This window comes from Streptacidiphilus sp. MAP12-33, assembly GCF_041261265.1.
Classification (GTDB): Bacteria; Actinomycetota; Actinomycetes; order Streptomycetales; family Streptomycetaceae; genus Streptacidiphilus.
Map to the genome: position 1 here is coordinate 57,339 of NZ_JBGCCA010000016.1, position 112,861 is coordinate 170,199.

A 112,861-nucleotide genomic window follows, 5' to 3' on the forward strand; every position below is an offset into this window, starting at 1 on the left:
CGCAGGTGATGGCCGCCGCCGACCTGGTCCTGCTGACCGTTCCGGACGACGCGCTGGAGGACCTCGTCGCCGGCCTCGCCGCGACCGGCGCCGTGCGGCCGGGCCAGATCCTCGTGCACACCTCCGGCGCCAAGGGCATCTCCGTGCTGGAGCCCGCCACCCGCGCCGGCGCCCTGCCGCTCGCCCTGCACCCCGCGATGACCTTCACCGGCACCGCCGTCGACGTCGCGCGCCTGGCCGGCTGCCCCTTCGGGGTGACCGCCCCCGAGGAGCTGCGACCGGTCGCGGAGGCGCTGGTCGTGGAGATGGGCGGCGAGCCCGAGTGGATCCCCGAGGAGCGGCGCCCGCTCTACCACACGGCTCTCGCGCACGGCTCGAACCACCTGGTCACCCTCGTCGCGCAGGCGATGGAACTGCTGTCGCGCGCGGGGGTCGCCGAGCCGGGGCAGATGCTGGGCCCGCTGCTCGGCGCCGCGCTCGACAACACCCTGCGCGCCGGTGACCTCGCCCTGACCGGGCCCGTCGCGCGCGGCGACGCGGGCACCGTGCGCACCCACGTCGAGCAGCTGCGCGGCACCACGCCGCAGCTGCTGGAGGCCTACCGGGCCATGGCGCGGGCCACCGCCGACCGCGCGCTGGCCAACGGAACGCTCAAGCCCGAGGCCGCCGAGGCCCTGCTGGACGCCCTCGCCGAGGAGAACAACCGATGACCGTCCTGGTGCACACCAAGCGCGAGCTGGAGGCCCAGCCGAAGACGGGCCTGCGCGCCGTCGTGATGACGATGGGCGCTCTGCACGAGGGCCACGCCACCCTGGTCCGCACCGCCCGTGAGCGCGCCGGGGCCGAGGGCACGGTCGTCGTCACCGTCTTCGTCAACCCGCTCCAGTTCGGCGCCGGCGAGGACCTGGACCGCTACCCCCGCACCCTGGACGCCGACCTGATGCTGGCCGCCGAGGCCGGCGCCGACGTGGTCTTCGCGCCGGGCGTGGACGAGGTCTACCCGGGCGGTGAGCCGCAGGTGCGGCTGTCCGCCGGGCCGATGGGCACCGGCTACGAGGGCGCCTCGCGCCCCGGCCACTTCGACGGGATGCTGACCGTCGTCGCCAAGCTGCTCCACCTCACCGCGCCCGACGTGGCCTTCTTCGGTGAGAAGGACGGCCAGCAGCTGGCCCTGATCCGGCGCATGGTCGCCGACCTGAACTTCCCGGTGGAGATCGCGGGTGTGCCGACCGTCCGCGAGGCGGACGGGCTGGCGCTGTCCAGCCGCAACCGCTTCCTGACCACCGGGGACCGGGCGGGCGCGCTGGCGCTCTCCCGGGCGCTCTTCGCCGGGCGTGACGCCCGTGCGGCGGGCGCGGCCCCGTCGGCGGTGAAGAAGGCGGCGCAGACCGTGCTCGAGGCGGCGGGGAGCGGTATCGCCCTCGACTACCTCGGCCTGATCGACCCGTCCGACTTCACCGGGATCGACCGGGAGGACTTCACCGGCGAGGCGGTCCTGGCCGTCGCCGCCAAGGTGGGGGCCACCCGGCTCATCGACAACGTCCGCATCCGGTTCTGACGCCCGTCAGCACCCACGGCATGTACTTCACCCACAGGAGACGTGACCACGCATGATCCGCACGATGATGAAGTCCAAGATCCACCGCGCCACCGTCACCCAGGCCGACCTGCACTACGTCGGCTCGGTCACCGTGGACGAGGACCTGCTCGACGCCGCCGACATCCTGCCCGGCGAGCTGGTCCACATCGTCGACATCGACAACGGCGCGCGTCTGGAGACCTACACCATCGCCGGTGTGCGCGGCAGTGGCGTGATCGGCATCAACGGCGCGGCGGCCCGGCTGGTCCACCCCGGTGACCTGGTGATCCTCATCGCCTACGGTCAGCTGGAGGACGCCGAGGCGCGTGCCTTCACGCCGCGTATCGTCTTCGTCGACCGCGACAACCGGATCACCCAGACCGGCGCGGACGCCGCCGCTGCTCCAGAGGGCAGCGGCCTGACGCGGGGCGACGCGATCGTGCCGAACCCCCTCGCAGTACGGAGTCACTCATGACATCGGCGTCGGTACGCAGACTCGCCGCCCCGGCCCCGGGCTGGACCACGACCACGGACGTGGTCGTCGTCGGCTCGGGCATCGCGGGCCTGACCACGGCGCTGCGCGTGCGCGCGGCGGGTCTGCGGGTGCTCGTCGTCACCAAGGCGATGCTCGACGACGGCTCGACCCGCTGGGCGCAGGGCGGCATCGCCGCCGCGCTGGGGGAGGGGGACACCCCCGAGCAGCACCTGGAGGACACCCTGGTCGCGGGCGCGGGCCTGTGCGACGAGGACGCCGTCCGGATGCTGGTGACCGAGGGTCCGGGCGCGGTGCGCCGCCTGATCGAGACGGGCGCGGCGTTCGACCGCGACGCCGAGGGCGAGATCCTGCTGACCCGCGAGGGCGGCCACCACCGCCGCCGGATCGCCCACGCCGGCGGCGACGCCACGGGCGCGGAGATATCGCGTGCGCTGGTCTCGGCCGTCCGCGACGTGCGCGACGACGAGGGTGTCGAGCTGATCGAGCACGCCCTGGTGCTGGACCTGCTGACCGACGCGGAGGGCCGCACGGCGGGCCTGACCCTGCACGTCATGGGCGAGGGCCAGCGCGACGGCGTCGGCGCCGTCCACGCGCGGGCCGTCGTGCTCGCCACCGGCGGCCTGGGCCAGGTCTTCTCCGCCACCACCAACCCGCCCGTCTCCACGGGCGACGGCGTCGCGCTGGCGCTGCGGGCGGGCGCGGAGGTCGCGGACCTGGAGTTCGTGCAGTTCCACCCGACGGTGCTGTGGCTCGGCCCGGACGTGGAGGGTCAGCAGCCGCTGATCTCCGAGGCGGTCCGCGGCGAGGGCGCGTACCTGGTCGACGCCGACGGCGTCCGCTTCATGGTCGGCCAGCACGAGCTCGCCGAGCTCGCCCCGCGCGACATCGTCGCCAAGGGCATCACGCGGCGCATGCACGAGACCGGCGCGGAGCACATGTTCCTCGACGGCCGTCACTTCGGCGCGGCGATGTGGGAGGAGCGGTTCCCGACCATCCTCGCCTCCTGCCGCTCGCACGGGATCGACCCGGTCACCGAGCTGATCCCGGTCGCCCCGGCCGCGCACTACGCCTCGGGCGGCGTGCGCACGGACCTGCGCGGCCACACCTCCGTCTCCGGTCTCTACGCCTGCGGCGAGGCCGCCTGCACGGGCGTCCACGGCGCGAACCGCCTGGCGTCGAACTCGCTGCTGGAGGGCCTGGTCTTCGCGGAGCGGATCGCCGCGGACATCATCGAGCGCGACCGGCTCGGCAAGCTCGCTCCGCGCCACGAGGACACCACCCGCCCGGTCGAGGTGGTCCCGCTGCTGGCGGCGGAGTCCCGCGCCGAGATCCAACGGGTCATGACGCGGGGTGTCGGCGTGTTGCGGTCGGCGGAGAGCATGTCCACCGCCGTGGAGGGCTTGGCCGCCCTCGCGGAGCCGACGGACCCGGAGAAGACGGAGTTCTCCCAGGTGGAAACCTGGGAGGCGACCAACCTCCACCTGGTCGCCTCGGCGCTGGCGGCTGCGGCGCTGCTCCGCGAGGAGACGCGCGGCTGCCACTGGCGCGAGGACGCGCCGGACCGGGACGACGTGAACTGGCGCAGGCACCTGACCACGACGCTCGCCGAAGGGCGTTTGCAGGTCGAGTAGCTGCACTACCCAGGGGCGCGAGGAACTGCGCGACCAGCCACCCTGGGACCGGATTCGCCGAACGAGCAGGGCCATCCGCACCGGTGGTTGCTCGCGCAGTTCCTCGTGCCCCTAGGTAGTGCAACGAAAGGATTGTGGAAGTGTCCACTCACGAAGACCTCCCCCTCATCGAAGACGGCTGCGGCGACGACTGCGCCTGCGGCGAGTACGAGTCCGGGCTCGACCCGGAGCTCGCGGCGCTGCTGGAGAGCGCCGGGCTGGACCCGGTCGAGGTGGAGGACGTCGCCACCCTGGCCCTGGCCGAGGACCTCGCCGGCGGGGAGGACGTGACGTCCGTCGCGACCGTCCCGGAGGATGCGGTCGCCACCGCGGACTTCGTCGCGCGGCAGGGCGGCGTCGTCGCCGGCCTGCGGGTCGCCGAGGCCGTGATCTCGCTCGTCGCCGAGGAGGAGTTCTCCGTCGAGCGGCACGTCGAGGACGGCGCCCGCGTCGAGCCGGGCACGGTCCTGCTCAGCGTGACCACCCGGACCCGCGACCTGCTCACGGCCGAGCGCTCCGCGCTCAACCTGCTGTGCCACCTGTCCGGCATCGCCACCGCGACCGCCGCCTGGGCCGAGGCCCTGGCCGGTACCGGGGCGGTCGTGCGGGACACCCGCAAGACCACCCCGGGCCTGCGTGCGCTGCAGAAGTACGCGGTGCGCTGCGGCGGCGGTGTCAACCACCGCATGGCGCTGTCCGACGCGGCCCTGGTCAAGGACAACCACGTCGTCGCCGCCGGTGGTGTCGCCGAGGCGTTCAAGGCCGTCCGCGCCGCCTACCCCGACCTGGACGTCGAGGTCGAGGTGGACACCCTGGCGCAGATCCCGCCGGTGCTGGAGGCCGGCGCGGACCTGATCCTGCTGGACAACTTCACCGTCGAGGAGCTGCGCGAGGCCGTCGCGCTGGTGGCCGGTCGGGCGAAGCTCGAGTCCTCGGGTGGGCTGACCCTGGAGAACGCCCGCACGGTGGGCGAGACCGGCGTCGACTACCTGGCCGTCGGTGCCCTGACGCACTCCTCGCCGATTCTTGACATCGGCCTCGACCTGCGCGGATAGTCACCCCCTTCCCCAACGAGTCCACGCTGCGACACCCAAAGAAGGCGCGCGCCCATGCTGCTCACGATCGACGTCGGCAACACCCAGACGGTCCTCGGCATCTTCGATGGCGAGGAGATCGTCGAGCACTGGCGCGTCTCCACCGACCCGCGCCGGACCGCCGACGAGCTGGCGGTGCTGATGCAGGGGCTGATGGGCGCGCACCCGGTGCTGAAGAACGAGGGCGTGGACGGTCTGGCGATCTGCTGCACCGTCCCGACCGTTCTGCACGAGCTGCGTGAGGTGACGCGGCGTTACTACGGTGACGTCCCGGCCGTCCTGGTCGAGCCGGGCGTCAAGACCGGTGTGCACGTGCTGACCGACAACCCCAAGGAGGTCGGCACCGACCGGATCGTCAACACGCTCGCGGCCAAGCACCTCTACGGCGGCCCGTGCATCGTCGTCGACTTCGGCACGGCGACGAGCTTCGACGCGATCAACGAGCGTGGCGACTTCGTGGGCGGTGCGATCGCGCCGGGCATCGAGATCTCGGTGGAGGCGCTCGGGGTGCGCGGCGCGATGCTGCGCAAGATCGAGGTGGCCAGACCGCGCAGCGTCATCGGCAAGAACACCGTCGAGGCGATGCAGTCCGGCGTGCTGTTCGGCTTCGCCGGGCAGGTGGACGGAATCGTCAACCGGATGGCGGCGGAGCTCGCCGAGAACCCGGACGACGTGCAGGTCATCGCGACGGGCGGGCTGGCCCCGCTGGTGCTCGGCGAGGCGACCAGCATCGACGTCCACGAGCCGTGGCTGACCCTGATCGGGCTGCGGCTCGTCTACGAGCGCAACACGGCCGGCACGGCCTCCTGACGGAGACTGAGCCGAACGACTGTCAGTTTTCCGGAAGACCCGCCGACATACGGCGGGTTCATCCGATTTTCCCTTTTCGTTACGTACAGTCGTCCTATGCCTACGCCTCACGGTTCGCGCGGCGGGATGGCCTTCAGCGCGGACGAGCTCCGGGTCCTCCGACGGGCCCTCGCCCACGTGCTCAATCCTCCGATCGGGACCCAGTCCAGACCGAACGCGGCCTCCAGGGCCGCGTGGGTCGAGGACGTCCAGGACGTGCTGCGGCTGTCCGAGGCGATCGAGGAGGCGGTGCTGGAGGGGGGCAGGATGCGGGCGTTCGCGCTCGCTGAGCTGGTCCGGTACCGGGCCGCCCTGCCGGGCAGTGCCTCCGGCTACCTCGCGCGGCTGGAGGAGGCCGTCGCGGACGGTTACCTGCCGGACTCCGAGGACCTCTCCGCGCTGCGGGCGCTGAACGCGCTGCCGAGCGCCGAGTCCGAGCACCGCCGCCGGGCGCTGTTGCGCAAGCGCTGCGCCGAGCTGGCCGAGGCGGGTGTGCGCCGACGGCTGGACGCTCCCGGGGTGCCCGGCGCCACGGGCCTGCCCAGCGTGCCCCCGCCCGCCGCACCGCCCGCCGTGCCGCCGGTGGTGGCACCGGTGGTGGCGCTGGCCGCGCCCCGCACGCCGCCGGCGGCGTCCTCGCAGCCGGACGTGCCGCGGCCGCCTCGGATCGCGAGCGTGTCGATCGGGGGGAAGGTGGCGGACTTCGCGCGTGCGAACCGCCCGACCAGGCTGCGCGAGCCGGGCTCGGTCGAGCACGGCCGTGCGGAGTCGTATCCCCTGCCCATCCGACGTGGAGGAACGAGCGACATGACCAGCAGCACCGAGCGCCCCACCCCGGCCCAGCCCGGCTCCCCGCAGGGCCGGCCGAAGCCGGAGGAGGCGGACGAGCGTCCGGTCCGGCCGATCCCGACGCCGGGTGACCTCTTCCCGCGCGGAGTCCGCCCGGGCGGCCAGGAGGAGGAGCTGGCCACCGGCACCGGCTGACGGTCCGCCGGACTGACACATTGTCCGGTTGTGCCCCTGATCTGCGCGTTCCCAGTGAACGCGCAGATCACGTTTCGGCCACCGGCCTGGCCTGAAGGCGTCCCGAGGTGTTTGGATCTTGCTTGACTCTCACCTCACTCTCACCGGGAACCCCGAATGGCCTTCGCCAGCGCACGAGGGGCGGTCCGCTTCGGCGCCGTCGCTGCCGCCGTCCTCATATCCGGCCTGACCGGCACCCTGACCGCGCTGCCCGCGCAGGCGGCCGCACCGGTCCCGTTCGAGGCGCTGGCCACCTCGCCCGAGGCGACGCTGCTGCCGCAGAGCTCCGGCACCCCGGCACAGCGCTACCACGAGGTCGGCCTTGTGGTGATGGCGACCGACAAGGCGCTCGCGGGCGTCACCGTCACCGTCGACGCGAGCGGCGCCGCCGGGGTCGTGGAGCTGTCGCTGCCCAAGGGCTGCGCCTACACCGACGCCGCCAAGCTGCACGAGCGTTGCGCCGTGGGCGAGGTCGACGGGATGGACCAGTTCTCGGTCGGCCTGCGCTCGGTGTCCGGCGCGGCGCTGGGCGCCAAGGGGACGGTGCGTTTCGGGGTCACGGCCACCAACGCCCCCCTCGACCCGAAGAACCCGCCGCTGACCACCGCCGTCACCGTCGGATCCGGGCCGGACCTGGCGATCGCCCCGCTGCCGGCCGTGCTGGACGTGAAGACGGGTCAGGCCTCCACGGTGAACCCGACCGTGCAGAACCTGGGCGACCAGGACGCCAAGGGCGTCGTGCTCGTCCTCGACGTCGCCGACCCCACCGGCTACCCGATCGCCGGCGACTACTCCAACTGCCTCTACGGTGGCGCGGCCGCCGTGGTCTGCCACTTCGACACGGTGGTGAAGCCGGGGGAGGCCTACCAGCCGTCGACCCCCGTGACGGTGACCCCCGGCTCCCAGGCCCAGCCGGGTGACGCGCTGCTGAGCGGCTGGGACGTCAAGGGTGGCCTGCTGGACGGTCAGCTCGGCGGCGGCCGCCCCGGCAAGGGCGCGCCGCTCACCCTGGTGCCCGCCAAGCCGGCGCCGCTCGCGCGCACCCAGGTCGACATCAACTACGACAACAACCTCGGCGTGACCCAGCTGCACCTGGTGACCCAGGACGACCTGGCCGTCGTCGCGCCGCACCGGATCACCGGCACCGTCGGCCACACCGTCGCCGCCACCTTCGGCGTCCGCAACGCGGGCTCGGTGCCGACCAGGCCCCTGGTGGGTGCGCCGAACATCACGGCCGGCCTCCTGGTGATCATGCCCAAGGGCGTCTCCGTCGTGTCGCTGCCCAAGAACTGCGAGCTGGTCACCGACACCCCCGGCAGCTCCGCCGACCTGCGCGGGCTGGTCGCCCACGGCGGCCTCGGCGCACACGCCCCGGTCCCCTCCGAAGCGGGTGACCTGCCGCCGGCGGACGCCGGCACCCCGTACGCGTGCATGGTGCGGCAGACCCTGCAGCCGGGCGGGCAGGCGGACTTCACCTTCTCGCTGAAGCCCGTCAAGGCCCTGCGGCAGGCGCCCGGCCTCGCCGTCGCCGTCGGGCAGGACGACGACAACACCCCGGACAACAACATCGCGGCGTTCACCGTCACGGCCACCAAGGCCACCGCCTCGGCGACGCCCACCGCGACGCACACCCCGGCCCCGTCCGCCTCCGCGTCCTCCCCGACCGGTGGGCTCGCCCACACCGGCGGCGGCTCCTCCGCCCTGCCGCTGGCCGCGGCCGGCGCCGGCGCGATCGTCCTGGGCGCGGGCGCCGTCCTGCTGACCCGCCGTCGCCGCAAGGGCGGCCACGCCTGACCGGGTCCCCCGACGGGTGACGGAACAGAGGTAACAGAAGGGCCGCTTCGCAGAGGCGGCCCTTCTGTCTGCGTCCTTCCCGTAGGCCGTCCCCCGTCCCGGTGCCCAAGCTCCGGGAGTCGCGACCGAGGGCCCGGGCGACCGGTTCACCATCCCGGTGACCTTCCACGTGACGACCGTGGTGCCGCACGCGCACGGCCTGGTGCGGTTGGTGTGGGGTGATCCGGTGCCGAGCACGAAGATCTCCTGGTACCCGAACCCGAGGAACAACTCCGCCTCCCTGATCCTGAACTGACCCTGGTCGCCCCGGCTGTCGCGATCGCCGCAGCCGGGGCGCCCGCACCGTGAGTAGTCAGGTAAGAATCCGCCGACTGTTTGGGGTCCCCTGTCCGGTGGTGGCCCTTTGGCGCGATTCATGCGGCCCTAGCCTCCCGGTGCGGCTCCTGTGTCGACAGCCAGGAGCCCCGTCGACCCAGGGGGCCCGTTTGAGATCCACCGTCTTCCGTCGCACGACCGCCCTCGCGGCGGTCGCAGCGGCTCTCACCATCGGCATCGGCGCCACCGCCGACGCCGCGACGACGACCACCAAGCCCGTCGTCACGCTCCAGACGCCCTACGAGCTCGCGCTGCCGGCCAAGGGCAGCGTCGAGGAGAACTGGACCTGGTACGCCAACGCCAAGCACGTCGACGCGTCCGACGTCACCCTGACGATCGACGCCCGTGGCCTGGCCAAGGTCGCCAAGGTTGCCTTCTCGGGCAACTGCACCGCCCACGGCCTGGTCGCCACCTGCCCGGAGTGGTTCCAGGGCGACTCGACCAGCGTGCCGCAGGGCATCGGCGCGGCGAGCCAGATCGTGGTCTCCGCGCTTCCCGGCGCCAAGCCGGGTGCGACGGGCAGCTACCGGATCACCGGTCACTCGTCCGCCGCGACGATCGTGGGCGGCACCGGTTGGGTGACCGTCGGGGGTCCGGATTTCAAGCTCGCGCCCATCGCTCCGAACCTCGGCACGCGCCCGCTCGGCTCGGTGGTCTCGGTGCCGGTCGGTTTCACCAACCTGGGCGACCGTCCGGCCAACGGCTCCCGGGCGCTCTTCTTCGCGTCCCCCGGGCTGAGCTTCGCGACGCACTACGCCAACTGCCGTTACGGCCACTACAGCCGCGCAGGGGTCGCGAACGTGGCGCTGTGCAGCTTCCCCGGCGCCGTGCGGGTCGGCGAGCAGGTGGCGCTGGCCCAGCCGCTGCGTCTGCGGTTCACCTCGCGTGCGCTGTTCGAGCAGACGCAGGGCGATGTCGGGCCCTGGGGTGACACCCAGGCGTGGAGCTGGATCACCGCGCCCGGCAGCGGCTACGTGTGGACCCAGGGGAAGGGCGCCGTGCTGGGCCTCAAGGTGCTCAAGCCCGGACGCGCCACGTCCGCGCCCTACGGCACCGCTCAGCTCGCCGACACCTACGACCACGACTTCATCGCGGGCGTGACGGCGAAGAACACCGCCGACTTCGGGACCACCGGCTTCTCGGCGAAGGCCACCGCCGGGCAGCAGGTCACCGCCAAGCTCACGCTGGCCAACCACGGCCCGGCCGACCTCTGGAGCGGTGGGAACGGGGGACCGGGGTTGATGATCACCCCGCCGCCCGGCACGACCGTGGTCGCCACCTCCGCGACATGCTCGCTGTTCGACCCGGCGAAGCCCCAGGAGGGGTACTTCTGCGCCGGCAGCGCGTTCGGACAAGGCAGCGGCACCACGTCGACCTTCACGCTGACCCTGCGCGTGGACCAGGTGATCGCGGGTGCCACCGGTAGCGTCCGGGTGCGTTACCAGCAGTACGCGCGGCCCGGCCAGAACCCGTACAGCGCCTGGTACGACACGGACACCAGGAACGACAGTGCGTCGATCCGGCTGAACTGATCACCACCGCGCGTCATCCCGTGCCCCGCCACCCGTGCAGGTTTATCGAGTGGCGGGGCACTGCCGTGCGATCGATACCCTGGTGGCGTGAGCGATCAGCAGACCCCCGCAGCCCCGGCCGCAGCAGGCGCCGACGACCTTCCCGAGCAGATGCGCGTGCGGCGCGAGAAGCTGGAGCGGCTCAGGGCCGCCGGCGTCGACCCGTACCCGGTCGGGTTCCCGCGCACCAGCACCCTGGCCGACCTGCGGGCGGCCTACCCGGGCCTGGAGCCGGACACCGCCACCGGCGAGCGCGCCGGGGTGACCGGCCGCGTGATGCTGAACCGCACCGGCGGCAAGCTCTGCTTCGCCACGCTGCGCGACGGCACCGGCGACCTCCAGGTGATGCTCTCGCTCGACAAGCTCGGCGAGGAGCGCCTGGCGCAGTGGAAGGCCGACATCGACCTCGGCGACCACGTGGGCGTCGAGGGCGAGGTGATCACCTCCCGCCGCGGCGAGCTGTCGATCATGGTCGACCGCTGGGAGCTCACCGCCAAGTGCCTGCGCCCGCTGCCGGAGAAGCACAAGGGTCTGGCCGACCCCGAGGCCCGGGTGCGCCAGCGCTACGTGGACCTGATCATGAACCCCGAGGCCCGCGAGATGATGCAGCTGCGCGTCCGCGTGCTGCGCTCGCTGCGCGACACCTTCGAGCGCCGTGGCTTCCTCGAGGTCGAGACGCCGATGCTGCAGCCGATCCACGGCGGCGCCAACGCGCGTCCGTTCACCACGCACATCAACGCGTACGACATGACGCTGTACCTGCGCATCGCCACCGAGCTCTACCTCAAGCGGCTCATGGTCGGCGGCGTGGAGAAGGTCTTCGAGATCAACCGGAACTTCCGCAACGAGGGCGCCGACGCGACCCACAACCCGGAGTTCACCGCGATCGAGTCCTACGAGGCCTACGGCGACTACGACACCCAGGCCGAGCTGACCCGCGACCTGATCCTCAACGCGGCCAAGGACGCGCTGGGCACCACCGTGATCAAGGGCCTGGACCAGCACGGCGAGGAGGTCGAGATCGACCTGGCCGAGCCGTGGGAGCAGGTCAGCGTCTACCCGGGCATCAGCGCCCACCTCGGCGTCGAGGTCACCCCGGAGACCTCCGTGGACGAGCTGCGCAAGCTCGCCGACGAGCACGGCGTGCCCTACGAGAAGAAGTGGGGCCACGGCCAGCTGATCCTGGAGTTCGTCGAGCGCCTGCTGGAGCACAACGCGGTGCGGCCGACCTTCATCCGGGACTACCCGACCGAGGTCTCCCCGCTGACCCGCAAGCACCGCTCGATCGACGGCGTGGCCGAGAAGTGGGACCTGGTGATCTTCGGCAAGGAGGTCGCCACCGCCTACTCCGAGCTGATCGACCCGGTCGACCAGCGCGAGCGGCTGACCCAGCAGTCCCTGCTGGCGGCCGGCGGCGACGTCGAGGCCATGCAGGTGGACGAGGACTTCCTGCGGGCCCTGGAGTACGGCATGCCGCCCACCGGCGGCATGGGCCTGGGCGTGGACCGACTGGTCATGCTGCTGACCAACAAGTCGATCCGGGACACCCTCCTCTTCCCCCTCGTGAAGCCCGAGTAGAGTCGACCCCATGCAGTACATCGAGGCTCTGACTCCGCCCGTGGTGATGGCGATCGCCTTCGGCTTCATGATCCGCACCCTGTTCCGCAACCAGGGTGGTGCGAACGCGGCCAAGGAGGACGTGGCCGCCGAGGCGATCACGGCCTCGCAGGAGTAGCGCGAACAGAAGCGGGGTGTGGGGTTTGCCCCCACACCCCCTTCTGTTGTGGATTAATTCGGGCAAAAGTGATATTTGCCTTGTCATGGTGCGCCCACTCGGTGAACTCGAGAACGAGCTCATGACCCGGCTCTGGCAGTGGAACCGGCTCGTGACCGTTCGCGAGGTGCTGGAGGATCTCCAGCAGGAACGTGAGATCGCATACACCACGGTGATGACCGTGATGGACAAGCTGTTCCAGAAGGGCTGGCTCCGCAGGGAACAGGAAGGCCGCGCCTATCGATATGCGCCGGTCTCCACCCGCGAGGCGTATACCGCGGCGTTGATGAACGACGCGTGGGAGACCAGTGACAACCCGGCGGCGGCGCTGGTCCACTTCTTCGGCATGATGTCGCCGGAGCAGCAGGAGGCACTCGGCGACGCCCTTCGTATCTTCGCGCCTTCCATCTTCCCCGCCGATATCGATGCGCAGGGCGAAGGGGAGGCACGGTAGCGTCTGCGCATGCAGGTCACCATCCGCCGTGCGCGGACCGCCGATGTGCCTTCGATCCGACGCCTGGTGGACGGGTACGCCCGCGAACGGATCCTGCTGAACAAGCCGACGGTCACCCTGTTCGAGTCGCTCCAGGAGTTCTGGGTCGCGGAACGCGACGACAACGCCGAGGTCGTGGCGTGCGGCGCGCTCCACGTGATGTGGGAGGACCTGGCCGAGGTGCGCACCCTGGCGGTGGACCGTTCCTGCCGCGGCACCGGCATCGGCCACCTGCTGCTGCGCAAGCTGGTGGACACCGCGCGCTGGATCGGTGTGCGTCGTATTTTCTGCCTGACGTTCGAAGTCGACTTCTTCGGCAAACACGGCTTCCAGGAGATCGCCTCCACTCCGGTGGACGCGGGCGTGTACGACGAGCTGTTGCGCAGCTACGACGAAGGCGTCGCCGAGTTCCTGGATCTGGAACGCGTCAAGCCGAACACCCTCGGCAACACCCGGATGCTCCTGCATCTGTGAGACCGACCGCGGGAGATGAGTTCTCCAAGGCCGGTTGAATTTTTCGCGGAAAGACGGTTTGCTTTCCTACGAGTAATCCGGGCTTTTGAGGAAAGGGACACCCGTGGCGCAGAAGGTCCAGGTCCTTCTTGTCGACGATCTCGAAGGCGGCGAGGCGGACGAGACGGTGACGTTCGCTCTCGACGGGGTTGCCTACGAGATCGACCTCACCACCGCGAACGCGGGCAAGCTGCGCGAGCTGCTGGCCCCCTACGCCGACAAGGGCCGCAAGCAGAGCGGCCGCTCCGCCGGCGGCCGTGGCCGCGGCCGTGCCGTCGCCGCGCCCCGGCCGGTCGGGGGCAACCCGGACACCGCCAAGATGCGGGCCTGGGCCAAGGAGCAGGGCTACGAGGTCAACGAGCGCGGCCGCGTGCCCAGCAACATCAAGGAAGCCTACGAGAAGGCCCACGGCTGAGTTGCAGCTGAAGCCGGGCGCAGGCGTCCGCGCAGGTGTCGAGCAGGCGCCCCACCGGTTCGGGTGAGGGCGTCCCGCCCGGCCGCAGCCGCAGCGCCCCGGTGGCGGCCTCGGCGGAGGTGGCCCGCAGGACGCCGTGCAGGTGCCCCCAGCCGAGCCAGTGGAGCAGCCCCGGCAGCTCCTCGGCCGTTCCGTGCGGGAGTGGCAGCAGCAGGCGCTCGCGCAGCGTCCAGACGGCGCCGGTCGGCCGGCCACGCAGGTCCATCCGGGCCAGTGCGAGCAAGCCGCCGGCCAACGGCACGTCGAGCAGGTCGCAGCTCCCCGGTGGGGGAGTGGCGGCCTGCTGTGCTGAGAGGGGCACGAATTCACCAACCGGAAGTCACTGCTTCCGGTTACGCTCGACTGAGGGATTCGCCCCAAAGGCCGACGGACCGGAACGTCCGCGGGATTCCTCGGTGAGCGAACACCGGACGGAGTCACCCCGTGCGTCACGCCGGTATGGACGGGGTACGCCAGAGGGTATGAATGCCCAAGTGGGACGCCCGGTGTCGCGGCGTCGCGGCGTGTCGACGTCGCCCTTCGGGGTGCGTTCGCCGTCGGCGTAGCGATTCCAGGTGGATCTGCCTGGCCTGCGGGAACACCATCCCGCAGCATTCGGTTGGAGTCATTGTCGGCCGTCGCACGGTCCCCCACCAGCGGGTGTCGACGGTTGGAGTGAGGAGCTGTTCCGGCCTCCGGGACTAGCATGCGGTAGGACAGGGAGGGGATTTTCCCTCACTGCCCCGACCGCTCTGAGGAGCGATTAACGATGTTCGAGAGGTTCACCGACCGCGCGCGGCGGGTTGTCGTCCTGGCTCAGGAAGAAGCCCGGATGCTCAACCACAACTACATCGGCACCGAGCACATCCTCCTGGGCCTGATCCACGAGGGTGAGGGTGTCGCCGCTAAGGCCCTGGAGAGCCTCGGGATCTCGCTCGAGGCGGTTCGCCAGCAGGTCGAGGAGATCATCGGCCAGGGCCAGCAGGCCCCGTCCGGTCACATCCCCTTCACCCCCCGTGCGAAGAAGGTCCTGGAGCTGTCGCTCCGCGAGGCACTTCAGCTGGGCCACAACTACATCGGCACCGAGCACATCCTGCTCGGCCTGATTCGCGAGGGCGAGGGCGTCGCCGCCCAGGTCCTGGTGAAGCTGGGCGCCGACCTCAACCGGGTGCGCCAGCAGGTCATCCAGCTGCTCTCCGGCTACCAGACGGGCGGCGGCGGCAAGGAGTCCGCCACGGCCGGCGGTCCGGCCGAGGGCACCCCCTCGACCTCCCTGGTCCTCGACCAGTTCGGCCGCAACCTGACGCAGGCCGCTCGCGAGGCCAAGCTCGACCCGGTCATCGGGCGCGAGAAGGAGATCGAGCGGGTCATGCAGGTGCTGTCCCGCCGCACCAAGAACAACCCGGTCCTCATCGGCGAGCCCGGCGTCGGCAAGACGGCGGTCGTCGAGGGCCTGGCCCAGGCCATCGTCAAGGGCGAGGTGCCCGAGACGATCAAGGACAAGCAGCTCTACACGCTGGACCTCGGCGCCCTGGTCGCCGGCTCCCGCTACCGCGGTGACTTCGAGGAGCGCCTGAAGAAGGTCCTCAAGGAGATCCGCACCCGCGGCGACATCATCCTGTTCATCGACGAGATCCACACCCTGGTCGGTGCGGGTGCCGCCGAGGGCGCGATCGACGCCGCCTCGATCCTCAAGCCGATGCTGGCCCGTGGTGAGCTGCAGACCATCGGCGCCACCACGCTGGACGAGTACCGCAAGCACCTGGAGAAGGACGCGGCCCTGGAGCGCCGCTTCCAGCCGATCCAGGTCGCCGAGCCGTCGCTCGCCCACACCATCGAGATCCTCAAGGGTCTGCGCGACCGCTACGAGGCGCACCACCGCGTCTCCATCACGGACGCCGCCCTGGTCGCCGCCGCCACCCTGGCCGACCGCTACATCTCGGACCGCTTCCTGCCGGACAAGGCGATCGACCTGATCGACGAGGCCGGCTCCCGGATGCGCATCCGCCGGATGACGGCTCCGCCGGACCTCCGCGAGTTCGACGAGAAGATCGCGGACGTGCGGCGCGAGAAGGAGTCCGCGATCGACGCGCAGGACTTCGAGAAGGCCGCGTCCCTGCGCGACAACGAGAAGCAGCTCCTTCAGGCCAAGGCCAAGCGCGAGAAGGAGTGGAAGGCCGGCGACATGGACGTCGTGGCCGAGGTCGACGAGGATCTGATCGCCGAGGTCCTGGCGACGGCCACCGGCATCCCGGTCTTCAAGCTGACCGAGGAGGAGTCCTCGCGTCTGCTGCGCATGGAGGACGAGCTGCACAAGCGCGTCATCGGCCAGAAGGACGCGATCAAGGCGCTCTCCCAGGCGATCCGCCGTACCCGTGCGGGCCTGAAGGACCCGAAGCGTCCCGGTGGCTCCTTCATCTTCGCCGGCCCCTCGGGCGTCGGTAAGACGGAGCTGTCCAAGACGCTCGCCGAGTTCCTCTTCGGCGACGAGGACGCGCTGATCCAGCTCGACATGTCCGAGTTCAGCGAGAAGCACACCGTCTCGCGCCTGTTCGGCTCCCCGCCCGGCTACGTCGGGTACGAGGAGGGCGGCCAGCTGACGGAGAAGGTGCGCCGCAAGCCGTTCTCGGTCGTGCTCTTCGACGAGGTCGAGAAGGCCCACCCGGACATCTTCAACTCGCTGCTGCAGATCCTGGAGGACGGTCGCCTGACCGACTCCCAGGGCCGGGTCGTGGACTTCAAGAACACGGTCATCATCATGACCACCAACCTCGGCACCCGGGACATCTCCAAGGGCTTCAACCTGGGCTTCGCCGCCACCGGCGACCTCCAGACCGGCTACGACCGGATGAAGGCCAAGGTCGGCGAGGAGCTCAAGCAGCACTTCCGCCCCGAGTTCCTCAACCGCGTCGACGACATCGTGGTCTTCCACCAGCTCGGCGAGGACGAGATCATCCAGATCGTCGACCTCATGGCCGCCAAGGTGGACGAGCGCCTCAAGGACCGCGACATGGGTCTGGAGCTGCGTCCGGCCGCGAAGCAGCTGCTCGCCAAGCGTGGTTACGACCCGCTGCTGGGCGCGCGTCCGCTGCGTCGCACGATCCAGCGCGAGATCGAGGACACGCTGTCGGAGAAGATCCTCTTCGGCGAGCTGCGCTCCGGCCACATCGTCGTCGTGGACGTCGAGGGCGAGGGCAAGGAAGCGAAGTTCACCTTCCACGGCGCGGACAAGGCCCCCGTGGCCGACGCCCCGCCGGTCGCCGCCGCGGGTGGTCCGTCGGACCTGACCGCGTAACGACCGCGCACCGCCGAAAGGACCCGGCCCCCTGAGGGGCCGGGTCCTTCGTCGTGTCCGGTGGTGGTCCGGCCGGCACCGGGTCGGCGGCCACCGGGCCGGCGCTACCGCACGCGGTACCAGTCGAGGTTGCCGGAGAACTGGTAGGGCGGCGGGGAGATCGGCTCGGCGGCACCCAGCGGGGCCGGTCCCTCCAGCCCGACCAACAGGCCCGGGGGCAGCCCCGTGAGGTCCGTCGGCGCGTTGCCGTGGAACCACAGCGAGGTGAGGCCGGGGAAGGCGTCGATGATCCGTCCGGGCGCGTCCAGCCCCCGGGTGAGGCGCAGCCGCAGATCACGGACCTGGGGGAACGGTGCGAGCCCGGCCGGCACGGCCAGGTCGAGCGCCTCCAGGTCGAGCGTCTCCAGCGGTGCGTGCGCGCGCAGCAGGTCCCAGTCGCCGAGATCGAGATCCGTCGCCATCAGCCGCAGGGAGGTCAGCTTCGGCGCGGCCAGGACGTGGGCCAGGTCGAGGTCCACGCTGTAGGGCAGGGACGCGTTGGCGAAGCTGACGTGTTCCAGCTCCCGCATCCGGCCGAGAGCGGCGAGCGACTCCACACCCGAGCAACCGAGCACGATCACCCGCTTGACGTTGGTGTCGGCGAGCGGGGAGAGGTCGACGGCGCCGCTGTCGTTGAACATCATGAACGTGGTCAGCGCCGGCGCCCGGCGGACCCTGGAGAGGTCGACCGGCAGCGGGTTCTCGTGGAAGCGCAGCTCGCGCAGGTCCCCGAGCGGGACCAGGTCGACCACGTCCCCGGTGAGCGGGCCGACGAACTCCACCCGGTGCACGGCGGGCAGCGTCGCGACGAACTCCGCCTCGGCCCGGCTGCTGACGAACAGTCGCAGGTCCTCCCGCTCGGCGAGCCGGGTGATCACGGTCCGCCCGTACTCCTCGGTGTCGAACCGCGGCCAGGCGCGGGCCAGATCCATCCGCAGCTCGATGGACGGGTGGTCCGCGTAGGCGGCCAGCAGCGGGACGGCCCGCTCGGTGGCGATCGTCGTGGCGCAGACGACGACGGCGCGCGCCGTCTCCTCCCCGAGCTCCTCCGGGCCCGGCAGGAGTTCCAGCACGACCGGCCCGGCGGCCGCCAGCGCCTTGGCCGCCTCGTTGCCGCGCGGCGGCACCAGCGCCGTGACCGCCTCCGTCACGGCGTCCCGGACGCCCGGGTCCAGCTCGACGGCCATGTCCAGGCAGGCGGCCGCGAGCAGCCGCAGCCGGTCGGCGTGGGCCGGTTCCGCCTCCGCGCGGCGCAGCACCCGGGTCAGCAGGTCCGCGCGCTCGCGACGGCGGGCGTGGCCGACCGCGAGGCGGATCACGTCCTCCCACTGGTCCTCGTGGGCGCGTTCGACCAGCAACGGGATGTCGCCCTCCTCGATCGCGGCCTGCGCGCCGAGGTAGTCCTGGAAGGTGCGGTGCACGAAGTCGACCGCACCGGGCGCGGGTTCGCGCAGCAGACCGCTGCGGACCAGCAGGTGCCGCAGCACCCGCTCGGGTGTGCCCTGGATCTGCGGCATCTGCGGCAGGGCGTGCCCGATCCGGGACAGCGCCTGGTCCTCGGTGAGCTCCGACTGTCCGTTGCGGATCAGCCAGTACGCGAGTCGCTGCAGCAGCGCCTGCTGCTGGGCCTCGGTCAGCGCCAAGCCCTCGGAGGCGGGGTCCACGCCGCGCTCCTCGTCCCGGCGGACCAGCAGCATCTCCAGCGCCGCGTCGTAGAGCGCCATCCGGCCGGACGGCAGGTGCCCCTGCCGGTCGGCGTTGAGGGCGCAGATCAGCGAGCACATCAGCGGGTTGGTGGCCAGCCGGCCGAGGTCCTGCTTGCGGCCCACCGCCTCCGTCAGCATGTCCCGCCAGCCGGCCAGCCGGGTCCGCTGCTCCTCGTCCTGCCCCGCGCCCTCGGCGGCGGCCGCGTGCCAGCGCGCGATGAAGGCGCTGACGTCACCCCGGCTCATCGGCAGCAGGTCCAGCTCGGCGAAGCCGAGATCCGCCAGCCAGCCCTCGCGGACGGCGGAGGGACGGGTCGTCACCAGGCAGCGGATGCCGGGGTAGGCGCCGAGCAGCCCGCCCAGCCACTCCCGCACCCGCCGCCGCTCCGACTCGGGAGCCTCGTCGATGCCGTCGACGAGCAGCAGCACTCGTCCCTCCGCCATCCGGCGACTGACCCAACCCTCCGAGCCGGAGAACCCCGCCAGCGGGTTGCCCGACGCCCGCAGGAAGTCCTCGGGCGAGGGCAGCACCTGCCCGGCCCTGGCGAGCGCGCGCAGCCGCAGCAGGATCGGTGTGCAGTCCTTGAACTGGGCCAGCTGTTCCGGCAGTTCGTCGCGGGCGGTGAGCGTGGTCAGCCACTGCAGCAGCGTCGTCTTGCCGGACCCGGCGTTCCCGCGCAGCAGTATCCGCGGCTGCTGCGCCAGCGCGTCCGGCGCCCGCTGGGCCACGGGCGCGGCTTCCTCGTCCTCGGCCGCGCGCACCGGCCGCTCGCTGTCGGCGAGCTCCAGGCTCAGGTAGGCGATGTCCAGCCGCCACGAGCCGTCCCCGCGCCCGGAGCGGGTGACGCCGTAGATCCGGACCTTGTCCCACTCGCCGGCGAGGTAGGCGCGCAGGCGTTCCTCGAAGGAGTCCGCGGGCGGCTGGAGGTGGGTCTTCAGGAAGCCGACGTTGCCCTGGTCGAAGAGGTGGCAGACCTCGTCGTCCGTGACGAACTCCTCGCCGAGGGTCAGCTCCAGCCGTCCCTCGCCCCACCGGGTCGGCGCCGAACGAACGAGCCCCACCAGGCAGTTGTCGACGAAGACCGGGGCGCCCGACATGCCGGCCCAGGGCGAGGCGCCCTCGACCGGGTTCGGTGCCCGGTGGTCGCTGTCCAGCACCGGCCGCCCGCTGAGCAGCCCGCTGGCGGGCTTGAGGGTGCCGACGAGCTGCTCGCTGTCCAGCCGCTCGCCGGCGAACCGCTGGACGCGCGGAAAGCCGACCGCGGTGGCCCCGCGCCGGGGAGCGAGGCTGTCGAGGAAGCCCCAGGACAGCCGCTCGAAGCGCCGGAAGACCTCGGTCGGGACGAGATCCTCCCCCGCCACCAGCAGGGCGGCGTCGCACCGTTCGTCGTGGCGTCGCCAGACGACCCGGCACTCGTGCGCCCCGAAGCCCGGCACGGCCACCCGGGCCGTTGCGTCCTCCCCGACCACGTGGGCGGCCGTCAGCACCATCCAGGCGCTGAGCAGGTAGCCGCTGCCCTGTCGCGGTCCGAGGACGACGGCGATGCGCTCGCGCTGGGGGTGGGTCATGGCGGTCAGAGCCCCGTGGTGTCGGGGGCGGTGGAGTCGCCGACCTCGGGTCGGCCGCCGTCGCCGCGCCGCTTCGGCGTGAGGGTGACCGAGATCCGCTGGGTCCGGTGCGTGTCGTGCCGCGCCTCGAAGCCGCCGGTGAGCACCCAGGCGCGCACGCCGCCCTTCACGGTCCGGTCGGTGCTCAGCTCGACGCTGAACTCCAGCTGGATGTCGCCGACTTCGAAGGCGAGGTCGGAGCCGGCGCCGCGCGCGGCGGCGTCGATCAGCTGGCCGCGAATGGCCTCGATGGCGTCGGCGAGCTCGACGCGGTGGTCGTCCATGGGGTCAATGATCCCCGATGTTCCCTTCTGCGAAAGGACTTTCGGCTGTTGCCAAGTTGCGACGGTCCGACGATCGCACGCGAACGGTCTGTTGGCAGGATTCCTTTCGTCGCCGCTCCTGGTGACCGTCAACTGCGTATCCGTGGGGGTTCGTTCATGTCTGTTCGCCGCGCTCGCCGCAAGGTTCTCGCCGGGGCCGTCGCCGTGGCCGCCGTCTCCGCCGCCGTCGCGCTGCCCGGGGTGGCGCAGGCCGCCACGCCCAGGAGCCCGTTGGTGGTGAAGCTGGGCCAGGTCCAGTCCGGCCCGCTGATGCCGGGCGGACGGGCGAAGGTGTTCGACCTCTCGGTCACCAACACCTCGGGCAAGGCCGTCGCCTTCACCGACGAGATCGGCGGCAGTGCCCACGGGGCGCTCAGCCTCGACGGGACCGACGTCAGGCTGAACGTGACCCCCGTCCACGCCCCGGCGTCGACGCTGGAGTTCGGCGGTCAGGACGGCGGCCTGCTCGGCTTCCTCTACCCGAAGCACGGCCCGGTCAACGGCGCCTTCACGCTGCCGGCGCACGCCACCTACACCTGGAAGGTCAGCCTGGCCGCGACCAAGGCCTGGCCGGTCAACGACGACCGTCTCTTCTTCGGGTTCAACCTGGACACCAAGGACGGCCGCGAGGTGAGCCGCGGGCTCGACCTCAAGGTCGGCACCGCCCGCACCGGCGGCCCGATCACGCAGACGCTGACGGGCGGCAACGTGCTGTCCCCCGGCAAGCCCCTGGTCCTGCACTACACGCTGACCAACCGCACCGGCGCCGCGGTGACGCAGACGCTGGAGCCGTGGATCATCGAGCAGTTGCCGGGCGGTGGCTCCTCGGCCGCCACGATCGCCTACGACCTTCTGGAGCACGGCCGCTGGGTGCAGCTCGACACCGACGGCGCCGGGCTGCCGAAGCTCCCGGCCCACTGGGCGAACGGCCAGAGCGTGAGCTACACCTTCCGCATGCGCCTGGTCCGCTGGGACGCGGGCGCACCGGCGTCCCAGAAGGTGCTGATCCAGGCGGCCTACGACCCGTTCCTGGCCTCCGCGGACCGCCTGGTCACCGTCACGCACTGACCGGGCGGCGGTCCGCGTTCGGAGCCCCGAAATCCGGCGCGCCGAACGGGCCTTCACGCTGTTGCAGAGTGGTGACGGGACAGCGATCGCGTGCCGACGATCTTTGCGCGAAGATTCTCGTGTCGCCGGGAGAGCGACCACGAACCCACTGAAGGAAGCCTGGGGGCCGCGATGCCTATCCGTACCCGCCTCGTCGGAGCCGTTGCCGTCGTCGTCGCCGCGTCCGCCTCGCTGGCGCTGCTGCCGGGTACGGCGAACGCCGCGACGCCGGCCAGGGCAGCCGACCCGCTCACGGTGAGCGCGACGCCGGCCCAGCCGGGCCCGCTGCTGCCGGGTGGCAAGGCGAAGTCGTTCGACTTCACCGTCACCAACCACTCCGGCAAGGCGGTGGCCTTCGCCGGTGAGCTGGTCGGCGGGGCGCACGGCGCGCTGCCGATGCACGAGGGCCTGGTGAAGCTGGTCGTCCAGGCGGTCCACGCCCCCGCCACCGCGTACACCTTCGGCAGCCAGGACGGCGGGTTCATAGGCGCCGTCTACCCCAAGGGTGGCCACTGGGGCTCGAAGTTCACCATCCCGGCGCACGCCACCTACACCTGGAAGGTCACCGTCGAGGCGACGAAGGCCTTCCCGCTCAACGACGACCGCCTGGTGGTCGGCCTTGACGCCCTCAACGGGACCTACTCCGCCCTGCGGGTGCAGAACTTCCACATCGGCCCGTTCAGCCTCGACAACGGCGGGCCGATCGTGACCACCGTCACCGGCGGGAAGTACGTGAACGTCACCGCGCCGCTCGTCCTCGACGTGCGCTACACCAACCGCACCGGTGCGGCTCTCGCCGAGGCGCTGCACCCGTGGGTCGTCGAGGCGCGGCCCGCGAACGGCCAGAAGCTCGCCTTCGACGTGTGGAACGGCAAGGGCTGGGTCCCCGCGGGCACCCTGGACGCGCCGCTCCCGGCCGTGCGTGCGGGGCTCGCGAACGGGGCGAGCGTCACCGAGCGGATCCGCGTCCGCATCGTCGGCCGGGCGGACCTGGCCTACTACGGCCAGGTCGCCCTGAAGTTCGGCTACGCCCCGTTCGGGCCGCTGACCACCAAGGTCGTGACCACCAGCAACCAGTGACCCCGAGTCACCCGCCGGCTTCGCAGGCGATCGCTCAGGCCTCCGCGCCCTGGGCGATCGCCTGTTCCACTTCGTCCACCCGCGCGGCCTCCTCGGCCGCGAAGCGTTCCGCGTCCAGGGCCTCGGCGATCTCCTCGTCCTGCTGCATCAGCGCGTCGAGGTTGGAGTCGCCCATCTCGAAGACGCCCATGTCGAGGTAGGCCTGCTGGAGCTTCGGCCCCCACAGGCCGATGTCCTTGACGCACGGCACGATCCGCGAGAACAGCAGCCTGCGGAAGAACTGCAGGTACTCGCTGTTCTCGCTGAGCTCCTCCGCGTCCTTCTTCGGGATGCCGAAGTTCTCCAGCACCTCCACGCCGCGCAGCCGGTCCCGCATCAGGTAGCAGCCCTCGATGACGAACTCCTCGCGCTCGGCGAGCTCGGCCGACGACAGCTGACCGTAGTAGTCCCGCAGCGCCATCCGGCCGAAGGCCACGTGCCGGGCCTCGTCCTGCATCACGTAGGCGAGCAGCTGCTTGGGCAGCGGCTTGCTGGTGGTGTCGCGCAGCATCCCGAACGCGGCCAGGGCCAGGCCCTCGATCAGCACCTGCATGCCGAGGTAGGGCATGTCCCAGCGGGAGTCGCGCAGGGTGTCGCCGAGCAGCGACTGGAGGTTGTCGTTGATCGGGTAGAGCAGACCGATCTTCTCGTGCAGGAAGCGCGAGTACAGCTCGACGTGGCGGGCCTCGTCCATGGTCTGGGTGGCCGAGTAGAACTTGGCGTCCATGTCCGGCACCGACTCCACGATCCGGGCGGCGCACACCATGGCGCCCTGCTCACCGTGGAGGAACTGGCTGAACTGCCAGGAGGCGTAGTGCCGGCGCAGGTCGGCCCGGTTGGCCTCGCTCATCCTGTCCCAGTACGGCGAGCCGTAGAGCGTCATCGCCTCGTCGGGCACGCCCAGCGGGTCGTACGGGTCGACCTCCAGGGACCAGTCGATGCGGGTGACCTGGTCCCACTGCTTGTCCTTGCCCTTCTGGTACAGGTTCAGCAGGCGCTCGCGGCCCTCGTCGTACTCCCAGTTGAAGCGCGCGGCGCCGGATGCGGGGACGGTCCACTGGCCGTCCTGGTCGGCGGGCTTGGTGGTGTACAGGTCGAACGTCGACATTGACTCGCTCCTAGGACGCCGGAAGGGCTCAGAGCGAGCGTCACATGGCATTACCAACCGGACAAGGGCGTCCTGCGACAGTGCGCGAGCATGCGCACGGGATGGTTCCTTGTGGCACCCGGGTATTGACTCCGTGTCAACACGGGCGTACGAGCGCCTCGGTCACGCCCGGTCATGCCCCGGTCATGCTTCGGCGGTGGCCGAACCGATCCGGTCCGCGACGTCGAGGGCGATGCGCAGCGCGGTCTCGCGGCGGGTCTCGTCGTCGGGCAGCTCCGGCAGCTCGCGCACGCATCCCTCGTGCTCGTGCGCGTCCGCGACGAAGGAGGCGATGTTGATCGTCATCAGCGCGACGGTGGCGCGGACCCGGTCCTCGAAGGAGGGGTTCGGCCCCTGCATCAGCCGGGTCAGCACGATGATCCGCTCCTTGAAGGCGTTGCCCACCTCCAGCTCGCGGATGGCCGGCTGGTTCTCGTGGAAGAACCGCAGGATCGGCTGCCGGTCGGCCATCCCCTCGGCGAAGCGCCGCAGGATCTCGTCACGGACCTCGGGGCTGTACTGCTGCTCCTGACCCCAGGCGATGGTCTGCTCGATCGGCTCGGAGATCCGCGCGACGATCCCCGCGAGGATGTCCTCCTTGGTACGGAAGTGGTAGTAGAGCGCGGCCTTGGTGACGCCCAGCCCGTCGGCGATCTCGCGCAGCGACGTCTTCTCGTACCCGTGCTCCACGAAGAGCTCCAGAGCCACGTCGAGGATGCGCTCCCGGGTGTCGCCGCGGGGGGTCTGGGTGGTCATGGCTGTCTACTCGCTCCGCCAGGTGGGCTGCGTCTCCGTACGCAGGACTAGCACGAGCTTAGCGTGCTCTCTTCGCCGCAACTAGCCGGTCGGCAAGTAGGTTGCCGAACGGCCGTTCGCCGCCGGCTCAGCGCGGCAGCCGGTACACGCCCGGCGCCACCGGCTCCACGAGACCGTCCGTGACCAGACCGTCCAGTGCCCGCGCCCGCTGCACGCCGTCCGCCCACACCGCGTCCAGCTGCGCCTGCGTCACCGCCTCCGGTGCCTCGCGCAGCACGGCCAGCAGCTTGCCGCGCACCTGGCGGTCCGTGCCCTCGTAGCTCTGCCCCCGCCGGGCCGGCCCCTCCCACGGCGGCGAGCCCGCCTGCCGCCACGCGCAGGCCCGCGCGATCGGGCAGCGCCCGCACTCCGGGCTGCGCGCGGTGCAGACCAGCGCGCCCAGCTCCATCACCGCGACCGCCCAGGTCGCTGCGGTCTCCGCGTCGTCCGGCAGCAGGGCCGTCGCCGTGCGGCGCTCGGCGGCGGTCGTCGCGTTCGCCGGGTACTCCTGGCCGGTGACGGCCCGCGCGAAGACCCGCCGCACGTTCGTGTCCAGCACGGCGTGCCGCTGACGGAAGGCGAACGACGCCACGGCGGCGGCGGTGTACTCGCCCACGCCCGGCAGGGCGAGGAGCCGCGCGTGGTCGCTCGGCACCGCGCCGCCGTACTGCTCCGTGATCGCGGTCGCGGCAGCGTGCAGCCGCAGGGCCCTCCGCGGGTACCCCAGCCGCCCCCACGCCCGCACGGCCTCCCCGGCGGGCTCACCCGCGAGCGCCTGCGGCGTCGGCCAACGGCGCAGCCACTCCTCGTAGACGGGCAGCACGCGCTTGACGGGGGTCTGCTGCAGCATGAACTCGCTGACCATCACCCCCCACGGGGTGGCGCCGTCGCTCCGCCAGGGCAGCTCCCGCGCCGCGGTGTCGTACCAGGCCAGGACGGGAGTATGCAGAGCGCTCACGCACCGAGCTTAGTTGCACCTGGAGGGGCGCGGGGCTGCGTTGATATGCGGCTCCTCCTCCAGCCTTCGGCCGGGAGGTGCCCGCTGCCCGGGCGCGAGCAACCACCGGCGTGCGGATGGCCCTGCCCGTTCGGGGCTCTACCCGCGTGGGAGGGGGCACCTCGGGGCACCTCCCGGCCGAAAGCTGGGGGATTGTCGCGCATGCAGTTGATCGAGCAGAGCCTCGCGCCCCCGGGTCTAGAGGTGGCGCAGCTGGAGGGTCTGGGTCAGCCAGTTGCGTTGCGTCGGTTCCGCGAACGGGGTCCCGCTCAGCGGGAGCCGCACGGTGAAGCGGGTGCCGGTGCCGCCCGGGGCGTCCGAGATGGTGACCGTGCCGCCGTGCAGGGCGGCCTGCTGGGCGACGAGCGTCAGGCCGAGGCCGGAGCCCGGGCTCTCCGCGCCGCGGACGAAGCGTTCGAACACCTCCGCCCGGCGGGCCGGGGGAATGCCGGGGCCCCAGTCGTCCACCGTGAGGACCGCCTCCTGGCCCAGGACCGCCATCGCCACCTCGACGTGCGCGCCACGTCCCGGCAGGTGGCCGTGGACCGTCGCGTTCGTCAGCAGGTTGGTGACCAGGATCTTCAGGCCGGGCTCCCACGCCCGGACCCGCACGCCGTAGCCCCCGCTGAACCGCAGGGACGCCTCCGGGCGGGCGCGGCCGACGGCCGCCACGCAGGAGTCGACGATCTCACCGAGGTCGACCTCGGTGAACGCGTCGGCCTCGACGAGATCGCCGCGGGCCAGGGTCCGCAGCGCGGTCAGCAGCTCCAGCAGGCGTGCGTGCTCCACGCGCAGATCGGTGACCACCTCGCCGCGCTCCCCGGCCGGCAGGTCCGGATGCGCGGCGAGGACGTCGAGGTTGGTCTGCATCGACATCAGCGGCGTGCGCAGCTCGTGGGAGGCCGCGGAGGCGAACGCGCGGGCGGTCTCCAGCGCCTCGCCCGTCCGCGCGGCCTGCTCGTCGTAGCGGGCGAGGACCGTGCCGAGCGCGCCCGCGAGCTCGTCGACCTCGAAGACGCCCGAACGCGGGTGCCGGAAGGCGTCCGCGCCCGCCCGCGGGTCGAGGGCGGCGGCCCGCGCCGAGAGCGTGCGCAGCGAGCGGGTGGCGCGACGGGCCAGCGCCAGCGTCAGCAGACCCGCCAGCGGGGCGGCGAGCAGCGCGGCGAGCAGCACGTTGGTGCGGACGGTGGCGAGCTGTGTGCTGACGGAGCTGTCGGGGGAGAAGACCCACAGCGTGCCGCCCGCCCGGCCGCCGACGTCGACGCCCACCGCGCGGAAGCCGGGCACGCTGACCGGCTTGCCGGAGGGCTGGGGCAGCGTGACCGAGGCGTCGGGCCTCGGGCCGCCGTCGAGGACGACCTGCCCCTGGCCGTCACGGACCACCACGCCCGCGTCCAGCGCGGCCGACAGGACCTGCCTGTCCCGTGCCCGGGCGACCAGCGGGCGGCCGTTCAGATCGGCGTTGAGCACGTTCTGGACGTCCGGCTTCAGCGCCGCCGAGACCGAGCGCAGCCGGGTGTTCTGCTGCGCGCGCAGGTCGTGGCCGACCAGGCCGACCAGCAGCGCGCCGAGTGCCAGCACCACCAGCGGCACGGTCAGCCCGACCCACAGAGCCAGCCGCGTGGAGAGTCTCATCTGCCCGTCTCCTCTCGCAGCACGAAGCCCACGCCGCGCACGGTGTGCAGCAGGCGGGAGCGCCCGCCCTCCTCCAGCTTGCGCCGCAGATAGCTGACGAAGGTGTCCACCGCGTCGGTGCGCACCTCGAAGTCGTAGCCCCAGACGCGGTCCAGCAGCTGGTCGCGGGTGAGCACGATGCCGGGGTTGCGGACGAACTGCTCCAGCAGCGCGAACTCGCGGCGGGTCAGCCGCAGCTCGACGCCGTCACGGTAGGCGCGGCGGGTGGTCGGGTTCACCAGCACCGGCCCGGCCTGTAGCACCTCCGTCGGTGGGGGAGCGGGGCGGCGCCGCAGCAGGGCGTGCAGGCGCAGCACCAGCTCCTCCAGGGCGAAGGGCTTGATCAGGTAGTCGTCGGCTCCGGCCTGAAGTCCGGCGACCCGGTCGGCCAGCTCGTCCAGGGCGGAGAGCATCAGCACCGGCGTCTCGTCGCCGCCGGACCGGATCCGGCGGCAGACCTCGATGCCGGACAGGCCCGGCATCGACACGTCCAGCACCACCACGTCCGGTGCCGCGGTCGCGACCAGGTCCAGCGCGGCCGCGCCGTCCGCCGCGACGAGCACGGTGAATCCGCTCAGCCTCAGCCCGCGCTCCAGCGAGCGGCGGATCGCCGCGTCGTCGTCGACGACCAGTACGCGACCCGACATAACGCCTCCACGACGAACGCCAGCCCGGTGGCCCAGTACTGACCACCAGTCGGCCCAACAGGACGATGATGTGAAAGAAGAAGCAGCAGGTACGGCGGTGTTGCACAGAGCAGGGGTGGAACTCTCGTAAGGTTTGCTCGTGCCTTCCTTGCGCAATCCTGTCGGACCGCTGCCGGCGTCAATCTACTGGCGGCGCCGTCTCGTCGTGCTCGCGGCCCTGGCGGCCGTGGTCGTGCTGGGCTCCGTGCTGTTCTTCGGCGGTGGCGGAGCGGACCCGAAGGCGAACGCGGGGAGCGCCACCCCGGCCACCTCGCTCACCCCCGGTCCGACCGGCCGCGGCGGGTCGAACGACGGCAGCGCGGGCGGCAGCGGCGGCTCGGCCGCGCCGAGCACGGGTGCGTCCGGCTCCTCCGTGCCGACGACAGCCCCCACCGGCGCCCCCGTCGTGACCGGTGCGGGCGGCAGCGGCGGCGGGTCCGGCGGAGCGGGCACGTCGGGCGGCAGCGGTTCGGGCTCCGGCGGTGCGCTCGCGCCCAACCAGCCGGGCACCATGAACCTCCCCGCCTGCGCGGCCACCGACCTCGACCTGTCGCTGACGAGCACCGCGCAGACCTACCGCCCCTCCCAGTTCCCGGCCTTCCAGCTGGGGATCACCAACACCAGCGGCTCGGCCTGCAAGGTGGACCTGGGGGCCAGGTCCGCGGTCCTCACCGTCACCTCCGACACCGGCGCGACGGTGTGGTCCTCGGGCGACTGCCCGAAGGCGACCGCCGCCCAGTGGTACGCCGTTCCGGCGGCCGGGGACGGTCCGCTGACCGCCCTCTTCGGCTGGGGCCGGACGACCTCGAGGCCGGGCTGCACCCCGGGCGCCGGCGGCGGCAACGCCCCGGCCGGGACGTACGTCGCCCACATCGGCATCGGCGGCGTCTCGGCGCAGCCGCAGCACTGGTTCAAGCTGGCGCCGTTCGGCAGCTGACGGCCGCCGGGGCGTGGACGACTCGCCCGAACGGGTGAGTCGTCAGATTGTCCGGTATGTCTGGCTGATGGCATGGCGTCCACGGCCCGAAGCTGGGCCCATGGCGTCGAACCAGGCAACCACCGAACCGTCCGCCGAGGGCCAGGGCCAGGAGGCGCCGGGGGCGTCCCAGCTCAAGGCGGTCCTGCTCAGCCCCGGCTATCTCAAGCTGCTGCTGCTCGCCGCCCTGATCGGCATCCCGGTCTCACTGGTGGCCTTCGGTTTCGTCAGCCTGGAGCACGAGCTGCAGCACTGGATCTGGGAGTCGCTGCCGGACGCCTTGGGCTACAGCAGTCAGCCGCCCTGGTGGTGGCCGCTGCCCACGCTCGCGCTGGCCGGGCTGCTCGTGGCACCCGTACTGGTGCGGATGCCCGGCCACGGCGGCCACCTGCCCGTGAAGGGCCTCGGCGGGCCGCCGCAGCCGCCCAAGGCGCTGCCCTCCATCGTGCTGGCCGCCCTGATCGTCCTGCCGCTCGGCGCGTCCCTCGGCCCCGAGGCGCCGCTGATGGCGCTCGGCGGAGCCCTGGCGCTGCTCGGCGTCGCTCGCGCCAAGCGCGAGGCGCAGCCCAAGGCGGCCACGATCATCGGGATGGCCGGCTCCACCGCGGCCATCGCCACGATCTTCGGCAATCCGCTCGTCGGCTGCGTGATGGTGCTGGAGGCCGCCGGGCTCGGCGGTCCGCAGCTGTTGCTGCTGGTGGTTCCCTGCCTGCTGGCGAGTGGGATCGGCGCCGTGGTGTTCACCGGATTCGGGCACTGGACCGGCCTCGGCATCGGCGCGCTGTCCCTGCCGAGCCTCCCCACCAGCGGCACACCCGACGCGGGGGACTTCCTGTGGGGGATCCCGGTGGCGGCTCTGATCGCCGTCGTGATCGTCGGGGCGCAGTCGCTCGGCTGGAGCACCGCCGTCTTCACCCGACTGCGGACCGGCCCGAGGACCGTCGTCTGCGCGGTCGCGGTCGGTGTCTGCACCGCCGCCTACGCGCTGTTCAGCGGACGCTCACCGGAGGAGGCCGCGCTGTCGGGGCAGGCCATGCTGGGACAGCTGGCGGCGAGCCCGCACGCCCTGGGTGTCGGCGCCCTGGTGCTGCTGGTCCTGTTCAAGAGCCTGGCCTGGGGCATCAGCCTCGGCTCGCTGCGCGGCGGACCGATCTTCCCGGCTGTGCTGATCGGCGCCGCGATCGGACTGGCCTGCTCCGGCCTGCCCGGCTTCGGCACGGCCTCGGGCCTCTCCGTCGGGCTGGCCGCGTCCGGCGCGGCGATCACCGGTCTGCCGGTCACCGCGACGCTGCTGGCGATCCTGCTGGTCGGCAACAACGCGGCCGATGCCGCCCCACTGATGGTCGTCGCCGCCACGGTGAGCTTCGTCGTCGCCACCATGCTGCGGCGCAAGGCGCCGGCCGAGCTCGCGTGAGCGTGCGGGGAGCTCGGCCCGGGAGGTCGGTTTGGAGGCCGGTCGGGAGGGCAGCCGCCAGGTCAGACGTAGCGCTCGAGGATCGAGGACTCCGCGAGGCGGGAGAGCCCCTCGCGGACCGAGCGGGCCCGGGACTCGCCGACGCCCTCGACCGTCTGCAGGTCGTCGATGCTGGCGGCCAGCAGCTTCTGCAGGCCGCCGAAGTGCTCGACCAGCCGCTCGATGACGGTGTTCGGCAGGCGCGGCACCTTGGCCAGCAGGCGGTAGCCGCGCGGGCTGACCGCGGAGTCCAGCGCCTCGGGCGTGCCCGGGTAGCCGAGCGCCTTGGCGACCGTCTGGATCTCCAGCAGCTCGGAGTGGGTCAGCGCCTCCAGGTCCGTCAGCACGTCCTGGACGGTGCGGCCGCGCTTGGCGGCGCGCTCGGGGAAGTAGTCCCGGGCCACCAGCTCGCGGTCCGGCTCCACGCCCGCGATCAGCTCGTCGAGCTGGAGCGAGAGCAGGCGGCCGTCGGTGCCCAGCTCGACCACGTAGCCAGCGATCTCACTGGCGATCAGGCGGACCATCTCCTGGCGCTGCGCGACGGCGGCGACGTCACGAACCGTCACCAGGTCCTCGATCTCCAGGGCGGACAGCGTGCCGGAGACCTCGTCCAGGCGCAGCTTGTAGCGCTCCAGCGTGGCCAGCGCCTGGTTGGCGCGGGAGAGGATCGCGGCGGAGTCCTCGATGACGCGGCGGGCGCCGTTGACGTAGAGGGCGATCAGGCGCATGGACTGGCTGACCGAGACCACCGGGTAGCCGGTCTGCTTGTTGACCCGCTCGGCGGTGCGGTGCCGGGTGCCGGTCTCCTCGGTGGGGATGTCCGCGTCCGGGACCAGCTGCACGCCCGCGCGCACGATCTTGGTGATGTCCTTGTCGAGGACCACCGCGCCGTCGAGCTTGCACAGCTCGCGCAGGCGCGTCGCGGAGAACTCGACGTCGAGGACGAAACCGCCCGTGCACAGCGCCTCGACCTGCTTGTCGAAGCCCACGACGATCAGGCCACCCGTTCGGCCGCGCAGCACGCGTTCGAGGCCGTCGCGCAGGGCGGTGCCGGGGGCGATGGCGCTGAGCGAGGCCCGGAGCAGGGCCTCCTCGCGGGAGGAACGATCCGCCCGGTCGTTGGCTGCCACGGCGGCGACTCCTCCGGTGGGGTGCGGTGTGCGCGTACGAGTTTACCGGTGACCGCCTGTGAGTGTGCCCCGATATTGCGGAGGTCGGGGAATCGCTGCTATTTCGTCACATCACTCACGCTGGTCACAGGCGTCGTTTCGCACACCGACTCACGCGCCGGATCACTCTGGTTCGATCTCCTCCCAGCCGGCCATCAGCTCGTCGGCGCTGTCGGGAATGTCGAGGTACCCCGGCACGGCGCGCTGCCGCTCGTCGGTCAGGTCGACCCGGCCCCGGCTGTTCTCCGCGCTGCTGGCCCCCCGCGCCTCGCGCGTCTGACGCGGAGTGCGGCGGGCGCCGTCGCGGCTGCCGCGCCCGGGGCGGCCCGGGATCGCGGCCAGGGCGTCACCGATGGTGGCCACCTCCACCACCCGCATCCCCTTGGGCACCTTGCCCGGCTCCGGCGGCACCAGCGCGTGGGTGAACCCGAGCCGCGCCGCCTCGGCGAGCCGCCGCTCCACGCCCGTCACCCGCCGCACCTCGCCCGCGAGCCCGACCTCGCCGATCGCGACCATGCCCTGAGGCAGCGGCGTGTCGGCGGCGGAGGAGGCCAGCGCCAGCGCGATCGCCAGATCGGCGGAGGGCTCCGAGAGCTTCACCCCGCCGACGGTGGCCGCGTAGATGTCCATCTTGCCGAGCCGGACGCCGCCGTGGCGCTCCAGCATGGCCAGGATCATCGCGATGCGCGGGGAGTCCAGACCGGAGGTGGCCCGGCGCGGCGAGGGGATCACCGAATCCACCAGCAACGCCTGCACCTCGGCGACCAGCGGCCGCCGCCCCTCCAGGGTGACGGTCAGACAGGTGCCCGGCACCGGCTCGGCGCGCTTGGTGAGGAACAGGCCCGAGGGATCCGGCAGCCCGACGATGCCCGAGTCGTGCAGCTCGAAGCAGCCCACCTCGTCGGTGGCGCCGTAGCGGTTCTTGACGCCCCGGATCAGGCGCAGCCGCGCGTGCCGGTCGCCCTCGAAGTGCAGCACCACGTCGACCAGGTGCTCCAGCAGGCGCGGCCCCGCGATCGCGCCCTCCTTGGTGACGTGGCCGACCAGCAGCGTCGACATGGCCCGGGTCTTGGACTCCCGGATCAGCGCGGCCGCGACCTCCCGGATCTGCGCCGGACCGCCGGGCGCGCCGTCCAGCTCGGCGGAGGCGACGGTCTGCACGGAGTCCAGGATCAGCAGCGAGGGCTGAACCTGCTGGATGTGCCCGAGCACCGCGGCGAGGTCCGTCTCGGCGGCGAGGTAGAGGTGGGGGGAGAGCGCGTTGATCCGGTCCGCGCGCAGCCGCACCTGCGAGGCGGATTCCTCCCCGGTGATGTACAGCGTGCGCTGGTTCGGCCCCGCCGCCTTGGCGGCGACGTCGAGCAGCAGCGTCGACTTGCCGACCCCGGGCTCCCCGGCCAGCAGCACCACGGCCCCCGGGACCAGCCCGCCGCCGAGCACCCGGTCCAGCTCGTCGATGTTCGTCGGCCGCGAGGCCGCGGTCGTCGCGTCCACCTGCCCGATCGGCCGCGCGGGCGTGGACACCGGCCCCGCCGCCGTCGTCCGCACGGTCGGCGACCCGCCGACCTCCTCCACCGTGCCCCAGGCGTTGCACTCGGTGCACCGGCCCGTCCACTTGGGCGGCACGGAGCCGCACTCGGTGCACCGGTAGGTGCTCCGCTGAGCTTTGGAGGAACTGGATCGCGCGGCCATGCGGAAGACGCTACAGCGAGGGTCCGACAATCACGGTGCCCGCGATGGGGTCGGTGCGACGTCCGTTCGGTTCGGGCGCTTTCGTTCGGGCGCGCCGGAATGCCAGGGGGCGGTCGGACGGCGGCACGTGGATATCCCGAACCTCGTTCGGCGTGCGCCCCCGTGACTCGACCTCACCCGAAAGGGTGGATGGGGGGTGGCTTCTCGGGAGGGGGTGGCGCGGCGTCTCTACCGTCGTAAGACGTGGAGACCCTGCAGGACCAACTCGCCGACGCCCTGTTCAGTTACAGCCTGTCGGTGCTGTGCGACCAGGACGAGGCCGTGGCCGCGGTACGGCAGACGCGGCGGCTCGCCGCTCGCCATCGTCGGCGGCTGCGGCGGCCGGAGTTGGAGCGGGCGTGGCTGTACGCGCTCGCCCGCTACGTCTGCCTGGTGCGGCTGGAGGAGCGGGCCGGGGCCGGCCGGGTGCGGCCGGCCCCGGCGCCGGTGAACGTCACCTCGGTGGCCGCGCGGTCGCGGCTGGCCCGGCTCGCCTGGCCGGAGGCGGCCGGGACGACCCCGACCCAGCGCGAGGCGCTGGAGCTCTCCGGGCGGCACTCGCTGGAGGCCGAGGAGATCGGAGCGGTGCTCGGCCTGCGGCCCGAGTCCGCGGCCGCCCTGCTGACGCAGGGCGTGTGCGAGGTCGAGCGGACGGCCGCCGCGCTCGCCGTGCTCGCGGCCGACGCCTGCCCCGAGCTGAACCGTCTCGGCCGCGGTCGTGGCCCCGTGCTCGGCCGGGCGCTGCGCAACGAGCTGGTCCGTCACCTCGACGACTGCCCGACCTGCCGCGGCACGGCGGAGCGCGGCGCCGCGGAGGGCCCCTGGCCCGGCACCTTCCGCGCGGTCGGCTCGCTGCCGCTGGTGCACCTGCCCCGGGCCGCGCTGCGCGCCGTCTGCGCGCAGGAGGACGCCCCCGAGCCGCGCTTCGACCGGCGCGGTTTCCCGCTGCACGCGGCGCCGGAGCGGGATCAGGCCGCGGTGGTGCGCCAGCGGGCCGTCCTCGGCTCGGTCGCGGCCGCGGTCGTGGGGGGTCCCGTGGTCGCGCTGTGGGCCGTGCACGCGGGCGGCGGCCCGAGCGCTCCCGCGGCGCAGGTGACCTCGGTCCGGGTCACCGAACCGCAGCCCACCCAGTCCGCGCCGGCCTCGTCGGGCGCGGTCACCGCGCAGCCGTCCGCCGCGCCGACGTCGGTGGGCGGCGGGCACCTGGGCGAGAACGTCGCCTTCACGGTGAGCTCCCCGAGCCCCTCGGCGACTTCGCCCTCCGTCGGTCCGTCGACCGGTGGCGGCGGTGATGGTGGGGGCGGCGGCACTGCCGGGCCCGGCCTGCTCCAGGTCGGCGCGGCGCAGTCCGGCGACCGGACGGTGATCACGCTGACGAACATCGGCGGCAGCCCTCTGCTGTGGACGGCCGGCACCGACGCGTCCTGGCTCCGGCTCAGCCGCGACGGCGGCACGCTCGCGCCGGGGGCGCGGCTCACGGTTCTGGTCACCGTGGACGAGTCGGCGGCCCCGGCGAACGCCTGGTCCTCCCGCATCGTCTTCCAGCCCTCGGGCGCGGTGGTCACCCTCTCGGGCCCGGGCAGCCGCCGCGGCGTCCCCTCCCCGACCCCCACCCCGGCCCCCACCACGGCGTCCCCGGCGCCGACCCCGACCCCGACGCCCACCCCCACACCTTCGGCGAGCGCCGGCGAGTCCGCCTCGGCGACCCCCAGCTCCACGCCGGTACCGAGCGCCTCGCAGTAGTCGCACTATCCAGGGGCGTGGGGCCCTGCTCGATGTACTGCGTGCGCGACAACTCCCAAGCCTTCGGCCGGGAGGTGCCCCAGAGGTGCCCCCTACGACGAGCGGATGCTCCTCATCGAGCAGGGCCATCCGCACGCCGGTGGTTGCTCGCGCCCACGCAGGGGGGCGCCTCGGGGCACCTCCCGGCCCAAGGCTGGGGGAGGATCCGGTGATCGGCAGAGCCCCGCGGCCCTGGCAGAGCGCAACGTCCCCTTGCGTCAGTCCGCCGGATGCGGGGCGACCGGCCCCGCCGGGTTGTCGAGATGGCGGACGCAGAGGTCGACGAGGGCCGCGTAGCCGGCGGAGCCCATGAGCTCGGTCAGCTCCGCCCGGTAGCTCACGTACACCGGCTCCGCCCCCACGTGCGCGTCCGGCGCGCCCGTGCACCACCACTGGAGGTCGTGCCCGCCCGGGCCCCACCCGCGGCGGTCGTACTCGCCGATGGTGACCTGGAGGTAGCGGGTCTCGTCGGGGCGGTCGATCCAGTCGTAGCCGCGGCGGATCGGGAGCTGCCAGCAGACGTCCGGCTTGGTCTCAAGCGGTTCGAGGCCCTCCGCCAGCGCCAGCGTGTGCAGCGCGCAGCCCTCGCCGCCCGCGAAGCCGGGGCGGTTGAGGAAGATGCAGGCGCCGTCGACGCGACGGGTGCGGTGCTCGCCGTCCTCGTCGGGCTCGCTGGTGCCCTTGGGGCCGGTGCCCTGTGCGTGGAACTGCCAGGTCTCGGGGGTGAGCCGGGCGGCGTGGCCGAGGACGCGCTGCTGGTCGTCGTCGTCGGACCAGTGCGCGCCGAGCGTGCAGCAGCCGTCGCTGGCGCGGCCCGGCCGGATGCCGTGGCAGCCGCGGCCGAAGACGCAGGTCCAGCGGGAGGTGAGCCAGGTCAGGTCGCACCGGAAGACCTGCTCGGCGTCGTCCGGGTCGGCGAACTCCACCCAGGCCCGGGGGAAGTCGAGGGGGACCTCGCGCTTGCGCGCGGCCTTGGCCGCCTTCTTGGCGGCCTTCTCGGCCGCCTTGATCTCGGCGGTGCTGCTGATCTTCACGTCCACTGCTGCCACCCGTACAGCGTATGCCGAGGTGGCACGGGGGAGCGCAGGGACACCCGGGTGGCGCAGGGGCGCTCGACCGGCAGGATGAATCGCCCCTGTGCGCCCGCCGCGCCGTCTGTGCCTCGCGAGGCGCCTGGCGCATCCTGCCGTTCATGGCGAAAGCGTGTAGATCAGCTTATCTGGCTTCATTTCTGACGGCCTGTCTGCTATTCGGAAGCGGACTCGCCGGTCCCGTCGCCACCGTGGCCCACGCCGACGAGTACACCGTCTCCCAGGACGCCCTCCGCACCGGCTGGGACCCGAACGAGCCCGGCCTCACCCCGGCGCAGGTGAGCAGCTCGCAGTTCGGCCTGCAGTTCTCCACGGCCGTCAACGGGCAGGTCTACGCGCAACCGCTGGTGGTCGGCCCGACCGTGATCACCGCGACCGAGAACGCCGAAATCTACGGCATCAACGCCAGCACCGGCGCGATCAACTGGAGCAAGTCGCTCGGCACGCCCTGGCCCGCCAGCGCCATCGGCTGCGGCGACCTGGTGCCGAACTTCGGCGTCACCAGCACGCCGGTCTACGACCCGGCCACCAAGGCGGTCTACGTCACCGACAAGGTCGACAGCCCGGACAGCGCCCACCCGGCCTGGTTCCTGCACGCGCTGAACCCGGCCACCGGCGCCGAGCGCTCCGGCTGGCCGGTCAGGATCCAGGGCGCGCCCACCAACGACCCGGCCCACCCCTTCGACGCCTTCCACGAGCTCCAGCGCCCCGGCCTGCTGCTGATGGGCGGCAAGATCTACGCCGGATTCGGCTCGCACTGCGACATCAACCCCTACCGCGGCTTCGTGGTGAGCGTCGACACGAGCTCACGCACCGAGAAGCTGTGGACGGACGAGAACGCCGCCTCCAACGGCATGTCCGGCATCTGGGGAGCCGGTGGCGGCCTGGTCTCCGACGGAGCGGGCCGCATCTTCTTCTCCACGGGCAACGGGGTCACCCCGCCCGCGCACACCGGCACCAACCCGCCGGGCCAGCTCTCGGAGTCGGTGGTCCGGCTCGGCCTCAACAGTGACGGCTCCATGCACGCCCAGGACTTCTTCAGCCCGGCCGACGCGCCCACCTTGGACCAGAACGACACCGACCTCGGTTCCGGCGGCCCGCTCGCCCTGCCCGCCACGCCGTTCGGCGCCAGCACGGCCCACCCGCACCTGCTGGTCGAGGTCGGCAAGGACGGCCGCGTCTTCCTGCTCGACCGCGACAATCTGGGCGGCCGCAAGCAGGGCCCTGGCGGCGGCGACGCCGTCCTCGGCATCACCGGCCCGTTCCAGGGTGTCTGGGGCCACCCCGCCGCCTACGGCGGCAACGGCGGCTACGTCTACGAGATCGGCTCGAACGGTCCGCTGCGCGCCCTCGCCTTCGGGCTGAACGCCCAGGGCAACCCGGAGCTGCGCGCCGCGGGCGCGAGCGCGGAGACCTTCGGCTACACCTCCGGCTCCCCGGTGATCACCTCCAACGGCACCACCAACGGCTCCGCCACCCTGTGGGCCGAGTACGCCAGCGGCTCGACCGGTTCCAATGCCCAGCTGCGCGCCTACAACGCGATTCCCAGCGGCGGGAAGATGCAACTCCTCTTCTCCGCGCCCATCGGCCACGCCTCGAAGTTCGCCGTGCCCGCCACCAGCGGCGGACGCGTCTACGTCGGTACCCGCGACGGCCGGCTGATGGCCTTCGGCTTCCCGGCGGGCGCCGCGCTCCAGGGGCCGTCCACCGACTTCGGCCAGGTGCCGGTCGGCTCGACCAGGACCCTCAGCCTGACCGTCAAGGCCAGCCGCCCGGTGACCGTCAGCGCGGTGGCCACGACGGCCGGCGGCCCGTTCACGGTCACCCCGGGCACGCTGCCCAAGTCCGTGGCGGGCGGCGGGACGTTCACCGTCCCGATCGCCTTCGCGCCCACCACCGCCGGACCGGCCAGCGGCCAGGTGACCTTCACGACCGACTTCGGCACCTTCTCCTTCGGCCTCACCGGCTACGGCACCCATCCCGGCTTCACAGCCTTCCCGGACACCCTCGACTTCGGCCAGGTGCCCACGGGGAGCAACCAGACCCTCGGCGTCAGCTTCACCAACACCGGGACCTCGCCCGAGCAGATCACCGCGGTCACTCCGCCCGGCAGCCCCTTCTCCGCGCCGGATCTCGCCGCCGCCAACGGCACCACCGTGCAGCCGCAGCAGTCCGTGAGCATCAACGTCACCTACGCCCCGACGGTCGCCTCCAGCGCCGACAGCGGCTCGCTCTCGGTGACCGGACCCGACGGCACCGCGGCCGTCTCGCTCACCGGCAGTGCCGTCACCGGGGCGCCGCACCTGTCCATCACCCCGACCACCACCGCCTTCGGCTCGCTGGCGGTCGGCACCTCCAAGACGCTGACCTTCGACATCGCCAACACCGGCAACATCCCGCTGACCATCACCAAGGCCGCGCCGCCGGCCGCGCCGTTCCAGGTCAGCAACCCGATCAGCGAGGGCCAGGTGCTCGCTCCCGGCGAGGTCGTCCACCAGGGCGTCACCTTCTCGCCGACCGCGACGGGCGCCTTCACCGGCGTCTACCAGATCACCGGCAACGACGGTCAGGGCCCGCAGAACGAGACGGTCACCGGCACCGGCACCGCGCCCAGCGGGACGATCACCGTGCCCGACCCGACCGCAGGCGGCTGGCAGCTGAACGGAACCGCCCAGATCAGCGGCACCGACCTGGACCTGACGCAGGCCCAGAACAACCAGGCCGGTGACGCGGTCTTCCCGGTGCCGGTGCTCACCGACGGGCTGAAGGCGAGCTTCACCGCCGTCATCGGCGGCGGCACCGGCGCGGACGGGCTCACCTTCGCCCTGCTCGACCCGGCCAAGGCCACCCCGAAGTCCCTCGGCGGACCCGGCTTCAAGCTCGGCCTCGCCCCGCTGGCGGGCGTGGGCGTCGCGCTCGACACCTACAAGTACGGCACCAACCCCAACAACAACTTCGTCGGCATCACCACCGGCTCGACCACCACCAGCCAGACGTGGGCCGCCACCAGCACCGCCGTACCGGCGCTGCGCAGCGGCCCGCACGCGATCACCGTGGCCGTCACGGGCAGGACCCTCGTCGTCACCGTCGACGGCAAGCAGGTGCTGTCCACCTCGGTGGCCTCGCTGCCGCCCACGGCCTACCTGGCCTTCACCGGCGGCACCGGCGGGCTCAACGACATCCACACCGTCCGCGGCACCACCCTCACCGCCCGCGCCTACGCCGTCCCGCCGCCCGGCCCCAACGGCTGGGTCCGCAACGGCAGCGCGACGATGAACGGCACCACGCTCCAGCTCACCACCGCCAAGACCGGCCAGGCGGGCTCCGCCTTCCAGTCGACGGCCGTCCCCTCCGGCGCCCTGTCGGCGAGCTTCAACGCCACCATCGGCGGCGGCACCGGCGGCGACGGGATGACCTTCGCGATGCTGGACGCGAGCAAGAGCGGACCGGCGGCGCTGGGCACCAGCGGCGCGGGCCTCGGCTGGCTCGGTCTGCCCGGTGTCGCGGTGGCGCTGGACACCCACCAGAACGCCAACAACCCGTCCGGCAACTTCGTCGCGGTGACCGTCACCGCCAACAGCGGCCACCTGGTCTGGTCCTCGACCTCCAGCGCGATCCCGAACCTGCGCAGCGGCACCGTGGCGGTCACGGTGACCGTCTCGGGCGGCAACGTGCTCGTCTACGTGGCCGGCAAGCAGGTGCTCAGCGTCTCCGTCCCGGTGCCGCCGAACGTCCTGGTCGGCTTCACCGGGGCCACCGGCTCCTTGACCGACAACCACGCCGTCAGCGGCGTTACGATCAGATACTGAGGGGCCCGGAGGCACCATGCGCAGACTCGTCACCATCGCCGCACCGCTGATGGTCGCCGCGATCACCCCGCTCCTGGTGGGAGCCGCGCCCTGCGGCTCCTCCGGCGGCGCCCGCACCGCCGCCCCGCCGAGCGGTCCCTACACCGTCGGCGTGATCGACACCGACACCCAGGGCCGCGTCTTCACCGACACGAACTTCCTCGTCCTCTACCACGACGACGCCGACAACGCGGCCACCGGCAGCTTCGACTGCGTCACCGGCTGCCTCAAGCTCTACCACCCGCTGCTGACACAGCCCGGGGCCACCCTGACGATGCCGCCCGGCGTCGTCGGCACCCTCGGCGCGGTCGTCCGCCCGGACGGCGTGGGCGACCAGGTGACCATCAACGGGTTCCCCGTCTACACCTTCTCCGGTGACCAGCCGGGCGACACCGGTGGGCTCACCCCCAGCTGGCACGCCGTCACGGCCCCGGTGCGGCTGCCGGGCCTGGCCGGGGGCTGACGGAACGGGAGCCGACGACCACCGTGCTGCCGCGCGTCTGACCTGGGCGCGCGGCATCGCGTAGCGTGGACCCTTATGCGACTAGGCGTTCTCGACGTGGGTTCCAACACCGTCCACTTCCTCGTGGTGGACGCGCACCCGGGTGCGGCGCCGGTGCCCGCGTACTCGCACAAGATAGAGCTGCGTCTGGCCGAACTCCTGGACGAGGACGGCGCCATCCGCGAGGACGGGGTGCGGCAGCTGGTCGAGATGGTCGCCTCCTCGATGCGGGTCGCCGAGGACAAGGGCGTCGAGGAGGTCCTCCCCTTCGCCACCAGCGCGGTGCGCGAGGCCGCCAACGGCGAGTCCGTGCTCAAGCGCGTCCAGGACGAGACCGGCGTCGAGCTGGGTGTCCTGTCCGGCGGCGACGAGGCCCGGCTCACCTTCCTCGCCGCCCGCCGCTGGTACGGCTGGTCCAGCGGCCGGCTGCTGCTGCTGGACATCGGCGGCGGCTCGCTGGAGGTCGCCTGCGGCCTCGACGAGGAGCCCGACACCGCCGTCTCGCTCCCGCTCGGCGCGGGGCGCCTCACGGCGGCCTGGCTGCCGGGCGATCCGCCCGGGCCGGAGCGGGTCAGGGAGCTGCGGCGCCACGTCCGCGCGCAGATCGCGCGGACCGTGGCCGAGGTCTCCCGGCTCGGTCCGCCGGACCACGTGGTCGGCACCTCCAAGACCTTCAAGCAGCTCGCCCGCATCACCGGCGCGGCCCGCGAGTCCGACGGACCGCTCGTCCCGCGCAAGCTGCCGCGCGGCGCGCTGGAGGACTGGGTGCCGCGGCTGGCCGCGATGTCCGCGGACCAGCGGGTGCTGCTGCCCGGCGTCTCGGCGGGCCGCGCGCGTCAGCTGCTGGCCGGCGCGCTCGTCGCCGAGGCGGCGATGGACCTGTACCGCGTGGACGAACTGGACATCTGTCCGTGGGCCTTGCGGGAGGGCGTCATCCTGCGCCGGCTGGACCGCATGTCCGGGTGAGGTGAGCGGGACCACAGGCGGACGCGAACGGGGTCCCTAAGCTGTATTGCGTGGCGAAAGAGTGCATTGTCGTGCCGAAGGCGAAGGTCGCGCTGTCCACGGCCTCCGTCTACCCGGAGAACACCGCGGCCGCGTTCGAGATCGCGGGGCGGCTCGGGTACGACGGCGTCGAGGTCATGGTCTGGACGGACCCCGTCAGCCAGGACGTCGACGCGCTGCGGCGGCTCTCGGACTACCACCAGGTGCCGATCCTGGCCGTGCACGCGCCCTGCCTGCTGATCACCCAGCGCGTGTGGGGCACCGACCCCTGGCAGAAGCTGGAGCGGGCCCGCGTCGCCGCCGAGAAGCTCGGGGCGTCCACGGTCGTCGTGCACCCGCCGTTCCGCTGGCAGCGCCAGTACGCACGGGATTTCGTGCGCGGGATCTGGCAGATGGCGAACGAGACCGACGTGCGGTTCGCCGTGGAGAACATGTACCCCTGGCGCTACCGCGACCGCGAGGTCGCCGCCTACTCCCCGGACTGGGATCCGACCGAAGAGGACTACCGCCACTTCACCATCGACCTCTCCCACGTCGCGACCTCCCGCGCCGACGCGCTCGCCATGCTGGACCGCATGGGCGACCGCCTCGGCCACGTGCACCTGGCGGACGGCTCCGGCTCCGCCAAGGACGAGCACCTGATCCCCGGACGCGGCACCCAGCCCTGCGCGGAGCTGCTGGAGCGGCTGGCCGGGAACGGCTTCGACGGGCACGTGGTGCTGGAGGTCAACACCCGGCGTTCGCCGGGGCCCGTCGAACGCGAGGCCGACCTCGCCGAGGCGCTCGCGTTCACCCGTCTGAACCTGGCGACCGCCGCCCGCATGCCGGACAGCGTGTCCGAAGGGCGGTCATGAGGGCGTACCCTCGACCGCACGAGAGAAGGAGTTGGTCCACGTGCCGCAGCTGAGGTCCCGGACGGTCACCCACGGTCGCAACATGGCGGGCGCGCGCGCTCTCATGCGCGCCTCCGGTGTAGCCAGCGAGGACATCGGCAAGCCGATCATCGCGGTGGCGAACTCCTTCACCGAGTTCGTGCCCGGCCACACCCACCTGGCTCCGGTCGGCCGGATCGTCTCCGAGGCGATCAAGGCCGCGGGCGCCGTCCCGCGCGAGTTCAACACCATCGCGGTCGACGACGGCATCGCCATGGGCCACGGCGGCATGCTCTACTCGCTGCCCTCGCGCGACCTGATCGCGGACAGCGTCGAGTACATGGTCGAGGCGCACTGCGCCGACGCGCTGATCTGCATCTCCAACTGCGACAAGATCACCCCCGGGATGCTGATGGCCGCCCTGCGGCTCAACATCCCCACGGTGTTCGTCTCCGGCGGCCCCATGGAGGCCGGCCGGGCCGTGCTCGTGGACGGCACCGTCCGCAAGCTGGACCTGATCAACGCGATCGCGGACGCCGTCAACGAGAACGTCTCCGACGAGGACATCCGCCGCATCGAGGAGAACGCCTGCCCGACCTGCGGCTCGTGTTCCGGCATGTTCACCGCCAACTCGATGAACTGCCTGACCGAGGCCATCGGCCTCTCGCTGCCGGGCAACGGCTCCGTGCTGGCCACCCACACCGCCCGCCGCGGCCTCTACGAGGACGCCGGCCGCACGGTCGTGGAGCTGACGAAGCGCTACTACGAGCAGGACGACGCCTCCGTGCTGCCGCGCTCGATCGCGACCAAGGCCGCCTTCGAGAACGCGATGGCGCTGGACATCGCCATGGGCGGCTCGACCAACACGATCCTGCACCTGCTGGCCGCCGCGCAGGAGGCCGAGGTCGACTTCACCGTCCACGACATCGACCGGCTCTCGCGCCGCGTGCCCTGCCTGGCCAAGGTCGCCCCGAACGTCGCGCCCACCACGACCTACTACATGGAGGACGTGCACCGCGCCGGCGGCATCCCCGCCATCCTGGGCGAGCTGTACCGTGGCGGCCTGCTCAACGAGGACGTCCACACCGTGCACTCCGCCTCGATCGAGGAGTGGCTGAAGACCTGGGACGTCCGCGCGGGCTCCCCCTCCGACGCGGCCGTCGAGCTGTGGCACGCCGCCCCCGGCGGGCAGCGCTCCGCCACGGCCTTCTCCCAGTCCGAGCGCTGGGAGACCCTGGACACCGACGCGGCCGGCGGCTGCATCCGCTCCGCCGAGCACGCCTACAGCAAGGACGGCGGCCTCGCGGTCCTGCACGGCAACCTGGCCGCCGACGGCTGCGTGGTCAAGACCGCCGGTGTCGACGAGTCGATCTGGACCTTCGAGGGCCCGGCCGTGGTCTGCGAGTCGCAGGACGAGGCCGTCGAGAAGATCCTGAACAAGCAGGTCAAGGAGGGCGACGTCGTCGTCATCCGCTACGAGGGCCCCAAGGGCGGCCCCGGCATGCAGGAGATGCTCTACCCGACCTCGTTCCTCAAGGGCCGGGGCCTGGGCAAGGCCTGCGCGCTGATCACCGACGGGCGCTTCTCCGGCGGCACCAGCGGCCTCTCCATCGGCCACGTCTCGCCCGAGGCGGCCTCCGGCGGCGTGATCGCCCTGGTCCGCGACGGTGACCGGATCCGCATCGACATCCCGAACCGCGGCGTCGAGCTGCTGGTCTCCGAGGAGGAGCTGGCCGCCCGCCGCGCCGAGCACGGCGGCGTCTACGCGCCGAAGAACCGCGAGCGCAAGGTCTCGGCCGCGCTGCGCGCCTACGCGGCGATGGCCACCAGCGCCGACAAGGGCGCCGTGCGCGACGTCACCAGGCTGGGCTGACGGGTTCGGAGCCCGCGGCCCCGCATAATCGAAGAATGTCCGAAGGAAACCCCTCTGCCTCCCCGTCTGTGCAGGCGCCGTCCATCCGCTGGTTCGGCACCACCTGGGTGGACCGGGGCCCCGACTACTGGCTGCGCCGCGTCGCCGTGAGCGTGGGCGCGCTGGTCGCGGCCGTGGCGGGGGGTTTCCTCATGCGCCTGGCCGTCGAGGGCGTCGCCGTCGCCAAGACCGGCGCCTTCGTGGAGATCCTGCTGGTCCTGGCCATCGCGGTGTGCAGCTGCGTGGGCGCGCTGCGCACCTGGAACGTGCTCACCCAGGGCAGGGAATCGCTGACCGGCTGGATGGCCGACGAGAAGTCGATCAGCGTGATGCTCATCGTCGGTTTCGTCGGCTCCCTGGTGGCCTACTTCCTGCGCAGCCTGGTCGAGGCGCCCGGCGAGGGCGTGGAGCGCACCCGCTACGAGCTGGCCGTGGCCGCCGCGGCGCGCCGCAAGGCGACCCCGAAGGCGGCGCCGAAGGCCAGGCGCAAGCGCTGAGTGCGGCGGGCCGCGGGCCGCCTCATGCGGGCCGCATGTTCATGCACGTCTGCGTGGTCCCTCCCGGTGACGGCAGGGGCTGCGTGGCGTAGGGGTCGACAGCAGGTCCCGAACCGGTTCCTCGGGGAGTGCCGGGGAAGTACGGGTTGAGGTAGCCGTCGATCAGGTCGCACCGGTCGTCGGCGGTGTACCCGCTCGCCCCGGCCACGTACAGGCGGTCCGCCTCGACCTGGTAGCGCGCCGGGTCGTAGAAGCGGAAGTGCAGGACGCGGCGCGCGACCACCCGCTCCACCACGGTTCCGTGCGGAGCCTGGCGGGCGGCGTAGACGAAGACGAAGTCGGCGTTCACCACGAGGCCGCCGTCGCCGTCCGGGGCGTCGGTGACCGTGCCGTGGACCTTCACCACGGAGCCCACCTGGAGCGTGGTCCTCGGATTGAAGCGGCTCAGCCACATCAAGGGGTCGTCGGAGAACGTCGGATGGGCCAGCGCCTGGGTCAGCAGCCCGCGCGGGACCGTCGCCAGCATGTCGAGGAGCGGTTGCGGCGAGCCGCCGCCGAGTATCTGCGGATTGAGGAAGGCGACGACGAGGTAGAACCGCGCCTGTGCCAGGTCCTGGCCGACCGCCCCTGCGGACAGCGCACCGACCGCTCGGGCGGGCGGCAGCGCGATGCCGTCGGCGTTGTCGGCCCAGGACGCCGCCGGGGTGCCGGCGAAGGGGTCCTTGAGCGCGGCCGTCGGTCCGCCGGGCGTGGCGGGCCCCGGCACCGGGCCGGGATGGCGGCCGAGCAGGCCGGAGAAGGCCAGCCCGCCGACGGTCAGGGCGGCCGCGAGCACGACCGCGACCAGCTTCGGCACGCGCCGGCTCCGGCGCCGCCGCGTGGCCTCCCGCCCGGCCTCGGGCGCGGTCCAGCGGCGGCCGCCCGGATCGACCGGCGGTGTGCTGCGCCACCGCGCGCCGAGCATGCGCGCCCGCGCGGACGCCTCCTTGTGCGCGGCGCCGCGCACGAAGTCGTCGTTCAGTTCCAGCCCGTCGAGCGGGTCTCGCTCCGGGTCGGCCTCTCCAGCCCCCGTGATGTCCCCCATGGCGCCGCAGTATGGGCGCGGCGGCCCGAGAGATGAAGCGTCGTGCGGGGGTTACTCAGGACCGGGTGTCCTGGCTGCACTTGGACTTGGCGTCGGGCATTTTCGACATGTCGTACGGGTCGACGGGGCTGCCGCTCGGGGCCGGGCCGGCCGCCGCGGAGCTCGAGGGGGCGGCGGTCTCGAAGTACGGGATCAGGTATCCCCGGGTGAACCCGCACAGCTGGTCGCCGGTGAACCCGTCGATGCCCTCGATCCAGACCGTGCCGGAGGGCACGGCCTGGTAGCGGTAGGGGTCGTAGAAGCGGAAGGTCAGGATCCTGCGGGCGATCGTCCGCTCCACCTCGGTCCCGCCGACCGGGTGCGAGGCGTAGACGAAGGCGAAGTCGGTCCGGACGCGCAGGCCGTTGTCGCCGTCACCGGAGAGCGAGACGGTGCCTTGGACGCGCACGTCGGCGACCGGGACAGCGGCCTTCGGGTCGAAGCGGCTCACGATCATGATCGCGTCCGCTCCGGGAGCGGGATGGTCGATGAGCTTGTGCGCCCAGGCGGGGTTCGCGATCAGGTCCAGGGCGGGCTGCGGGTAGCCGCCGGACAGCGTTTTCGGATCCAGGAACGCGGCCACCAGGTAGTCCTTGACCACCTGCTCGTCCTTGGCCACCGTGCTCGCCGAGAAGATGCCGACCGCCTTCGCCGTCGGCAGGGCGATGCCGGCCGCGCCGGAGGGCCACGTGTCGGCCGGGGAGCCCGCGAACGGGTGCCGCAGGTCCGGGGTCTGGTCCGCGTACGGGGTCGGCGGGGCGGCCGTCGGGCTGGCGGTGAGCGCGGGAGCGACGCTCTGCCGCGTCACATCCCCTGCGGCACCTGCCGGCCCTGGTGCCTTGCCGTAGGCCCAGTCGTGGACCTTGCCGGCGTTCACGCTGACGACGACCAGACCGGCGGCGAGCAGGACGAACAGCGGCACCTGCCAGCGCACCTTGCGGCGGCGCTTCAGCGGGACGACCGGGGCCCGCCAGGCGGTGTCCTGCGGCGGCTTCTTCTTCCACCGCGAGGAGAGCATCCGGGCCCGGGCCGACGCCTCCTTGTGTTCCGCGGCACGGACGAAGTCCTCGTCGAGCACAAGGTTCTCGAAGGGGTCTTCAGGCTGGTCGTCGATCTTCGGCACCGCGCCAGTATGGCCAGCGCGAAACCCCCGCCCCGGAGGGATCGGTTAAGAATCCGGCAAGAGCGCGCGTGCCGCGCGCCCTTCTGTGCCGGTCATCCCCTATGTCCCCGTTCAGCTCCCCGCGCGCCTCCGGGCGCCGGCCACGCTGCTGACCACGCCGACCACGGCGTAGAGCAGGGCGGCGTGCCACAGACCCGTCCATATGCTCGCGAACACGCCGCTGGAGCTCAGGAAGAACTGCGTGACCGTGTTCGTCACCGCGAGCGCGGCCGCGGGCGCGGCCGCCGCCTGCCACGGGTGCTCCTGCGCCCAGCGGCGCAGCCGGTGGTCCCCGCCCTTGCGCTGGAGCGCCGCACCGGCGCCGCCGACGAGGAAGAAGAGGAACAGGCCGATGCTGGCCGGGCCCGCCAGGATGCCCAGCGACCAGTGCAGGGTGATCAGGTCGATGCCGACGGCCGCCCCGGCACCCACCAGACCGACGACACCCGCCGTGCGCCACGGACCATGTGAGGCCGAGGCGACGGCCATGGTGCCGGATTCGCGCGGGCTGATCTCACTACGACTCATGCTTCCACGGTGCTCCTGACCGGCGGCAGAAGCCATAGGGGACGTCCCTGAGTTTGCCCCTAGTCCAGCCCTCATCCCCAGGAACGATCACGGCGTCGGAGCCGGGCCGGGCCGCAGCGTGCGCCCTAAGCTGACGCCATGCTGACCCGTCGCCTCCTCCTCGCCGCAGCCGAGAGTCCGCAGGCCCGCCGGGCCGTTCTGGCAGCGCCGGGAGGGCGGGCCGTGGTGGCCAGGTTCGTCGCCGGGGAGACCAGGGCCGACGCGGTCGTGACCACGGACAGCCTCGTCGCCCGGGGCCTCGCGGTCACCCTGGACCACCTCGGCGAGGACACCCGCGACGCCGCACGGGCCGCCGCCGTCGCCGACGAGTACACCGGCCTGCTCGCCGCACTGGACCGGGCCGGCCTCGCCGGGCGCGCGGAGGTCTCGGTCAAGCTCTCCGCGCTCGGCGCGGGCCTGGGCGCCGACGGACCCGCGCTCGCCCGCGACCACCTGCGCGCGATCTGCGCCGCCGCCGACGCGGCCGGCACCACCGTCACCGTCGACATGGAGGACCACGCGGCCACCGAGGCCACCCTGGCCACCGTCGTCGAGCTGCGCGCCGACCACCCCACCCTCGGCGTCGTGCTCCAGTCCTACCTGCGCCGCACCGAGTCCGACTGCCGCGAGCTGCTCGGGACCGGCTCCCGGGTCCGGCTGGTCAAGGGCGCCTACGCGGAGCCGGACGTGGTGGCCTACCGCGACCGCGCCGAGGTCGACCGCTGCTACGTGCGCTGCCTGCGCCTGCTGATGGACGGCCAGGGCTACCCGATGATCGCCACCCACGACCCGCGCCTGATCGAGATCGCCGGTGTCCTCGCCGTCCGCGCCGGGCGTCCGCAGGACAGCTACGAGTTCCAGATGCTCTACGGCGTGCGCGCCGACGAACAGCGCCGGCTGGCCGACGCGGGCGAGACGGTCCGCGTCTACGTCCCCTACGGCACCGACTGGTACGCCTACTTCACCCGCCGCCTCGCCGAACGCCCGGCCAACCTCGGCTTCTTCGCGCGGGCCCTGGTGGGACGCTGACCTGCCCGCGTTTCGGACGCTCCGGCGCCCGCCGCGCCGCCGGTGCGACACTGACCGCATGACGCAACGAGTCGCCGTCCTCGGTACCGGAAAGATCGGCGAGGCCCTGGTCTCCGGCCTGCTGCGCGCGGGCAAGTCCCCGGCCGACGTGCTGGTCACCGCCCGTCGTCCCGAGCGCGCGCAGGAGCTGCGCGAGCGCTACGGCGTCGAGGCCGTCACCAACGAGGACGCCGCCAAGGCGGCCGACACGCTGATCCTCACCGTGAAGCCGCAGGACATGGGCACCCTCCTGGACGAGCTCGCGCCCGCGATCCCGGCCGACCGCCTGGTGATCTCCGGTGCCGCCGGAGTGCCCACCGCCTGGTTCGAGGAGCGCCTCGCCCCGGGCACCCCCGTGGTCCGCGTCATGACCAACACGCCCGTCCTCGTCGACGAGGCGATGAGCGTCATCTCCGCCGGCTCCCACGCCACCGAGGAGCACCTGGCGCGCACCGAGGAGATCTTCCGCCAGGTCGGCAAGACGCTGCGGGTCCCGGAGTCCCAGCAGGACGCGGCCACCGCGCTCTCCGGCTCCGGCCCGGCCTACTTCTTCTACCTCGTCGAGGCGATGACCGACGCCGGCATCCTCCTCGGCCTGCCGCGCGCCGTCGCGCACGACCTCATCGTCCAGGCCGCGGTCGGCGCGTCCGTGATGCTGCGGGACTCCGGCGAGCACCCGGTCAAGCTGCGCGAGGCGGTCACCTCCCCGGCCGGGACGACGATCTCCGCCATCCGCGAGCTGGAGAACCACGGCGTCCGCGCCGCCCTGCTGAGCGCGCTGGAGGCGGCCCGCAACCGGTCCCAGGAGCTGGCCTCCGGCGGCAAGTAGGGTTGACCGGGTGCTGCGATACGACTTGGTGATCTTCGACAACGACGGTGTGCTGGTCGACAGCGAGCCGCTCTCCAACCGGCTGCTGGCCGACTACCTGACGGAGCTCGGCTACCCGACCACCATCGAGGACTCCTACCGCGACTTCATGGGCGCGGCGGCCCACACCGTCCACGACGTGATCGCCGAGCGCCACGGCGGCGCGCTGCTGCCGTCCGGCTTCGACGAGGACTTCCACGCGCGGGTCTTCGCCGCGTTCCGCGAGCAGCTGACGCCCGTCGCCGGGGCGGCGGAGCTGCTGTCCCACGTGCAGGCGCGGGTCCCCTACTGCGTCGCCTCCTCGGCGCACCACGAGTGGATCCGCACCGCCCACGAGGTCACCGGGCTGCGCCCCTACTTCACGGACGGGCAGCTGTTCAGCGCGCAGGACGTGGGCCGCGGCAAGCCGGCCCCCGACCTTTTCCTGCACGCGGCGGCGAAGATGGGCGTGGCGCCCGAGCGCTGCGTCGTCATCGAGGACAGCCCCCTCGGCGTCGCCGCGGCGCGCGCGGCGGGCATGGACGTCTACGGCTACGCGGCGCTCACGCCGCGCGAGCGGCTGGCGGACGCGACCGGGATCATCGACGACCTGGGTCAGGTTCCGGCGTTGCTGTAGTCGCACCGTCAGGGGCGCGGGGCTCTGGGTGGTTTGCGGCTCCGCCCCGCCGAAGGCTGGGGGCGGAGCCCCCTATCGGCGGAGCCCCGCGCCCCTGAGGCGGCTGCGACTGGCCCTAGTCCCCGATGCTGATCCGCTTGCCCCGGTGCAGGTCGCCGCGGGTCTCCGTGAGGCGGAAGGGGAGCCCCAACCCCACGCTGCTCTCCGCGCGGAGGCGGAGCGCGGGTTCCGGGCCGGCCGCGCTGTTGCCGACCGAGCCCAGCGGGGTCCCCACCGCGACGTGCTGGCCGCGGCGGACCTGGACGGAGTCCTCGCGCAGACCGCTGAGGACCACCACGCCACGATCCGTGCCGATGCGCACGTGGTTGCCGTCCGGGTGGTTCGCGGACGCGGCCAGCGGCGGGTGGTCGGGCAGGCCGTCGACCGCGGCCAGGATCACGCCGTCGACGGGGCTGACGACGGGGTGGCCGAAGACGGCGTAGCGCTCGTTCGTCGCGGGCGCGAGCCCGAGCGCGCGGCGGCCGCGCCACTGCGGGCCCTCGCCGAGCTGGACCAGGTCGACCGCGTAGCGGGCGGTGCGGTCGCCGCCGGGGGAGAGGGAGGCGTCGGCGTAGCGGTTGACCGCCGGGCCGCCGGCCTCCGTGCAGACGAAGGTGCCGCCACGCAACGGCGAGCGCAGTTGCAGCGGGTGCGCGGTGGGGGCGCCCGGGACCGGGCGGGACCGTTGCCAGGTCCACACCGCCAGGCCGGTCACGCCCACGCACAGCCCGGTCTCGGGCAGGCCCGGCAGGCCCCACCCGAGGCCCGCGCCGAGCACGTGGCCGAAGGCGAGCGCCGCGACGACCGCCGGGGCGACCGGCAGTGAGCGGAACCAGGGCGGCAGCGCCCAGGTCGGCGCTGTCCGCAGCACGTACCAGGCGAAGGCGGGCGTCTGGGCCAGGATCAGCAGCCAGCCGGTGGCGCTGTCGGTCAGCCAAGGGAACGTCAGTTCCGCGGCCGTCGCCGCCGCGTAGGCGAGCACGACGCGCTGGAGCCGCGCCACCGCCGCCGGCTTCGGCCCGGACGGCACGACGGGTGCGGCGGCCGCGGCGGTCGACGTCGCGACGGGCGGGCCCACCGGCGCGGCCGCGGGCGTCGGCGCGGGCACGAGCCTCGCGGACACCGGCGCGGGTGCCGGCACCGCCTTCGGCGCGGGCCGTGGTTTGGGCGCGAGGTCCAGCGTCGGGGCCTCGCTGCGCGGCACCGGGACGGTCGTCCGTGCCGCCGAGCGGGCCGTCAGTGCGCCGGGGCCGGTGACGAAGGAGGCGAGGCGCCCGTCCCCGTCCAGGCGGGCCCAGACCAGCTCCGCACCGGCCGCGAAGACCAGCAGGTGCAGGTCCTTCTGCCGCCGTACCTGCCGCAGCTCGCCGTGGCGCTCGCGCAGCGCGTCGACGGACTCCTGGAGCCGGTGCACCGGCACGCGTTCCAGCAGCCGCTCGCTGATCAGGGTCGGGGCGACCTCCGCCGCGCCGAAGAGGGCCTGCAGGGCCTGGGCGACCGGGTCCGTCGCCCCCGGGGCGCGGCCGGGCGAACGGAGACGGAGACGCGTAGCCATACCCATGCGCTCAACCGTAGGGTTTCCGGACCGTTCTGCCCCGGAACGACGTGGTTCGGCACGGGTTGCCTTTCGAGTCGCTTGCCGATCGGTTCCAAAAGATGAGCAATCCTCGGACGGGGGTTCCGTTGCCGCCCGTGAGTCCGTACGCTCGCGCCAACCTGTTCGGATACCGGCCGGTAGGAATCCCATGACCACAGCAGACGTCGAGACCACGCCCAGATTGCGGCAGGCCCGCAGGGCTCTGCTCTTCAGCTATGTCGCCCAGGGGGCGGTCTTCGCGCTGCTGGTGACCCGGATTCCGGGCATCCAGACCCAGTACAAGATCAGTGACGGGCTGCTGCCGGTCTTCCTGGCGGCCGTGCCGATCCTGGCGGGCGCCGGCTCCATCTCCATGGAGTACGTGGTCAAGCGGACCTCGCCGCGCGCCGTGCTGCGGATCGTCCAGCCGCTGGTCTGCCTCACCCTGCTCGGTGTCGGCCTCGGCGACCAGATGTGGGAGGCCGCCGTCGCGCTGGCCGCCTTCGGCCTGGCCGTCGGCGGGCTGGACTCCAGCCAGGCCATGTCCGCGGTCGCCCTGCAGCACCGCTACGGCCGCAGCATCATGCAGACCTTCTACGCCGCGTTCAGTCTCGGTGGCATCATCGGCGCCTCGCTGGCCTGGACGCAGGTGCACTTCAAGCTGAGCCTGCTCACCATGTTCGGCACCGTCGGCGTCGTCGTGGCCGCCTCCGTGCTGGTGGCGGGCCGCTGGTACGCGGGCCCGGACGAGCTCGGCCACGCGGTCGAGGAGGCCACCGAGGCCGCCAACCGGTCCATCCCGTGGAAGCCGCTGCTGCCGCTCTGCCTGGCCATGTGCGTCGCCTACATCGGCGACGCGACGGTCTCCAACTGGGCCGCCAAGTACCTCCAGGAGGGCCTGCACAGCTCCGACCAGATGACGACCGTCCCGTACAACGCGTACATGGTCGTGATGCTCGTCGGTCGCCTGCTGGGCGACTCCCGCGTGCAGAACTGGGGCAGTGTCCGCACCGTCCGCCTCGGCGCGGCCGTCTGCGCCGTCGGCTTCCTGCTGGTCGCCCTCTCGCCCGGCGCGTGGATCGCGGTCGCCGCGTTCGCCGTCGTCGGCCTCGGCATCTCCGTGATCGTCCCGCAGGTCTTCGCGGCCGGAGGCCGGCTCTTCCCCAAGGACTCCGACGCGGCGGTGGCCCGCCTCAACATCTTCAACTACGTCGGCTTCCTCGTCGGCGCCCCGCTGGTCGGCGGCCTCGCCGGAGCCATGGGCTACCGCGTCGCCATGCTGGTGCCGATGGTGCTGATCCTGTCGGTCTTCGCCGTCAGCAAGGCCTTCGGGCCGAGCGCGGTCCAGGAGCCGGCGGCCGATACCGTGGCGGTATGACCGTCACGCGGCTGTTCTGGGACGACGCCCTCACGACGTACGACTTCGGGCCGGGCCATCCGATGGACCCGGTCCGGCTCCGGCTCACCATGGATCTGGTGCGGGCCTTCGGCCTCGACGCCCTTCCGGACGTGCGGGTGCTGGCGGCTCCGGCCGCCGGGGAGTCGACGCTGCGCCTGGTCCACGAGCCCGGCTACATCACCGCGGTCGAGGCCGTCGGCGCGACGGGCATCCCCAACCCGGCCCGGGGCCTGGGCACCGAGGACAACCCCGCGTTCGCGGCCATCCACGCCGCGTCCGCGCTGATCGCGGGCCAGTCCGTGGCCGGCGCGGAGGCGGTCTGGGCCGAGGGCGGGCACGCCGTCAACTTCGCCGGCGGCCTGCACCACGCGATGCCGGGGCAGGCCTCCGGCTTCTGCGTCTACAACGACGCCGCCCTCGCGATCGCCCGGCTGCTGGAACTCGGCGCCGAGCGCGTCGTCTACGTCGACGTCGACGTCCACCACGGCGACGGGGTCGAGAAGGTCTTCTGGAACGACCCCCGGGTCCTGACGATCTCGCTGCACGAACACCCGCGCACCCTCTTCCCGCAGACCGGCTGGCCCGAGGAGACCGGCGGCGCGCCCGGCTACGCCGTCAACGTGGCCCTGCCCGCCGGGACTGGCGACGCGGGCTGGCTGCGCGCCTTCCACGCGGTCGTCCCGCCGCTGGTGGCGGAGTTCCGCCCGCAGGTGATCGTCTCCCAGCACGGCGCGGACACCCACATCGAGGACCCGCTCGCGCACCTGGCCATCAGCCTGGACGCGCAGCGGTCCGTGATGACGGCGATCCGAGAGCTCGCCGCGGAGCACGCGGAGGACCGCTGGCTGGCCCTGGGCGGAGGCGGCTACGCCGTCGTGGACGTGGTGCCGCGCTCGTGGACCCACCTGGTCGCCCTGTCGGCCGGGCACCCGATCGCCCCGGAGAGCGAGACCCCCGAGCGCTGGCGCGCGGAGGTGCGCGCCCTCACCAACACGGCGGCCCCGCAGCGGATGACGGACGGCTTCGCCGCGACCTGGAAGGACTTCGACGCCGGCTACGACCCGGCCGACCGCGTCGACCAGGCGATCCTCGCCACCCGCAAGGCCGTCTTCCCGCACCACGGGCTGTTGCTCTAGCCGCACCACAGGTGCACCGCCCCAGGGGTGCGGGGCTCTGCCCGTGCGGCTCCTCCCCCGGCCTTCGGCCGGGGGCGCCCCCTGTATGGGTGCGACAGGCCACCCACATGCGGATGGTCCGGCGCGCGCAGGGCCCGTCCGCACGCCGTTGGTCGCTCGCGCACGCAGTTGACTGAGCAGTTCCTCGCGCCCCTGGAGGTCGCATGGCTCCCGTGTCCCGAGACCGACTCGTCTCCCATCTCCTCTCCACCCGCCTCGCGGGCGAGGTCGCCACCTCCCGCGAGTGGAACCTCCGCAACTACGGCCGGTTCGCGAAGCGTGATCCCGACGTCCTGTTCGGGCTCGACCCGCTCGGCGCGTGGAGGGAGAGCGAACTCCTGGCGCTCATGGCCCGCCGTTGCGGTGTCAGCCCCGACCGGTTCCACCGGCAGGGGCAGGACACGATCGACCCGGAGCTGACCGCCGACGCGCTGGAGCGCCTCGCCCGCGTCCTCGGGGAGACCGCGGCCGCCAAGGGCGACGTGCTGCTCGGCACGGGACACCCGTCCCGGCTGCTGCGGATGTACGACGCCTTCGGGCGCGCGCTCCGCGCAGCGGGTTGCGCCACGCGTACGCCCGCGCGCGGGGCGCGCTTCACGATGCACACGCCGGAGGGTCCGCGCCGTCGCGGGCTTGACTACCGCAGGCACGTCGGCGTGCTCGTGGTGTATGAAGGGCCCGCGTCAACCAAGCAGAACGAAGGCCCCCGCTCCGCGGGCGAACCCGCCCACACGCACTCCCCGCAGCCCGTCCGGATCGCCCTCGCCGCGCTTGCGGAGAGCGGCGAGACCCCGCCTGACCTGGTCCTCGGCGACCACGGGTGGATCTGCGGGGCCGGCCGCCTCGGCGTGCGGGCCGCCGGTTTCGCGGACAGCAACGACCCGGCGGTGTTCGTGGGGGAGGAGGAGGGGCAGGTCGAGGTGTCGGTGCCGATCGACGACGGACTGCGTCCGGACTGCTACAGACTGCCGACTGCCTACGTACTGCAACTGGCTGGTCTGTCTCAGTAATCCCGGGGCCCTTCTCCCCCTTCCCACCCGTACCACCCGCAACTACTCTGGGGATACGCGTGTGCTGGCTTAAGTCACCGGAGGGGAAGCCGGTGCCCGTCACACGGAGAAGGTGCGGTGTTGTCATGGCGTCTGGAGAGCGGCCTCTGAACGAGGTCAACTTCCTCACCGTGGCGGAAGTCGCCTCGGTGATGCGAGTGTCGAAGATGACCGTGTACCGCCTGGTGCACAGCAGCGAGCTGCCTGCCATACGGGTCGGGCGGTCGTTCCGGGTACCCGAGCAGGCGGTGCACGACTACCTCCGCGACTCCTACGTGGGACGGGAGACCGCGTAGGAGAACGACAGCACGATCCTGTGAGTGGTTCGGCCCGGCGTCCTCCCGCGTGGCGGTCGTCGGGCCGAATTACGTTTCGCGAGCAGACTTCGGTAGTCTGTTGGCCTCCATCAATCGTTTGGACCCGGTTACCCGCACTCGCGGGTTTAGTCCAGTGAGTGAGGTTCCCATGGGTTCCGTCATCAAGAAGCGCCGCAAGCGTATGGCCAAGAAGAAGCACCGCAAGCTTCTCAAGCGCACGCGCGTCCAGCGTCGTAACAAGAAGTAACACCACTCGGCCACGCCGAAGGTGTCCTGCCGCCCGCACCGACAGTACTGTCTGGTGCGGGCGGCTTTGGTTTGCCCGTTCGCGCTGCAGGAGAGGGGCTGAGGCGTCGTGGGAAACGTCGTTCTCGTCACCGGGGTGGGTCGGCATCTGGGCAGCCGTTTCGCGCAGGTCCTCAGAGACCAGCCCGGTGTCGACCACGTCGTCGGCGTCGACGTGCAGCCGCCCTCCCACCCGATCGGCGGCGCCGCGCCCTACACCTTCGTCGGCGCGGACATCCGCCGCCCCGTCGTCGCCCGGGTGATAGCCGACCACCAGGTCACCACCGTGGTGCACCTCAACGTCAGCACCACCACCCTGGGCTCCACCAGCCGTGGCGCGGTCAAGGAGACCAACGTCATCGGCACCATGCAGCTGCTGGCCGCGGTGCAGAAGGCGCCGAGCGTCCAGCGACTCGTGGTGAAGTCCACGACCAGCGTCTACGGCTCCGCGCCGCGCGACCCGGCCGTCTTCCAGGAGCGGATGCAGCCCAAGGTGCTGCCGACCGGCGGGTTCGCCAAGGACGCGGTCGAGGTCGAGGGCTACGTGCGCGGCTTCTCCCGGCGCCGGCCCGACGTCGCCGTGGGCGTGCTGCGCTTCGCGAACATCCTCGGGCCCGACGCGGACACGCCCCTGAACGAGTACTTCGCGCTGCCGGTGCTGCCGACCGTCCTCGGCTTCGACCCGCGGCTGCAGTTCGTCCACGAGGACGACGCCGTGGAGGTGCTCCGCCTGGCCGCCCTCGACCCGCGCCGCGGCACCACCAACAGCGGCACGTTCAACGTGGCCGGCGACGGCGTGATGCTGCTCTCGCAGGCCGCGCGCCGCCTCGGCAAGCCGACGGTGCCGGTGCTGCTCCAGGCCGTCAGCTTCATGGCGGGCCTGGCCCGGCAGGCCCGGCTGCTGGACTTCTCCCCGGAGCAGCTGCGGCTGCTGACGCACGGCCGGGTGGTCGACACCACGCTGCTGCGGGAGACCTTCGGCTACACGCCCGCCTTCACCACCGAGCAGGCGCTCGCCTGCCTCGGCGCGGCGCAGGGCCCCGGCCTGCTGCCGCCCGCGCGGGTCGCGGCGTGGACCGACCGCGTCGCCCGCACGCTGCCCGTCACGATCGAGAGGACACAGGGATGAGCTCGGCCCGGGAGCAGGCCTGGCGCGACGAGCGCGAGGCCAAGGTCATCCCCATCACCAAGCGCCGGGGCGTGCCCGCGGCCCGTCCGGTGGAGGAGCCGCCCTCGGACGCCCCGCAGGCGCACGCCGCCACCCGGGCCACCGCCCCCGAGGGCGGCGTCGCCGAGTCCGTCGCGCAGGCGGTCGGCAACGCGCTGTCCGGGCCGCTGGGCGGCGTCGCGGGCCGGCTGCTCGGCAACGGCTGGGAGCAGCGCGCCGCCAACGGCCTGGCCTTCCTGCGGCGGCGCCTCACCGGCGACTACGAGATCGACGAGTTCGGCTTCGACCAGGAGCTGACCGAGCAGGTCTTCCTCTCGCTGATGCGCCCGCTCGCGGACAAGTACTTCCGGGTCGAGGTGCACGGCGCGGAGCACCTGCCCGCCAAGAGCGGCGCGCTGGTCGTCGCCAACCACTCCGGTGTGCTGCCGCTGGACGCGCTGATGACGCAGGTGGCGATCCACGACCACGCCGGCCGGCATCTGCGGATGCTCGCCGCCGACCTGGTCTTCGTGCTCCCGGGCGCGGGTGAGCTGGCCCGCAAGGCCGGGCACACGCTCGCGTGCAACGAGGACGCGCAGCGGCTGCTGGAGAACGGCGAGATCGTCGGCGTCTGGCCGGAGGGCTTCAAGGGCATCGGCAAGCCGTTCGCGGACCGCTACAAGCTGCAGCGGTTCGGCCGGGGCGGCTTCGTCTCCTCCGCGCTGCGGGCCGGGGTCCCGATCGTGCCGTGCTCGATCGTGGGCGCGGAGGAGATCTACCCGATGATCGGCAACGCCAAGACGCTGGCCCGGCTGCTGGGCCTGCCGTACGTGCCGATCACGCCGACCTTCCCGTGGCTCGGCCCGTTGGGCGCGCTGCCGCTGCCGACCAAGTGGGTCATTTCGTTCGGCGAGCCGATCCCGACGGACGCGTACCCGCCGGAGGCGGCGGACGACCCGATGCTGATGTTCAACCTCACGGACCAGGTCCGCGAGACCATCCAGCACACCCTCTACCGGATGCTGGTGCAGCGCCGCTCCGTGTTCTTCTGAGGCGCGGAGCGCTCAGGGGCGCGGGGAACTGCGCGAGCAACCACTGACGAGCGGATGGCCCCGTCCGTTCGGGGTCCTACCACTCAGGGTGGCTTGTCGCGCAGTTCCCCGCGCCCCTGGATAGTGCAACTAACTCAGCTGCCCGAGACCCCGATCCCGATCCCCGGCAGCAAGCCCCCGACCAAAGGGGGGATCGTCAGGCCGCTGCCTCCCGAGTCCGACGGCGACGCGCTCGGCGACGCGGACGGGGCCGTGGACGGCGTGGAACCGCCGAGCAGGCCGCCGACGCTGCCGAGGCCGGTGCCGCCGACCAGCGAACCCGTGCCGGACGTGGTCTGGCCGGAGGGCGTGGGCGAGGCGCCGCTCTTCGTCGTGCCCGTGCCGGACGTCGTCGGCCCGGAGGGCGCGTTGACGTTGCCGGAGCCCGCCGACGGGGACGCGGAGCCGCCGCCGTCCGGAGAGGTGGCCGACGCACCGCCCGCCTGGGCGGGCAGCAGCGGGGTGACCTCCTGCCTTATCCCGGAGAGCAGGCCGCGCACCTGGGTGGCCACCGGGTCCAGCTGGTCCGGCAGTTGGGGCTCGATCTCGTCCAGCGCCCGGCTCTGTACCGCCGCGAACCCCGCCAACTGCTGGAGCGGGGCCAGCGAATGGCTGCGCCGGTAGATCTCGTTGAGCAGATCCCGGCCGCGCTTGCCCTCGGCGTTCATGTCGGACAGGGCGCGGTCGAGGTCCCGGATCGTCTGCGGGCTGAGCCGGCGCGCGCCCGCGGCGTCGCCCCGGTTCATCAGCTGCTGGGCCTCGTCCATGCGGGTGGAGGCCTCGTCGAGCAGCAGCTTGCCGCGCTCCTCGTCCGAGCCGGCGAGGTTGAACCGCCAGTCCTCCAGGCCGCGCTTCATGCCGTAGAGGGAGTCCCCGGGCAGGGAGTTCGTGGCGGCGGCGGCCACGCCGCCGAGCGTGCCGAGGGCCATCATCGAGGCCAGGCCACCGACGGCGAGGCGGCGGCCCCAACGGGTGGACGGCCACAGCGCCGCGGGGCGCACCGCGCGGTGGGAGCCGCGGCGCGAGCGCTGGGCGGGCACCGTGGCCGCGCCACCGCCGCCCGCGAAGGCACGCTCGAACTCGGCGACCAGCAGGGCGCGTTGTGTGAGCCGGACCTGTGGGTCCAGGCTAGGCCCCGCTGTCCCGCCGCACGACATGGTGGCCAACGAGGTCACCATGGCGAGCATATGGTCGTACTGTCCCTCGCCCTCGCCGGGCTCTTCGTCGAACCGGGCCTCCCGGGCATCCACGGCGTCGGCGAAGGCTCTCGCCCGACGGAACTCCAGCACGTTCGCTGTCATGGGCAGCACCTCCTCTCGACGTTATCGACTGTTCGGCCGATCGGCAGGTTGCACCGTCGCGCCACGATCCACCCGAAAGGGTGAAGCAGTTCCCGGAATTGGGCCTTGCATCCTGCGCAACGATTGTGGGAGGGGAGGGTTACGCACGCGTCAGCACGGCCGCCGGTTCCACCCCCGGCTCTACCACCGCTCATCGGGCGCTACCGGGCGTCGCTCGGCAGCAGGCGGGCGAGGGTGCGCACCGCGCGGTACTGGAGGGTCTTGATCGCGCCCTCGTTCTTGCCCATGATCCGTGCCGTCTCCGCGACCGAGAGCCCCTGAAGGAAACGCAGGGTGACGCACTCCTGCTGCTGCGGGTTGAGCCGGCGCACGGCCTCCAGCAGGGCCGCGTTGGAGAGCGACTCCAGGACCGAGTCCTCGGGGCTGGGCTCGACCTGGTTGGAGTCGAGCATCTCCCCGGTGGTGACCTCCAGCCGGAAGCGGCTGGACTTGAAGTGGTCGGCCACCAGGTTCCGCGCGATGGTGACCAGCCAGGCGCCGAAGTCCCGGCCCTGCCAGGTGAAGGTGCCGATGCGGCGCAGGGCCCGCAGGAAGGTCTCGCTGGTCAGGTCCTCGGCCGTGGCCCGGCCGCCGACCCGGTAGTAGATGTACCGGTAGACCGTGTCGGCATAGTGGTCGTACAGCTGGCCGAAGGCCTCGCCGTCGCCGTCCTGGGCGCGTTCGACCAGGGCCATGATCGGGTTGCCCGCCGGGCTCTCCCAGCCGGAGCCCGTCCCCGCGGCACCACCCGTCCCCGTGGTACCGCCCGCACCTGCCGCGCCGCCCGGGCGTGCGCCGGCCGTGGTCCTGGTGCGCAGCACGACGGGCGTCGGGAGCGGCGCGAGAGGTGCGACGACCGGGCCGCCCGCGACCGCGAGCACGGGCACAGGGAGCAACTGCTCCCGGCGCACCAGGCTGCGCAGCAGGGCCAGGCCGGCGTCGTTCCGGACGTGTGAGTACACGGGACTCCCAGAGGCAGGACTGTGACGTGCAGGGTGGGGACCGCTGCACGAGGATAACGCTTCGTGCAACAACAGCTACACCCTGTTGCCAAATTCACCGCTTCAGTCACATCTGTTACCCCTCAGTGGCAGAATGTGACCGACTATGCCTCGGTCAGTTGGCGCACCGGTGGTCGGAGTTGACCCAGGGCATGCCGGGGCTGACCGGATTCCGGGAGCTTCCCGGAGCCGTGGCGGGGGAATCCCGCGCAAACGCGCGAGCAGCGAGCGGTCAGAACCGGTCAGTTGGCACGCAGGGCGCTCATCGCGTCGAAAGCGCGGTTCAGCGGTGCCGGTTGCGGTAGATGGCGACGGCGGCCGCCGTGCCGCCCGCGGCCGCGCCGAGGCCGGCCGCGGCCGGGATGCCGACCCTGGCCGCCTTGCGGCCGGTGCGGAAGTCGCGCACCCGCCAGCCGTTGCGCCGGGCGTGGCGCCGCAGTTCGGAGTCCGGGTTGATCACGTACGGGTAGCCGACCAGGGAGAGCATCGGGATGTCGTTCGCCGAGTCGCTGTAGGCCGCGCAGCGGGCCAGGTCCAGCTCCTCGCGGGCGGCCAGCGCCTTGACCGCCTCGGCCTTCGCGGGACCGTGCAGCGGCTCACCGACCAGGCGGCCGGTGTAGACGCCGTCGATGGTCTCCGCGACGGTGCCCAGCGCCCCGGTCATCCCGAGCCGGGCCGCGATCACCCGGGCCGCCTCCTGCGGTGCGGCGGTGACCAGCCAGACCCGCTGGCCCGCCTCCAGGTGCATCTGCACCAGGGCGCGGGTGCCCGGCCAGATCTTCTCGGCCATGAACTCGTCGAAGACGTCCTCGCAGATCGCCTCCAGGTCCGCCGCGCGGTGGCCCTGCACGATGGACAGGGCGCTCTCCTTGGCGTCCGCCATGTGCCCGGCGTTCTCCGCGCCGTGCAGCCGGAAGTAGGCCTGCTGCCAGGCGAAGCGGGCCAGCTCGCGGCTGGAGAAGAACTTGCGCTTGTACAGGCCCCGGCCCAGGTAGAAGATGGCCGCGCCCTGCATGATCGTGTTGTCGCAGTCGAAGAACGCGCCCGCCTGCGCGTCGACCGGGAGCTCCTGCTCCGACCGGTCCCGCTCCGCGGCTGCATCCGCGGACGCTTCGCCCGCGAGTCGCGTGGTGTTCCGCTGCCTGGCCATGCCGCGAGCATAGCCAGATACCGGCCGGAAACTCGTATCCGCTGCGTGGAGCGGCCGTTAACTCTGTGCGCCCGGAGCGGTCCAGAATGGCTCCATGGCTCCTCTCCTTCCGCGTCGCAGCACCAAGCAGCCCGCCGACCACGTGGTGACGTTGATCGGCAAGCCCGACTGTCACCTGTGCGAGGACGCCCGTGCCGTCGTTCTCGCGCTCTCCGAGGAGCTGGGCTTCTCCGTCGAGGAGCTGGACATCAACGAGGACAAGGAGCTCTTCCGCCGGTACTGGGAGCAGATCCCGGTCACGCTGATCGACGGAAAGCAGCACGACTTCTGGAGAGTCGACCCGGCCCGCCTGCGCAAGGCGCTGGGAGCCTGAGCGTGCATAACGATTGGGCGCACAGCCGGAAGAAATGTCTGGTTCGCCCCGTTGTAACGAGTTAGCCATGTGCCGTTAGTGCGCTTACCATCAAGGGGTTTTGTGCCGCGGGGGGACGATCCGGAAGGAGCCCCCCGTGCAGCCCCCGTCCATGCCGCCACCCGCTCGCGGGTTCGCCGTCGTGGACGTCGAGGCGAGCGGGCGCAGCCCCTGGCGCCACCGGGTGGTGGAGGTCGGCGTGGTCCTGCTCGACTACCCGCTGCTGCGCGTCGAGGCCGAGTTCAGCACCCTGGTCGACCCCGGCGGCCCGGTCGGGCCGACCTCCGTGCACCGCATCACGCAGGAGCACGTGGCCGGCGCCCCCAACTTCCGTGAGATCGCCCCGCACCTGTCGGACCTGCTGCGCGGCCGGATCCTGGTCGGCCACCACGTCACCTGCGACCTGGGCTTCCTGGTCCGGGAGTTCGCCCGGATCGGGGTGGCCGTGCCGGACGCCCCCACGCTGTGCACCATGGCGCTCGCCGGACGGGTCCTCGGCGACCAGCTGCCCGGCCGGTCGCTCGGCGCCTGCACGGCCGCGTTCGGGCTGCCGGACTTCCCGGCGCACACCGCCCTCGGTGACGCCCGCGCGACCGCGCGGCTGCTCAGGTGCTGCCTCGGCACGCCGGCCGGAGGCGTCGAGCCGGTGCGGGCGATGATCGAGGGGGCGCAGCGGGCGGTGTGGCCGAAGCTGCGCCGTCGGTCGGCCGCGGTGCACACGCAGAATCGTTCCGTCTTGCCGGCCGCCCTCCCTGCGGCGCCGCCGACGGCTCCAGTGACGCCCGGTGCGTACGCCGTACCGTGCGCTGTACCGTACGGCGTTCCCGCCCCCGGTCCCGCGGCTCGGAGGGAATGGGCGTGATGCGTGTCACTCCTGCCGGACAAAACGGACACCATCTTTGTGCACGCGTTCACAAAGACATAGCCTGGCGTTCGCAGCCCAGCTTCACCCACAGGAGCACCGTGGCAACTGGCCGATCCACTCAGAACAACCCGAACCCCGCTGCGGGCAACCGTCGCAGCCGGGGCCGGGGCATCCCCGATGCGACGGTCGCCCGGCTGCCGCTGTACCTGCGCGCGCTCACCGCCCTGTCCGAGCGCTCGGTGCCCACCGTCTCCTCCGAGGAGCTGGCCACCGCGGCCGGGGTCAACTCCGCGAAGCTGCGCAAGGACTTCTCCTACCTCGGCTCCTACGGCACCCGCGGTGTCGGCTACGACGTCGAGTACCTCGTCTACCAGATCTCCCGCGAGCTGGGCCTGACCCAGGACTGGCCCGTGGTCATCGTCGGCATCGGAAACCTCGGCCACGCGCTGGCCAACTACGGCGGGTTCGCCTCCCGCGGCTTCCGCGTCGCCGCCCTGCTCGACGCCGACGCCGCCCTCACCGGTCAGCTCGTCGCGGGTCTCCCGGTGCGCCACACCGACGAGATGGAGGAGATCGTCCGCTCCGAGCGGGTCTCCATCGGCGTGATCACCACCCCGCCCGTGGCCGCCCAGCAGGTCTGCGACCGCCTGGTCGCGGCCGGCGTCACCAGCATCCTCAACTTCGCCCCGACCGTGCTGAACGTGCCGGACGGCGTGGACGTGCGCAAGGTCGACCTCTCCATCGAGCTGCAGATCCTCGCCTTCCACGAGCAGCGCAAGGCCGGCGACGACCTCGACGACGCCGACGCGGAGGTCCCGGCCGCACAGCCTGCCGCAGTAGTCTCCGAGGGCACCGAACTCGAGGAGGCCGCAGGATGAGCCTGCTGGTCGTGGGACTGAGCCACCGCAGCGCCCCGGTCGGCCTGCTGGAGCGCGCCGCGCTGACGGGCCACCAGCCGTCCCGGCTGCTGCACGCCGCCGCCGCCGCGACGCCGGTGGCCGAGGCCGCGCTGCTGAACACCTGCAACCGCATCGAGCTCTACGCCGACGTGGACAAGTTCCACGCCGGCGTCGCCGAGCTGTCCACGCTGCTCGCCGAGCACTCCGGGGTCGCCCTGGACGAGCTCACCGCGCACCTCTACGTGCACTACGAGGACCGCGCCGTCCACCACCTCTTCTCGGTGGCCTGCGGCCTGGACTCGATGGTCGTCGGCGAGGGCCAGATCCTCGGCCAGCTGCGCGACGCGCTGCACCTGGCCCAGGACCAGCACACCGCCGCGCGCGGCCTCAACGAGCTGTTCCAGCAGGCCCTGCGGGTCGGCAAGCGCGCCCACAGCGAGACCTCGATCGACAAGGCCGGCCAGACCCTGGTCACCTTCGGCCTGGAGCAGATCGCCGCCGTCGCCGGGCCCGTCGCCGAACGCAGAGCCCTGGTCGTCGGCGCCGGCTCGATGAGCTCGCTCGCCGCCGCCACCCTCGCCCGCGAGGGGGTCGCCGAACTGGTCATCGCCAACCGCACGCAGAAGAAGGCGGAACGCCTCGCCGAACAGCTCGGCGGCCGGGCCGTCCCCTTCAGCGAGGTCGGCGCGGCGCTCGCCGAGACCGACGTCGTCATCTCCTGTACCGGGGCGGCCGGGATCGTGCTGACCGCCGAGGACCTCGCCCTGGCCGCCGACAAGCGCAGCGCCTTCGCGGGCCCGTTGTCCGTGCTCGACCTGGCCATGCCCCGCGACGTCGACCCGGCCGCGCACGCCCTCCCCGGCGTCCACCTGGTCGACCTGGAGACCCTCGCCACCGCGGCCCAGCACGCCGACTCCGGCGCCCTCGACGTCGACGCGGTCCGCCGCATCGTCGGTGAGGAGGTCGACGCCTTCGGTGCCGCCCAGCGCGCGGCCGCGATCACGCCGACCGTCGTCGCCCTGCGCGCCATGGCCACCGAACTGGTCAACGCCGAGCTGGAGCGCCTCGACGGACGCCTCCCCGGCCTGGACACGCGCACCCGCGCGGAGATCCAGCAGACCGTCCGGCGCGTCGTGGACAAGCTCCTCCACCAGCCCACCGTCCGCGTCAAGCAGCTGGCCGGGGAACCGGGCGGCGCCTCCTACGCCGAGGCGCTGCGCGAACTGTTCGACCTCGATCCCATGGCCGTTGAGGCCGTCAGCACTACCAGGATGATCTCATGACGGGTCAGACGGGCACGAACGTGCCCCCATCCTCCGGAAGCCTCCCCACCGAAGAGCTCCCCCCGTTGCGACTGGGCACCCGGCGCAGCGCGCTGGCGATGGCCCAGTCCGGCATGGTCGCCGAGGCGGTCGCCGCCGCCACCGGCCGCCGCGTCGAGCTGGTCGAGATCACCACCTACGGCGACACCTCCCGCGAGGCCCTCGCCCAGATCGGCGGCACCGGCGTCTTCGTCTCCGCGCTGCGCGACGCGCTGCTCGCCGGCACGATCGACCTCGCCGTGCACTCCCTCAAGGACCTGCCCACCGCCGCGCCCGAGGGCCTGACGCTGGCCGCGGTCCCGCTGCGCGAGGACCCGCGCGACGCGCTCGTCGCCCGGGACGGGCTGACGCTGGCCGAGCTGCTGGAGAAGGGCGACGTCGCCCACCCGGCCCGCATAGGCACGGGTTCCCCGCGCCGCATGGCGCAGCTCCACGCCTGGGCCTCCGCCTCGGGCCTGGCGATCGAGACCGTCCCGATCCGCGGCAACGTCGACACCCGCATCGGCTACGTCCGTTCCGGCGAGCTGGACGCGGTGGTCCTCGCCGCCGCGGGCCTGAACCGCCTCGGCCGCCTCGCCGAGGCCACCGAGGTCATCGACACCGACGTGATGCTGCCCGCCCCCGGGCAGGGCGCCCTCGCGATCGAGTGCTCGGCGGCCGACCCGGAGTTGGCGGCCGCTCTGGCCGTCCTCGACCACGCGCCCACGCGGGCTGCCGTCACCGCCGAGCGCGCCCTGCTGGCCGCGCTGGAGGCCGGTTGCTCCGCGCCGGTCGGCGCGCTGGCCACCACCCAGGCCGACGGGCTCGCGCTGCGGGCCGTCGTCGGCACCGTCGACGGTGCCACCGTCGTGCAGATGTCCACCACCGGCAACGACGCCCCCGACGAGCTGGGACGCGGCCTCGCCGCCCGCCTGCTCGCCGCCGGCGCGGCCGGCCTCATGGGGGAGCGAGCCAAGTGAGCCCCACCGCCAGTCCCGACACCCCGCGCCGTCCCGTCGGCCAGGTCACCTTCCTGGGTGCAGGCCCCGGTGACCCCGGCCTGCTGACGCTGCGCGCGGTGGAGGTGCTCGCCTCGGCCGACGTGCTGGTGGCCGACCCGCTCACCGCCGCGGCCGTCCGCGCCCACTGCCCGGAGCGGGTCGAGGTGCACCCGGCCGCCGACGCCTCCGACGCCTTCGTCCTCGACGAGGGCGGCGTGCTCGGCGGCGACGGCGGCGCCGCGGTCTCCCGATTCTTCGGCGCGGTCCGCGGCGGCAAGCACCTCGTGCGCACCGTCGACGGCGACCCGGGCCTCGACGGCCGTGCCGCCGAGGAGATGCTGGCCTGCGCCCAGGCGCACGTCCCCTTCCAGGTCGTGCCCGGTGTCGCCCAGTCCGTCGGTGTCCCCGCCTACGCCGGCGTCCCGCTGCGCTCGGGCGCCCGGGGCGCGGACGTCCGCTTCGTCGACGCGAGCGGTCTGCTGGCCGAGTCGGCCTGGGCCGACCTCGGCGCCTGCGAGTCGACGCTCGTCGTGCGCACGGTCCTGGGCTCCGTCCCGGCGACCGCCGCCGCGCTGGTCACCCACGGCCGCAAGCCCGAGACGCCCGTCTCGATCACGCTGGAGGGCACCACGACCCGTCAGCGCACCTGGTGCGGCACGCTCGGGACGATCGCGGCGGAACTGAAGGCGGCCAAGGTGCTGCCGTCGCCGGTCTCGGCCCCGGTGGACCCGGCGAGCAACGTGATAGTCGTCGTCGGCGAGCAGGTCGAGCGCCGGGCGGAGCTCTCCTGGTTCGAGACCAAGCCGCTCTTCGGCTGGAACATCCTCGTCCCGCGGACCAAGGACCAGGCCGGCGCGCTCAGCGACCAGCTGCGCGGCTACGGCGCCGTCCCGAGCGAGGTCCCGACCATCGCGGTCGAGCCGCCGCGCACCCCGCAGCAGATGGAACGCGCCATCAAGGGCCTGGTGACCGGCCGTTACGAGTGGATCGCGTTCACCTCGGTCAACGCGGTCAAGGCCGTGCGCGAGAAGTTCGAGGAGTACGGGCTGGACGCCCGCGCCTTCGCGGGCATCAAGGTCGCCGCGGTCGGCGAGACCACGGCGCAGGCGCTGGTCGACTTCGGCGTGAAGCCGGACCTGGTGCCGAGCGGCGAGCAGAGCGCCGCCGGCCTGCTGGAGGACTGGCCGCCCTACGACCCGGTCTTCGACCCGATCGACCGGGTGCTCCTGCCGCGCGCGGACATCGCCACGGAGACGCTCGTGGCCGGCCTGGTCGAGCTCGGCTGGGAGGTCGACGACGTCACCGCCTACCGCACGGTGCGCGCGGCGCCGCCGCCGGCGGAGACCCGCGAGGCGATCAAGGGCGGCGGCTTCGACGCGGTGATCTTCACCTCGTCGTCGACGGTCCGGAACCTGGTCGGTATCGCGGGCAAGCCGCACAACGTGACCGTCATCGCCTGCATCGGCCCGGCGACGGCGAAGACGGCCGAGGAGCACGGCCTCCGCGTCGACGTTCTCGCGCCCGCTCCCTCGGTCCACGCGCTCGCGGAGGCGCTGGCGGAGTTCGGCGGCGCCCGCCGCGACGCCGCACGCGAGGCGGGCGAGCCGGTCTACCGCCCCTCCGAGCGGCGGCCCGGGTCGCGACGCAAGGCCCGCTAACGTTTTCCGGGGCGCGGGGAACCGCGCGACAAGCCACCCATGAGCAGATGGTCCTCAACGATCAGGGCCGTCCGCACAGGGGGGTTTCTCGCGCGGTCCCCGCGCCCCTAGGTGTTGCCACCTGAGAGACTGCAGAAGGAGCACGTAGTCATGGGAATCGAGAGTCCGTACATCCGCCCCCGGCGACTGCGTGTCACCCCCGCCGTCCGGCGGCTCGTCGCCGAGACGCGTCTGCACCCCGCCGAGCTGATCATGCCGATGTTCGTGCGGGAGGGCATCACCGAGCCGGTCCCGGTGAGCTCCATGCCCGGCGTGGTCCAGCACACCCGCGACACCCTGAAGAAGGCCGCCAACGAGGCCGCCGCCGCGGGCGTCGGCGGCATCATGCTGTTCGGGATTCCCGCCGTCCAGGACGCCACCGGCACCGAGGGCACCAACCCGGACGGCATCCTGCAGCAGGCGATCCGCGACGTCGTCGCCGAGGTCGGGGACCAGCTCGTGGTCATGTCCGACCTGTGCCTGGACGAGTACACCGACCACGGTCACTGCGGCGTCCTCGCGGCCGACGGCAGCGTGGACAACGACGCGACCCTGCTCCGCTACGCGGAGATGGCGCGCGTGCAGGCCGACGCCGGGGTCCACATGGTCGGGCCTTCCGGCATGATGGACGGTCAGGTCGCGGTCGTCCGTGAGGCGCTGGACGAGGTCGGGCACCAGGACGTGTCCATCCTCGCCTACACGGCCAAGTACGCCTCGGCGTTCTTCGGCCCGTTCCGCGAGGCCGTCGGCAGCTCCCTCAAGGGCGACCGCAAGGCCTACCAGCAGGACCCGGCCAACGCCCGGGAGTCTCTGCGCGAGCTGGAGCTGGACGTCGCCGAGGGCGCCGACCTGGTGATGGTCAAGCCCGCGATGGCCTACCTGGACGTGCTGCGGGAGGTCGCCGACCACAGCCCGGTGCCGGTCGCGGCCTACCAGGTGTCCGGCGAGTACGCGATGGTCGAGGCCGCCGCCGCCAACGGGTGGATCGACCGGGACCGGATGATCATGGAGACCCTCATCTCGATCCGCCGCGCGGGCGCCGAGCAGATCCTCACCTACTGGGGCACCGAGGTGGCGCAGTGGCTGCGTAACGGTTGATCGCAGCCCTGCGTGGCAGCCGAGACGGAACAACCAAGCAGGGCCCGGGAGTCCAAGACTCCCGGGCCCTGCTTCGTGAAACGTGGAGGGTCAGGGTGGTGCTCAGCCGACCAGGTGCGAAGCCGCGCCGTCGCCCGTGGACTGGGTCGCCTGGCCGACGTTGCAGACCTGGTGCAGCTGCTGGTTGCCGACCGGCACGTCCACCTGGACCGGCACCAGCAGGCCCACCTGCACGTGGTGGATCTCGGGCAGGCAGATGTTCGGGTTGTCCAGGAAGTGGAAGTTGGGGCTGTCGTTGCCCCACGTCCCCGTGACGTTGGTGCCGCCGGCGCCCTGGGTCGACACGGCGGAGCCGTCCGCGTCGCCGATGGCGGAGGCGGGCGTCGCCGTGGCGGCGATCGCGGCGGCCGCGACGCCGGCGTAGGCGAGAGCCTTCTTCAGCATGGGGTGGTTCTCGTTTCTTTCCGACTGGGTGAGGCGGGACCCGCCGATCGGTTTCCGATCGGGGAAGGTCAGCCGATCAGGTGGCTCAGCGGCGCGTCGCCGAAGGTCTGCGTGGTCTGGCCGACGTTGCAGATCTGGTGGCCCTGCTGGTTGAGGACGGGCACGTCGACCTGGACCGGCACGAGGCCGACCTGGACGTGGTGGACCTCGGGCAGGCAGACGTTCGGGTTGTCCGCGGTGTGGAAGTTCGGGCTGCCGTTGCCCCAGGTGCCGGTGACGTCGGTGCCGCCCGCGCCCTGGGTGGAGTAGGCCGCGCCGTCGCCGTCGCCGATGGCGAAAGAGGTGCCGGTGGACATGGCGAGAGCGGTGGCGGCGAGGCCGGCGGCGGCCAGGGACTTCTTGATCACGGGATTTCTCCTGGTGAGTTGGTTCAGATCAGTCAGGTCGTACTGCGGGGTACTGCGGGTACTGCCCTGCTGCGGCGGGCCGATCAGCCGACCAGGTGCGACAGCGCGCCGTCGCCCGTCGACTGGGTGGCCTGGCCGACGTTGCAGGTCTGGTGCAGCTGCTGGTTGCCGATCGGCACGTCCGCCTGGACCGGCACGAGGCCGACCTGGACGTGGTGGATCTCCGGCAGGCAGATGTTCGGGTTGTCCAGGAAGTGGAAGTTCGGGCTGTCGTCACCCCAGGTGCCGGTGACGTTCGTGCCGCCCGGGCCCTCCACGGAGCTGGCCATGCCGTCCGCGTTGCCGATGGCCATCGCCGGGGTGACCGTCGCCGCGAAAGCGGCCACTGCGACGCCGACACCGGCAAAGGACTTCTTGAGCATTGCTGCTGCCTTTCTGAACACCTATCAATCCGTCGTGCTGGCACACAAACCAACGAGACCGGTGGTGTCCTGGTTGCGACTCCGATCGGGGGAATCCGACAACAGCCGCGCCTGACCAGGACTCACTCACAAGGAGGAAATTCGGGGGCGACGGAGGGAAATAACGTCACTTCACTGCTCCATACGGGTGGAATGTCTAAAACTCCACTCCTGCAACGCTGTTGAATCGCACCCAACCCATGCCCCAAAGCACCCGTGCCCAGTAGGAATGAGCGTCACCATGAACAAGTCCCTCCGCGGAGCGGCCGTCGCCCTGGCGGCCTGCGCGGCGCCGGTCCTGGCCGCGGTGAGCGCGACCAGCGCCCAGGCGGAGCCGCTCTCGCCGCAGCAGCAGGAGACGTTGGAGCAGCACGTCGGCCACATGGACGTGCCCTTCGGCGTTCCCCTGGGCCCGCTGGTGCAGCACGTCACCGGTCACCACTCCGACAGCGGCCTGACGGGCAGCATCCCGGCCATGCCGTTGGAGCCGCCGGTGCAGAGTCACGACACGCACACCCTGATCCCGGACCCGCTGCTGCCGGCCATCGGTGCCGCCGACCGCACACCGCAGCTCGGGCTGACCGCGCCGATGCCCTCCGCCGACGGCACCGTCCACGACGGGGGCACCCGCCTGGCCGTCCCGGCCGCGCCGCTGAAGGCCGTCAGCGCCGCGCTCGGCGTCGGCCACCCGGTCACCTACCAGGGCCGCTCCATGCCGGCCCACGCGCTGCCCTACGAGGCGCCCACGACCGACACCCGGCTGCCGCAGCTGGACCTGACGCGGCTCCAGCCCGAGGTCACCCCGCCGCAGCTGCAGAGCGCACCCGGCGGCCAGCTCTCGCTCGACCAGCGCACCCCGGACGCGAACCTGATCGCGCCGGTCCAGGACATGGTCGCCAGCGCCAAGGGCGCACTCGGCGCGGCCGGCTGACAGCGCGCACCGGGCACAGAAGATCCGCCGGTCCTGCCGAAGGAGGAGTCGAGGCAGGACCGGCGGAGGTCTGTGGTGGCGGCGGCGGTGGGGGCGGCGTGCCGCGTCAGCCGGGGAGCAGGCCAGCGGCGGTGCCGCCGATCAGCGGCAGCGCCGCGTCAGCCGGGGAGCAGGCCAGCGGCGGTGCCGCCGATCAGCGGCAGGTTGCCGAGACCGCCGCCGTTGCTGAGCCCGGAGGTGACCGGCGTGGTCGACACCGGCCCGCCGTGGTCCGGCTTGAGCGCGACACCGTTGTTCAGCGGGTCGGCCGCGGAGTTGGCGAGCGGGTCGAGCCGGAAGTCCTTGGCGGGACGGACCACGTTGGGGACGGCCGCGGTCAGTCCGGAGACAGCGGGACCGGCGGCGAGCGGCTGCAGCGCGGCGTTCGGCTGCGCACCGCTGGTCGTCTGGGCAGTGGTGGCCGCCGAGGCGGGGGTCGTCGCGGCGACGAGGCCGGCGACGGACAGGACGAGGGTGCCGAGTGCCGCTGCGCGCGGGGTCTTCATGGGTTCTCCTGGGGGCGCCGACCGGTGTTTCGAGGTGCGAGTCGTGGGTGGACACGCCACAGCCCCCCGCACGCTCGAGGCACGGGGGACGGCGACAGCCCGCCTGCTGGGTGAGGGTCAGCAGGGATTCAGCAGGGCGCGTTCTCACACGAGTTGCCGAACGCCGGGTTCAGCGCACCGATCACGTTCACGGAGTTGCCGCAGATGTTGACCGGGACGTGGACCGGAACCTGGAGCAGGTTGCCGGACAGGAAACCGGGCGAGTTGGCCGCAGTGCCGTTCGCACCCGCGTCGGCCGCAGCGGCGCCGGCGGCGCCCAGCAGCAGACCCGCGGAGGCGGCGGAGACAGCGGCGACGGTCTTGACCTTGGACACGATGCAATCTCCCAACTGGAACGCCGAAAAGGAGTAAGTGGACTACTTGTTGACGCAGTGGTTGCCGAAGGCCGGGTTCAGGGCGCCGATCACGTTGACCGAGAGGCCACAGGCGTTGACCGGGATGTGGACCGGCACCTGGATCTCGTTGCCGCTGATCGCGCCAGGGGAGTTGGCGGCGGTGCCCATCGCGCCCGCGTCGGCGGAGGCGACACCGGCGCCCACGACGGAGACGGCGGCGGCAGCGGCGCCGAGGGCGGCGACCTTGATGACCTTGCTCATGATCAGATTCCTTCGGAATGTCGGTACTTCAGGCGCCCGTCCGGATGTGGAGGGGACGCTGGACGAAACGAGCGCCGGACCACACGGACACGGCTTCGGTGCTGCATGTGCCTCGATCGGCCGAAGGGCCCGGCCGCTGTGCGCGGCCGGGCCCACTGCTGCGAGGGAGGGTCAGCCCTCGTTGACGCAGTGGTTGCCGAACGCCGGGTTCAGCAGGGCGATCACGTTGACGGTGTTGCCGCAGACGTTGACCGGGACGTGGACCGGAACCTGGATCAGGTTGCCGGACAGGAAGCCCGGGGAGTTGGCGGCGGTGCCGGTCGCGGTGGAGCTGGCGGCAGCGACGCCGCCACCGGCGGCGAGCAGACCGGCCGCGGCAACGGTGACCAGGAGGCCGCGCTTGGTGTTCAGCATGGGAGGAGTCCCCTCTCGTGTATTAGGGCGGAACGAAGTTCTCGGGAACAGCGGCCGGCTCACGCACCGCGCACGCCCCGTCCTCCGAAAAGGGAGTCCGGAGCGGCGGCCGTCGGCCCGCCGTGTTCATCCGGACTCTCCAACGAGCAGTTCGGTCACAGGACATGGGTCAACTCCAGCTCCACTCGAATGGGCGCATGTTCGAGCCGGAGCGACAAGAATCCACCGACCGGGTGAATGTCGAAAATGGCCGGTGACGGCCGGGAAATGGCCTCGTTGGGCGTGGTGCCTGCGGTTCGGGAATCGCGGGCCCCGTCGTCGGCCCGACCGGCGGTGCGGTCCATTCGTGTGAGGAATCGAGAGTCATGACGAACGTCCTGAAGGGCGCCCTGGTCGCGTCCGCCGCTGTCGGTGCTGTCGTCGCCGCCGGTACCGGTGCCGCCTTCGCCAGCTCCCACGCCTGTGGCGACGCCTCCAACTCCCCGGGCGCGGTTAGCGGCAACGAGGCGCAGGTGCCGGTCCACGTCCCCGTGAACGTGGTGGGCGACTCCGTCAACGTGATCGGCCTGCTGAACCCGGCCTTCGGCAACCACGGTGCCAACGTCGGCTGACCTGCCGCCGCAGCACACGGATCGGCCCTGCTCCATGCTCGGGAGCAGGGCCGATGCGTATTATCGGGGCTGACGACGCGTCAGCGGACGCGTGCGTGGGGAGGGTGGGGGCTGCCGTCAATCGCAGTCCTGGTCCTGGTCGGGAGCGGCCACGTCGTCGACGTCGTGGTGCCACCAGTGGTGGTGCCAGACGACCGTGTGGCCCCCGGAGTCCTCCTCGCCGTTGGCGCAGCGGTTGCCGAAGGCCGGGTTGAGCAGGCCGACGACGTTGACCGTGTTGCCGCAGAGGTTCACGTCGGCGTCCACCGGCACCTGGACCAGGTTGCCGGAGAGGAAGCCGGGCGAGCCGGACACGACGCCGTTGGCGTTCGCGTCCGCACTGGCCATCCCGCAGGCGGCGAGTACCAGGCCTGCCGCGAGGACCCCGGCGGCTGCCAGCCGAGAGGGCATGCGCATGCTTGCTCCTTGCTGTGGTCGGGGGCGCCGGACCGATGCTCGCGCTCCGGTCGCCCTACGTGTTCACAGCATCACTGTGCGCTTATATTCCGGTCGTCCTCGGCTGGCGCCCCGGCAAGTCGCCCGTCCGGACGCGTACCCCCGGGCGCGGGGAGGCCGGGGGCGGGTGGCGATAATGCAGGCATGCGTCACCGTTCCCGCGCCGCGATCGCGCTCCCCGCTCTGGCCCTGTCCGCCGCGCTCGCGCTGTCCGCGTGTTCGAGCGGTGGAGTGCAGCGGGAGCTGCCGGGAGCGGCCCAGTCCTCGTCCTCGACCGGCGCCGACGGCACCGATCTCTCGGTGACCAGCCGCAACGTCGATCTGAAGATCACCAAGGCGGCCGTCCACCTGGGCGCCGCGGGCGGTGCGCAGCTGGAGCTGAGCGTCACCAATGCGGGCCCGGTCACCGAGCACCTCGCGGTCGTGGCGGTGGACAACGCGCGGGCCACGCTCCAGGGTGCGCCCTCGACCAACCCGCTCTCGGTCGCCGGCGTGCTGATCAGCTCCGGCTCGACCGCCTCCTTCGGTGCCGCGAACGGCCCGAAGGTCCTGCTGACGAACGGTGCCGCCCTCAAGGCGGGCGGCACCGTCCCGGTGATGCTGGAGTTCGGCGTCGCGGGGCTGCTCAGGATCGACGTTCCGGTCCTGTCGAGCTGAGCAGCCTGTCGAGCTGAGCAGCCCGGTCGAGCTGAGCAGTCTGCCGAGCTGAGCAGCCCGGTCGAGCTGAGCAGTCTGCCGAGCTGAGCAGCCCGGTCGGCTACGCCAGGTTGAAGTCGTCCGCGTAGACGGTGCCCTGGCCGTACCAGCCGTGCACGTACACGGTGACCGCGCCGCTGCTGCCGGTGGTGAAGTGCACCGTCAGCTGGTTCCAGCTGCTGCTGGACGACCAGGTGCTGGCGGTCGCCCCGCCGCTCACGCCGACGTAGGCGTACGGGCCCTGGACCCAGCCGCTGAGCGTGTAGCTGGTGTTCGGCGCGAGCGTGACGGCCTGGTCGCACTCGCCGGTCGTCGACGAGCTCGGCACGACGGAGAGCGCGTGGCTGCCGCCGTGGACCGGGCTGGACACGATCGCGCTGCCCGACTGGCAGGTCCACGGGCTCAGGCTGCCGGTCTCGAAGTTGCCGTTGACCAGACTGCCGCTGCCGCCGCCCCCGCCGCTGGTACCGGTGACGGTCAGCGAGTAGGTGGCACTGTGGCTGCCGGAGGCGGCGGTGCCGGTGACCGTGATCGGGTAGGTCCCGGCGGCCACGGCGGAGCCGACCGTCGCGGTGAGCGTGCTGGAGCCGCCCGCGGTGACGGACGCCGGGCTGAACGACAGGCTGACGCCGGAGGGCGCGCCGCTCGCGCTCAGGCTGACGCTCTGCGCGCTGCCGGAGGTGACCGCCGTGGAGACGGTGGCCGTGGCCGAGCCGCCTTGGGCGACCGAGGCCGAGGCGGGGCTGAGGCCCAGCGAGAAGTCGTTCTGGGTCTGGCCGCTGCCGCCGCTGGTGAACGGCTCCATGGCGTGGCTGAAGTCCCAGGTGTTCTGGCTGATCCCGGAGCAGGTGTCGGAGCCGGCCGTGCCGACGCAGCCGCCGTTGTCGCGCTCCAGCGCCCAGAAGGACAGCTCGGCCAGGCCCTTGCCGGTGGCCCAGCTCTCGACGTTGGCGGCGTCGGCCACGGTGGTGGTCTCGGCGGCGCCGTAGTCGTCGATGCCCGGCATCATGGTGATGCCGATCATGTTCCACAGCTGCGCGGCGGTCTTGGACGGGTAGAGCGCGGCGAGCTGGCTCTCCAGCCCGGTGGCCGCGTTCTCCGCGTCGGTGCCCATCTCGTGGGTGGCGCCGTCGTAGTAGTCGAAGGTCATGATGTTGACCACGTCGACGCGGGCGTTGTTGCTCACCGCGTTCTTCAGCACGGCCAGCCCGCTGGAGGCGAGGCCGCTGGTGGTCGTCGGCAGCGTGTAGGAGAACTGCACGGTGCGGCCGTTCGCCGCGGCCCAGCTCTCCACCTGCGCGATCGCCTTGTTGCGGCGGTCGATACCGGCGGTGTTCGTCAGCGAGTTGTCCTCGGTGTCGAGGTCGATCCGGGTGACGTTGTAGGTGGTGATGACCGACTCGTACGCCGCGGCGATGGAGCTCACGTTGGTGCAGCTGTCGGCGATCTCGGTGCCGCCGTTGTCGGCGGCGTAGCCGCCGAAGGACGGGACGACGTCGCCGCCGCCCGCCTGGATCGAGGAGATCGAGCTGCCGAAGGTGGCGGAGCTGATCGGCTGGCTGGTCGAGCCGTTCCAGTAGGCGGTGCACGAGCCCTTGGTGGCGGCCTGGAGGAAGGCCATGCTCAGGTACTTGTTGCCGGAGGCGGACGCGAGCGTCGCCGGGTTGTCGCTGCTGTACGCCTCGAAGTAGGGCGAGAAGACATGGGCGGGGAGCGCGGTCCCGGCCGCGTGCGCCGTGGGGGCGGCGACGAGGGCCAGACCGGCGCCGAGCAGCGCGGTACTGAGCAGGGCACGGACTGATCTCATGCAGGACTCCCGTGGGGTGGAGTGGTGCAGTGAAAGCTGACGGCGTGTCTGAAGCCCTTTGCATGAAAGGGCCCTGCCAATGATTGGTCTGGACCATATAACTGTCAAGAGTGTTAACAGTTAAGACTGTTACCGGTTGTCGCCGCTTGACCCTGACACAGTGGGAGACCTGCTACTGGAGGCATCATGTTCACCATCGGAGACTTCGCCCGCCTGGGCCAGGTGTCGGTTCGCATGCTGCGGCACTACGACGCCCTCGGCCTGCTGCACCCCGCCCGGGTCGACCCGTGGACCGGCTACCGGTCCTACGAGGCCGCCCAGTTGTCGCGGCTCAACCGCATCGTCGCCCTCAAGGACCTCGGCTTCAGCCTGCAGCAGGTCGGCGAGGTACTGGACGAGAAGGTCGGATCCGCGGAACTGCGCGGGATGCTGCGGCTGCGACAGGCCGAGCTGGCCGAGGCCGTCGCGACGGCGGCCGCACGCCTGGCCCAGGTCGAGACGAGGCTCCGGATCATCGAGAGCGAGGGGCTCATGCCCACCGACGAGGTCGTCCTCAAGTCCCTGCCCACCGTCCGGGTGGCCGTCGCCAGCGGCGTCGCCAGGAGCTTCGACCCGCGCCACATCGGTCCGGTCATCGGACCCCTCTACCGTGGGCTCCACGAGCGCGTGGGCACCCTCGGGGTGCCGGTGACCGGGCCGGACCTCGCCTGGTACGAGCCGGAGGGCACGGGGGAGTTGGGCGACGCCATCCGCGTCCACGCCGGCGTCACCGTCGCCGTGGAACCCGGCTCCGTCCCCGGCCTCGACGTCGTCGACCTCCCCGTGGTCGCCCGCGCGGCGACGATCGTCCACCACGGCTCGATGGACTCCGTCCTCGGCTCGGTCCAGCGGCTCGCCCGCTGGATCGAGTCCTCGGGGGAGGAGGCGGACCGCCTCGGCCGCGAGCTCTACCTCCACTCCTGCGGACCCCAGGAGGAGTGGGTCACCGAGATCCAGTGGCCGTTGCGGTCGGTCTAGGCAGGTCCAGGCACCTCCTGCACCCCCAGGGGTGCGGGGCTCTGCCGGTATGCGGCTGCTCCCCCGGCCTTCGGCCGGGAGGTGCCCAAGAGGCGCCCCCTGCGTGGGCGCGACAAGCCACCCACCTGCGGATGGTCCTCGGCGCGCAGGGCCGTTCGCGCAGGGCCGTCCGCACAGGGCCGTCCGCACAGGGGGTTACTCGCGCAGGTCCCCGCGCCCCTGAGCCGAGTGCAACACCTGGTGGTAGGCACCCACCCGCTCGCGGTGCCACCAGGCACCGGTCCTCCGCTTCTCCTCCCGGGTGGTGAAGCGGTAGCGGTACAGCGTGGCCCGGACGTGGGCGGGGGGCGCGTCCGGGAAGGGGTTGCCGTCGCGGCGCAGCAGGCGCAGCGTCGTCGGGTCGCCGTCCAGCAGTCTGCGCAGCAGCGGAGTCAACCAGCCGCGTGCGTAGCCGGGGTTGAGCGCGGCGAACCACATCATCCAGTCCAGCCGCAGGTGGTACGGCGCGAACTGGCGTGGCCGCCGCGCCACCGGGCCCGGCTTGCCCCGGAAGCCGTAGGCCAGCCAGGTGTGCCCGTCCGCGCTGCCCTCCAGCTCGACCTCATGCCGCGACCGCGTCACACTGCCGAACGCCCCGTAGGTGTTGACCAGGTGCAGCACGTCGAACGACGCGTTCATCAGCTGCCGCGAGGAGAGCAGGTTCCGCGCCGGACGGTAGCTCAGCGCCAGCACCAGCGCCGCGTAGGCCAGCGCGGAGGCCTCGAACCAGACCGGCGTCGGCGGGTACGCCCGTCTCGTGCCGCTGCTGACCGCGCCCAGCGCCAGCGTGATCGTCAGCCAGTTCAGCCAGGCGAAGTTGCCGGACAGGACCAGCCACAGCTGCGTCACCACGATCAGCCCGGCCGCCACGGTCGCGCCCGGCTGCGGCAGGAACAGCGCCACCGGCGCGCCCAGCTGGACGAGGTGGTTGGCGCCCGCCTCCACCCGGTGCAGCGGACGCGGCAGGCGGTGGAACCACCAGCTGAACGGGCCCGGCATCGGCTGGGTCTCGTGGTGGTAGTAGAGGCAGGTCAGCTCACGCCAGCAGCGGTCTCCGCGCAGCTTGATCAGCCCCGCGCCGAACTCGACACGGAACAGGATCCAGCGGATCAGCACCAGCGTGGTGGCCGGCGGCGCGACCGTGTCGTTGCCGAGGAAGACCGCCAGCGCGCCCGTCTCCAGCAGCAGCGACTCCCAGCCGAACGAGTACCAGGTCTGACCGACATTGACGATCGACAGGTACAGCGCCCAGAGCAGCGCCCACAGCGCCGTCGCCGCGCCCAGCGGCACCGCGTCGCCCGCGCCGGCGGCCAGCGCCGCCGCGAGCACGCAGCCCGTCCAGGCGACGGCGGCGAAGAGGCCGTCGGAGTAGTGCCAGTGGAACAGCGACGGCGCCTCCCGGAAGCGGCGCCGCGCGAGGAAGCGGGGGATCGGTGTCAGCCCGTGCGCGCCCAGCAGCGCGCGGCCCTGCCGGGCGGCGGTGAGGAAGCCCACCAGGTACACGCCCGCGAGCGCCCGCTGGAACAGCAGTCTGCCCAGCCAGTACCCGTCGGCGTCCAACCAGCGCATGGCTTCACCATGCACCCGATCGGCTTCTCACGTCGCGTAGGCCGCCGCCACCGACTCCCGGTCGAAGACGTGCCAGGTCGCCGCGATCACGCCCACCGCGACCACGAAGCCCACCCAGTACGGCGCGGTCACCCCGAAGCGCGCGGCCAGGGCGCCGCCCATCAGCGCGCCGACGCAGTTGCCGCCCGCCGCCACGAACAGGTTGGAGCTGCTCACCCGGCCCATCAGCTCCGGCGGCGTCATCCGCTGCCGCAGCGAGCTCGCGACGATGCCCCACAGCGAGCCGTGGATGCCGAACGCGAACAGGACGAACCCCAGGAACGCCGAGCTGGTCGAGGTGGCCAGGGCCAGGTGCATGCCGGCCTCGATCAGCAGGCCGATCCGGATCGTCCAGGTGGCGGTGATCCAGGCGACCAGCCGGTCGCCGATCAGTGACCCGACGATGCCGCCGACGGCCATGCAGGAGAAGAGCAGGCCGTAGCCGACCGCGCCCAGGTGCAGCCGGTCCTTGGCGAGCAGCACGAGCATCGCCGTCGCCGCCGTCAGCGTCAGGTTGAGCAGGCCGATCAGTACTGCCATGGTCCGCAGCAACCGCTGGCGCAGCAGCCAGCGGAAGCCCTCCGCCATCTCCGTCCACACCGAGTGCCGCGCCGGCGTCCCCCCGGTCCCCCCGGCCTCGTCCGCGGCCGCGGGAACGGCCCGGAAGGAGCCGACGAGCAGGGCGATCAGGATCGCGCTCACCGCGTAGGTACCGGTGTTCACCAGGAACGGCAGTCCGGCGCTCACGGCGAAGAGCAGGCCGCCCAGCGGTCCGGACAGCACCCCCTGGGCCAGGGTCGCGCCCCCGATCAGCCAGCCGTTGGCCCGTTCCAGCGACTCCCGCGGCACTACCGCCGGCAGCAGCGACTGCGCCGCCGCACGGTAGACCACCTCGCCGGTGTTGACCACGAACAGCACGGTGAACAGCACCGCGATGCCGGGATGCCCCGTCAGCAGGGTCAGCGTCAGCAGGCCCATCGCCGCGAAGCGGGCCCAGTCCAGCGTCACCATCAGCCGCCGCCGGTCCACCCGGTCGACGAGCACGCCGCCCGGCAGCGCGAACAGCAGCCAGGGCAGCCAGGCCACGGCCGAGGCGCCGGCCACGACCAGCGGATCGCTCGTCCGCGAGGCCACCAGCAGCGGGGTGGCCACCGTCGTCAGCCCGCTCCCGAGCGCCGACGCGGTCGCCGACCCCCACAGCCGGGCGAACCGCGCGCCCAGCCGTGCGGATCCCTGCTGCCCGACCCGCTCCGGCGGTTCGGCCTGGTCGGCCTGGTCGGCCTGTTCCGCTTGCTCGGCCCGCTCCACCCGCTCCACCCGTTCCACCTGTTCCACGCGACCTGTTCCCCGCGACCTGTTCCCCGCGGTCCGCCCGGGTGCCGAACCTAGCAATGGGAGCCGTTCGTGCCCATCGCTTTCCGTGCCGTTGTTCTGATGTGCGGTCACCAGGCCCTGTGCTAACGTCCGTTCCATGCATCTCTCCGGGCCGCACTAGACCGAGCGCCGACGCCGCGTCAGCCGATTCCACGGCGCTGACCCTGGCGTGCCTCGTCGTCCCTTTCGTGCGCTCGTCTTTCTTTCGCCTGGAGATGTCCCATGTCCCGCCCCCTCAAGGGCGGCGCCTCGCTGCGCGCCGTCCTCGCCCTGCCGCACGCCCGCAGCCTGCTGCTCGCCGGCGCGCTGGCCCGGCTCCCCTACGGACTGCTGTCCCTGCCCCTGCTGCTCGCCCTGCGTGACGCCTCCGGTTCCTACGCACTCGCCGGAACCGGCGTCGGCGCGTTCTCGCTGTTCAGCGCGGTGCTCGGCCCCTACAGGGCGCGCCTTGCGGAGCGTCGCCCGGCCGCCCTGCCGTGGCTGGCCGCCGGTTTCGCCACCCTGCTGGGCACCGTCGCCCTGCTCGCCGGACTCCACGCCGGATGGAGTGCCGACCTGCTGGCGGCCGCCGCCGGACTGCTCTCGCCGCCCGTCGGGCCGCTGGTGCGGGCGCGCTGGTCGCTGCTGGTTCACGACGACGCGCAAGGCCAGGCGGCGCTCAGCCTGGACGCGGCCTGCGAGTCGACGATCTTCGCGCTCGGACCGGCCGTCGCCGGTGTCCTGCTGACGGCCCTGGCCGGACCGGTCGTGCTGGGACTGTGCGCCCTCAGCTTCGCCCTCGGCTTCCTGGCCCTGGCGACCGTCCTGCGCCGCCTGCCGACGGCCCCGACGGCGACTGCGGACGCCGACGGGCCCGTGCCCGCCGCCAAGGTGCCGCTGCGGTCCTGGGCCTTTCTCGCCGTCCTGCTGGCGGTGCTCGCCGTGGGCGCCTCGCTCGCGCTTGGGGAGCTCGCGGCCGTCGCCGCCTGGGGCACGGGTGTCGCGGGCCCGCTCCTGGCGCTCTGCTCGGTCGGCGGCGTCCTGGGCGGCCTGGGCTACGGCCGTCGCGCCTGGCGCCGGTCCGCCCGCCACCGCCTGACGCTGCTGGTCGCGGGTGCCACGGGCTGCCAGGCCCTGTGCGCACTGCTCTTCGCTCCCGGCGGCGCCGCGCTCGGGCTCTTCCTGGGCGGCGCGGCCGCGGACTGCGTGCTGATCACGGCCTACCTGCTGGTCGAGGAGCTGGTCCCGCAGGGGGCCCGCACCGAGGGCGGCGCGTGGGTGAACACCGCCTACAACCTCGGTGTGGCAGGCGGCGCGGGCCTCGCAGGCCTGCTGCTCGCCGCCCCGCCGGGAGCCCGCGGCGTCTTCGCCTGGGGCGCGGCCCTGCTGGTCGCGGTGCTGATCCCGCTCGCCCTCGCCCGGCGGACCCGATCGGCCCGTCCCTCGGCGGAGCGCGCCTCGTCGGCGCCGCAGGCGGAGTCGGCCGCGGCGTCGCCTGTGGTCCCGGAGCCAGTCCCACAGTCGACCCCACAGCCGACCCCACAGCCGACCCCGCAGCTGGGGACAGCGCCCGGGACGGTGCCCGCAGCGATGTGAGCAGCCGCCCGTAGGGGCCGGGCCCGGCGACGAGGACGCCGGGCCCGCGCCTGCGACCCACGCCACACTCCGTCTGTGACCGACCCCACGCCCGTGACGGACGCCACGGGCGTGGGGTCGGTCACCGCGCTCACGGGCGTCGCCCGGTCGCCCGTGGTGACGTCGGCCACCCGTCTCGGCCCGCCCGAATGAGCCGCCCGGCGCCGCCCTGCCACGCGTCGCGCGGTGACCCGGGTCACCGCGCGGTCCGCGCGACGGGCGGCGCGGCGCGTCGGACCCGCCGGTGCCCGGAGGTGCACGGAGGCTCAACAGAGCCGATTCGGGGGATTTTGGTCAGAGTTGGGAGCTCTGCGCGGTATCGCCGTAAGCGCTGTGGTTTGGACCACTTGAGGCCAAAGGTCCTTGCCCGGGCCCCGGGCGTCGTGTGACCGTGGAAATCGTTCAGCGGAACGCGGCAGCAATCCAGCGCCGCGCGGCGGATCAGCCCCGCGAACAGCTCGACCCGTGAGCCCGCAGCGCGTGTGTGCGCCGGGTGCGTCGAGAACAGCCACCAGTTCCCCGAGCGGCTCCGCGCTGCCCGCCCGCCCTGTTCACGGGCGGGGGCGTCGTGCCGCCCACGTCTTCTGGAGTGACATGCCTCTCGACCTCACCCGTGCCCGCACCCGCCTGACCACCAGCGTCCTGATGGCCTCCTGCGTCGCCGCCTCCGCGGTCCTCGCGGGCCAGCACGCGACGCCCGCCCACGCGGACACGAACATGACCACGGTGGCCGACCGAATACCGGCCCAGCACGACGCGCAGACGGACACCCTGCTGGCCGGTGCGACGACCGCGCCGATCAAGACCGTTCCGGTCAAGTCCGCCCCGGTCGAGCAGAGCGCTGCGCTGCTGGCCCACGCGGCGCCCGCCCCGGACAAGTCGGCCGCCGCCAAGTCCGCGCCGGTCGAGCTGAGCGCGCTGGCCGGTGCCACGGCGGTTTCCGCCAAGCCCGCTCCGGCGAAGCCCGCCGCTCCCGCGAAGCCCGCTCCCGCGAAGCCCGCTCCGGCGAAGCCCGCCGCCCCCGCCAAGAAGACCTACGCGGACAACCTCGACGGCTGGATCGCCGAGGCCCGGGACATCCTCGCCGCCCACGGCGACAAGGTGCCCTCCGCCGCCTCGATCCACGCCCGCGCGATGACCGAGTCCTCCGGCAACCCGCACGCCGAGAACCACTGGGACTCCAACCAGGCCCTCTACGGCGGCACCTACGGCCTGATCCAGACCATCAAGCCGACCTTCGCCTCGTACTCCCTGCCGGGCCACAAGGACATCCTCAACCCGGTCGACAACATCATCGCGGGCGTCCGCTACGCCAACGACCGCTACGGCTCCTTCGAGAACGTCGCCTACGGCAAGCAGGGCTACTGACCCTCCCGCCCGCGCGCCCTCCCGGCCGCTCCTCCCACGACCGACCCCAACCGACGGGGTCGGTCGTTCGTATGAGCTGATGTACGAGGTTCAAGGGAGGGACGAGTGGCCGAATGGTCCGAACTGCTCGCGGAGCTGGTGGAAGCCCGCGGCACAGAACTGAACAGGTACGGCTTCCTGCTCTGCGGCGACCGCGCCGAGGGCGCCGACCTGTTCCAGGACGCGTTGGTCCGCGTCTTCACCCACCCGAAGGGCGGCTGGACGGTCCGGGACGTGGAGGGGTACGTCCGCCGGACCATGCTCAACCGCTACCTCGACCTCTATCGACGCCGCCACCGGCTGCGGCTGCTGCTGCCACGCCTGAGCGGCGGCGGGCAGTCCGAGGTGGTGCCGGACCACGGCGAGGGCGCCGACCGGCGGCTGGACCTGCTGGCCGCGATCGGTGATCTGACACCACGTCAACGTGCTTGTGTGGTACTGCGGTTCTATGAGGATCTGCCGGTGGCCGAGGTCGCCCACCGGATGCGGCTGAGCCAGGGCACCGTCAAGCGCCACCTGAGCGACGCCACGGCCCGCATGTTCGCCCGGATGTCCGAATCCCGGCCCGATCACCCACCCGCCGCCGACGGCGACGCCAGCTCCGCACACGCCAGCACAGGAGGGACCCGGTGAACCCGTTCCCCATCCAGGACGACCTCCGGGAGCTCGCCGAGCTCGCGGGCCCGCACGGGGTCGACCTCGCCGCCCTGGGCGGCCGCATCCGCCGGCGCCGGCGCACCCGTCTCGCCGTCGCCTCCGGCGCGGCCATGGCCCTGCTCGCCACCGGCGGCTGGCTCCTGCCGGGCCTCCTGGCCGGCGGCTCCGGTGGACCGGTGGGCCCGGCCGGCGAGGTGACCGTGCGCCCTGCCCCGAGCGGCTCCAGCGACGCCGCCCTGGGCAAGCTCGACCCCGAGGCCCGGCAGGTCGTCGAGCTGCTGGAGCGGGTCCTGCCGGCCGGCAAGGTCTCCGTCCTCGGTGCGCGGGGGCTGCACGACAAGGGCCTGGCGAGCCCGCTCGGCAGCGGCCTGTTCGAGCCGTCGGCGGCCGTCGAGTACGACGACGGCCACGGCGAGGCGCTGGTCGACGTCGACCTCAGCCGCTGGAGCAACCCCGACACCACGAAGTCACCCTTCACCTGCGCGGTCGGGCAGGGCGAGCCGAAGCCGAACGGCTGCCGGACGGTGCGTCTGCCAGGCGGCGGCGTCTTCAACCTCAGCAGGACCGACGCGCTCCAGGGTGCCTGGAACGCCGTGTGGACCGGGACCTACGCTGCGCCGGACGGCGCCCGCGTGGTGATCCAGGAGGACAACGCCCCGTCCGACAAGGGCGCCGCGGCCACCCGTCCGCAGCCGCCGTTCGACTTCGCGCAGCTCCAGCGGATGGCGACCAGCCCGGCGTGGAAGACCCAGCTCGCGGCCATCCCCGCCGCCGGGGGGCAGAGCCGGGACACCAACACCCCGTTCGGCCCGGACGGCATCGGCGCGATCTTCTACCGGCTCATCCCTTCCGGCTTCACCACCTCCGGATACAACGGCGCGTTCCAGCCCGTCCAGGGCAACACCATGGTGCTGACCGACAGCCGCGGCAAGGGCAGCGTCTACAGCACCGAGCTGGTGGGCGCGGCGAACACCCCGGCGGGCCTGGCCGCGTTCCGAAAGGACTACCCGAACGCGGTGCGCCTCCCGAACGGTGACTGGCTCGGCAGCAAGCAGGTGGCCGGCCAGGGCGGGCCGGGCACCGAGCAGTACTGGGTCGCCGTCCAGCGCGGCAACACCCGGATCGAGGTGGTCGCCCTCAACAGCGTCGGCCCGACCGGCCCGCGCACCCGCGCCACGCCGGTGCTCACGATCGACCAGCTCACCATGATCGTCGAGAGTCCGACCTGGGGTTCCGGCGGCTGACGCGGGGCCGCGGCGGGGACGGCGCTGGTGCTGGAGCGCGCTCCAGCACCAGCGCCGTCGGCGCACCCCGGCCCAACTCGCCGCCCGGCTCCGGTGCCCGGCCCACCGCCGTCGAATGGCGCGGCGCCGGGCCTGCGATGTAGGGCGGGCGTAGGCGTGGCCCCCAGGCTGAGCATGTGCTCATCAAGAGCACCGACCGTCCAGCCGACAGGAGCTCAACCATGCGCATCCGTAGTGTCGTCGCCGCCACTGCCGCCGCCACCGGCGCCCTGCTGCTCACCGTGGGTGTCGGTACCGCCTCGGCGGCCTCGAACGGCTACTTCGACACCGCCTCGGTCGGCGGCTGTAGCGCGGACCGCTACCTCGAGCTCTACCAGGGCGGCCCCCACCAGGGCACCTACTACGTGGTGACCAACGGCGGCAGCAGCAACGTCGAGTGCACCTTCTGGATGGTCCAGAATGGCGCGGCGGTCGGCGGTGGCTGGAGCCGCACGAACCCGCTCTACGACGGTCCGACCGACCAGGACCAGCTCTGCGTCTCCGCCTTCAACCTCACCACGAACCGCAACCAGTCGACCTGCGACACCCTGTACTGACCGTCCGCGCCGATCCGTTCCGCCAGCAGGTGGGAGCCGTGTCCCACGGCCCCGCCTGCTGCCCGTCCGTGACGGGACCACCCGCCCCGACCCCCGCCGAGGGCAGGCGTAGGCTGCACCCCGATTCGATCCGGGATCAAGGGAAGCAGTCATGAGCAGGACCAGTTCCAGACCCTCCGGCCCACGTGGGCGGGCCCACCGAGGCGGCTACGAGCAGCACCGCGTCCAGGAGGCCGCCCGGCGCCGCGCACGGGTTCGCCGGCGTGGGCGCTGGTGTCTGGCCTTCGCGATCCTGGCCGGATTCGTCGCGCTGTGCATGCCGTTCGCGGTGCGGTCGGACTACCTCGAGGAGACGTCCTTCGACCGGGCGGTGCCGTGCGCGCCGGACGCGCCGGTGAGCTTCACGGACTGCCTGTCCCGGGCGACCGAGGTGGTCGTCTCCAAGCGGGAGGTCGTCGGCAAGAACGCCCACGAGTTCGTCACCGTCGACTTCGGCGGCACCTCGCCGACGGAGATCGGTTTCACCTCCCGGGACTTCTGGTCCCGGCTGAGCGTCGGCGAGCAGATCGGCGTCACCGTCTGGCGGGAGCGGTTCGTCCGGCTCGACGACAGCGTCGGCACCACGAACACGGACGACAGCCCGGTGGGCAACACCCAGATGACCGCGACCCTCGCGCTCCCGCTGCTGGGCCTCGCCCTCTGGCTCGGCTACCTCTCGTTCTGGTACCTGCGCCGCACCGAACGCACCGCGGCGATCCCGGCCCCACCCGCCCTGATCCTCCCCGCTCGCGCGGTGGGGGCCGGAGTGATCCCCGCCCTCGTGGCCCTCGTCACCCTCGCCTCCACCCGGGGGAGCCTTTCCCCCGCCGCGGCACTCCTCGTGGTCCCGCTCTCCTACGCGGCGGTGCTGCTGCTGGCGGCTTCGTCCCTGCTCTCCTCGCGCATGCGTCGCCCCGGCGAGGTCCACTTCAAGCACTGAGCCCCACGCGGCAGCCGATGACGGGTTCTCGGAGTCTGACCTCGTGCGCTCCACCTGGCCACCGAGTTGCTTCGCCGGAAAGCCGGGCGGTAGCGGCGGCCGGCCGTTCGCGGTGTGCACTCCGGGTGCGTGAGAGCTGTGGGGCAGGCCTCTTTGTCAGCCGACGGTCCGGACGAGGTCGGTACGCAGTGTCCCACCATTGCCGTATTACGGCGTGATACGATTTCGCCATGGCGAAGACGAGGATCTCCATCAGCCTTGAACTCGATCAGGCCGAACGCATCCGGCTGGCGGCCGAGGAGGGCGGTCAGGACGTCTCCGCCTTCGTAGTTGCCGCAGCGCTCACCGAGGCTGTCCGCCGGGAGCGGATCGCTGCGTCCTTCGCTGACATCGACGCGGCCATTGCCGCAGCCGAGGCCGAGGCGGAGTCCTTGGACTGGCCGCCCGCGGGCGACGCTCCGACGGAGGAGTCCGTCCGTATCAAGGAGCAGGTCGCGGCGGCCCGAGCTCGGGCGGCCGCCATCCGTGCCCGTCGGAACGTGGCATGAACTGGGGCTGCCGGACGTGTCCTGACGTCGATTCGCTCGGCGACGTGGTGTACGGCGCTGGGATGCTCATCGCGCTCGCTGACCCCAAGGATCGGCGAGCCCGACTGCTCCACGCGGAGTACTGCCTGACGGGGCGTCCGGTCGTTCCTGCCCCGGTGGTCGCTCAGGCGTGGCGCGGCGGTGCTCGCACTGCCTACCTGGCGCGGGCCCTCAAGGACTGCGCGGTGGTGTGCTGCTACACCGAGGCAGAGTGGCGCAGAGTGGGCGAACTGATCGGTAGGGCGGTCCTGAACCCGAAGAAGAAGCCCGATCCCGTGGACGGACTGGTCGCTCTCACAGCTGTGGAGATCGATGCGACGATCGTTGCGACCTCGGACCAGGACGACGTCCGGGCATATCTGGACCAGATCCACGGCAGCCAGGCAATCACTGTTCTCGGGGTCTGACCTCGTGCGCGCCTCCCGCCTGGCCGCCCAAGCTGTTTCGCCGGAAAGCCGAGCGGTAGCAGCAGGTGGCCGCATCGCGGTGTGCATTCCGAGTGCGTGAGGACTGGGTTGCAGGCCTCTTTGTCAGCCCGAAGACCTGCCCTCGTCAGAGAGCGAACCCGCAGCTCACGGCCACATCAGGCAGTACAGCTGGTGCCCCGCGTCGTGCAGGCGGTTCGCGAAGTCCTGCCACTCGTGCAGCAAATGATCACCCCAGGTCGTTGACCTGGGGTGATCTACGAGGAGGGCCGCTGACGTGGGCGTCATACCTTCACGGGTTTTCACCGTTCTTGGCCGTTTTCTGCCGTCGACTGCACGGAGAGTGCACTGGGTGCACGCGCACGCCCGGAGGGCCAGGCCAGTGCTGTGTCATCCCGATCAGCTTGCAGGCGCGCTGTACAGGTAGTCGATGCCGGACAAGTCGGCAACCACGGAGACCGGTCGGCTGCCGCCGTTGTAGAGGTCGACATACCCATCCGCTCCGACGCGGGTGACCCAGGCCCCCGAAACAGTCTGGCCGGTGGCCCAGTGAACTGCTGGCACGTCGGCCACCGGGGAGCTGCCGTCCGGGTGGACCTCCAGGTAGCCCGAGGCCGTGGAGCCGAGCACCGTCACGTTGATTGTCGCCGCCGCCACACCGGTCGTCGGCAGTCCGCCGACTCCAGCGACCCGGACCCGCAAGGACTGGTGGGGGGCCAACTGGCGCGCCGGAGCACCGAAGCCGTGTCGGGTGTCGAGGAACAGCGTGGGCGCGACAGGCAGGTGGACGGTCGAGCCCATGGTCTGGCTGTCGTAGCCGAGCACGTCCGCGCGCAGCAGCACCTGGCCCGAGCCGCCGTTGTGCAGAACGACCTTGCCGTTCGTCAGCGGCACCAGGACCAGGTTCTCGACAGTCTGTCCGCTTGCCCAGCTCAGAGCCGGGGTGTTCGGCATCTTCTGGCTGTCGCCGTACACCGTGACCGAGCCGGCTCCGTGTCCGGCGGAGGCGGTTACGGCGAGCAGGACCGCCCGTGCGTCTGCGGGAACGCCTGCGGCGGCGGTCACGGAAACGCTCGTGCTGCCGCGACCGGCGACAGCGGCTCCGGAGCCCTGCAGGCCGAGGATCCGGGAGGGGGCGAGCGGTTGGTAGGCGAAGGCCTCCCAGTTGTGGTTCTGCGTGGCGTAGGTGTCGATCGTCAGCGGCAGCGGACTGTTGCTGCCGTTGTACAGGTCGATGTAACCGTCCTTGCCGATCAACGCCGTGACCTGATTGCTGGTCGACCGTCCGGCGGTGAAACTCACCGTCGGTGCGGCCGGGCGGGCGGTTCCCTCGGGGAAGACGGTCAGGTAGCCCACCGAGCGTGCGACCGGCACCGACACGTTCAGGACGACCGCGTCCGCGTCGTTGCCCGAGTTCCTTGCCTGCAAGGTGGTCGCGGAGACGCGCAGGGTGCCGTGAGCGGGGATGGCGTGGTCGCCGGCCCAGGCCCAGGAACTGTCGTAGCTGCGATAGGCGTCGGCGAAGGAGAGCGGGACCAACTCGTCGCCCACGATGACCGTGGTGGTCGTGGTGGAGGTACGGCCCAGCAGATCGGTGACGGTCAGCGAGGGGTGGTAGACGCCGATGGAGCGGTAGCTGTGGTACGGCGTGCCAAGCGCGTCCGACGTGCCGTCGCCGTAGTCGATTCGCTCATTGCGGATCTCCCATGCGTCAGCGGTGCCGACGGTGGAGAAGGTGAAGTATCCCGGCACGACCTCCCCTTGCGCGCCGGAGGCGAACGCGCCTGACGAGGCTGAGAACAGGGCGTGCACCGGCGTCGTGGTCAGCACGTCGACCCCGTGCTGCGAGGAGTGCGTGGAGCCGTCCGTGTCTGTCGTGACTGCTGTCTCGGTGTAGCGGCCCGGCATCGTGTAGATGTGCTCGGCGCCCTGTCCTGCGGGCTCCGATACTGGCGACGTCCCGTCACCGAAGTCCACGGTGACGCGCAGGGCCTTCTTCCAAGCGGTCTCCGGGCCCGGCGCGACCGTCACCGAGAACGGCACGACTCCCGTCGACGCGGGCGTGAGCACCGGGTCCTGGATCGGGTCCTGGAACTCGATCGCACCCCGGTCGACGTAACCGCCGGCTGACCCTGTCGCCGACACCTGCGGATCCCGCACCCGCGGGTTGCCGTACAGATCCGTCGACAACTCGCCCGGCGCCTGGGCGTCGCCGGAGTCGATCAGGCCGGACCCCTCGCTGCTCGGCGAGGCCAGGCTCACCACCGGAACCTGGTCGGTCTCGTGGGCGCCCTGCGTGGTCGCGGCTGCGAAAGCGGCTGTCGTCGCGATGGGGGTACCGCCCCAGTCATACTCCGGCGTCGACTTCGGGAAGACGTTCAGGGCGTTGTAGTCCTCATGCACGCCTGCCACGGAATCCGCGGCCACGGACACCACTGGGGCCGTTGGACCGCCTCGGACGTCCGTGTACAACGTGGTGTTCTCCACGGACACACCGATGGAGGAGCCGTCCACTGTCAGTGCGGAGGCGTTCCAGGACCAGAGCGAGTCGCCGGCGATGTCGACGCCGGAGCCGCCGCTCACGGACAGCGCGGGCTGACCGTCGCCGCCCAGCGTGTCGCTGGCGACCTGAATGCCGGAGGTGCCGGGCTCCACCCGCAGACCGTAGCCCGTGGCGTCGACCTGAAGGGTGGAGCGCGTGAGCGCGATCGAACTGCTCCCCGTGCCGATCCGGACGACGGCGGCCGATGCTGCCGCGCCGGCGTTCTGCGGGGAGAGGAAGACGGAGTCCTGGTCGAGGGTCACGCTCTGGGCACCGGCCAGAGCGACCGCGTCGGAGTTCGCGCCCGAGAAGAGAGACAACTGCTGGATCCGCACGTCATGGACGCCGTCCAGTGTCGCCGCCGGGGTGGTGCCGTTGCCGTAGAGGCAGACATCACAACCCGAGGGGTCGTAGTTCTGCGCCTTGATGGTGATCGGCGCGGTAGGCGTCCCCGAGTGGTGTACGACGAAACCGCTGTAGGTGCCGTTCGCGATCAGCACGATCTCGCCCGGCTGGGCGGCGTCGACCGCCGACTGCACGGTGCAGAAGGGCTGGGCGGCACTGCCTGTTCCCTGGTCGCTGCAGGTCGACGCGGAGCGATCCACCAGGAGTGTGTTTCCGGTGTCGGCCGCTGCCTGAGATGCGCCACCCAGTCCGACCGCAAGGAGCGCGGCCGAGACGCCGAACCCCAGACTTGCGCGCAAGCGCATCGTTCCCCCTGAGCCAGGTCGCAGCCGAGCCGACCGCGAAATCGGGCGTCAGGCTACACGGCGTCGTGGCCGGGGACGAGAGCGGCATCCAGCTTCGTCGGGTAGGGGTTCCGCAGGTCAAGCCCCATATCGGACAGGTCGGCAGATGCTTCGCGAACCGCGGCCGCGCCCTCCTGGGTCGGCACCAGTGGTCTTGCCATGTTCGAACTCGTCCTCAGATCGCGACGAGGTGGACGTCCAGCGCGTTCAGCGCCGACAGGTAGGCGCCGATGTCGTCAGGATCGCTCGTGAAGACGACGGCGCTGACGTGGCGAACGGCTGTCATGGCCACCATGGCGTCCACTAGATCCGGGCGCTTCTTCCGCGGCAGGTTCGCAGTCCCCAGCGCCCCGCCGATGCGGTACCACTCGGTCAGGTCCCAGGGGGTGCTGCACAGCAGGCATGCGGGCTGTCCCACGGCTGTCGGGCGAATCGCGTCGGGTGAGCTGCGTGCGTGAGGAACAGTGCAGTCCCGTAGAGCGGTTGCCAGGGCGTGGACGGTGTTCGGGGTGGGACGCCAGGCCTGTGCCAACACCGGTCCCGGCACGATGGCGCGGTGCTGGGTTGCCTTCAGGTTTTCGTGGAGGCGAACTGCCTTGGCCTTGCGGTCAGCGAGCGCGATCAGCATGCCGGTGTCGTAGACAGGGACGCGAGCGTTCACGCCGCGTGGCCGGGGTGCTGCGGTCGCGACTGCGATCGGGTGGGACCGTCGGATCCGTAGACGAGCTCCAGAGCTTCGTCAACCTCGCGTCGCTCCTGCTCGGTGAGATCGTCCTCGCCGACATCGGGCAGGGCGGGGAGCGCGGCTGCCTCGGCCTCTGCTGCGGCGATGACGGCGTCGATGGAGGCGAACTGTGCTTCCAGCGCATCGGTCTCAGCCATCTGCCGGGTCGCGGCATTGACCAGGTAGGCCGAGACGTCCATCCCGGCGCGGTCGGCGTGCGCCCTGATCTGCTCGGCGTGCTCCGCGTCGAGGCTGATGCTGATTCTGGTCTTCGGCATGAAGCCAGTGTATGACCCGTATTACGGGGTGCCAAGCCGCTTCGGCAGGTTGCTGGGCAGGATGGGACCAGGCCAGCAGGCCTCCAGTGGTATGCCCTCGCAGTGCACTGCGGGACATCTGGCAGGACCGTTCAAAGGTCAGGGCTGGCACTCTGCCGAAAGGAAAGAATCCCAGCTCACGGCCACATCAGGCAGTACAGCTGGTGCCCGGCGTCGTGCAGCCGGTTCGCGAAGTCCTGCCACTCGTGCAGCATCTGGTAGATCACGAACGCGTCCCGCGGTCCGCGGCGGTCCGGGACGGTGGACCAGATGAAGGCCGCTGAGCCGAGGACCGCCTCGTCCGCCTTGAGTAGGGGTTCGACGACCGTCTGGGGGAGCTGGACGACCGCGTAGTCCGGGTGGAGGACCACCAGTTCCAGTGGGGGTACCTCGTTCAGGGGCATGCCCAGGATGCCGGTGAGGACCATCGCGCTGACGGTCTCCGGCTTGATCTTGGTGGAGAGGCTGCCGCTGATCGTCTCCTCGGTGCCGCCGTCGAGCCCGAAGAGCTCGCCGAGGCGGCCGAGGGTGGCGAGGTCGCCGGCCTCGAGGCCGAGGCCGTCGCGGCCCAGGGCGGTGGGGACGCGGGCGGCCGTGGCGCGGTCGGGTGCGCCGAAGTACTTGTAGGTCACCCCCACGCGGCCAGCACCTCCACCTCCGTCGCCCCGTCGCGACGTCGTCTTGTCGAGCCCGCGCCCACGGCGCGCAGCACGGCCCGGCCGCTCGACGTAACCGTCGTCGACACGCTCCGCACCGCAGTCGGAGTCCTCACACTGCTCGGACACCCCGGACCATCCTTACCGTCCGTCGTCGATTTGCCAACAGGCCGCCGCGCACCTCCGCAGGACGGGCACACGTACGCGCCTCATGGCCCGATCATCGTCCCAGATGATCGGCGCGGACATGCCGTGTCGAAGGCTGCGATTTTGAAACGACGGCGATTTGAGACCATGTTCCCGTGAGCGATCCCGTGAGCAAGCACACCATCGGCAGTCCGTACCCGTACGAGGCACCCGCCTCCCACGCGTTGTTCGAACGCGCGTCCGTCGTCACACCCGGCGGAGTGAACTCTCCCGTCCGCGCTTTCAAGGCCGTGGGCGGCACCCCCCGCTTCATGGTCTCGGGCGACGGACCGTGGCTGACCGACGCCGACGGACGTGAGTACGTCGACCTGGTGTGCAGCTGGGGCCCGATGATCCTCGGCCACGCCCACCCCGAGGTCATCGCCGCCGTCCAGGACGCTGTCTCCCGCGGCACCTCCTTCGGTACGCCCGGCCAGGGCGAGGTCGAGCTGGCCGAGGAGATCGTGGCGCGCATCGCGCCCGTCGAGCAGGTCCGGCTGGTCTCCTCCGGGACCGAGGCGACCATGTCCGCCATCCGCCTGGCCCGCGGCTTCACCGGCCGCGCCAAGATCGTGAAGTTCGCCGGGTGTTACCACGGTCACGTCGACGCGCTGCTGGCCTCCGCCGGCTCCGGCCTCGCCACCTTCGCGCTGCCCGACACCCCCGGCGTCACCGGCGCCCAGGCCGGCGACACGATCGTGCTGCCCTACAACGACCTCGACGCCGTCCGCGCCGCCTTCGCCGCGCACCCCGGCGAGATCGCCTGCGTGATCACCGAGGCGTCCCCGGGCAACATGGGCGTCGTGCCGCCGCTGCCCGGCTTCAACAAGGGCCTGTTCGAACTCTGCCGCGCGAACGGCGCGCTGTTCGTCTCCGACGAGGTGATGACGGGCTTCCGCGTCTCCAAGGCCGGCTGGTACGGGTTCGAATCCGTGAACGAAGGGTGGTCCGCCGACGTCAAGCCGGACCTGATGACCTTCGGCAAGGTCATGGGCGGCGGATTCCCCGCCGCGGCCTTCGGCGGCCGTGCCGACGTGATGGCCCACCTCGCCCCGGCCGGCCCCGTCTACCAGGCGGGCACCCTGTCCGGTAACCCGGTCGCCACGGCAGCGGGTCTCGCCCAGCTGCGCGGTTGCACCGACGCCGTCTACGCGACCGTGGACCAGGTCGCCGCCGAGGTCGGCGCGCTGGTCACCGAGGCGCTGCACAAGGAGGGCGTCGCGCACCGGCTCCAGACGGCCGGGAACATGTTCTCGGTCTTCTTCACCGACAAGCCGGTCACCAACTACGACGAGGCGCGCGGCCAGGAGTCGTTCCGCTTCACCGCGTTCTTCCATGCCATGCTCAGCCAGGGCGTCTACCTGCCGCCCTCGGCCTTCGAGTCGTGGTTCGTCTCCGCCGCGCACGACGAGCGCGCCCTGGAGCGCATCGCCGCCGCCCTGCCGTCCGCGGCCCGCGCCGCCGCCGAAGCCACCGCCTGAAGCCCGCCGAGGAGCAACCGAAGTGAGCAAGAGCGACATCACCGTCGTCCACCTGATGCGGCACGGCGAGGTGCACAACCCGGAGGGCATCCTCTACGGGCGCCTGCCGGACTACCACCTCTCCGAGCTCGGCCGGAAGATGGCCGACCGGGTGGCCGACCACCTGGCCGGGCGCGACATCACCCATGTCGTCGCCTCCCCGCTGGACCGCGCCCAGGAGACGGCCGCGCCGATCGGCGCCGCCCACGGTCTGGAGGTGGCCAAGGACGACCGCCTGATCGAGGCCGCCAATATCTTCGAGGGCAAGACCTTCGGCGTCGGCGACGGGGCGCTCAGCAACCCCTCGCACTGGAAGTACCTGACCAACCCGTTCAAGCCGTCCTGGGGCGAGCCGTACATCGAGCAGGTCGTGCGGATGATGGGCGCGCTCGGCGCGGCCCGCGACGCCGCGCGCGGCCACGAGGCGGTCTGCGTCAGCCACCAGCTGCCGATCTGGGTCACCCGCTGCTTCGCCGAGCACCGCCGCCTGTGGCACGACCCGCGCCGCCGCCAGTGCTCGCTGGCGAGCCTGACCTCGTTCACCTACGAGGGCGACAAGATCGTCTCGATCGGTTACAGCGAGCCCGCGCGGGATCTGCTCCCGGCGCACCTGACGGGCAAGAAGGGCCCGCTGACCAACAAGTCGTTCGGAGCCTGATCCGTCGGGCGATGTGGCATAAAGATCAATTAAATATCCACTACACGAAGCGTCGTGGCAGGTCAAGGGCCTACCATGACGTTTTCGTGGGGGCCGTGAAATCCGCCTAAACAAGCATGCGAAACTTTTCGCATGAAGCCCCGCCGCTCTCTGCTCGCACTCGCCGCCCTGAGCGGCGTTCTCATGCTCTCCGCCTGCAGCGGCAGCAACGCCGCAGAGAACGGCGGCGGCGCCGACACCGGCTACGTCGCGGGCACCGGCCTCGCCCACGCCGTCCCGGTCGGCCAGCGCGGCTCGGCGATCAACCTCTCCGGCAAGGACCTCGACGGCAAGGCCATCGACCTCTCCGCCTACCGCGGCAAGGTCGTCGTGCTGAACGTCTGGGGCTCCTGGTGCGGCCCGTGCCGCGCCGAGGCGGGCGACTTCGAGCAGGTCTACCAGGCCGACCAGGCCAAGGGCGTCGCGTTCGTCGGCATCAACACCCGCGACACGCAGATCGACCAGGCCCAGCAGTTCGTCAAGGCCCACGGCCTGACCTACCCGAGCTTCTACGACGAGGACGGCTCGCTGCTCCTGCAGTTCCCCGCCGGCAGCCTCAACCCGCAGGCCATCCCCTCCACGCTGATCCTGGACCGCGAGGGCCGCATCGCGGTGCGCGCGCTCACGCCGCTGACCAGCGACCAGCTCGCCAAGCTCGTCGACCCGGTGATCGCGGAGAAGTCGTGACCGGGACGGTCGCCAGCGGGGCGCTGCTGCTCGCGCTCCCGATCGCGCTGCTGGCCGGGCTGGTGTCGTTCTTCTCACCGTGCGTCCTCCCGCTGGTCCCCGGTTACCTCTCCTACGTGACGGGCTTCTCCGCCGCGGACCTGGCCGACGCCGAGGGCCGCCGTCGCGGCCGGATCGTGCTCGGCGCCCTGCTCTTCGTGCTCGGCTTCACCGCCGTCTTCGTCTCGATGGGCGCCTTCTTCGGCTTCTTCGGCCGGACCATCGACCAGCACCAGTCCGTGATCACCAAGGTCGCCGGAGTACTGGTGATCCTGCTCGGTCTGGCGTTCATGGGACTCATGCCCGGCTTCACCCAGCGGGAGCTGCGCAGCCACCGCAAGCCCGCCGTCGGCCTGATCGGCGCTCCGGTCCTGGGCGTCGTCTTCGGCATCGGCTGGACGCCCTGCGTCGGCCCGACCCTGGGCGTCGTGCAGTCCCTCTCCATCGAGCAGGCCAGCGCGGCCCGCGGTGCGGTGCTGACCGTCGCCTACTGCCTCGGCCTGGGCATCCCGTTCATCGTCGCCGCCGTCGCCTTCCGGCGCACGCTCTCCGCGTTCGGCTGGATCAAGCGCAACAACCAGTGGGTCATGCGGATCGGCGGCGGCATGCTCGTCCTGGTCGGCGTGCTGCTGCTGACGGGTGCCTGGGCACAGGTGACCAACCAACTGCAGTACTGGTTCCCCAACACCACGGTGGGTATCTGATGACGACCGACCTCGACGCCGCCGAGCGGCTGAGCTCCGCGCCCAGGGAGGACAACGAGGGCGGCGGGGACGTCGGCATCGGCCTGCTCGGCTGGCTGCGCTGGGCCTGGCGCCAGCTCACCTCCATGCGCACGGCGCTGATCCTGCTCTTCCTGCTGTCCCTGGCGGCCATCCCCGGCTCGCTGGTGCCGCAGGTCTCGGCTTCGCCGACCAAGGTCGCCCAGTTCGTCACCGACCACCACACCCTCGCGCCGATCTACCAGAAGCTCGGACTGTTCCACGTCTACAGCTCCTTCTGGTTCTCCGCGATCTACCTGCTGCTCTTCATCTCGCTGGCCGGCTGCATCGTGCCGCGCACCTGGCAGTTCGTCGGCGTGCTGCGCGCCCAGCCGCCCGCGGCGCCCAAGCACCTGGTCCGGCTGCCCGTCTACGCCACCTGGCGTTCCGGCGGCACCGACGCCGAGAGGACGCTGACCGCCGCCGAGGGCCTGCTGCGCCGCCGCCGCTTCCGGGTGGCCCGGAGCGGTGACGCGATCACCTCGGAGAAGGGCTACCTGCGCGAGGTCGGCAACCTGCTCTTCCACATCTCGCTGTTCGGCATGCTGATCGCCTTCGCGGTCGGCAAGCTCTTCGGCGGCATGGGCACCGTCCTCGTCATCGAGGGCAAGGCGTTCAGCAACAACGTCGCCATGTACGACGACTTCATGCCGAGCACCTTCTACACGGCCGACAGCCTGGACGCGTTCGGCTTCCGGCTGGACCGCTTCGAGGCGACCTACCAGACCTCCGGCACCCAGATCGGCACAGCCCGCACCTACGAGGCCCACGTCTCGTACTGGACCGGCAGCGACTCGCACAAGGCCAAGAAGGCCGACATCCAGGTCAACCACCCGCTGGCGATCGACGGCAGCAACGTCTACCTGACCGCGCACGGCTACGCGCCGGTCTTCCAGGTCACCGACGCCAAGGGCGACGTGATCTTCAACGGCCCCACCCCCTGCCTGCCGCAGGACGCCAACATCACCTCGACCTGCGCCATCAAGGTCAACGACGGCTACGTCGACAAGAACAACCAGGCCTACCAGATCGGCATCTCCGGCATCTTCACGCCGACCGCCGCGTCCGACTCCTCGGTGATGACGCAGGGCCCGCACTCGGTCTTCCCCGACCTCGCCGACCCCAAGATCTACCTCGCGCTGTACCACGGTGACCTGGGCAACAACTCCGGTGCTCCGCAGAGCATCTACGAGCTCGACACCAAGCACATGACGCAGTACCTGTTCACCGATGCCAACGGCAAGCAGACCAAGTCGGTCATGATGCAGCCGAACGAGCAGCTGAAGCTGCCCAGCGGCGGCACGGTCACCTTCACCGGCGTCCAGCAGTGGGCCAACTTCACCGTCGCCCACAACCCCGGCACCGGCTGGGCGCTGACCAGCGCCGTGCTCGCGGTGCTCGGCCTGATCGGCTCGCTGTTCGTGCAGCGCCGCCGCGTCTGGGTGCGGGCCGTGGCCGGCCCGGACGGCACCACCACCGTCGAGATCGCGGGCCTGGCCCGCAGCGAGTCGGCGCGCATCGCCGAGGAACTCGCCGAGCTCGCCCTGGAACTCCAGGACACCGCGCCCGCCGACCAGCCGGACGCCGACCCCGCAGCCGACGAAAGCGCAGCCGACCACTCGGCCGCCGCCGCAACCGCAGCCGAGAAGGAGTGAACGTGATCCTCGCCGAGGCGGCGATCGACACCAAGTTCGCCAACATCTCCAACGTCCTCGTGTACTCCACGATGGCCGTGTTCCTGCTCGCCTTCCTCGCCTACGCGGCCGAGTGGACCTTCGGCGGCCGCAGCCGCGTGGCCCGCCAGTCCGCCGCGCTCGCGGCCAAGGCCGGCAGCTCGCTGGGCCAGGCCGTGGCCGACGCCGAGGCGCAGGAGCTCGCGGCCCGCACCGCGCCGAAGGTCTCGGTCAAGGTGACCGGCGCGGGCGGTGGCACCACCACGCTCACCCGCACCGTCGCCGCCAAGGCCGGCAAGGTCGACGTCGTCACCCGCGGCGACGCCGCCCCGCCCGTCGACGGCGTCGGCGCCTCCGGCGGCGACGAGGGCGCGGACCGGATCGGCCGCGTCGCCGTCTCGCTGACCACGCTCGCCGCGCTGCTCAACCTCTGCGCCGTGATCACCCGTGGCATCTCCGCGCACCGGCCGCCGTGGGGCAACCTCTACGAGTTCACCGTCGCACTGAGCATGGTCGCCTCGCTGCTCTTCGTCGGGCTTCTCGCCGCCGGCAAGAACGTGCGCTGGATGGGCCTGCCGGTCACCCTCGGCGCGGTGTCGGGCCTCGGCCTCGCGGTCTCCGTCTTCTACGTCGACTCCGAGCAGCTCGTCCCCGCGCTGCACTCGTACTGGCTGTGGATCCACGTCTCCGGCGCCATGGTGTGCGGCGGCGCCCTGTACGCGGGCGCGGTCGCGGCGATGCTCTACGTCGCCAAGGACGTCTACGAGGGCCGCAAGGCCAAGGAGCTCACCAAGGCCGGGGGCTGGTGGGCCGACGTCATGGAGCGCCTGCCCGCCGCCGCGACCCTGGACAAGTGGTCCTACCGGATCAACGCCTTCGTCTTCCCGCTGTGGACGTTCACCATCATCGCGGGCGCGATCTGGGCCGAGGCCGCGTGGGGCCACTACTGGGAGTGGGACCCGACCGAGACCTGGGCGTTCATCACCTGGGTCGCCTACGCCTGCTACCTGCACGCCCGCGCGACCGCCGGGTGGAAGGGCCGCAAGGCGGCGATCCTGGTCTTCATCGCCTTCGCCTGCTACCTGTTCAACGCCTACGGCGTGAGCATCTTCATCAACGGCAAGCACAGCTACGCGGGCGTCTGACCTGCTCCGGGACTGACGCGACGGGACGCCGGGTGTGGGAACACCCGGCGTCCCGTTTTCGTGCCTGTCACTCGCACCAGGCAGAATGCGGCCACGGCTTCGGTTGTGGTGACCGCCACGGCCACGGCGTGACCGGGCACCAGGAGGACGGCATGACAGCCAGGACCGCGACGGACGCGTTCGGCCGCGACGGATCGGGGGGCGCCGACCCGTTCGGCACCGCCGCGCTGCGCCGGCGTGTGCTCGACGCGTGGGCCGCCGCGCCCGCCCGGTTCCGCGAGGACGCCAACGCCGAGGAGGAGCTCGCGCTCGGCGGCTACCGCGACCGCCTGGTCGTCGAGCTCGCCCAGAACGCCGCCGACGCCGCCCGCCGTGCGGGTGTCCCCGGCCGGCTCAGGCTCACCCTCAAGGGTGGCGTCCTCGCCGCCGCCAACACCGGCGCGCACCTGGACGCGGAGGGCGTGGAGTCGCTCTCCACGCTGCGGGCCTCCTCCAAGCGGGAGGAGCGCGACGCCGGTGCGGTGGGCCGCTTCGGCGTCGGTTTCTCCGCCGTCCTGTCCGTCACCGACGAGCCGAGCGTCATCGGCGTCCCCGGCGGCGTGCGCTGGTCGCTGGCCGAGGCGCGGCAGCTCGCCGCCGACGCCGCAGCCCGCGAGGGCGCGGACGCCGGACTGACCGAGGAGCTGCGCCGCCGTGAGGGCCACGTCCCGCTGCTGCGCCTGCCGCTGCCCGCCGAGGGCACCCCGCCCGAGGGCTACGACACCGTCGTCCTGCTGCCGCTGCGCGACGCCGCCGCCGGGGACCTCACCCGGCGCCTCCTCGACGACACCGACGACGCGCTGTTGCTGGCGCTGCCGGGCCTGACCGAGGTCGTCATCGAGACCGAGGACGGCGCCCGTTCGCTGGTGCGGCGCACGTCGGCCGCCCAGTCGGGCATCGAGTCGGGCATCGAGTCCGGCGTCGAGTTCGGCGTCGAGTCCGGCATCGAGGACGAGGTCGTCATCGAGGACGACGGTTCGCCGACCCGCTGGCAGGTGCTCAGCCGCGGCGGCGCGCTCGACCCCGCACTGCTCGCCGACCGCACCACCGAGGAGCGCCACCGCCCCTTCTGGTCGCTCACCTGGGCCGTCCCCGTCGACGACGCGGGCGACCCGGTCCGGGTCCGCTCCGCCTACCTGCACGCGCCCACGCCGAGCGACGAGCCGCTCACCCTGCCCGCGCTGCTGATCGCGAGCTTCCCGCTCGACTCCACCCGCCGCCACGTCGCCCCCGGCCCGCTCACCGACTTCCTCGTCGAGCAGGCCGCCGACGCCTACGCGGACCTGGTCCGCCGTCGCGGCGCGAACCTCGGCTCGCTGCGCCTGGTCCCCGCGCCGCTCGGCCAGGGCGAGCTCGACGCCAGGCTCCGGCGCGCGATCCTGGAGCGGCTGCCCGAGACGCCCTTCCTGCCGGCCGTCGCCGACGAGGAGCGCGAGACCGCGCTGCGTCCGCGCGACGCCGTGCTGCTGGAGGGCGCCGACGCCGAGGTGGTGCGGGCGCTGGCCGCCGTCCTGCCCGGCCTGCTGCCCGCCGGTCTGGAGCGCCGCCAGGAGCTGCGCTCGCTGGAGGTGCGCCGGGTGGCGCTCGCCGAGACCGTCGACCAGCTCGCCAACCTCGACCGCGAGCCCGAGTGGTGGCGCAACCTCTACGGCTCCCTGACCGGCGCCGACCCGGAGGCGCTCGGCGCGCTGCCCGTCCCGCTCGCTGACGGCCGGATGGTGCGCGGCCCGCGCCGGGTGCTGGTACCGGCTGCCGCGGCGGGGGAGGAGGGCCCGGTCCGCGCCGAGGACCTGGAGATCCTCGGCCTGCGCCTGGCCCACCCCGACGCCGCGCACCCGCTGCTGGAGAAGCTCGGCGCCGGCGTCGCCACCCCCGCCGGGGTGCTGGAGACCCCGGAGCTGCGCGCCGCCGTCGCCCGCTCCGTCGACGTGGAGGACGCGGAGGAGGCCGAGGAGCTCGCCGGCGCCGTGCTGCGGGTCGTCCAGTCCGCCCTGACCGAGGGCGAACTGAGTGAGGGTCAGCACCCCTGGCTGGCACGGCTGGCGCTCACCGACGAGTACGGCGCCTGGGCGTCGGCCGGTGAACTCGTGCTGCCCGGCAGCCCGTTGGCCGCTGTCACGGACGGGGACGACACGGTCTTCCTGGACGAGGAGCTGGTCGAGAACTGGGGCCCCGGGGTGCTGCGCGCCGTCGGCGTCGCGTACGGCTTCGGCCTGCTGCGCGCCGAGGAGGCCGTGCTCGACCCCGACGACCTCGACCGCTTCGACCCCACCGCCCCCGCCGACCGTGCGCTCGGCGGCGAGCCCACCGCCCTCCTCGACGAGGCCCCCGACGGCCTCGCCGACTGGGCCGAGGACGTCACCGAGCCGCTGCTGGACGGCGACGACCTGCCGCCCGGCGTCCCCGCGGTCCCGCCCGTCGCCGCCGAGCTGCTGGCCGTGCGCGACCTCGACCTCGTCGCCGACGACGCCTGGCCGCAGGCCCTCGCCCTGCTCGCCCAGCCGCCGCTGCGCAGCGCCGTCGTCGACAAGGTCCGCCTGCTGCTGCCCGACGGCCGCACCGCCGAGGTCGTCCCCTACGCCGCCTGGTGGCTGCGCGATCACCCCGTCCTCGACGGCCGCGCCCCCGCCGGACTGCGCGCCGCCGGTGGCGACAAACTCCTGCGCGGCCTCTACGAGGAGGCCCGCACCGACCTCGACGAGACCTTCCTGCACGCCCTCGGCGTCCGCACGACGCTGGCAGCGCTGCTGGAGGATCCGGACGGCCCCGACGACGTGCTCGACCGCCTCGCCGACCCGGAGCGCCCCGTCGCCCACCGCCAACTGCACGGCATCTACACCGCGTTGGCCGCCGTGCCGCTGGACCGCATCCCGCTCCCCGACGAGGTCCGCGCCCTCCCGCCGCTCGACCCCGCCACGCACCGGCGCCCCGCGCACACCGTCATCGTCGACGTGGCCGACGCGGTCGTGGCCGACGCCCCGGACCTGGTGCAACTGCTGGACGAGTTCCCGCTCATCACCGTCGCCCCCGCGCTGGCCCCGGCGCTCGCGGAGCGCCTGCACGTCTCGCTGGCCAGCGAGATCGCGGGCGGCCGCGTCCTGACCGAGGGCACGGTCCGCGCGGTGCCGGAGGAGATCCGCGAACTGCTGCCCGGCTGCCCGGCCGTCTACGAGGAGCACGAGGACCTGCTTGTCGTCGGCCCCGACGGCGAGGAGGCCCCGGTCGGCTGGCGCTGGGACGCGGAGAGCGAGGCGCCCACGCTCGAGGGCGATGCCACCCAGGACGACCAGCCGGACGAGTTCGCCCCCGCGGTCCCGTTCGGCACCCTGCACGCGGCGACCCCGGAGGGCCTGGCCGCGGGCCTCGCCTGGGCGGCGGGCGCCTGGTCCCGCCGCTTCGAGGTACTCGCGCTCCTGGGCGACCCGGACCGGGCCTACGAGTTGTCGGCGGCCCGGGACTTCGAGGGGTAGGGCCGGTCGCACCACCCAGGGGCGCGGGGCTCTCCCGCATGTCGGCAGAGCCTGGCGCCCCTGGATGGTGCGACCGCACCTCAGCTGACCAGCTCCAGCACCGCGAACTGCATCTCGTCCGTCAGAACGCGGTAGCTGTGACCCGGGTGCATCTGGGCCGCGAAGCCGGGGAGGTCGGTCGGGGCCGACGGTGACCAGCCGTAGGAGAGGTCCAGGACCACGTACTGTGGCGCAGCCGCCTTCTCGCCGCCCAGCCAGTACAGATCCGTCCGCGCCGCCAGGCGCGACATCGCGGTGATGTTGGACTCCACCGTCGCCCCGTCCGGCACCAGCGCCAGCGCGCGAGAGATCGCGTCGCTGCGCGGCGTCGCCGCGTACGTCGAGGGGCGCAGCACCGACGCGGCCGGCAGGTCCTGGGTCACGCACAGGGTCAGCGCGACCGCCGCCACGGCGGGCAGGACACCCCGTTCCGCGTAGGACCGGAGCCAGCCGGGACCACCCTCCCGCTCGCGCACGCGACGGATCGCGTCGACCAGGGCCAGGAACAGGATCGGCATCAGCACCGCGTTGTAGTGCCAGCCGGTGCCCCAGTAGTCGGGGTTGTCGGAGACGAAGCGCCAGCCCAGCGTCGGCAGGGCGACGACCAGCAGCGGGGAGCGCAGCGCCAGGAAGCCGGTGACGGCGAGCAGCATGCCGAGCGTCGAGAGCTTCACGTCCGCCGGGCTGAGCAGGCCCGTCAGCCAGTGGGACCAGCCGCCCGTCGGCAGCTTGTCGCGGTAGCCGTACGCGCCCGTCGCGGAGAAGTGCGGGATCACGCCCCACACGGTCAGCGCGGTCATGCCCGCACCGAAGATCGCCAGCATCGTCCCGAGCGCCCGCTCCCGCAGCAGGAACAGCAGCAGGCCGATCGCGGCGACGGTGATTCCGAGGTCCTCCTTGACCAGCGTCAGCGGCAGCGCCCAGAACGCCGCCCGGTGGAAGCGCCGCAGCAGCACGTTGCGCAGCACCACCGCCAGGATCGGGACGGCGAAGCAGATCTCGTGGACGTCGAAGTCGACCGCGCGCTGCAACCCCCACGACAGGCCGTAGGCCGTGCCCAGCCACAGCGCCTTGGTGCGGGACAGGAACCGTCCGGCGGTCGCCGAGACGACGGTGACCGAACTCGCGAACAGCGCGGCCTGGGCCAGCAGCAGCGTCACCGTGGAGGGGACCAGCCACCACAGCGGGGCCAGCAGGGCCATGATCGGGCTGAAGTGGTCGCCCAGAATGTTCGCGTCCGGGCCCTTGATGTGGACGATCGGCGCCCGGAAGTCCGCGTAGGCGCGGACCTCCTCGACGAAGATCGCGGTGTCCCAGGACATCGAGCCGTCGTGCAGGTAGCGGGTCAGCTCGATGACCGAGTAGCCGACGCAGAACAGCAGCCCGAGCAGCAGGTAGGGCCAAGTGGCGCGCTTCGGGACCAGCCGGTGGCGGGCACGGGCGCCGCCGTCCCCGCGCTGCGCGGGGATGCCGGCGGTGGCGAGGTCGGCTGCGCTCGGTCCCTGGGTCACGCGCCGCACCGTACCCGCGGGAGCCGCCGTGAGGAAAGGTCTACTCCTGCGGCTGCCGGGTGCGCACGCTGGGCGGCTGCGGCAGGCCGATCTTCACGTACCGCCAGACCACCTCCAGCATCACCCCGGCCACCACCCCGACCAGCGCGCCCGTCCACGGGTCGCGCCAGCCCTCCAGGTGCAGCTGGAAGAAGTTCTGCGCCCACGGCACCGTCATCACCAGCACGAAGCCCAGGCCCATCAGCGCGACCAGCACCAGCTTCCACAGCGCGTACGGCCGCGCGATGATCGCCAGCACCCACAGCGCCACGATGAACAGCGTCAGCGTCGCCGTGGAGGTGTCGGCCACCTGCCCGGTCGTGTGGTTCGCGCGCGCCAGCATGTAGGAGGTGAAGGCCGCGCCCCCCGCGATGATCCCGGCCGGGACGGCGAACCGCAGCACCCGGCGCACGAAGCCGGGCCGGGCCCGCTCGTTGTTCGGCGCGAGTGCCAGGAAGAAGGCGGGGATGCCGATGGTCAGCCCGCTCAGCACGGTGGAGTGGCGCGGCAGGAACGGGTACGGCACCCGGCAGATGATCGTCGCGAGCGCCAGCAGGACGGCGTAGACGGTCTTCACCAGGAACAGGTTGGCGACGCGCTCGATGTTGCCGATCACCCGACGGCCCTCGGCGACGACCAGCGGCAGCGTGGAGAACCGGTTGTCCAGCAGCACGATCTGGGCGACCGCCCGGGTCGCCTCGCTGCCCGAGCCCATCGCCACGCCGATGTCCGCGTCCTTGAGCGCCAGCACGTCGTTGACGCCGTCGCCGGTCATCGCGACGTGGTGGCCGCGCGACTGCAGCGCGCCGACCATGTCGCGCTTCTGCTGCGGGGTGACCCGGCCGAAGACGGAGTGCCCCTCGACCGCGTCCGCGAGGCCCTCGGTGGCGGCGTCGGGCAGCCGGCGCGCGTCCATCGGGTCCTGCGCGCCCGGCAGTCCGAGCGAGGACGCCACCGCGCCGACCGAGAGCGCGTTGTCACCCGAGATGACCTTGGCGGCGACGTTCTGCCGTTCGAAGTACCGCAGCGTGTCGGCCGCGTCCGGGCGTACCCGCTGCCGCAGCACGACCAGGGCCTGCGGCACGAGGCCCACCGCCGGGTCCGGCGCGTCCAGCGGCGTCGGCGTGCGGGCCAGCAGCAGCACCCGCAGTCCCTGCGCGCCCAGCTCGTCCACCTCCGCGAGCGCCGGGCTCCCGGGCGGCAGCAGCACGTCGGGCGCGCCCAGCAGCCACGTCGCGACCGCGCCGGTGGTCCCCTCGCGCAGCTCGGCGCCCGACCACTTGCGCGCCGAGGAGAACGCGGCGGCCTCCACCACGGTCCAGCCCGCCGTCTCCGGGTAGGCGTCGATGATCGCCTGGAGGCTGGCGTTGGGCCGCGGGTCGGCGGTGCCCAGCGCGCCGAGAGCGTGCTCGACGTCCTCGCGGCGTCCGCCCTCCGGGCTCGCACTCCCGAGGACCCGGACCTCCTCGACGTCCATGCCGCCCTCGGTCAGCGTGCCGGTCTTGTCCAGGCAGACGGTGTCGACGCGGGCCAGCCCCTCGATCGCGGGCAGTTCCTGCACCAGGCACTGCTTGCGTCCGAGCCGCACCACGCCGATCGCGAAGGCGACGGAGGTCAGCAGCACCAGCCCCTCCGGCACCATCGGCACGATCCCCGCCACCATCCGCCGGATCGCCTCGCGCACGTCGCTGCGGGAGACGTAGAGCTGGCTGAGGACCAGTCCGATCGCCGTCGGGATCAGCAGGTAGGTGATGAAGCGCAGGATCGTGTCGATGCCGCTGCGCAGCTCCGACTGGACGAGCGTGAACCGGCTCGCCTCCTCGGCGAGCTGCGCGGCGTAGGCCTCGCGTCCGACCTTGGTGGTCGTGAACGCCCCGCCGCCGGCCACCACGAAGCTGCCCGAGAGCACCGGATCGCCCGGCTTCTTGTGGACCGGGTCGGCCTCGCCGGTCAGCAGCGACTCGTCGATCTCCAGACCCTCGGCCTCGGCCACCTCGCCGTCGACGGTGATCTTGTCGCCGGAGCCCAGCTCCACCAGGTCGCCGAGTACCACCTCGCTGTTGCTGACCGCGACCGTCCGCCCGTCGCGCCGCACCCGCGGCTTGGCCTCGCCGATCACGGCGAGGTTGTCGAGGGTCTTCTTGGCCCGCAGTTCCTGGACGATGCCGATGCCGGTGTTGGCGACGATGATGAAGCCGAACAGTCCGTCCTGGATCGGTCCGACCACCAGGATGACGACGAACAGTGAGCCGATGATCGCGTTGAACCGGGTGAAGACGTTGGCCCGGACGATCTCGGCCGTCGACCGGCTGGACCGCAGCGGGACGTCGTTCACCTGTCCCGCGGCGACACGCTGCGCCACCTCGGCATCGGTCAGTCCGGTGAGGGTCGGCAGCGTGCTGGTCATACGCCCGACCCTAGGTCGGCTACTGGTCCGTCGCCTGCTGGGCTCGCCGGTCCGCGTCACCCTCGGCCGCCTCGCGCAGCGCCGCGGCACGTCGGATGGCGTTGCGGCGCGCCCGGCAGTACCAGACGCCGATGAGCCCGAGCCCGAACCCGGCCAGGCAGATCCACTGCCAGTTCCCGCGGCCGTGCGCGGCCATGGAGGAGTGGAAGGGCAGCAGCACCAGGAAGCCGACCAGCCACAGCACCGTGCCACCGGTCACGATGGCGACGTCGTTCGCCTCCATGGGCGGCGCGGCGGGGAGCTTCGTTGTCGTCCTGACGAGGCCGGGCATCTTCACGCTGCTGAGCGTACCTTGGCGGGCTTGGTTGGAGCTTTGCACAGTCTACGCGCGCAGATGGCTAAAACTTTTTGTTTATTTGATACTGGACGCGCTCGAACTCTCGCTCGGGCTTTGTTGATCATCTGGCTTGATCACCTGCGCTGATCCTTTGCTCCTTGCTCCTTGCTCCTTTGCTTTGATCCTCTGCCTTGCCCTTCTGCTCGAACCAGGAATCCGATCCATGACCTCGTCGGCTGCCCCCGCCACGACCTCGCCCGCTGATCCTGGGCCCCAGGCTCCCCACAACGGCCTGGACCGCTTCTTCAAGATCTCCGAGCGGGGCTCCAGCCTCGGCCGTGAGATCCGCGGTGGCGCCGCGACGTTCTTCGCGATGGCCTACATCATCGTGCTGAACCCGATCATCCTGTCCTCGGCGACGGACAAGTTCGGCCACCACCTGAACAGCGGCCAGCTGGTCACCGCGACGGTCATCACCGCCGGCTTCACCACGCTGCTGATGGGCGTCTTCGCCAACGTGCCGATCGCGCTCGCGGCCGGCCTCGGCGTCAACAGTGTCGTCGCGCTGCAGCTCGCCCCGAAGATGACCTGGCCGGACGCGATGGGCATGGTCGTCCTGGCCGGCGTCGCGATCATGGTGCTGGTCGCCACGGGCCTGCGCGAGCGCGTCATGGCCGCCGTCCCGCTCAGCCTGCGCAAGGCCATCGCCATCGGCATCGGCCTCTTCATCGCCCTGATCGGCATGGTCGACGGCGGCTTCGTCACCCGCATCCCGGACGCCGCGCACACCACCGTCCCGCTCCAGCTCGGCGGCAACGGCCACCTGAACGGCTGGCCCACCCTGGTCTTCGTCATCGGCGCGCTGCTGACCCTGATCCTGCTGGTCCGCAAGGTCCCGGGCGCGATCCTGATCTCCATCGTGGTCGCCACCGTCTTCGCGATGATCGTCGACAAGATCGCCAAGGTCCCGGCCGACTCCTGGGGCCTCACCGTCCCGGCGCTGCCGCACAACCCCGTCGCGACCCCGGACTTCGGCCTGCTGGGCAAGGTCTCGCTCTTCGGCGGCTTCAGCCAGGTGGGCGTGCTCACCGGCATCCTCTTCGTCTTCACGGTGCTGCTGTCCTGCTTCTTCGACGCCATGGGCACCGTGCTGGGCGTCGCCGAGGAGGCCCACCTCCTCGACAAGCAGGGCAACCTGCCGGGCATGAACAAGGTCCTGATGATCGACGGCATCGCGACCCTCACCGGCGGCGCGACCTCCAGCTCGGCCGGCACCTGCTTCGCCGAGTCGACCACCGGCGTCGGCGAGGGCGCCCGCACCGGCCTCGCCTCCGTCGTCACGGGCCTCTTCTTCGTCGCGGCGCTCTTCCTCACCCCGCTCGCCACCATGGTCCCGAGTCAGGCTGCGACGCCCGCCCTGCTGGTCGTCGGCTTCCTGATCATGGCCAGCGGCATCAAGTCCATCGACTGGGCGGACTTCACCATCGCCATCCCGGCATTCCTGACCATGATCATCATGCCGTTCACCTACTCGATCACCAACGGGATCGGCATCGGCTTCATCGTCTTCTGCATCCTGCGCATCGCCACCGGGCGTTGGCGCGAGGTGCCGATCCCGCTGTACGTGGTGGCGGCGGTGTTCACCTTCTACTACCTGATGCCGGCCCTGCACATCGGGCAGTAGCCGAGCGCTTGAGCGCCTGACACAGGGGCGGCGGACCGCGATCGGCCGCCGCCCCCGTGTGTTCGCCCGGCTGCTCGGCCTGCTCAGGCCTCGCGGAGGCGTTCCCAGGTCTGCTCCGGGTCGGCGCTCCTGAGGTACCGGAAGTAGAACGCCACGCTCCCGTTCGCACCCGCCAGGCGTGACAGCGGGAGGCCCACATCGACGAGCCACCTGGGCTCTTCGGCCCGGCCCTGGCCCGCGGCGATGACGGCGAGCGCGACACCGCGGTCCGCACCGGGCTTCTCCACCTCCGGGCCCCCGTGCAGCGCCCAGGGCGCGCCTCCCGCGACGGAGGCCAGGTGGTAGCGGTCGCTGCCGCGGGTGAGGACGTCGAGGGCCTCGCCGACCGTGATGTCCCCGGGCAGGGAACGCGTCTCACGGATCATGCGGAACGGCGGGTACTCCTCGTCCCCCGCGTGGACCCGGTCCCGATCGACAGTCAGAGTGATGTCCTGCGCTGTCACGTGTTCTCTCCTGAACCCGCTGCCCTGTCGGTCGCCCACCGGGGGCCGGACCGCGGTACTCGCACGTTCTCAGCTGTGCGTGGCCGTGGGCGTGGCGGTCTTGGGGGTGACGGCCTTGGGCGGTGCGGCCGGGTGGGGGCCGGCCTGCAGCCGGGGGGCCTCCAGCAGGTGGTTCAGCCAGGCGAAGACCGCGGGATAGGTCGAGATCCAGGTGCCCCAGTTGTGCCCGCCGTCCTTGAGCAGGAGCGGCGTCGCCACCTTGACGGGGTACTTGGCCGCCGTGCTCAGCGCGTCGGCGTTCGCCGGGGTGCTGTAGCGGTCGTTGACGCTGGTCGCGACCAGGATCGAGACGTCCGTCTGCGGGCCGGTCGCGCGCAGCAGGGCGATGGGGTTCTCGGCGGCGAGCACGCCCTTGGTGGTCACGTTCGCCGGGTCGCCGTGGAAGTCGTCCGGGCTGAGGGCCACCGCCGAGGCGAAGCGGTCCGGGTGCTTCAGCACCATCCGCACGGCGCAGTAGCCGCCGGTCGAGATCCCGACCAGCCCCCAGGCGTGGGCGTTGTCCAGGACCCGGAACTGCTTTTTGATCATGTTCGGCACGTCGGTGCCGAGCCAGGTGCCGTTCCTGACCCCGTCGGAGTCGGTGCAGTCGGTGTTGTGGCCGCTGGGATCGATCGAGGGCACCACGACGACGGCGGGCTTCAGGGTGCCCTTCTCCATCATCGCGGCCAGCGACTGGGGCATCTTTCCGTCGGCCAGCCAGGTCTTGGTCGAGCCGGGGTACCCGTGCAGCAGCACGATGACGGGAAAGCTGTCCTTGCGGTAGCGCGGCTGCGTGTACTGCGGAGGCGTCCAGACCTGGATCCGGCCGCTCAGCCCGGAGACCGGCCCCTTGTAGACGGTGGTCTCGAAGCCGTCCTGGCCGGGGATGAACACCGCCCGGGACGGGTGCACGTCGGCCTTCGGCAGCGCGACACTGCTCGCGCTCTGCCCGAACAGGTCGGACCAGGAGGTGTACAGCCCGTTGGAGTTGTTGATCCATACCGCCACCACCGCGATGGAGGTGATCTGGCACAGGCAGATCAGCGCCACCCGCTGCAGCCGCTGCGCGTACCTGGGTCCGCGCACCGCCTTCCACGCCCACAGCGTGACCAGGATGGCGACCACCGTCGCGACGACGAGGGTGTAGAAGAAGGCGTTGCCGGTGAGGCTCACGTGGCGGTCTCTTCGCAGGTCGGTGCCGAAGCGGGCGTCGGCGCGGGCCGCGCGCCCGGGAGCGCGCGTGCCCGGCACGTTAGTGGCGCCGCCTGTGCAATCGGCCCGTCGTTCTGCCCTCCGGCGGATTTGTGACTGAATCGTGCGCACAGGCGGTGCGTTCTGTGATCTCGCGAAAGCGGCGCTCCACTGGCGCTTCCCCACGTCCAGCACGAAAGCCAGGAGTTCGTGGGAGTACTCGTGCGGCTCCAGCGACAGCTCCTCCCGCCTGCCGCGCTGGGCGACCGCGTGGAGAACGGGCGCGCTTCGGCCCGACGAGTCCTTCGCCCATCCGTGACGGTGGCCGCCCTGACGGCTGTGACCTCGGCGACACCACCGTGATATCCCGTTTCCTTAGCAAAGGTAATGAGCTAGGGTAACTAATATGCCTGAGTTGCCGGAGCCGACGGACGATGCCGCTGTGGCGGACGAGACGTCCGTGGCGGACGACGTGGCCGTGGCCACGCTGCGGTCCGCGGTGATGCGTTTGGCGCGGCGGCTGCGCCACCAGCGGGTGGAGGAGTCTCTCACGCCCACAGAGATGCAGGTCCTGGCCACGCTCGCGCGATGCGGGAGCGCCACCCCGGGAGAGCTCGCCCGGCGCGAGCACGTGCAGCCGCCGTCGATGACCCGGATCATCGCGATGCTGGAGGAGAAGGGTCTGGTGCGGCGCGAGCCGCACCCCCAGGACCGCCGGCAGGTGGTCGTCAGCAGTACCGAGCAGGCCGAGAGCATTCTCGACCAGAGTCGGGCCAAGCGGGACGCCTGGCTCGCCCAGCTCAGCTCCGGGCTGACCGAGGAGGAGTGGGCGGTGCTTCGCGCCGCCGCGCCCGTCCTGGAGAAGCTCGCGCAACTCTGAAACGCACGACGACATCCGACGACGACGTCGGACGTCGGTGACAGCACTCAGGCATTCGGAGGAGAGAGAACAGAGGACAGCCGCACAACCGCACAGGGGACGCGCAGTTTTGCATTCGTCGCACGAAGAGTCAGAGACCACCCGAGCCCAGACGATCCGCACCTACGAGAACGAGTTCAGAAGCACCAAGCGCGGAGGCATGTTCTCCGCCCTGCACAACCGCAACTACCGCTACTTCTTCGCGGGACAGGTGGTGTCCAACTCGGGCACCTGGATCTCCCGCATCGCCCAGGACTGGCTGGTGCTCAGCCTGACGGGCAGCGCTTTCGCCGTGGGCGTGACCACGGCCATGCAGTTCCTGCCGGTGCTGCTGTTCGGCCTGTTCGGCGGCGTGCTCGCCGACCGCTTTCCGAAGCGGCAGCTGCTGATGGCCACCCAGGGCGCCATGGGCCTGCTCGCGGCGGGCCTGGCCGCGCTGACCCTCGCCGGGGTCGTCCGGGCCGAGCACATCTACGTGTTCGCCTTCCTGCTGGGCCTGGTGACCGTGGTGGACAACCCCGCCCGGCAGACCTTCGTCGTGGAGATGGTCGGCAAGTCCGACCTGGCCAACGCCGTCAGCCTCAACTCAGCCAACTTCCAGACCGCGCGGCTGGTCGGACCCGCCATCGCGGGTGCCTTGATGGCGGCGGTCGGCCCGGGCTGGGCCTTCGCGGTCAACGCGCTGTCCTTCGGCGCCGTGATCCTGGG

General features: G+C 72.1%; 104 protein-coding genes (2 of these 104 only partly in view). 66 read left to right on the top strand and 38 right to left on the bottom strand.

What is annotated here, in order from left to right; genetic code table 11:
• From ABH931_RS17605 to ABH931_RS17675, 15 genes are all read left to right on the top strand, one after another.
• Window positions 1–710 carry the 3' portion of a Rossmann-like and DUF2520 domain-containing protein gene (locus tag ABH931_RS17605; protein WP_370114241.1) on the top strand. The gene continues 226 nt to the left of window position 1, outside the view, so only the last 710 of its 936 coding nucleotides appear in the window; its start codon lies off the left edge, out of view; the stop codon is at window positions 708–710.
• Window positions 707–1,558, top strand: coding sequence for a pantoate--beta-alanine ligase (panC, locus tag ABH931_RS17610; RefSeq protein ID WP_370114243.1), 852 nt, complete (start codon window positions 707–709; stop codon window positions 1,556–1,558). Before ABH931_RS17605 ends, panC begins: the two co-directional genes overlap by 4 nt.
• Before the next feature lie 52 nt (window positions 1,559–1,610).
• The gene (gene panD, locus ABH931_RS17615; protein ID WP_370114245.1) at window positions 1,611–2,054 is read left to right on the top strand and encodes an aspartate 1-decarboxylase; all 444 of its coding nucleotides are present in this window, start codon (window positions 1,611–1,613) and stop codon (window positions 2,052–2,054) included.
• Window positions 2,051–3,706, top strand: coding sequence for an L-aspartate oxidase (locus ABH931_RS17620; RefSeq protein ID WP_370114247.1), 1,656 nt, complete (start codon window positions 2,051–2,053; stop codon window positions 3,704–3,706). Before panD ends, ABH931_RS17620 begins: the two co-directional genes overlap by 4 nt.
• 140 nt (window positions 3,707–3,846) lie before the next feature.
• On the top strand, window positions 3,847–4,800 hold the full coding sequence (nadC, locus tag ABH931_RS17625) for a carboxylating nicotinate-nucleotide diphosphorylase (RefSeq protein ID WP_370114249.1): 954 nt from the start codon (window positions 3,847–3,849) through the stop codon (window positions 4,798–4,800).
• 54 nt (window positions 4,801–4,854) lie between these two features.
• Window positions 4,855–5,649 carry a type III pantothenate kinase gene (locus ABH931_RS17630; protein ID WP_370114251.1) on the top strand — a complete coding sequence of 265 codons (795 nt, stop codon included), beginning with the start codon at window positions 4,855–4,857 and terminating at the stop codon, window positions 5,647–5,649.
• A 96-nt stretch (window positions 5,650–5,745) separates the two neighbouring features.
• The gene (locus ABH931_RS17635) at window positions 5,746–6,672 is read left to right on the top strand and encodes a hypothetical protein (protein WP_370114253.1); all 927 of its coding nucleotides are present in this window, start codon (window positions 5,746–5,748) and stop codon (window positions 6,670–6,672) included.
• A gap of 156 nt (window positions 6,673–6,828) precedes the next feature.
• A complete protein-coding gene (locus ABH931_RS17640) occupies window positions 6,829–8,505 on the top strand; it encodes an LPXTG cell wall anchor domain-containing protein (RefSeq protein WP_370114255.1) in 1,677 nt (558 codons plus the stop codon).
• 157 nt (window positions 8,506–8,662) lie between these two features.
• Window positions 8,663–8,800 (top strand): hypothetical protein, encoded by a 138-nt coding sequence (locus ABH931_RS17645; protein WP_370114257.1) that lies wholly within the window; start codon window positions 8,663–8,665, stop codon window positions 8,798–8,800.
• A gap of 190 nt (window positions 8,801–8,990) precedes the next feature.
• Window positions 8,991–10,412, top strand: coding sequence for a hypothetical protein (locus ABH931_RS17650; protein ID WP_370114259.1), 1,422 nt, complete (start codon window positions 8,991–8,993; stop codon window positions 10,410–10,412).
• Window positions 10,413–10,499: 87 nt separating this feature from the next.
• Entirely contained in the window at window positions 10,500–12,029 is a 1,530-nt protein-coding gene (gene lysX, locus ABH931_RS17655; protein WP_370114261.1) for a bifunctional lysylphosphatidylglycerol synthetase/lysine--tRNA ligase LysX, read from the top strand.
• A 10-nt stretch (window positions 12,030–12,039) separates the two neighbouring features.
• On the top strand, window positions 12,040–12,186 hold the full coding sequence (locus ABH931_RS17660; RefSeq protein ID WP_370114263.1) for a hypothetical protein: 147 nt from the start codon (window positions 12,040–12,042) through the stop codon (window positions 12,184–12,186).
• A gap of 85 nt (window positions 12,187–12,271) precedes the next feature.
• The gene (locus ABH931_RS17665; protein ID WP_370114265.1) at window positions 12,272–12,679 is read left to right on the top strand and encodes a BlaI/MecI/CopY family transcriptional regulator; all 408 of its coding nucleotides are present in this window, start codon (window positions 12,272–12,274) and stop codon (window positions 12,677–12,679) included.
• A 9-nt stretch (window positions 12,680–12,688) separates the two neighbouring features.
• Window positions 12,689–13,192 (top strand): amino-acid N-acetyltransferase, encoded by a 504-nt coding sequence (locus ABH931_RS17670; RefSeq protein WP_370114267.1) that lies wholly within the window; start codon window positions 12,689–12,691, stop codon window positions 13,190–13,192.
• 103 nt (window positions 13,193–13,295) lie between these two features.
• Window positions 13,296–13,646: an Lsr2 family protein gene (locus tag ABH931_RS17675; protein ID WP_370114269.1), complete on the top strand. Its 351-nt coding sequence runs from the start codon at window positions 13,296–13,298 to the stop codon at window positions 13,644–13,646.
• On the opposite strand, the gene ABH931_RS17680 is transcribed toward ABH931_RS17675, so the two are convergent.
• Window positions 13,615–14,007 (bottom strand): hypothetical protein, encoded by a 393-nt coding sequence (locus tag ABH931_RS17680; RefSeq protein WP_370114271.1) that lies wholly within the window; start codon window positions 14,005–14,007, stop codon window positions 13,615–13,617. The two genes, ABH931_RS17675 and ABH931_RS17680, sit on opposite strands and share 32 nt — an antisense overlap.
• Before the next feature lie 447 nt (window positions 14,008–14,454).
• Between ABH931_RS17680 and ABH931_RS17685 the strand changes: the two genes are divergently transcribed.
• Window positions 14,455–16,980, top strand: a complete 2,526-nt coding sequence (locus tag ABH931_RS17685; protein WP_370114273.1) for an ATP-dependent Clp protease ATP-binding subunit — start codon at window positions 14,455–14,457, stop codon at window positions 16,978–16,980.
• A gap of 104 nt (window positions 16,981–17,084) precedes the next feature.
• On the opposite strand, the gene ABH931_RS17690 is transcribed toward ABH931_RS17685, so the two are convergent.
• Both ABH931_RS17690 and ABH931_RS17695 read right to left on the bottom strand, forming a co-directional pair.
• Window positions 17,085–20,294 carry an NACHT domain-containing protein gene (locus ABH931_RS17690; RefSeq protein ID WP_370114275.1) on the bottom strand — a complete coding sequence of 1,070 codons (3,210 nt, stop codon included), beginning with the start codon at window positions 20,292–20,294 and terminating at the stop codon, window positions 17,085–17,087.
• Between the two features lie 5 nt (window positions 20,295–20,299).
• On the bottom strand, window positions 20,300–20,617 hold the full coding sequence (locus ABH931_RS17695; protein ID WP_370114277.1) for a trypco2 family protein: 318 nt from the start codon (window positions 20,615–20,617) through the stop codon (window positions 20,300–20,302).
• A gap of 156 nt (window positions 20,618–20,773) precedes the next feature.
• On the opposite strand from ABH931_RS17695, the gene ABH931_RS17700 reads away from it, so the two are divergent.
• Both ABH931_RS17700 and ABH931_RS17705 read left to right on the top strand, forming a co-directional pair.
• Entirely contained in the window at window positions 20,774–21,724 is a 951-nt protein-coding gene (locus tag ABH931_RS17700) for a hypothetical protein (RefSeq protein ID WP_370114279.1), read from the top strand.
• Window positions 21,725–21,895: 171 nt separating this feature from the next.
• The gene (locus ABH931_RS17705; RefSeq protein WP_370114281.1) at window positions 21,896–22,843 is read left to right on the top strand and encodes a hypothetical protein; all 948 of its coding nucleotides are present in this window, start codon (window positions 21,896–21,898) and stop codon (window positions 22,841–22,843) included.
• A gap of 34 nt (window positions 22,844–22,877) precedes the next feature.
• Here ABH931_RS17705 and ABH931_RS17710 read toward each other — a convergent pair whose 3' ends face one another.
• The 5 genes from ABH931_RS17710 to ABH931_RS17730 form a co-directional block, all read right to left on the bottom strand.
• A complete protein-coding gene (locus ABH931_RS17710) occupies window positions 22,878–23,990 on the bottom strand; it encodes a ferritin-like domain-containing protein (protein ID WP_370114283.1) in 1,113 nt (370 codons plus the stop codon).
• 183 nt (window positions 23,991–24,173) lie between these two features.
• Window positions 24,174–24,785, bottom strand: coding sequence for a TetR/AcrR family transcriptional regulator (locus ABH931_RS17715; RefSeq protein WP_370114285.1), 612 nt, complete (start codon window positions 24,783–24,785; stop codon window positions 24,174–24,176).
• A gap of 127 nt (window positions 24,786–24,912) precedes the next feature.
• Entirely contained in the window at window positions 24,913–25,782 is an 870-nt protein-coding gene (locus tag ABH931_RS17720) for an A/G-specific adenine glycosylase (protein ID WP_370114287.1), read from the bottom strand.
• Window positions 25,783–26,019: 237 nt separating this feature from the next.
• Window positions 26,020–27,456: a sensor histidine kinase gene (locus ABH931_RS17725; RefSeq protein WP_370114289.1), complete on the bottom strand. Its 1,437-nt coding sequence runs from the start codon at window positions 27,454–27,456 to the stop codon at window positions 26,020–26,022.
• Entirely contained in the window at window positions 27,453–28,142 is a 690-nt protein-coding gene (locus ABH931_RS17730) for a response regulator transcription factor (RefSeq protein ID WP_370114291.1), read from the bottom strand. Before ABH931_RS17730 ends, ABH931_RS17725 begins: the two co-directional genes overlap by 4 nt.
• A 139-nt stretch (window positions 28,143–28,281) precedes the next feature.
• Here ABH931_RS17730 and ABH931_RS17735 point away from each other — a divergent pair, with 139 nt between their 5' ends.
• Both ABH931_RS17735 and ABH931_RS17740 read left to right on the top strand, forming a co-directional pair.
• A complete protein-coding gene (locus tag ABH931_RS17735; protein ID WP_370114293.1) occupies window positions 28,282–29,118 on the top strand; it encodes a hypothetical protein in 837 nt (278 codons plus the stop codon).
• 100 nt (window positions 29,119–29,218) lie between these two features.
• Entirely contained in the window at window positions 29,219–30,571 is a 1,353-nt protein-coding gene (locus tag ABH931_RS17740; protein ID WP_370114295.1) for a chloride channel protein, read from the top strand.
• A gap of 62 nt (window positions 30,572–30,633) precedes the next feature.
• On the opposite strand, the gene disA is transcribed toward ABH931_RS17740, so the two are convergent.
• Both disA and radA read right to left on the bottom strand, forming a co-directional pair.
• Window positions 30,634–31,740: a DNA integrity scanning diadenylate cyclase DisA gene (gene disA, locus ABH931_RS17745; RefSeq protein ID WP_370114297.1), complete on the bottom strand. Its 1,107-nt coding sequence runs from the start codon at window positions 31,738–31,740 to the stop codon at window positions 30,634–30,636.
• A 162-nt stretch (window positions 31,741–31,902) separates the two neighbouring features.
• Entirely contained in the window at window positions 31,903–33,471 is a 1,569-nt protein-coding gene (radA, locus tag ABH931_RS17750; protein WP_370114299.1) for a DNA repair protein RadA, read from the bottom strand.
• Window positions 33,472–33,714: 243 nt separating this feature from the next.
• On the opposite strand from radA, the gene ABH931_RS17755 reads away from it, so the two are divergent.
• Window positions 33,715–35,253, top strand: a complete 1,539-nt coding sequence (locus tag ABH931_RS17755; RefSeq protein WP_370114301.1) for a hypothetical protein — start codon at window positions 33,715–33,717, stop codon at window positions 35,251–35,253.
• A 257-nt stretch (window positions 35,254–35,510) separates the two neighbouring features.
• Here the strand turns inward: ABH931_RS17755 and ABH931_RS17760 are convergent, their stop codons facing one another.
• Window positions 35,511–36,332 (bottom strand): hypothetical protein, encoded by an 822-nt coding sequence (locus tag ABH931_RS17760; protein WP_370114428.1) that lies wholly within the window; start codon window positions 36,330–36,332, stop codon window positions 35,511–35,513.
• Window positions 36,333–36,574: 242 nt separating this feature from the next.
• Between ABH931_RS17760 and ABH931_RS17765 the strand changes: the two genes are divergently transcribed.
• From ABH931_RS17765 to ABH931_RS17790, 6 genes are all read left to right on the top strand, one after another.
• On the top strand, window positions 36,575–40,192 hold the full coding sequence (locus ABH931_RS17765; protein WP_370114303.1) for a choice-of-anchor D domain-containing protein: 3,618 nt from the start codon (window positions 36,575–36,577) through the stop codon (window positions 40,190–40,192).
• Window positions 40,193–40,208: 16 nt separating this feature from the next.
• Window positions 40,209–40,694: a hypothetical protein gene (locus ABH931_RS17770; protein WP_370114305.1), complete on the top strand. Its 486-nt coding sequence runs from the start codon at window positions 40,209–40,211 to the stop codon at window positions 40,692–40,694.
• 75 nt (window positions 40,695–40,769) lie between these two features.
• The gene (locus ABH931_RS17775; RefSeq protein ID WP_370114307.1) at window positions 40,770–41,699 is read left to right on the top strand and encodes a Ppx/GppA family phosphatase; all 930 of its coding nucleotides are present in this window, start codon (window positions 40,770–40,772) and stop codon (window positions 41,697–41,699) included.
• 65 nt (window positions 41,700–41,764) lie between these two features.
• Entirely contained in the window at window positions 41,765–42,592 is an 828-nt protein-coding gene (locus tag ABH931_RS17780; RefSeq protein ID WP_370114430.1) for a sugar phosphate isomerase/epimerase family protein, read from the top strand.
• Between the two features lie 40 nt (window positions 42,593–42,632).
• The gene (gene ilvD, locus ABH931_RS17785) at window positions 42,633–44,483 is read left to right on the top strand and encodes a dihydroxy-acid dehydratase (RefSeq protein ID WP_370114308.1); all 1,851 of its coding nucleotides are present in this window, start codon (window positions 42,633–42,635) and stop codon (window positions 44,481–44,483) included.
• Window positions 44,484–44,518: 35 nt separating this feature from the next.
• Complete coding sequence (locus ABH931_RS17790; RefSeq protein WP_370114310.1) at window positions 44,519–45,019, top strand: hypothetical protein; 501 nt, start codon at window positions 44,519–44,521, stop codon at window positions 45,017–45,019.
• A gap of 22 nt (window positions 45,020–45,041) precedes the next feature.
• Here the strand turns inward: ABH931_RS17790 and ABH931_RS17795 are convergent, their stop codons facing one another.
• The 3 genes from ABH931_RS17795 to ABH931_RS17805 all read right to left on the bottom strand — a co-directional run bounded on the left by ABH931_RS17795 (window position 45,042) and on the right by ABH931_RS17805 (window position 47,832).
• Window positions 45,042–46,103 carry a hypothetical protein gene (locus ABH931_RS17795; protein WP_370114312.1) on the bottom strand — a complete coding sequence of 354 codons (1,062 nt, stop codon included), beginning with the start codon at window positions 46,101–46,103 and terminating at the stop codon, window positions 45,042–45,044.
• Window positions 46,104–46,158: 55 nt separating this feature from the next.
• Window positions 46,159–47,265: a hypothetical protein gene (locus ABH931_RS17800; protein WP_370114314.1), complete on the bottom strand. Its 1,107-nt coding sequence runs from the start codon at window positions 47,263–47,265 to the stop codon at window positions 46,159–46,161.
• A 111-nt stretch (window positions 47,266–47,376) separates the two neighbouring features.
• Window positions 47,377–47,832, bottom strand: coding sequence for a hypothetical protein (locus tag ABH931_RS17805; protein ID WP_370114316.1), 456 nt, complete (start codon window positions 47,830–47,832; stop codon window positions 47,377–47,379).
• Between the two features lie 138 nt (window positions 47,833–47,970).
• Here ABH931_RS17805 and ABH931_RS17810 point away from each other — a divergent pair, with 138 nt between their 5' ends.
• From ABH931_RS17810 to ABH931_RS17820, 3 genes are read left to right on the top strand one after another with little or no spacing between them, the layout of a single operon-like run.
• Window positions 47,971–48,900, top strand: coding sequence for a proline dehydrogenase family protein (locus ABH931_RS17810; protein ID WP_370114318.1), 930 nt, complete (start codon window positions 47,971–47,973; stop codon window positions 48,898–48,900).
• Between the two features lie 58 nt (window positions 48,901–48,958).
• On the top strand, window positions 48,959–49,768 hold the full coding sequence (gene proC, locus ABH931_RS17815) for a pyrroline-5-carboxylate reductase (RefSeq protein ID WP_370114320.1): 810 nt from the start codon (window positions 48,959–48,961) through the stop codon (window positions 49,766–49,768).
• Window positions 49,769–49,781: 13 nt separating this feature from the next.
• Window positions 49,782–50,423 carry an HAD family hydrolase gene (locus tag ABH931_RS17820; protein WP_370114432.1) on the top strand — a complete coding sequence of 214 codons (642 nt, stop codon included), beginning with the start codon at window positions 49,782–49,784 and terminating at the stop codon, window positions 50,421–50,423.
• A 115-nt stretch (window positions 50,424–50,538) separates the two neighbouring features.
• Here ABH931_RS17820 and ABH931_RS17825 read toward each other — a convergent pair whose 3' ends face one another.
• Entirely contained in the window at window positions 50,539–52,017 is a 1,479-nt protein-coding gene (locus ABH931_RS17825; RefSeq protein ID WP_370114322.1) for a hypothetical protein, read from the bottom strand.
• 190 nt (window positions 52,018–52,207) lie between these two features.
• Between ABH931_RS17825 and ABH931_RS17830 the strand changes: the two genes are divergently transcribed.
• The 7 genes from ABH931_RS17830 (at window position 52,208) to ABH931_RS17860 (ending at window position 58,462) form a co-directional block, all read left to right on the top strand.
• Complete coding sequence (locus ABH931_RS17830) at window positions 52,208–53,416, top strand: MFS transporter (protein ID WP_370114324.1); 1,209 nt, start codon at window positions 52,208–52,210, stop codon at window positions 53,414–53,416.
• Window positions 53,413–54,573 (top strand): acetoin utilization protein AcuC, encoded by a 1,161-nt coding sequence (locus ABH931_RS17835; protein WP_370114326.1) that lies wholly within the window; start codon window positions 53,413–53,415, stop codon window positions 54,571–54,573. Before ABH931_RS17830 ends, ABH931_RS17835 begins: the two co-directional genes overlap by 4 nt.
• A 203-nt stretch (window positions 54,574–54,776) precedes the next feature.
• Window positions 54,777–55,622, top strand: coding sequence for a phosphatase (locus ABH931_RS17840; protein WP_370114328.1), 846 nt, complete (start codon window positions 54,777–54,779; stop codon window positions 55,620–55,622).
• A gap of 125 nt (window positions 55,623–55,747) precedes the next feature.
• Window positions 55,748–55,957 carry a helix-turn-helix domain-containing protein gene (locus ABH931_RS17845; RefSeq protein WP_037602249.1) on the top strand — a complete coding sequence of 70 codons (210 nt, stop codon included), beginning with the start codon at window positions 55,748–55,750 and terminating at the stop codon, window positions 55,955–55,957.
• Between the two features lie 169 nt (window positions 55,958–56,126).
• Complete coding sequence (locus ABH931_RS17850; RefSeq protein ID WP_003948845.1) at window positions 56,127–56,225, top strand: 30S ribosomal protein bS22; 99 nt, start codon at window positions 56,127–56,129, stop codon at window positions 56,223–56,225.
• Window positions 56,226–56,333: 108 nt separating this feature from the next.
• On the top strand, window positions 56,334–57,392 hold the full coding sequence (locus ABH931_RS17855) for an NAD-dependent epimerase/dehydratase family protein (protein ID WP_370114330.1): 1,059 nt from the start codon (window positions 56,334–56,336) through the stop codon (window positions 57,390–57,392).
• A complete protein-coding gene (locus ABH931_RS17860) occupies window positions 57,389–58,462 on the top strand; it encodes a lysophospholipid acyltransferase family protein (RefSeq protein ID WP_370114332.1) in 1,074 nt (357 codons plus the stop codon). The genes ABH931_RS17855 and ABH931_RS17860 overlap by 4 nt, the downstream gene beginning before the upstream one ends.
• 134 nt (window positions 58,463–58,596) lie before the next feature.
• Here ABH931_RS17860 and ABH931_RS17865 read toward each other — a convergent pair whose 3' ends face one another.
• The 3 genes from ABH931_RS17865 to ABH931_RS17875 all read right to left on the bottom strand — a co-directional run bounded on the left by ABH931_RS17865 (window position 58,597) and on the right by ABH931_RS17875 (window position 61,992).
• The gene (locus ABH931_RS17865; protein ID WP_370114334.1) at window positions 58,597–59,802 is read right to left on the bottom strand and encodes a DUF5667 domain-containing protein; all 1,206 of its coding nucleotides are present in this window, start codon (window positions 59,800–59,802) and stop codon (window positions 58,597–58,599) included.
• A gap of 200 nt (window positions 59,803–60,002) precedes the next feature.
• Window positions 60,003–60,803, bottom strand: a complete 801-nt coding sequence (locus tag ABH931_RS17870; RefSeq protein ID WP_370114335.1) for an ECF subfamily RNA polymerase sigma factor, BldN family — start codon at window positions 60,801–60,803, stop codon at window positions 60,003–60,005.
• Window positions 60,804–61,125: 322 nt separating this feature from the next.
• Entirely contained in the window at window positions 61,126–61,992 is an 867-nt protein-coding gene (locus ABH931_RS17875) for an HAD family hydrolase (protein ID WP_370114337.1), read from the bottom strand.
• A 94-nt stretch (window positions 61,993–62,086) separates the two neighbouring features.
• On the opposite strand from ABH931_RS17875, the gene ABH931_RS17880 reads away from it, so the two are divergent.
• From ABH931_RS17880 to hemB, 7 genes are all read left to right on the top strand, one after another.
• On the top strand, window positions 62,087–62,365 hold the full coding sequence (locus ABH931_RS17880; RefSeq protein WP_370114339.1) for a glutaredoxin family protein: 279 nt from the start codon (window positions 62,087–62,089) through the stop codon (window positions 62,363–62,365).
• 136 nt (window positions 62,366–62,501) lie between these two features.
• Complete coding sequence (locus ABH931_RS17885) at window positions 62,502–63,266, top strand: exonuclease domain-containing protein (RefSeq protein WP_370114341.1); 765 nt, start codon at window positions 62,502–62,504, stop codon at window positions 63,264–63,266.
• A 101-nt stretch (window positions 63,267–63,367) separates the two neighbouring features.
• A complete protein-coding gene (locus tag ABH931_RS17890; RefSeq protein ID WP_370114343.1) occupies window positions 63,368–64,147 on the top strand; it encodes a redox-sensing transcriptional repressor Rex in 780 nt (259 codons plus the stop codon).
• The gene (locus ABH931_RS17895; RefSeq protein WP_370114344.1) at window positions 64,144–65,451 is read left to right on the top strand and encodes a glutamyl-tRNA reductase; all 1,308 of its coding nucleotides are present in this window, start codon (window positions 64,144–64,146) and stop codon (window positions 65,449–65,451) included. Before ABH931_RS17890 ends, ABH931_RS17895 begins: the two co-directional genes overlap by 4 nt.
• Window positions 65,448–66,449: a hydroxymethylbilane synthase gene (hemC, locus tag ABH931_RS17900; protein WP_370114346.1), complete on the top strand. Its 1,002-nt coding sequence runs from the start codon at window positions 65,448–65,450 to the stop codon at window positions 66,447–66,449. The genes ABH931_RS17895 and hemC overlap by 4 nt, the downstream gene beginning before the upstream one ends.
• Window positions 66,446–68,128: a uroporphyrinogen-III synthase gene (locus ABH931_RS17905; protein ID WP_370114348.1), complete on the top strand. Its 1,683-nt coding sequence runs from the start codon at window positions 66,446–66,448 to the stop codon at window positions 68,126–68,128. The genes hemC and ABH931_RS17905 overlap by 4 nt, the downstream gene beginning before the upstream one ends.
• Window positions 68,129–68,278: 150 nt before the next feature.
• The gene (hemB, locus tag ABH931_RS17910; protein ID WP_370114350.1) at window positions 68,279–69,265 is read left to right on the top strand and encodes a porphobilinogen synthase; all 987 of its coding nucleotides are present in this window, start codon (window positions 68,279–68,281) and stop codon (window positions 69,263–69,265) included.
• A gap of 102 nt (window positions 69,266–69,367) precedes the next feature.
• Here hemB and ABH931_RS17915 read toward each other — a convergent pair whose 3' ends face one another.
• The 3 genes from ABH931_RS17915 to ABH931_RS17925 all read right to left on the bottom strand — a co-directional run bounded on the left by ABH931_RS17915 (window position 69,368) and on the right by ABH931_RS17925 (window position 70,559).
• The gene (locus tag ABH931_RS17915) at window positions 69,368–69,709 is read right to left on the bottom strand and encodes a rodlet layer protein (RefSeq protein ID WP_370114352.1); all 342 of its coding nucleotides are present in this window, start codon (window positions 69,707–69,709) and stop codon (window positions 69,368–69,370) included.
• Window positions 69,710–69,777: 68 nt separating this feature from the next.
• Window positions 69,778–70,116, bottom strand: a complete 339-nt coding sequence (locus ABH931_RS17920; protein ID WP_370114354.1) for a rodlet layer protein — start codon at window positions 70,114–70,116, stop codon at window positions 69,778–69,780.
• 83 nt (window positions 70,117–70,199) lie between these two features.
• Window positions 70,200–70,559 carry a rodlet layer protein gene (locus ABH931_RS17925; protein WP_370114356.1) on the bottom strand — a complete coding sequence of 120 codons (360 nt, stop codon included), beginning with the start codon at window positions 70,557–70,559 and terminating at the stop codon, window positions 70,200–70,202.
• Window positions 70,560–70,818: 259 nt separating this feature from the next.
• On the opposite strand from ABH931_RS17925, the gene ABH931_RS17930 reads away from it, so the two are divergent.
• Window positions 70,819–71,508, top strand: a complete 690-nt coding sequence (locus ABH931_RS17930; RefSeq protein WP_370114358.1) for a hypothetical protein — start codon at window positions 70,819–70,821, stop codon at window positions 71,506–71,508.
• A 158-nt stretch (window positions 71,509–71,666) separates the two neighbouring features.
• Here ABH931_RS17930 and ABH931_RS17935 read toward each other — a convergent pair whose 3' ends face one another.
• The 4 genes from ABH931_RS17935 to ABH931_RS17950 form a co-directional block, all read right to left on the bottom strand.
• Window positions 71,667–72,053: a hypothetical protein gene (locus ABH931_RS17935; protein WP_370114360.1), complete on the bottom strand. Its 387-nt coding sequence runs from the start codon at window positions 72,051–72,053 to the stop codon at window positions 71,667–71,669.
• Window positions 72,054–72,181: 128 nt separating this feature from the next.
• Complete coding sequence (locus ABH931_RS17940; protein ID WP_370114362.1) at window positions 72,182–72,427, bottom strand: chaplin; 246 nt, start codon at window positions 72,425–72,427, stop codon at window positions 72,182–72,184.
• A gap of 42 nt (window positions 72,428–72,469) precedes the next feature.
• Window positions 72,470–72,709 (bottom strand): chaplin, encoded by a 240-nt coding sequence (locus tag ABH931_RS17945; protein ID WP_370114364.1) that lies wholly within the window; start codon window positions 72,707–72,709, stop codon window positions 72,470–72,472.
• A gap of 171 nt (window positions 72,710–72,880) precedes the next feature.
• On the bottom strand, window positions 72,881–73,123 hold the full coding sequence (locus ABH931_RS17950) for a chaplin (protein ID WP_370114366.1): 243 nt from the start codon (window positions 73,121–73,123) through the stop codon (window positions 72,881–72,883).
• Between the two features lie 365 nt (window positions 73,124–73,488).
• Between ABH931_RS17950 and ABH931_RS17955 the strand changes: the two genes are divergently transcribed.
• Entirely contained in the window at window positions 73,489–73,734 is a 246-nt protein-coding gene (locus ABH931_RS17955; RefSeq protein ID WP_042452020.1) for a chaplin, read from the top strand.
• Window positions 73,735–73,851: 117 nt separating this feature from the next.
• Here ABH931_RS17955 and ABH931_RS17960 read toward each other — a convergent pair whose 3' ends face one another.
• The gene (locus ABH931_RS17960; RefSeq protein WP_370114368.1) at window positions 73,852–74,190 is read right to left on the bottom strand and encodes a chaplin; all 339 of its coding nucleotides are present in this window, start codon (window positions 74,188–74,190) and stop codon (window positions 73,852–73,854) included.
• A 183-nt stretch (window positions 74,191–74,373) separates the two neighbouring features.
• Here ABH931_RS17960 and ABH931_RS17965 point away from each other — a divergent pair, with 183 nt between their 5' ends.
• The gene (locus ABH931_RS17965; RefSeq protein WP_370114370.1) at window positions 74,374–74,886 is read left to right on the top strand and encodes a hypothetical protein; all 513 of its coding nucleotides are present in this window, start codon (window positions 74,374–74,376) and stop codon (window positions 74,884–74,886) included.
• A gap of 100 nt (window positions 74,887–74,986) precedes the next feature.
• On the opposite strand, the gene ABH931_RS17970 is transcribed toward ABH931_RS17965, so the two are convergent.
• Window positions 74,987–76,732 carry a carbohydrate binding domain-containing protein gene (locus ABH931_RS17970; RefSeq protein ID WP_370114372.1) on the bottom strand — a complete coding sequence of 582 codons (1,746 nt, stop codon included), beginning with the start codon at window positions 76,730–76,732 and terminating at the stop codon, window positions 74,987–74,989.
• Window positions 76,733–76,918: 186 nt separating this feature from the next.
• Between ABH931_RS17970 and ABH931_RS17975 the strand changes: the two genes are divergently transcribed.
• Window positions 76,919–77,749 carry a MerR family transcriptional regulator gene (locus ABH931_RS17975; protein ID WP_370114374.1) on the top strand — a complete coding sequence of 277 codons (831 nt, stop codon included), beginning with the start codon at window positions 76,919–76,921 and terminating at the stop codon, window positions 77,747–77,749.
• A 195-nt stretch (window positions 77,750–77,944) separates the two neighbouring features.
• Here ABH931_RS17975 and ABH931_RS17980 read toward each other — a convergent pair whose 3' ends face one another.
• Together ABH931_RS17980 and ABH931_RS17985 are read right to left on the bottom strand one after the other, a co-directional pair.
• The gene (locus ABH931_RS17980; RefSeq protein WP_370114376.1) at window positions 77,945–79,357 is read right to left on the bottom strand and encodes a lipase maturation factor family protein; all 1,413 of its coding nucleotides are present in this window, start codon (window positions 79,355–79,357) and stop codon (window positions 77,945–77,947) included.
• 27 nt (window positions 79,358–79,384) lie between these two features.
• Window positions 79,385–80,731 (bottom strand): MFS transporter, encoded by a 1,347-nt coding sequence (locus ABH931_RS17985; protein ID WP_370114378.1) that lies wholly within the window; start codon window positions 80,729–80,731, stop codon window positions 79,385–79,387.
• A 261-nt stretch (window positions 80,732–80,992) separates the two neighbouring features.
• Here ABH931_RS17985 and ABH931_RS17990 point away from each other — a divergent pair, with 261 nt between their 5' ends.
• From ABH931_RS17990 to ABH931_RS18025, 8 genes are all read left to right on the top strand, one after another.
• A complete protein-coding gene (locus ABH931_RS17990) occupies window positions 80,993–82,345 on the top strand; it encodes a hypothetical protein (protein WP_370114380.1) in 1,353 nt (450 codons plus the stop codon).
• Window positions 82,346–82,978: 633 nt separating this feature from the next.
• Window positions 82,979–83,752 (top strand): transglycosylase SLT domain-containing protein, encoded by a 774-nt coding sequence (locus ABH931_RS17995; RefSeq protein WP_370114382.1) that lies wholly within the window; start codon window positions 82,979–82,981, stop codon window positions 83,750–83,752.
• A gap of 105 nt (window positions 83,753–83,857) precedes the next feature.
• Complete coding sequence (locus ABH931_RS18000; RefSeq protein WP_370114384.1) at window positions 83,858–84,424, top strand: RNA polymerase sigma factor; 567 nt, start codon at window positions 83,858–83,860, stop codon at window positions 84,422–84,424.
• Complete coding sequence (locus tag ABH931_RS18005; RefSeq protein WP_370114386.1) at window positions 84,421–85,692, top strand: hypothetical protein; 1,272 nt, start codon at window positions 84,421–84,423, stop codon at window positions 85,690–85,692. The genes ABH931_RS18000 and ABH931_RS18005 overlap by 4 nt, the downstream gene beginning before the upstream one ends.
• A gap of 221 nt (window positions 85,693–85,913) precedes the next feature.
• Window positions 85,914–86,288 (top strand): hypothetical protein, encoded by a 375-nt coding sequence (locus ABH931_RS18010; RefSeq protein WP_370114389.1) that lies wholly within the window; start codon window positions 85,914–85,916, stop codon window positions 86,286–86,288.
• Window positions 86,289–86,439: 151 nt separating this feature from the next.
• Window positions 86,440–87,267 (top strand): hypothetical protein, encoded by an 828-nt coding sequence (locus tag ABH931_RS18015; RefSeq protein WP_370114391.1) that lies wholly within the window; start codon window positions 86,440–86,442, stop codon window positions 87,265–87,267.
• 230 nt (window positions 87,268–87,497) lie between these two features.
• Window positions 87,498–87,815: a hypothetical protein gene (locus ABH931_RS18020; RefSeq protein WP_370114393.1), complete on the top strand. Its 318-nt coding sequence runs from the start codon at window positions 87,498–87,500 to the stop codon at window positions 87,813–87,815.
• Window positions 87,812–88,261, top strand: coding sequence for a hypothetical protein (locus ABH931_RS18025; protein WP_370114395.1), 450 nt, complete (start codon window positions 87,812–87,814; stop codon window positions 88,259–88,261). Before ABH931_RS18020 ends, ABH931_RS18025 begins: the two co-directional genes overlap by 4 nt.
• 417 nt (window positions 88,262–88,678) lie before the next feature.
• On the opposite strand, the gene ABH931_RS18030 is transcribed toward ABH931_RS18025, so the two are convergent.
• The 4 genes from ABH931_RS18030 to ABH931_RS18045 all read right to left on the bottom strand — a co-directional run bounded on the left by ABH931_RS18030 (window position 88,679) and on the right by ABH931_RS18045 (window position 93,396).
• Window positions 88,679–91,426 carry a PKD domain-containing protein gene (locus ABH931_RS18030; protein WP_370114396.1) on the bottom strand — a complete coding sequence of 916 codons (2,748 nt, stop codon included), beginning with the start codon at window positions 91,424–91,426 and terminating at the stop codon, window positions 88,679–88,681.
• 319 nt (window positions 91,427–91,745) lie between these two features.
• Window positions 91,746–92,198: a hypothetical protein gene (locus tag ABH931_RS18035; protein WP_370114398.1), complete on the bottom strand. Its 453-nt coding sequence runs from the start codon at window positions 92,196–92,198 to the stop codon at window positions 91,746–91,748.
• 29 nt (window positions 92,199–92,227) lie between these two features.
• Complete coding sequence (locus ABH931_RS18040; protein WP_370114400.1) at window positions 92,228–92,572, bottom strand: hypothetical protein; 345 nt, start codon at window positions 92,570–92,572, stop codon at window positions 92,228–92,230.
• A 176-nt stretch (window positions 92,573–92,748) separates the two neighbouring features.
• Window positions 92,749–93,396, bottom strand: a complete 648-nt coding sequence (locus ABH931_RS18045; protein WP_370114402.1) for a hypothetical protein — start codon at window positions 93,394–93,396, stop codon at window positions 92,749–92,751.
• A gap of 173 nt (window positions 93,397–93,569) precedes the next feature.
• Between ABH931_RS18045 and hemL the strand changes: the two genes are divergently transcribed.
• The 7 genes from hemL (at window position 93,570) to ABH931_RS18080 (ending at window position 103,484) form a co-directional block, all read left to right on the top strand.
• Window positions 93,570–94,934 carry a glutamate-1-semialdehyde 2,1-aminomutase gene (hemL, locus tag ABH931_RS18050; protein WP_370114404.1) on the top strand — a complete coding sequence of 455 codons (1,365 nt, stop codon included), beginning with the start codon at window positions 93,570–93,572 and terminating at the stop codon, window positions 94,932–94,934.
• A gap of 55 nt (window positions 94,935–94,989) precedes the next feature.
• Window positions 94,990–95,631, top strand: coding sequence for a histidine phosphatase family protein (locus tag ABH931_RS18055; RefSeq protein WP_370114434.1), 642 nt, complete (start codon window positions 94,990–94,992; stop codon window positions 95,629–95,631).
• 132 nt (window positions 95,632–95,763) lie between these two features.
• Window positions 95,764–96,357: a TlpA family protein disulfide reductase gene (locus tag ABH931_RS18060; RefSeq protein WP_370114406.1), complete on the top strand. Its 594-nt coding sequence runs from the start codon at window positions 95,764–95,766 to the stop codon at window positions 96,355–96,357.
• The gene (locus ABH931_RS18065) at window positions 96,354–97,100 is read left to right on the top strand and encodes a cytochrome c biogenesis CcdA family protein (RefSeq protein WP_370114408.1); all 747 of its coding nucleotides are present in this window, start codon (window positions 96,354–96,356) and stop codon (window positions 97,098–97,100) included. The genes ABH931_RS18060 and ABH931_RS18065 overlap by 4 nt, the downstream gene beginning before the upstream one ends.
• On the top strand, window positions 97,100–98,812 hold the full coding sequence (locus tag ABH931_RS18070; RefSeq protein ID WP_370114410.1) for a cytochrome c biogenesis protein ResB: 1,713 nt from the start codon (window positions 97,100–97,102) through the stop codon (window positions 98,810–98,812). Before ABH931_RS18065 ends, ABH931_RS18070 begins: the two co-directional genes overlap by 1 nt.
• Window positions 98,813–98,817: 5 nt before the next feature.
• On the top strand, window positions 98,818–99,975 hold the full coding sequence (ccsB, locus tag ABH931_RS18075; protein ID WP_370114436.1) for a c-type cytochrome biogenesis protein CcsB: 1,158 nt from the start codon (window positions 98,818–98,820) through the stop codon (window positions 99,973–99,975).
• A 152-nt stretch (window positions 99,976–100,127) separates the two neighbouring features.
• The gene (locus ABH931_RS18080; protein WP_370114412.1) at window positions 100,128–103,484 is read left to right on the top strand and encodes a sacsin N-terminal ATP-binding-like domain-containing protein; all 3,357 of its coding nucleotides are present in this window, start codon (window positions 100,128–100,130) and stop codon (window positions 103,482–103,484) included.
• Window positions 103,485–103,564: 80 nt separating this feature from the next.
• Here ABH931_RS18080 and ABH931_RS18085 read toward each other — a convergent pair whose 3' ends face one another.
• Genes ABH931_RS18085 through ABH931_RS18095 form a run of 3 tightly spaced genes read right to left on the bottom strand, consistent with a single transcriptional unit; the run spans window position 103,565 to window position 107,811 of the window.
• Window positions 103,565–105,034, bottom strand: coding sequence for a DUF2079 domain-containing protein (locus tag ABH931_RS18085; RefSeq protein ID WP_370114414.1), 1,470 nt, complete (start codon window positions 105,032–105,034; stop codon window positions 103,565–103,567).
• 40 nt (window positions 105,035–105,074) lie between these two features.
• Window positions 105,075–107,480: an HAD-IC family P-type ATPase gene (locus tag ABH931_RS18090; protein WP_370114415.1), complete on the bottom strand. Its 2,406-nt coding sequence runs from the start codon at window positions 107,478–107,480 to the stop codon at window positions 105,075–105,077.
• A 19-nt stretch (window positions 107,481–107,499) separates the two neighbouring features.
• Window positions 107,500–107,811 (bottom strand): DUF2530 domain-containing protein, encoded by a 312-nt coding sequence (locus ABH931_RS18095; RefSeq protein WP_370114437.1) that lies wholly within the window; start codon window positions 107,809–107,811, stop codon window positions 107,500–107,502.
• Window positions 107,812–108,040: 229 nt separating this feature from the next.
• Between ABH931_RS18095 and ABH931_RS18100 the strand changes: the two genes are divergently transcribed.
• Complete coding sequence (locus ABH931_RS18100; RefSeq protein WP_370114417.1) at window positions 108,041–109,501, top strand: NCS2 family permease; 1,461 nt, start codon at window positions 108,041–108,043, stop codon at window positions 109,499–109,501.
• Between the two features lie 83 nt (window positions 109,502–109,584).
• On the opposite strand, the gene ABH931_RS18105 is transcribed toward ABH931_RS18100, so the two are convergent.
• Together ABH931_RS18105 and ABH931_RS18110 are read right to left on the bottom strand one after the other, a co-directional pair.
• Window positions 109,585–110,004: a hypothetical protein gene (locus ABH931_RS18105; protein WP_370114419.1), complete on the bottom strand. Its 420-nt coding sequence runs from the start codon at window positions 110,002–110,004 to the stop codon at window positions 109,585–109,587.
• Between the two features lie 69 nt (window positions 110,005–110,073).
• Window positions 110,074–111,294: an alpha/beta hydrolase gene (locus tag ABH931_RS18110; RefSeq protein WP_370114420.1), complete on the bottom strand. Its 1,221-nt coding sequence runs from the start codon at window positions 111,292–111,294 to the stop codon at window positions 110,074–110,076.
• 346 nt (window positions 111,295–111,640) lie between these two features.
• Here ABH931_RS18110 and ABH931_RS18115 point away from each other — a divergent pair, with 346 nt between their 5' ends.
• The gene (locus ABH931_RS18115) at window positions 111,641–112,114 is read left to right on the top strand and encodes a MarR family winged helix-turn-helix transcriptional regulator (protein ID WP_370114422.1); all 474 of its coding nucleotides are present in this window, start codon (window positions 111,641–111,643) and stop codon (window positions 112,112–112,114) included.
• Between the two features lie 199 nt (window positions 112,115–112,313).
• A protein-coding gene (locus tag ABH931_RS18120; RefSeq protein ID WP_370114424.1) for an MFS transporter crosses the window boundary here: on the top strand, window positions 112,314–112,861 show its 5' end (the start). The gene runs 709 nt beyond the window's last position; only the first 548 of its 1,257 coding nucleotides appear in the window; the start codon lies at window positions 112,314–112,316; the stop codon falls past the right edge of the window.

What these genes read in the sequence shown, in the direction of transcription:
- panC (WP_370114243.1), top strand. Translation starts at nt 707, where the DNA reads ATGACCGTCCTGGTGCACACCAAGCGCGAGCTGGAGGCCCAGCCGAAG.
- panD (WP_370114245.1), top strand. Translation starts at nt 1,611, where the DNA reads ATGATCCGCACGATGATGAAGTCCAAGATCCACCGCGCCACCGTCACC.
- ABH931_RS17620 (WP_370114247.1), top strand. Translation starts at nt 2,051, where the DNA reads ATGACATCGGCGTCGGTACGCAGACTCGCCGCCCCGGCCCCGGGCTGG.
- ABH931_RS17630 (WP_370114251.1), top strand. Translation starts at nt 4,855, where the DNA reads ATGCTGCTCACGATCGACGTCGGCAACACCCAGACGGTCCTCGGCATC.
- ABH931_RS17635 (WP_370114253.1), top strand. Translation starts at nt 5,746, where the DNA reads ATGCCTACGCCTCACGGTTCGCGCGGCGGGATGGCCTTCAGCGCGGAC.
- ABH931_RS17640 (WP_370114255.1), top strand. Translation starts at nt 6,829, where the DNA reads ATGGCCTTCGCCAGCGCACGAGGGGCGGTCCGCTTCGGCGCCGTCGCT.
- ABH931_RS17660 (WP_370114263.1), top strand. Translation starts at nt 12,040, where the DNA reads ATGCAGTACATCGAGGCTCTGACTCCGCCCGTGGTGATGGCGATCGCC.
- ABH931_RS17665 (WP_370114265.1), top strand. Translation starts at nt 12,272, where the DNA reads ATGGTGCGCCCACTCGGTGAACTCGAGAACGAGCTCATGACCCGGCTC.
- ABH931_RS17670 (WP_370114267.1), top strand. Translation starts at nt 12,689, where the DNA reads ATGCAGGTCACCATCCGCCGTGCGCGGACCGCCGATGTGCCTTCGATC.
- ABH931_RS17685 (WP_370114273.1), top strand. Translation starts at nt 14,455, where the DNA reads ATGTTCGAGAGGTTCACCGACCGCGCGCGGCGGGTTGTCGTCCTGGCT.
- ABH931_RS17690 (WP_370114275.1), bottom strand. Translation starts at nt 20,294, where the DNA reads ATGACCCACCCCCAGCGCGAGCGCATCGCCGTCGTCCTCGGACCGCGA.
- ABH931_RS17695 (WP_370114277.1), bottom strand. Translation starts at nt 20,617, where the DNA reads ATGGACGACCACCGCGTCGAGCTCGCCGACGCCATCGAGGCCATTCGC.
- ABH931_RS17700 (WP_370114279.1), top strand. Translation starts at nt 20,774, where the DNA reads ATGTCTGTTCGCCGCGCTCGCCGCAAGGTTCTCGCCGGGGCCGTCGCC.
- ABH931_RS17705 (WP_370114281.1), top strand. Translation starts at nt 21,896, where the DNA reads ATGCCTATCCGTACCCGCCTCGTCGGAGCCGTTGCCGTCGTCGTCGCC.
- ABH931_RS17710 (WP_370114283.1), bottom strand. Translation starts at nt 23,990, where the DNA reads ATGTCGACGTTCGACCTGTACACCACCAAGCCCGCCGACCAGGACGGC.
- ABH931_RS17715 (WP_370114285.1), bottom strand. Translation starts at nt 24,785, where the DNA reads ATGACCACCCAGACCCCCCGCGGCGACACCCGGGAGCGCATCCTCGAC.
- ABH931_RS17725 (WP_370114289.1), bottom strand. Translation starts at nt 27,456, where the DNA reads ATGAGACTCTCCACGCGGCTGGCTCTGTGGGTCGGGCTGACCGTGCCG.
- ABH931_RS17730 (WP_370114291.1), bottom strand. Translation starts at nt 28,142, where the DNA reads ATGTCGGGTCGCGTACTGGTCGTCGACGACGACGCGGCGATCCGCCGC.
- ABH931_RS17740 (WP_370114295.1), top strand. Translation starts at nt 29,219, where the DNA reads ATGGCGTCGAACCAGGCAACCACCGAACCGTCCGCCGAGGGCCAGGGC.
- radA (WP_370114299.1), bottom strand. Translation starts at nt 33,471, where the DNA reads ATGGCCGCGCGATCCAGTTCCTCCAAAGCTCAGCGGAGCACCTACCGG.
- ABH931_RS17770 (WP_370114305.1), top strand. Translation starts at nt 40,209, where the DNA reads ATGCGCAGACTCGTCACCATCGCCGCACCGCTGATGGTCGCCGCGATC.
- ABH931_RS17775 (WP_370114307.1), top strand. Translation starts at nt 40,770, where the DNA reads ATGCGACTAGGCGTTCTCGACGTGGGTTCCAACACCGTCCACTTCCTC.
- ABH931_RS17790 (WP_370114310.1), top strand. Translation starts at nt 44,519, where the DNA reads ATGTCCGAAGGAAACCCCTCTGCCTCCCCGTCTGTGCAGGCGCCGTCC.
- ABH931_RS17795 (WP_370114312.1), bottom strand. Translation starts at nt 46,103, where the DNA reads ATGGGGGACATCACGGGGGCTGGAGAGGCCGACCCGGAGCGAGACCCG.
- ABH931_RS17805 (WP_370114316.1), bottom strand. Translation starts at nt 47,832, where the DNA reads ATGAGTCGTAGTGAGATCAGCCCGCGCGAATCCGGCACCATGGCCGTC.
- ABH931_RS17810 (WP_370114318.1), top strand. Translation starts at nt 47,971, where the DNA reads ATGCTGACCCGTCGCCTCCTCCTCGCCGCAGCCGAGAGTCCGCAGGCC.
- proC (WP_370114320.1), top strand. Translation starts at nt 48,959, where the DNA reads ATGACGCAACGAGTCGCCGTCCTCGGTACCGGAAAGATCGGCGAGGCC.
- ABH931_RS17825 (WP_370114322.1), bottom strand. Translation starts at nt 52,017, where the DNA reads ATGGCTACGCGTCTCCGTCTCCGTTCGCCCGGCCGCGCCCCGGGGGCG.
- ABH931_RS17830 (WP_370114324.1), top strand. Translation starts at nt 52,208, where the DNA reads ATGACCACAGCAGACGTCGAGACCACGCCCAGATTGCGGCAGGCCCGC.
- ABH931_RS17835 (WP_370114326.1), top strand. Translation starts at nt 53,413, where the DNA reads ATGACCGTCACGCGGCTGTTCTGGGACGACGCCCTCACGACGTACGAC.
- ABH931_RS17840 (WP_370114328.1), top strand. Translation starts at nt 54,777, where the DNA reads ATGGCTCCCGTGTCCCGAGACCGACTCGTCTCCCATCTCCTCTCCACC.
- ABH931_RS17845 (WP_037602249.1), top strand. Translation starts at nt 55,748, where the DNA reads ATGGCGTCTGGAGAGCGGCCTCTGAACGAGGTCAACTTCCTCACCGTG.
- ABH931_RS17850 (WP_003948845.1), top strand. Translation starts at nt 56,127, where the DNA reads ATGGGTTCCGTCATCAAGAAGCGCCGCAAGCGTATGGCCAAGAAGAAG.
- ABH931_RS17860 (WP_370114332.1), top strand. Translation starts at nt 57,389, where the DNA reads ATGAGCTCGGCCCGGGAGCAGGCCTGGCGCGACGAGCGCGAGGCCAAG.
- ABH931_RS17865 (WP_370114334.1), bottom strand. Translation starts at nt 59,802, where the DNA reads ATGACAGCGAACGTGCTGGAGTTCCGTCGGGCGAGAGCCTTCGCCGAC.
- ABH931_RS17875 (WP_370114337.1), bottom strand. Translation starts at nt 61,992, where the DNA reads ATGGCCAGGCAGCGGAACACCACGCGACTCGCGGGCGAAGCGTCCGCG.
- ABH931_RS17880 (WP_370114339.1), top strand. Translation starts at nt 62,087, where the DNA reads ATGGCTCCTCTCCTTCCGCGTCGCAGCACCAAGCAGCCCGCCGACCAC.
- ABH931_RS17895 (WP_370114344.1), top strand. Translation starts at nt 64,144, where the DNA reads ATGAGCCTGCTGGTCGTGGGACTGAGCCACCGCAGCGCCCCGGTCGGC.
- hemC (WP_370114346.1), top strand. Translation starts at nt 65,448, where the DNA reads ATGACGGGTCAGACGGGCACGAACGTGCCCCCATCCTCCGGAAGCCTC.
- hemB (WP_370114350.1), top strand. Translation starts at nt 68,279, where the DNA reads ATGGGAATCGAGAGTCCGTACATCCGCCCCCGGCGACTGCGTGTCACC.
- ABH931_RS17915 (WP_370114352.1), bottom strand. Translation starts at nt 69,709, where the DNA reads ATGCTGAAGAAGGCTCTCGCCTACGCCGGCGTCGCGGCCGCCGCGATC.
- ABH931_RS17930 (WP_370114358.1), top strand. Translation starts at nt 70,819, where the DNA reads ATGAACAAGTCCCTCCGCGGAGCGGCCGTCGCCCTGGCGGCCTGCGCG.
- ABH931_RS17935 (WP_370114360.1), bottom strand. Translation starts at nt 72,053, where the DNA reads ATGAAGACCCCGCGCGCAGCGGCACTCGGCACCCTCGTCCTGTCCGTC.
- ABH931_RS17945 (WP_370114364.1), bottom strand. Translation starts at nt 72,709, where the DNA reads ATGAGCAAGGTCATCAAGGTCGCCGCCCTCGGCGCCGCTGCCGCCGCC.
- ABH931_RS17950 (WP_370114366.1), bottom strand. Translation starts at nt 73,123, where the DNA reads ATGCTGAACACCAAGCGCGGCCTCCTGGTCACCGTTGCCGCGGCCGGT.
- ABH931_RS17955 (WP_042452020.1), top strand. Translation starts at nt 73,489, where the DNA reads ATGACGAACGTCCTGAAGGGCGCCCTGGTCGCGTCCGCCGCTGTCGGT.
- ABH931_RS17960 (WP_370114368.1), bottom strand. Translation starts at nt 74,190, where the DNA reads ATGCGCATGCCCTCTCGGCTGGCAGCCGCCGGGGTCCTCGCGGCAGGC.
- ABH931_RS17965 (WP_370114370.1), top strand. Translation starts at nt 74,374, where the DNA reads ATGCGTCACCGTTCCCGCGCCGCGATCGCGCTCCCCGCTCTGGCCCTG.
- ABH931_RS17970 (WP_370114372.1), bottom strand. Translation starts at nt 76,732, where the DNA reads ATGAGATCAGTCCGTGCCCTGCTCAGTACCGCGCTGCTCGGCGCCGGT.
- ABH931_RS17975 (WP_370114374.1), top strand. Translation starts at nt 76,919, where the DNA reads ATGTTCACCATCGGAGACTTCGCCCGCCTGGGCCAGGTGTCGGTTCGC.
- ABH931_RS17980 (WP_370114376.1), bottom strand. Translation starts at nt 79,357, where the DNA reads ATGCGCTGGTTGGACGCCGACGGGTACTGGCTGGGCAGACTGCTGTTC.
- ABH931_RS17990 (WP_370114380.1), top strand. Translation starts at nt 80,993, where the DNA reads ATGTCCCGCCCCCTCAAGGGCGGCGCCTCGCTGCGCGCCGTCCTCGCC.
- ABH931_RS17995 (WP_370114382.1), top strand. Translation starts at nt 82,979, where the DNA reads ATGCCTCTCGACCTCACCCGTGCCCGCACCCGCCTGACCACCAGCGTC.
- ABH931_RS18010 (WP_370114389.1), top strand. Translation starts at nt 85,914, where the DNA reads ATGCGCATCCGTAGTGTCGTCGCCGCCACTGCCGCCGCCACCGGCGCC.
- ABH931_RS18015 (WP_370114391.1), top strand. Translation starts at nt 86,440, where the DNA reads ATGAGCAGGACCAGTTCCAGACCCTCCGGCCCACGTGGGCGGGCCCAC.
- ABH931_RS18020 (WP_370114393.1), top strand. Translation starts at nt 87,498, where the DNA reads ATGGCGAAGACGAGGATCTCCATCAGCCTTGAACTCGATCAGGCCGAA.
- ABH931_RS18025 (WP_370114395.1), top strand. Translation starts at nt 87,812, where the DNA reads ATGAACTGGGGCTGCCGGACGTGTCCTGACGTCGATTCGCTCGGCGAC.
- ABH931_RS18035 (WP_370114398.1), bottom strand. Translation starts at nt 92,198, where the DNA reads ATGCTGATCGCGCTCGCTGACCGCAAGGCCAAGGCAGTTCGCCTCCAC.
- ABH931_RS18040 (WP_370114400.1), bottom strand. Translation starts at nt 92,572, where the DNA reads ATGCCGAAGACCAGAATCAGCATCAGCCTCGACGCGGAGCACGCCGAG.
- ABH931_RS18055 (WP_370114434.1), top strand. Translation starts at nt 94,990, where the DNA reads ATGCGGCACGGCGAGGTGCACAACCCGGAGGGCATCCTCTACGGGCGC.
- ABH931_RS18060 (WP_370114406.1), top strand. Translation starts at nt 95,764, where the DNA reads ATGAAGCCCCGCCGCTCTCTGCTCGCACTCGCCGCCCTGAGCGGCGTT.
- ABH931_RS18070 (WP_370114410.1), top strand. Translation starts at nt 97,100, where the DNA reads ATGACGACCGACCTCGACGCCGCCGAGCGGCTGAGCTCCGCGCCCAGG.
- ABH931_RS18080 (WP_370114412.1), top strand. Translation starts at nt 100,128, where the DNA reads ATGACAGCCAGGACCGCGACGGACGCGTTCGGCCGCGACGGATCGGGG.
- ABH931_RS18090 (WP_370114415.1), bottom strand. Translation starts at nt 107,480, where the DNA reads ATGACCAGCACGCTGCCGACCCTCACCGGACTGACCGATGCCGAGGTG.
- ABH931_RS18095 (WP_370114437.1), bottom strand. Translation starts at nt 107,811, where the DNA reads ATGCCCGGCCTCGTCAGGACGACAACGAAGCTCCCCGCCGCGCCGCCC.
- ABH931_RS18100 (WP_370114417.1), top strand. Translation starts at nt 108,041, where the DNA reads ATGACCTCGTCGGCTGCCCCCGCCACGACCTCGCCCGCTGATCCTGGG.
- ABH931_RS18115 (WP_370114422.1), top strand. Translation starts at nt 111,641, where the DNA reads ATGCCTGAGTTGCCGGAGCCGACGGACGATGCCGCTGTGGCGGACGAG.